This window comes from Dietzia sp. 2505 (assembly GCF_040546785.1).
Taxonomy (GTDB): domain Bacteria; phylum Actinomycetota; class Actinomycetes; order Mycobacteriales; family Mycobacteriaceae; genus Dietzia.
On sequence record NZ_JBEPON010000001.1, the window covers coordinates 1 to 113703 of the forward strand.

Below are 113703 nucleotides of genomic sequence, written 5' to 3' on the forward strand. Positions count from 1 at the left end.
CGAGAGCCCCCGAATCGCCTCACGCGACTCGGGGGCTCTCGTCATTCCACCCCACCCTCACCGACCACCACACCCCACACCCGCCCCGCCAGAACCGACTCACGAAGTCCCTTCACGGAGACCACCGCACCCCGACTGTCGGTGAGCGGGACACGCCAGTTCGGGTACTCCTCGGACGTCCCCGGCATGTTGACCGGCCGGCGATCTCCAGCCAGGTCGGCGACCGACACGGCGTACAGGAGCGAAGGCGCCGCGGCCAGGAACGCGTGGAGCGCCACCACCAGATCGTCCGGGCTGTCGCCCTCGAGGAGACCGCGCTGCCTGACCGCGTCGGTGTATGAGCGGATCTCGGCTGCGGCACCGAGGCGCTCCTGCTCCGCATCACCTGTCAGCTGGCCCAGGTCCTCGCGGACATCGACGTGGACGAGATCCACGTAACCGGCAGTCGGGGGGAGGTCGTGGGTCGTCACCGAGGCCATGCACAGCCGCCGGTAGTCCTCCGGAGGTGTCGGCCGGCCGTCCTCCTGCTCGAACCACATCACCGAGGTTCCCAGCACTCCTCGTTCGGACAGTTCCTCGCGAACCCCCGGTGCGACGGTTCCCAGGTCCTCTCCCACGACCACGGCTCCCGCACGTGACGCCTCCAACGCGAGGACCCCGATCATCGCCTCGTGGTCGTAGTGGACATAGGTTCCCTCGGTGGGCGGAAGGCCCGACGGTATCCACCAGAGCCTGAAGAGCCCGAGGATGTGGTCGATCCGGATCCCTCCCGAGTCCCGCAACGCGGCGCGCACGATGTCCCGGAACGGTCTGTAGCCCTCCTCTGCCAGCGCGTCAGGTCGCAGCGGCGGTTGCGACCAGTCCTGGCCACGCTGGTTGTACGCATCCGGCGGCGCGCCCACGGTGACCCCGCGTGCCAGCGAGCGGTGCAGTGCCCAGGCGTCGGCGCCGGTGGGATGGACCCCGACGGCGAGGTCGTGCAGGATGCCCAGACGCATCCCCGCCGACAGCGCCGCCCTCTGCGCCACGGCACGTTGTTGCGCGACCTGCCACTGCAACCACTGGTGAAAACGGACCTCCTCGGCGTGGTCGTGCGCGTATCGCGCCACCGCGTCGGAGTCCGGATCCCGGAGATCCTCGGGCCAGCTCGACCAGTCCGGGCCCGACTCTGCCGCCAGGGCGCACCACGTGGCGAAGCGATGGAGACCGGGTCCCTGCTCGTCGACGAATGCGTCGAACTCCCGGGCCCGATCATCCGGCAGGGGAGCCGAGAACACCATCCGCAGCGCATCGAGCTTGGCGCCCCAGGAGGAGTCGCGGTCGATGGTGTCCTGGGAGTTGCCCGGGTGCTGTGACCGGGCGAGATCATCGACCCTCCGCCTGCCCTCGTCCGGCAGGGTGGTGTACTCCGGGATCTGCTCGGGGCGGAGATACAGAGGCGAGGCGAACCTGCGTGTGGTGGGTAGGTACGGGGACGGCTCCACCGGTGGGAACGGTTCCCCGGCGTGCATCGGGTTGACCAGGACGAAGTCGGCTCCGAGGTCCCGGCCCGCCCAGTCCGCGAGATCGGCCAGATCGGCCAGGTCCCCGACCCCCCACGATTGCTCGGACCGCACCTGGTAGATCTGCGCGGCCAGACCGGCTGCGCGGCGTCGCTCGAGGTCCGCCGGAACCGGTATCGATTGCGGCGCCACCAGCAGGGTGGACTCGGCGGTCCGGGACCCGGGAGCAGACGGGTCGGAGACGACGGCGACGAGCCGATGCCATCCGAGGGGGAGGGCGGCGGGGATCTCGAGATCGATGCGGTCGATGAGCACGCCGTCGACCTGCATCGACTCGGCAGGGGTGTCGGGGAGCTCCAGATCGAGCGGTGCGGCCGAGTCCTCGAGATGGGCCGACAGCGTCACCGTGGCCCCGCGCGGGACATGAACCCCGCACCTGGCCCCCGAACCCTGCCTCGTCACGACCGTCGGTGGGAGCACCCGTCGCCACGGCCGGAGACGGATCTCCTCGAGGGCATCACGGGCCGTGGTGCCGCTCTCGTCGTCGTCATCGCCGGCCCGGACGCCCATCGCGGCGAGAACCGAGCGCAGGGTCCGCGCCGAGATGTCGTGTCGGACGCCGCGCGCGTCGGTGTAGCTCGTGGCCACCCCACATCTCTCGGCGAGCTCAACCAGGGCGGGGGGTACGGCGTCGGTCAAGATCACGGGGGTCCTCGCGTCGGGTCGGGCGGCGCCGGTCTCAGGGCGTCGCGGACAGTCACGGTCCACTGTGCCATCGCAGCGCCCGGGGTGCGGGTCGACAAAAACGGACCGCACTCCGAGCGCGGTGTGACGGACAACGTAGCCTGAGTTCGAACACGTATCAGTTCCGCCCAGAGAAAGGCCGTGGACAACCCATGACCGAGGCATTCATCTACGACGCCATCCGGACCCCGCGAGGCAAGGGCAAGCCTGGCGGCGCTCTGCACGGGGTCAAGCCGATCGACCTGGTCGTCGGTCTCATCGAAGAGATGCGGCGTCGGTTCCCCGACCTCGACGAGAACCGGATCTCGGACATCATCTACGGAATCGTCACCCCCCTCGGTGACCAGGGCATGGATCTGCCGCGCATCGCCGCGCTGGCCGCCAAGATGCCCGACACCGTGGCCGGCGTACAGATCAACCGTTTCTGCGCATCCGGCCTGACCACCATCAACATGGCCGCCCAGAAGATCCGCTCCGGATGGGACGAGGTCGTCCTCGCCGGCGGCGTCGAGTCCATGTCGCGCGTGCCGATGGGCACCGACGGCGGGGCCTGGGCCCTGGACCCGGCCACCAACTACGACACGTACTTCTCCCCGCAGGGGATCGGTGCCGACCTCATCGCCACCCTCGAGGGCTTCACCCGCGAGGACGTGGACCGCTACGCCGAGCGCTCGCAGCGGCTCGCCGCCCGCGCGTGGGAGGAGGGCCGGTTCGCCAAGTCGGTCGTCCCGGTCAAGGACATCAACGGTGTCACCATCCTCGACCACGACGAGCACATGCGTCCCGGCACCACGGTCGAGAAGCTGGCCGGGCTCAAGCCGTCGTTCGCCATGGTCGGCGACATGGGCGGCTTCGACGCCGTCGCGCTGCAGAAGTACCACTGGGTCGAGGAGATCAACCACGTCCACCACGGTGGCAACTCGTCCGGCATCGTCGACGGCGCCGCGCTCGTGGTGGTCGGTTCGGAGAAGGCCGGCAAGGAGATGAACATGACGCCGCGCGCCCGTGTCGTGGCCGCGGCCACCTCCGGCGCCGACACCACCATCATGCTCACCGGCCCGACCCCGGCCGCCAAGAAGGCTCTCGAGATCGCCGGACTCACCCCCGACGACATCGATCTCTGGGAGCTCAACGAGGCCTTCGCCTCCGTCGTCCTCCGTTTCCAGAAGGACCTGAACATCCCCGACGAGAAGCTCAACGTCAACGGCGGAGCGATCGCCATGGGCCATCCCCTCGGTGCGACCGGCGCCATGATCACCGGCACCGTGCTCGACGAGCTCGAGCGGACCGGCGGCAAGCGTGCGCTCGTCACTCTCTGTGTGGGCGGCGGCATGGGTGTCGCCACCATCATCGAGCGCGTCTGATCCGCCCCACCGACACCACAGCCTTTAGGAGTAGAGAACCAGTGAGCGAAAACATGTTCCGGTGGGAGCAGGACGGCGACGGCATCGTCACCCTCACCATGGATGACCCCGACCACGGCGCGAACACCATGAACGCCCGTTTCATCGACGACTTCTCGGAGACCGTCGGCCGCATCGAGGCCGAGAAGGAATCCATCAAGGGCGTCGTCCTGACCTCCGCCAAGAAGAGCTTCTTCGGTGGCGGCGACCTCAAGTCCATGATCACGGCGGGCCCCGAGGACGCCGAGCAGCTGTTCGAGCGGTCCATGGAGATCAAGGGTCGGATGCGCGCCCTCGAGACCCTCGGGGTCCCGGTCGTGGCCGCCATCAACGGTGCGGCCCTGGGTGGCGGCCTCGAGCTCGCGCTCGCGTGCCACCACCGCGTCATGGCCGACGCCCGCGGCGCCAAGGTCGGCCTACCGGAGGTCACCCTCGGTCTGCTGCCCGGTGGCGGCGGAATCGTCCGGACCGTCCGCATGTTCGGCCTCGCCCAGGCCGTGCCCAACATCCTCATGTCGGGTCGGTCCTTCGCGCCGGCCAAGGCGCTCGAGGCCGGCCTCGTTGACGAGGTCGTGGCCCCCGAGCAGTTGATCGACGCCGCCAAGGCGTGGATCGGCACCGAGCCCGAGGCCACCCAGCCGTGGGACCGCAAGGGGTGGAAGCTCCCCGGCGGCACGATCAAGGACCCCGCGCTGGCCGGGGTCCTACCGTCCTTCCCCGCGAACATGCGCAAGCAGACCAAGGGCGCACCCTCCCCGGCGCCGCGTGCCATCATGGCCGCCGCCGTCGAGGGCTCACAGGTGGACTTCGCCACCGCCGAGAAGATCGAGGCGCGCTACTTCGTCTCCCTCGTGACCGGTGCCGTCGCCAAGAACATGATCCAGGCCTTCTTCTTCGACATGCAGCACTGCTCCTCGGGGGGAGCGCGGCCCAAGGCCGCCGACGGCTCGGAGATCCCCAGGACGCAGTTCACCAAGGTCGGCGTCCTGGGCGCCGGCATGATGGGCGCGGGCATCGCCTACGTCTGCGCCAAGGCCGGCATCGAGGTCGTGCTCAAGGATGTCGAGCAGGCCTCCGCTGACAAGGGGAAGGCATACTCCGAGAACCTCGAGGCCAAGGCGCTCGAGCGTGGGCGCACCACGCAGGAGAAGTCCGACGCCCTGCTCGCGCGCATCACGCCCACCACGGACCCGCAGGCCCTCGCCGGCTGCGACCTCGTGATCGAGGCCGTGTTCGAGTCCCCGGACCTGAAGCGGAAGGTCTTCCAGGAGATCGAGGACATCGTCGCCCCCGACGCGTTGCTCGGATCCAACACCTCCACCCTGCCCATCACCGACCTCGCGACCGGCGTCAAGCGGCCCGAGGACTTCATCGGCCTGCACTTCTTCTCGCCCGTCGACAAGATGCAGTTGGTCGAGATCATCAAGGGTGACAAGACGACCCCCGAGACCCTGGCCAAGGCGATCGACCTCACGCTGGCGATCCGGAAGATCCCGATCGTGGTCAACGACTCCCGTGGCTTCTACACCTCCCGCGTCATCGGCACGTTCGTCAACGAGGCCATCGGGATGCTGGCCGAGGGCATCGAGCCCTCGACCATCGAACAGGCCGGTCGCATCGCCGGATACCCGGCGGCACCGTTGCAGCTGTCCGATGAGCTGAACCTCAACCTCATGCTCAAGATCCGTCAGGCCACCCGCGAGGCCGCGGAGGCCGTCGGGCAGGAGTTCGTACCCGACGCGGTCGACCAGGTGATCCTCAAGATGGTCGAGGAGCTCGAGCGTTCCGGCCGGGCCGCCGGCGCAGGCTTCTACGAGTACGCCGACGGAAAGCGCGCGGGCATCTGGCCCGGCCTGCGGGAGGCGTTCAGTACCTCTCCTGACAACGCGCCCCCGCTGCAGGACCTGGTGGACCGCATGCTGTTCGCGGAGGCTCTCGAGACGCAGAAGTGCGTGGACGAGGGCGTGATCGTCGACGACGCCGACGCCAACATCGGTTCCATCATCGGCATCGGGTTCCCGGCGTGGACGGGCGGGACGCGCCAGTACGCCAAGAACTACACCGCACCCGGCGAGCACGTCGCCTCGGGCTACAAGGGCTTCGTCGCCCGAGCCGAGGACCTGGCCGCGAAGTACGGTGAGCGCTTCGCGCCCACCGAGTCGCTGAAGAAGGCGGCTGCCGAGCAGAACTGAGCCGGCCACGGGCCGATCGATCCGCTCGACACGCGGTAGAGGCGGCCGCCCCCGGGAATCCCCCGGGGGCGGCCGCCTCTGTCGTACCCCCGAACGTAGACGCGGTCTTAGAGTTCTCAGCCATGCCGAGCGGCCACATGAGGGCCGGCAGCGGCCCGGTAAATCGCTGGGACCTGCCACTACGCCATTAAGGTAAGCCTTCCCATGCAAAGGGTAGGCTGTCCTTGGTAAAGGTGCTATCGTTGCCGCATGTTCAGACAGCGCTCAGGCTCGCTCCGGCTGGTCGTCGCCGCCATCCTGGCCCTCACGCTGACCTCGTGCGGGGTCGCGACCGGGCTCGGCGGCGACCCCGAGACGATCTCCGGGATCCCGCTCGCGTCGGAGGTCTCGGCGACCGGGGACCCGCGAACCTTCGCCGGCGAGCTCTCGCTGGAGTTAGTCGACGACCCGGTCGACCCCGTCACGACCGACCCGGTCCCGCAGCTGCCGGCCGTGGTCACGGACAACCAGGGGACCGTCGTCGAGGTCGCGGACGTCTCCCGGATCCTGCCCCTGGACATCTACGGGACGCTCTCTCGCATCGTCTTCGAACTCGGGCTCGGTGACAACGTGATAGGCCGCGACGTCTCGTCCGCCTTCCCCGAGATCTCCGATCGGCCCCTGGTGACGCAGGACGGGCATCAGCTCAACGCCGAGGCCATCCTCGCGCTCGACCCCAGCGTGATCATCACGGACACCTCGCTGGGCCCGTGGGACGTGATCCTGCAGCTCCGCGACGCAGGGATCCCCGTCGTCGTCGTCGACTCCCACCGGTCCCCGGACAACGTCGAGGCCCTCACGTACTCCGTCGCCGACGGTCTCGGGGTGCCTGAGCTGGGGAGGGAACTGGGGGAGCGCACCCGTGCGAAGATCGCCCGGACCGAGGAGTCGATCTCCTCGATCGTGCCGGAGTCCGAGACCGCTCGGCTTCGCACGGTCTTCCTCTACGCCCGTGGATCCGCCGGCGTCTACTACATGTTCGGGCAGGACAGCGGTGCGGACGAGTTGATCACCGCGGCCGGCGGATACGACGTGTCGACCGAGGTCGGGTGGAAGGGCGCCAAGCCGGCGAACGACGAGGGGCTCATCGCGGCGCAACCGGACGTCATCGTCATGATGAGCAAGGGGCTCGAGTCCGTCGGCGGCGTCGACGGACTGCTCGAGAAGTTCCCGGCCCTGGCCCAGACGCCGGCCGGCGCGAACCAGCGGGTCGTCGCGATGAACGACGACCTCGTGCTGTCGTTCGGCACCAGGACCCCCGCGGTGCTCAACGCGCTCGCGGTGGCCCTCTACGCCCCCGACGCGCTGTGACGCTCACAGCGGAGCGCCGCGCGCGGGCCGAGCAGCCCTCGCCCGGTCCCCTGCCCGCGCGGTCGGCCGGCGGGACCCACCGCATGCTGACCGGTGGCCTGCTGGTCGCCGGGCTGGCGGTGGCGCTCGGTGTCCTGGCCGTGGTGGCCGCGGCCTCCGGCCAGCTGTCCATCCCGGCCACGGAGGTCGCGTCCGGCTTCCTCCGCGGTCTCGGCATCGACCTCGGGCCTGCCGCGAGCCATCCCCGCGCCGACGCCACCCTGTGGAGCGTCCGCTTCCCGCGGGTGGCCATGGCGATGGTCGTGGGTGCGGCCCTCGCGGTGGCCGGGGCCCTCATGCAGGGCGCGTTCGGCAACCCGCTCGCCGAGCCCAGCGTGGTGGGGGTGTCCGCCGGGGCGGCCGTGGGCGCCGCGGCGGCGATCGTGTTCGGGCTGACCGCCTTCGGCGCCTGGACCAGTGTCGTCTGCGCCTTCGTCGCCGGCATCATCACCACCGCCACGGTGTACCTGTTCAGCCGGAGCAACGGCCGGACCGAGGTGGTCACGCTGGTCCTCACCGGCATCGCCGTGAACGCCGTCGCCGGTGCCGCCCTCGCGCTGCTCATGTTCCTCGGCGACACCCAGGCCCGCGAGGAGATCGTGTTCTGGCAACTGGGAAGCCTCAACGGCAGCCGGTGGGAGCACGTCCTGGTGGTGGCGCCTCTGGCGTTGCTCGGCCTGGTCCTGGCGGCCCGCCTGGCACGGCCTCTGGATCTGCTCGCGCTCGGCGAGCGCCCGGCCCGCCACCTTGGCGTCAACGTGGAGGGGCTGCGCATCTTCTCGATCCTGCTGGTCGGTCTGCTCACGGCCGCAGCGGTGAGCTTCTGCGGCATCGTCGCCTTCGTCGGCCTGGTGGTGCCGCACCTCGTCCGCATGATCGCCGGGCCGGGCCACCGACTGCTGCTGCCGGCATCGGCCCTGGGTGGTGCGGTGTGTCTGTTGGCGGCCGACCTGCTCGCCCGCACCGCCGTGAACTACGCGGAGCTGCCACTGGGGATGGTGACGGCCGCCGTCGGCGGGCCGTTCTTCTTCTGGCTCCTCCACCGCACCCGTCGCACCGCAGGAGGCTGGGGATGAGCCTCAACGGGACACGCGTGCCGGTACTGTCCGCCGAACGCGTCACGGTACGAATCGGCGGCCGGACCCTGCTCGACGCGGTGGATCTGGAGGTCTACGCCGGCGAGGTGCTGGCGCTGGTGGGCCCCAACGGCGCGGGCAAGTCCACGCTCCTCGGCGTGGTGGCGGGGGACACCGACCCGGACTCCGGCCGCACCGTGCTCGACGGCACCGATCTACGCCGGTGGCGCCTCGGCGACCTCGCCCGCCGGCGGGCCCTGCTCACCCAGGCCAACTCGGTCGCCTTCCCCTTCACCGTGCGGGAGATCGTCGCGATGGGGCGCGCCCCCTGGGCGGCGCTGCCCGAGGGGGACGACGACGAGGAGATCATCGAGGAATCGATGGCCGCCACCGACACCTCCCCGCTGCGGACCCGGACGTTCCCGACCCTGTCCGGTGGGGAGAAGGCGCGCGCCTCACTGGCGAGGGCGCTCGTCCAGCGCGCCGGTGTGCTGCTCCTGGACGAACCCACCGCGGCAGTGGACCTGCGCCATCAGGAGATCGTCCTGGGGTTGGCCCGGACCGTGGCCGACGCCGGCGGTGCGGTCGTGGTGGTCCTGCACGACCTGGAGTTGGCGGCGGCGTGGTCCGACCGGCTCGTCATGATCTCCGAGGGTCGGATCCGTGCCGAGGGGCCACCCGACCGGGTCCTCACCGCTGAGCTGGTGGAAGAGGTCTATCAGCAGCCTGTGCTCGTCTCCCGTCATCCCGTCACCGGGGACCTGTTGGTCACCCCGGATCGCCGTCGATTCCGAACCACCCGGACGCCGGGGGGGCCCGCGATCCCGGCGACGCCCGAGTCGGCCCTCGTCAAGGAGTTCACGTGATTCACACCCGGTCATCAACGATGCGGGCATCCGCGGTGAGGATGCTCGCGGTCTTGGCGCTGGCGCTGCTCGGTACGTCGGCACTCGCCGTGCTGACCGACGTGCCGGCGAACGCCGCCGCGCGACTGACGGCGTCCAGTTCGCTGGGCGGGGCGGTGGCGTCGAGCTCGGGCCAGACCGGGTTCACAGTGTCGGGCTCGGGTTTCCAGGCCGTCGAGGGCGGCTTCGGTGGCGTGTACATCGGCTTCGGGTGGGTCAACGGGTCCGGGTGGGGGCCGTCCAAGGGCGGCGCGACCGGCCGGACCTACGACTACGTCCCCGACGAGCAGTCGCGCAGTAACCAGGGTTACCAGGCCTTCGTCGCCTTTCCCGGTTCGTCGACGTCGGGGGAAGCCCAGGCGACGATGGGGTCCGACGGGTCGTTCCGGGTGAACCTCACCGTCCCCGGCCCCATCTTCACCGGCGCCGGCGGCAAGAGCATCGACTGCACCAAGGTCACCTGCGGCTTCCTCACGTGGGGCGCGCATGGCGTGCGCAACGGCGCCAACGAGACGTTCACCCCGGTGACCTTCCGGGGCGGGGAGGCGGCGCCTGCGGTCGAGCAGTCCCCGGCGGCGGGCGCGCCCGCCTCCGGTGCGCAGGCCGGCCGTCCGGCCGCGGCCGGACGGGCCGCCCCCCGTTCGCGCACCAGCGGGGCAGCACAGGGCGCCGCGGCCGGGACGGCAGGGCCCACCGGGCAGCAACCGGGGGACGCGGGAGGTTCGGGTGGCGACGACGCCGGGGCCGGGGGAGGGGCTCCCGCCGACGGCGGGCCCGCCGCGGCGACCGGGGGGACCACGACGGAGGTGACCGCGGTGATCGAGGTCGACCGCAAGGCCGCCCGACCCGGCGGTGCCATGGGCTTCGCGGCGGCGGGGTTCTGGCCCGGCGAGCAGGTCTACGTGGTGCTCGGTGAGGGCGACGCCGCCGTCGGCCCCGTACTCGCAGGAGTCGACGGCGAGGTCGCGGGGGTGCTCGTGCTCCCGGAGGACATCGCCTCGGGGACCCACGAGATCCGCGCGGCGGGCGCTGGTTCGGGGTTGGAGGCAGCGGAGCGGTTCCCGGTGCGGATGGACATATCCCCGACGGCCTCGGCGGCCGGACTCGGCGGGTCGGCGGGGTGGGTCTTCCTCGCCCTCGCGGCCCTGGCGTTGTCGGTCGCCACGGCGGTCGCCGTCAAACGCAGAGTCCTCTCCGGGGCCGACGGCGTCGACGGCCCTGGCGCCGACGGCCCCGACGACGTCCACGGAGACGGCGTGAACCACCACCAACCCACCACCGTCGTTCAGCAAGGGGAGCCCCGATGACCAGTCACCTGCGATCGACCCGCCGCCGGGCCACCGCCCTGGCGCTGACCCTGGTGCTCGCCCTGGGGGCGTTCCTGGGCGCTCCGGCTGCGCACGCTCAGAGCTCGGCGGTCGAACTGACCGATGCGGAGTTCCGATGGGGGCTCAGCAGACAGAGTGCCGGCCCCAGCCACGGCCCCGGGCTCAACTTCCTCTCCGCCGGGGACAGCTCGTCGGCGCTCGTCGGGTCCGGGGCGACGATCACCGAACAGACGTGGAGAGCTGCGTCGGGTGACGTCACCATCGAGAAGCGATCCGCGACCGGGGCCACGGCGGCCGCCACCTGGGCCGGCACGCAGACCGACCAGTCGGGCACGCCGATCCGCGACGCCGGTTCGAGCAAGTACAGCGGCCTCGAGATGGTCTTCGGCAACGGCACCGGAACCGTCGACTCAGGTGCGGGCACCGCCGAGATCGAGTGGAAGGGCACCGCTTCGGTCCTGTACTACTCGGGCCTGGTGTTCCTCAGCGTCAAGGACCCCGTCCTCACCGTCACGCCCACGAAGGCGACCGTCACCGCGACCCTGGGTGGGCGACGGAGTTCCCAGGACAACCCCGAGGTATCGGTCCCGATCCCGTCGCGCACCGTTGTCGTCGCGAACCTCCCCCGGAATCGCGTGGAACTGGGTGGGAAGAAGGGCTTCTCCGTGACCCCCGAATACCTCCGCGTTCCCTATTCCGCCAAGCCGGGAGAGAATCCCCAGACGAGAGACGGGAATGATTGGGGAGCATTCCCCACTGAATTCGTCGACTTCGCCGCGGATGCCGGATCGGGTGGATTCTGGTATTCCACCGGGACTTCCGACAGCGTGAAACCCGCACTCCCGATAGCGGTGAGTTGGAATTCGGATGAACCGGAGGAAATGCCGAACTCCGGGGGTTCGGGCGGGTCGAAGGGAATCGTGGGGCAGGTCCTCGACAACACGGTCGAACAGATCCTCCGCGCTGCGGGCGACGACGTCGCCGACACCGCGGCCGCCTGGATGGACGAGGCGTGGAAACCGCTCCAGCCCGATGCGGTGAAGGCGGCGCGGGAGGGGACGGAGCCGGACGTGTCGCCCGAATCCCCGGCCGCCGAGGGGGCCCGCGTCGACGAGGTCTTCGAGGAGTACTTCGAGGAGTACTACACCTCCACCTCCCCGATGACCGCCGGCACCGTGGGCGGCACGGTCGCCTCGATCCCCGCGTCCTCCGCGAGTCCCTCCACAGGTGGTTCCGTGCCCGCGGCGCCGACCGCTCTCGCAGACCAATCGACGTCCCCGGTGGCGGCCAACTCGCCGCTCCAGGGGGCCGACGTGGTCTACGCCCAGACTTCCGCCTCCCAGAAGGCCGGAAACCCCACCCACCAATGGCAGTGGTGGGTGGGGGCCGCACTGCTCGCGCTCGCGGCAGTGCTGTTCTACCAGACAGTTCGACGAAAGGACTGATGTGAAGACTTCTCGATCCCGGCTCGCGCTCGCCGGCCGACGGGGCACGATGCTGGGGGCGACGCTCGCGTTGCTCGCCGGAGTCGTCGCCGCCCCGGCGGCCCAGGCCCAGGACGTCACCCCGGGCACCGTCTCGGACGCCTCGTTCGTCTGGGGCATCAGCGGATACGCACAGAAGGGCATCTTCGGGCCATGGCGGATCTTCGACGCCTCGGGTGACGCGTCGGCACTCGTGGGGTCGGTCTCGGGGGGGACGCAGGCCGAATACACGCCTGCGGCCTTCCCGGCCACCTCGATGCCAGTGAGTCTGGTCGGGGGCCAGCAGGCGACGCCCAACGCCATCAAGTTCTCCGACGGGGAGGGCGTCCGCGGTGCGGACGGCACCGTCACCATCGACTGGGACGGCGAGATCACGTTCAACGCCTACCCGGCGAATCTCAACGCTCCCGACGAGACCCTGGCCGACCCGAAGCTGACCGTCAACGCCGACGGCTCCGGAACGCTCAACGCCGATGTCACCATCGGCGCGGCGAACGACATGAACGGCAACCCGACTCCCGAGGTCAACGCCGGTCGCACGACCGTCCTGTCGTTCGGGCCGGGTGCGGCACAGGTTGCCCAGGACGGCACCATCACCCTGTCCCCCCGGTACACGGGAGTGCAGCACAACGGTGGGACCCAGGACCGGACCTGCACCGCGCCGAACGTCTGGGGCGCGTGGACGCCCGAGTGGCTGGCGGCCGTGCCGGCGTCAGTGCACCCGCACTACTACAACACCGGCTGTGGCGGTGACCAGAATCTCAAGGGCCCGCTGCCCCTCCAGGTCGCCTACGATCTGACCGAGGACGAGGCCCAGGTGCCCGTCGGCACCCCGAAGATCCAGCTCTCCGAGACCACGCTCGCCGCGGACGGAAGCCACCAGGTGACCATCACCGGCACCGGCTTCAACGACCAGTCCGTGGTGGGTGTCCGCCCGCCGCTGGCCGGCAAGCCCGCCGGGTTCTACCTGGTCTTCGGCAAATTCGAGGACGCGTGGAAGCCGTCCGCGGGCGGTACCTCGGCGGCGCGCAAGGTCGTCGAGCAGAAGTGGGTCCTCGCCGCGGAGAACCACGCGGTCATCGGGGGCGCCGCCGCCGGTGCCGTCGAACTGCGCCCCGACGGCAGCTTCACCACCACCGTCACCGTCTCGAAGGACGCTGCCGACGCCAAGTCGGAGACGGGCAGCTACGGCATCTACACCTATGCGGCCTCCGGCGCGGTCCACGCGCCGTGGGAGCTCAGTGCGCCGATCACCTTCACCACCGGTGGGGATGACGACGACGATGACGACACCGGCAACGTCGGTGGCGGTTCGCTCGCGGGTATGACGAACCTCTTCGGCAGCCTGATGTAGGTCACACGCGAAAACGGGCGCGGCCCCGACACCCTCCTGGGGTGTCGGGGCCGCTTCTCGTCGGGTGGCCCGGGCGGGCGGTCAGCGAACGCCCTGAGCCTCCAGATCGAGGAAGACCCGGTGGTTGAGCTCGAAGGCCCGGGTGGCGGCGGCCAGTGCGGCTCCGCGGTCGACCTCGCTCAGCGGGAGGGCGTCGAGCGCGGCCCGGTAGTCGTCCTTGTAGACCTTGGGCTTGGCGATGTCGAAGTCGTAGAAGCTCAGACCGGTCTCGATGCCGTAGTGACGGCGCACCATCGTCCTGATGATCTGTCCGCCCGAGAGGTCGCCGAGGTAGCGGACGTAGTGGTGCCCGATCAGGGCGGCGGGGTCGGTGGCACACGCGCGCAGCTCGGCCACGTAGGCCTCGGTGGCGGGGACCAGGATGTCGTAGGTGCGACCCTGGGCGCGGTGCGACTCCAGGTCGGCACGCAGGGCGTCGGCCCGGTCGAGACGCGGGTCGAGGATGGCCGACAGGCGTGGGTCCGTGCCGGCTCGGTGGCATGCGTCCTCGAGGGCCTCGTAGATGGGCAGGGACTGCCGCAGCAGTGCCACCAGACCCTCCGGCGTGCCCTCGCCGTTCATCAGGCGGGTGATGAACGAGGCGTTCTCCGCCTGTTCATGCGCGGCCATCGTCGAGTCGTGTAATGCTCTCGACAGGGGTGCGGAAATGATCGTCTCCATTTGTCCTCCGGGCTTGTTAGGTATGCCTAAAGAGAGTACGGCAACAATAAGGGGATAGCCATACCGGTAATGATGTTGAGTAACGTGAACAATGCCGCGGGAGCGGGCGGTAATGCGCCGAACTGATAATGCGATCGGCCGCCTGTCGCGGAATTGCTTCGAAGGCCGGACGTCTAATGGAAGGGACTTTCGGGTGGACACCATCCTCACCGCCGACGAGCTGACTCCCGGCGATCGTCTCGAGCTCGGCCACCTCACGCTCACGGAGGAGGAGATCGTCGGTTTCGCGCGGCAGTGGGATCCGCAGTGGTTCCACACGGATCCCGTGGCGGCCGCGGGCGGCCACCACGGCGGGGTCATCGCCAGCGGGATCCACACCCTGGCGATCCTGCAGCGGCTCTGCGTCGAGTCGGTCTATTCGAGGTGGGCGGTGATCGCCGGACGCGGGTTCGACCGCCTCCGCTTCACGGCCCCTGTCCGGCCGGGGGACACGCTGACCGGCTCGGTACACGTGACGGAGGTGAGTCCGGACGAGACCAGAGGTCGGGTGGGGATGGAACTGGAGATGCGCAACCAGGACGCGTCCGTGGTGCTGACCGCCACGATGACGGTGTTCCTGTGGCGCCGTGGACACGGGCCCACCCGCCCCCCGGGCGAGGAGGCGGGGTAGTCGAGGTGAGGCGGTCGGGCCTGAGCGGATGTGCGGTGGGCCGCGCTCAGCCACGCTCCGCGGCGACGCGGCCCATCCGGGTGAAGGCCTCGGTCAGGACCTCCTCCGAGCACGCGAAGTTCACGCGCGCGAACCCCTTGCCCTGGGAACCGAAGGCGGGGCCGTTGCTCAACGCCACCCGGCCGTGGTCGAGGAACGCCGCGGCGGGGTCGTCCCCGAGGCCGGGGTAGGAGCGCAGGTCCAACCACGCCACGAACCCGGCGTCGGGCCGGCGCCACCGGGCGCGGGGTAGATGCTCGGCCATGAGCCGATCCATCAGATCGAGGTTCGCGGCCAGGGCGGTGTTCATGCTCTCCAGCCAGTCCAGTGACCCGGTCAGCGCGGCCTCGGCGGCGAGCGCCCCGAAGTGTCCGACGGCGCCCGACAGTGCCGAGCGCCGTACCTCGAACCGCTCGGGGTTCCCGTTGATCACGAACGCGCACTTGAGGCCGGCGAGGTTGAACGCCTTGGACGCGGAGGAGATGGCCAACCCCACCTCGCGGGCGGTGTCGGAGGCGGCCAGGAACGAGGAGAACTCGACCCCGGGCATGGTCAGGGGTGCCCAGATCTCGTCGGAGACCACTACGGCGTCGTATCGCGCGGCCAGGTCGGCGAGCTCGGCCAACTCCGCAGTGGAGTGGAGAACGCCCGTGGGGTTGTGCGGATGGCTCAGCAGCACGGCCCGGGCCCCGTCGGCCAGGGCGCGCTCGATGCCCGCCAGGTCCAGCCGCGGGTCCTCGCCGTCGTGGTCGACCAGTGGCACCGCGACGGGAGACATCCCCACCCGCCGGATCCACGGTCCGAACGGCATGTAGACCGGCGGCGTGTAGACCACCCCGCTGCCGGCCGGCAGGATCCGTGCGAGTGATTCGCGCACGCCCACGCCGACGTCGTTGACGGGGACCACCGACTCCTCCGGGACGTCGAACCCGAACCTGGAGTAGTAGCGGGCGCACACCCCCGCGAGACGCTCGATCTCCGCGAAGTACCCGGTGTCGCCGTCGGCCACGGCGGCGGCGAGGCGCTCCCGGATCGCCGGGGCCAGGAGGACGTCGGTCTCCGCCACGAACAGCGGCAGGACGTCCTCCGGGTACGCCACCCACTTCTGGCTCCGGCGCCTGCGCAGGACGGACTCGGGGACATCCAGGGGGAACGGCACGGCGGGGGTCCTTTCGACCGGGTTCACGTGACCCCAAGGCTACTCAGCTGCCGGGCACGTACCCGGGATGCACCCACACGTCCCACACCGGACTCGAACCGTGAGGGGAGAGCGGCATCGTGGTCGAATAAGTGCCGGCCATGCCGCCGCCGGGTTGCGGGGGTACGAAGATCCCGCCGGAGGTCGTCATCCAGCCCATCCGCCGCGCGAGATCATAGAGGCCGGTGTACGCCGACGTCGTGGACCCGGTCTGAGTGAAGAGCGAGTGCCAGACGTCGTTGGCCAAGCTGTTGTGCCGCAACTCCACAAGGCGGCCGTCCGGGTCGAGCTGCCAACATCGCCCGTACGGGTGGCCGCGGTCGTTAGTGCAGAACAGCGGGCGAGAGGACCCGTGCGGTGAGAGCAGTCGGACACGGTCGCCGATCATCCAGAACGCCGGCTGGTCCGGTGTGATGGTCTGCCCGGGAGCCAGTTCGACGCCGTGACCCGTGACGAACGACGCACGCCACGCCTCGGTGGGCTGGGCGGATGCCGCGGGCGCGAGGCCCATGGCGAGGGCTGCGGCGGCGATGAGAACGCGGGGTGTGAACCGGGGTGACATTCCGCCATGAGATCACGGTGGGCCGACCCTCACGGCCGGTTCCGTCCGGAGTGAGGACACCGTGACGATCACGTCATACCGGGTAGCGCCGGGGAAACAGGGCGTGCATACGGTCAGTTCGCAGGGGACACCGAGGGGGTGTCCACGTCACGAGAGAGGGGGTCGACCTCATGTCGCGCTCACATGTCATAGAGAACTGGGATCCGGAGGACGACGCTCAGTGGAAGTCGGGCGGCAGGAAGACCGCCATGCGCAACCTCTACTGGTCGGTCTTCGCGGAGCACGTCGGGTTCTCGGTGTGGACCCTGTTCGCCGTCATGGTGTTGTTCATGCCCCAGGACGTCTACGGACTGGACGCACCCGACAAGTTCCTCGTCTCCGCGGTGGTCACGCTGACCGGCGCCTTCCTGCGCATCCCGTACACGCTCGCGACCGCCACATTCGGCGGCCGCAACTGGACCATGTTCTCGGCCTTCGTGCTGCTCATCCCCGCGGTCGGGATGTTGTGGATCATGGCGAACCCGGGCCAACCGCTCTGGATGTACCTCGTCGTGGGCGCGATCGCCGGACTCGGCGGTGCCAACTTCGCGTCGTCCATGACCAACATCAACGCCTTCTTCCCCCAGCGGGAGAAGGGCTGGGCCCTCGGACTCAACGCGGGTGGGGGCAACCTGGGCGTGGCCACGATCCAGGTCGTGGGGCTCATCGTGATCGCACTGGCCGGCAACCGGTCACCGCACTGGGTGATCGGCGTCTACATCGTCCTGCTCGTCGTCGCGGGGATCGGCGCGGCACTGAAGATGGACAACCTCGCGCACCAGACCGTGGACGTGCAGAGCATGAAGGACATGGCCCGAGACAAGGACGGATGGGTGCTGTCACTGCTGTACATCGGCACCTTCGGCTCCTTCATCGGCTTCGCCTTCGCGTTCGGGCAGATGCTCACCATGACCTTCACGGGCAACGGCCAGGAGCCGGCCCAGGCGGCCCTGCACGCGGCACAGATCACCTTCCTCGGACCGCTGCTGGGTTCGCTCACCCGCATGGCGGGTGGTCGGATCTCCGACCGCTTCGGTGGGGCCCGGGTGACCTTCGTGACCTTCTGCGGGATGGCGGTCACCACGGTCGCGCTCGTGGTGACCTCGAACATCCAGGCGTCGAACGACGGCCGGCTCGCCGGTGGCGCGCTCGTCCTGTTCTTCGCGGCCTTCCTGACGCTCTTCGGGCTCACCGGGGTGGGTAACGCCTCCGTGTACAAGATGATCCCGTCGGTCTTCGAGGCGCGCAGCCACACACTCGGACTGGACGAGGCCGCACGGACGTCCTGGTCACGGGCCCATGCCGGGGCACTCATCGGGGTCGCCGGCGCGGTCGGGGCCTTCGGCGGCTTCCTCATCAACATGACCCTGCGCACGTCCTACCAGTCCTCCGGTGCGGCCACGTCGGCGTTCGTCGTGTTCATGGTGTTCTACGTGGTGGCGGCGATCGTCACGCGCGTCGTCTACATGCGCGCCTCCGCCGGGGTCGACTCGGTCGCCGCCGCACCCACCGAGCCCCGGGTCCCCGTGGGCGCCGAGGCCTGACCCGGCGCGGCTGACGATCGAGACGAAGAGGACACATGGTGCACGCGTTGACGACGACCGGCCCGCCGACACACACCCACTGCCCGTATTGCGCACTCCAGTGCGCGATGTCGGTGACCCCGTCCGCCGGTGACGGACCGGCGTCGATCACCCCGGAGCAGTTCCCCACCAACAGGGGCGGGTTGTGTCGGAAGGGCTGGACGTCGGCAGCGTTGCTCAACCACCCGGATCGGATCACGACGCCGCTGATCCGGGTGGACGGGCGCCTGCGGCCGACCGACTGGGACACCGCGTTGACCCGGGTCACCGACGGCATCCGACAGGCGCAGGCCACGGGCGGCCCCGACGCCGTGGCGGTATTCGGCGGGGGTGGCCTGACCAACGAGAAGGCCTACACACTGGGCAAGTTCACCCGCCTCGCGCTGGGGAGCAGACTCGTGGATTACAACGGCCGCTGGTGCATGTCGAGTGCGGCGGCCGGGGCGAACCGGAGTTTCGGGCTGGACCGGGGGTTGCCGTTCCCCGTGACCGACCTCGACGACGCCCGGGCGGTGCTGCTGATCGGTGCCAACCCCGCCGACACCATGCCTCCGTTCGTCCAGCACCTCGACACGGCCGCGGCAGCCGGCGGCTTGGTGGTGGCGGACCCGCGCCTCAGCGCGACCGCCCACCGGGCCGTCGACGGCGGTGGGATCCATCTGAGGCTGCGGCCGGGCACGGATTCGGCACTCGCCCTGGGGCTCCTCCACGTCGCCGTGGTGGGCGGTCACCTGGACACCGAGTACGTCTCCGCCCGCACGTCGGGTTTCGACGACGCGTGGGCGATCGCGGCGGACTGGATGCCCGACCGCACCGAACGCGTCACCGGCGTCTCGGCCGACCAACTCGAACGCACGGTGGAGCTGTTGGCGGGCTCCAGGGACGCGGGCACGGGTGCCTATGTCCTCACCGCCCGCGGCGCCGAGCAGCACTCACGGGGGACCGACACCGTCGGAGCCGTGATCGCCCTCGCGCTGGCACTGGGCCTACCGGGTCGGCCCGGCACGGGCTACGGCACCCTCACCGGCCAGGGGAACGGCCAGGGTGGCAGGGAACACGGGCAGAAGGCCGACCAGCTGCCCGGGTACCGGATGATCACGGATCCGGTCGCCCGCGCACACGTCGCCTCGGTCTGGGGCGTGGAACCCGAGGAGATCCCCGGCCCCGGGCTCTCGGCCTTCGAGCTCCTGGACGCGCTCGGACAGCCCGGCGGGCCCACGGCCATGCTGCTCCACGCCTCGAACCCCGTGGTCTCCGCGCCCGACGCCGACCGGGTCACGGCTCGGCTCCGCTCGCTGGACACACTCGTGGTGGCCGACTTCGTCCTCTCCGAGACCGCCGAACTCGCCGACGTCGTCCTGCCGGTCCCGCAGTGGGCCGAGGAGGAGGGCACGCTGACCAACCTGGAGGGCCGGGTGCTGCGTCGACGCCGCTCGGTCACGCCTCCGGAGGGCTGCCGCGACGAACTGTGGATCTGGAACGAGCTCGCGCGTCGTCTCGGGCGGCGCCCGGATCGATTCCCGACCGACCCACGGGAGGTGTTCGACGAGTTGGCGCGCGCCTCTGCCGGGGGCAAGGCCGACTACTCGGCCATGGACTGGGACCGCCTCGATGCCGGCGAGGCGCTGTTCTGGCCGTGTGGCGCCGACACCCCGGCCGGAACGCCGCGCATGTTCCTCGATCGCTTCGCCACCGTGGACGGCCGCGCCCGCTTCGCCGTGGCCGCCGTGGACCCGCCCGCGGAGGACACCTGTGCGGACTACCCGCTGCTGGGGACCACGGGACGCGTGCTCTCGCACTACCAGTCCGGTGCGCAGACCCGGCGGGTTCCGGAACTGCTCTCCGCGGACCCCGAGATGTGGGTCCAGGTCCACCCGGTCGTGGCACGGGCCGTGGGCCTCGACGACGGCGGTCGCGCCCGGGTGGTGTCCCGCCGCGGTGCCGTCGAGGCGCTCGTGCGGTGCGACGAGGACATGCGGACCGACACCCTGTTCCTGCCGTTCCACTTCGCCGGGCCGGCCAGAGCGAACCTGATGACCCTGCCCGAGCTCGATCCCTACAGCCGCATGCCGCAGTTCAAAGCGTGCGCGGTCCGGTTGGAGGCCGCGTGATGCGGGTGGTGGTGGTGGGGGCCGGAATGTCCGGTGCCCGGCTCGCCGAGGAGATACGGCGCGCCGAACCGGATCCCGAGACGGTGTCGGTGACGGTCCTCGGCGCGGAGCCCGAGGCGCCGTACAACCGGATCATGCTCTCCCACGTCGTTGCCGGCGGGATGGGCGACCCGGGAGCCACCCGGCTCAAGCCCACCGGGTGGTGGGACCGAAACCACATCGAAATGCGCACGTCCGCCCCGGTGCGGGGGATCGACCGGGTGGCCCGGGAGGTCGAGCTCGACGACGGCGAGCGCGTCCCCTACGACCACCTGGTGCTGGCGACCGGCTCCGAGGCCACCATCCCGCCGATCGAGGGGGTCCGTGGACCGGAGGGGACGCTCGCCTCGGGCGTGTTCCCGCTCCGCGACGCCTCGGACTGCCGGGGGCTCACCGCTCACCTCGAGGAGCACCCCGGTCGGGTCGCACTGGTGGGTGGCGGCTTCATCGGTCTCGAGGTGGCGTGCGCACTGGCGCGGTCGGGCCGCGACGTCGTCGTCGTCCACCCCCGGGCCTGGCCGATGGACTCCCACCTGGATTCCGGCGGCGGGCGCGTGCTCATCCGCGCACTGGACGAACTCGGTGTCCGGGTGGTGACCGGTGCGCGGGCCGCGCGATGGGACGGCACGGCGCTGGGACTCGACGACGGCACCGAGATCGGGTGTCGGACCGTCGTGCTCTCGGCCGGCACCAGCCCCCGCACCCGGCTGGCCGAGGCCGCCGGACTGGAGGTGGGCCGGGGGATCGTCGTCGACGACACCCTCCGGACCGGTGACCCGGCCATCAGCGCGATCGGCGACTGCGCCGAACACCGCGGGTGCGTGACAGGACTGGTCGGTCCCGCCTGGGATCAGGCCGGCGTGGTGTCCGCCCGGATCGCCGGCGCGGACCCCGGCTCGCGATACCTCGGCGGCGCCGCGGTGACCAGGTTGAAGGCGTTCGGGGTCGACGTCGTCTCGCTGGGGGAGCTCACCGAGGACGTCCACGACCCGGGGGTGGAGGTGACCATGGTCTGCGAGCCCTCCCGCGGGCGGTATGCCCGGGTGGACGTGGTGGACGCCCGGGTCACCGGCGCCGTTCTCGTGGGTCATCCCGAGCCCGTGGGCTTCCTCACCCAGCTCTACGAACACGCCCTGCCCGTACCCGACGACGTGCTGTCCGTGGTGCTCGGCCGGGCCGGCGCCGCGACCACCGACTCCCCGTCGACGATGCCCGCCGCAGCCGTGGTCTGCCGGTGCAACGGGGTGAGCAAGGCCGACCTCGTCCACGCCTGGTCCGAGGGGGACCGGGACGCGGCGGCGATGGCGTCACGGACCCGTGCCGGGACCGGGTGCGGGGGGTGCACCGCCGCCGTGGACGGCATCTGCGGTTGGTTGCGTGACTGCGCGTGACCGACCCCTTTCCGGTGATCCGCCCATCCCCCGCCTCGACGGCGGGGAAACATGGACGACACACGACTGCGGCAGGATGGACATCGTGACCACCAACGACGACTTACCACTGCTGGGCCGCACGGTCGCGGTGACGGCTGCGCGTCGGGCGTCGGAACAGAGGGTTCTGCTCGAACGACGGGGTGCGGCGGTCCTCCACGCCCCGGCGATCCGGATGATCCCCGTGGCCGAGGACGAACTCGTCCGCTCGGCCACCGCCCAGGTGCTCGCCGCTCCCGCCGACCTCATGGTGCTCACCACGGCGACCGGGGTCCGGTGGTGGACGCAGGTGTGCGAGGAGTGGGGTTACTCCCGGGACCTGCACGCCCTCATGGAACGGGTGCCGCTGTACTCGCGCGGGCCCAAAGTCACCGGGGCGCTCCGGGCCGCCGGTCTGCGCGAACACGCGTCGGCGGCGAGCGAGGCGACCCCCGAACTGCTGGAGATGCTGTTGGAGCGCGGGGTCGACGGCCTCACCGTGGCCGTGCAGCTCCAGGGTGCGAGCTCGGACTGGAATCCCATGGCCCCCCTGGTGGAGGGGCTCCGCGCGGCGGGGGCCGAGGTGATCGTGGTGCCGATCTACCGCTGGGAGCTACCCGAGGACCTGGAGGCGTTCGACGACCTCGTCCGGACCGTCGCCCGGGCGGGCGTCGACGGGGTGACGTTCACCGCCGCCCCGGCCGTGGTGTCGATGCTCGAGCGGGCCGACCTGATGGGGATCCACGACGACGTGCTGGACGCCCTGTCCGGTCCGGTCGCCGCCCTCTGTGTGGGACCGGTGACCGCCGAGCCGCTGGTCGACCTGGGTGTACCCGTGTCGATGCCGGACCGGATGCGCCTCGGTGCGCTCATGCGGCACGTCACCGACGAGCTGGTCGCCCGGTCCCGGCCCGTCGCCGTGGCAGGGCACGAGCTCACCGTGTGTGCGGCCGGGGTCCTGATGGACGGTCGGCCCATCGAGCTCTCGCCGGCGCCGCTGGCACTTCTGCGCGCGATGGCGGACCGGCCGGGCAAGTGCGTGAGCCGGGAGGAACTCCTCGCCGTGCTTCCGGGCGACGGCGCCGACCCGCACGCCGTGGAGACGGCGATGGGCCGCCTCCGTAGGGCACTCGGGGATCCCGGACTCGTGACCACCGTGGTCAAACGCGGGTACCGGCTCACGGTCTGACCAGAGGTCTGCGGCCCCGCGGTCGATGGTGTCCGCGGGTATTCCGCGGGGCGTTCCGGGACCTGTCAGGGAGTACGCGACACGACGTCAGGCGCCACCATGTGGTGGCGCCTGACGTCTCTCGTGGGTTCCGGCGGTGCCGCTCTCTGAAGCGGTGCCGCTCTCTGAAGCGGTGTCGCCCTCTGCGGCGATCCGGCTGGTCCGGCTACGCGGCGATCCGGCTCGTCTGGTGTCGGATCGCGGCCTCGGTGGAGACCAGGACGGTGCCGTCGACGACCCGGGCCGGGAACACGGACAGTCCGTACGACTCGTCGTCGACCCCGCGCCCGTCCTCCAACGCGTAGGCCTGTTTGCCGATGGGGGAGATGGCCACGGGGACCCCCCCGCGGTCGCCGACGAGACCGCGGCTCATCACGGCGGCCCGGGCGATCGGGTCGATGTTGCACAGGGCGTGGACGCTGCCGTCGTCCAGGAGGTAGACGGCGATCTGTCGGCCGTCGGGCAGCAGGGCGGCGACGCCCCGCCCCGGGATGAGCCGCTCGAGGGGGCAGACCTCGATCTCGGTGGGGGACAGTGTTGCGGTCATGACGGTGTCCTTTCGGGGTGTGCGGGTGGGTCAGACTCGTGCGGGCATCGCGGGGGAGCCGAGGAGCACCGGGACCTTGCGGCCGTCCTTCTCCTCGAACTCGACGGTGGGGTCCGGGGACTCGGGCGCGTTGACGAAGGACACGAATCGGGCGAGCTTGTCGGGGTCGTCCAGAACCGCGGACCACTCGTCCACGTAGCCCGCGACGTGGGCCTCCATCCGGCCCTCGAGCTCGGCGGCCAGGTCGAGGGAGTCTTTGCACACGACCTCGCGCAGGTGGTCGATGCCGCCGTCCATCGATTCGAGCCAGGGCGCCATCCGCTGGAGCCGCTCGGCGGTCCGGACGTAGAACATCACCGTGCGGTCGATGTAGCGGATCAGCTCCTCGTCGGTCAGGTCACCGACGAGGAGTTGCGCGTGCCGGGGCGTCGCGCCCCCGTTGCCGCCGACGTACAGGTTCCAGCCGGTCTCGGTGGCGATCACGCCGACGTCTTTGCCGCGGGCCTCGGCGCATTCCCGCGCGCACCCCGAGACCGCCATCTTGATCTTGTGGGGTGCCCGCAGTCCGCGGTAGCGGTTCTCCATCAGCACCGCCATCCCGACCGAGTCCTGCTGTCCGTAGCGGCACCACGAGGTGCCCACGCAGCTCTTGACCGTCCGCAACGACTTGCCGTAGGCGTGCCCCGACTCCATGCCGGCGTCCACGAGTCGCTTCCAGATCACCGGCAGTTCCTCGACGCGCGCGCCGAACATGTCGATGCGCTGACCGCCGGTCACCTTGACGTACAGGTCGTGGTCGCGGGCGATTTCGCCGATCACGATGAGTTGCTCCGCGGACACCTCACCGCCCGGCATCCGGGGCACCACCGAGTAGGTGCCGTTCTTCTGGATGTTTGCGAGGAAGTGGTCGTTGGTGTCCTGCAGTGCGGCCTGCTCCCCGTCGAGGACGTGGTCGGAGCTGGTGGAGGCCAGGATGGACGCGACGGTGGGCTTGCAGATGTCACAGCCGGAACCGTGGCCGAAGCGCTCGATCAGGCCGGAGAAGGTCCGGATGCCGGTGACCGTGACGATCTCGAAGAGCTCCGACCGGGACTGTTCGAAGTGCTCACACAGCGCCGTCGACTGCTCGACCCCCTCCGCCTCGAGGACCTGCTTGAGCAGGGGGATGCACGAGCCGCACGAGGTGCCGGCCCGGGTGCACGACTTGAGGTCGGCCACGTCGCAGGCGCCGCCGCAGATCGCCTCGCGTACGTCGCCCTTGGTGACGGCGTTGCACGAGCAGATCTGCGCCTCGTCGGGGAGCGCCTCCACCCCGACACCGGAATCGCCACCGGTGGAGCGGGAGATGAGAGAGATCGGGTCGGCGGACGGCAGCGTGCGACCGACGAGCGGCTTGAGCAGCGAGTACGGCCCGGAATCGCCGACGAACACCCCACCCAGGAGGGTCTGGGCGTCGTCGCTCATGACCAGCTTGGAGTAGGTCCCCGCGACGGGATCGTTCACCACCACCTCGAGGCATCCGGGCGTGACGCCGTGCGCGTCGCCGAAGCTCGCCATGTCCACCCCGAGGAGCTTGAGTTTGGTGGACAGGTCGGCCCCGGTGAACTCCCCCTCGCCGCTGAGGATCGTGGACGCGGCCACCTCGGCGGAGGTGTACCCGGGACCGACGAGCCCGTAGCAGGTGCCGTCGATGGCAGCGCACTCGCCGATCGCGTAGATGTTCGGGTCCGAGGTCCGGCACCCGAGGTCGGTGAGGATGCCGCCCCGCTCGGCGGTGTCCAGACCGGAGAGCCGCGCGAGTTCGTCCCTCGGGCGGACGCCCGCCGAGAACACCACGAAGGCGGCGTCGACGACCGTGGTGACACCCTCGTCGTCGGTCAGTCGGACGGTCAGGCCGTCGGGCGTCTCGGCGATCTCCGTGCCGGTCACCGAGAGGTGGATCTCGATCCCCAGTTCACGGATCAGGGACGCCAGGACGTGGCCGCCACCGGCGTCCACCTGCAGTGGCATGAGCCGCTCGTTGCGTTCGACCACGTGCGGCGTGAGCCCGAGCAGGCTCACCGCGTTGGCGGCCTCGAGCCCGAGCAATCCACCGCCGATCACGACGCCGTGGGAGCCCGCCCCGGCGCGTTCGGCGGCCGCGCGGATCCCGTCGAGGTCGTCGAGGGTGCGGTAGACGTGACATCCCGGGAGGTCATGTCCGGGCACCGGTGGGACGAACGCCCGCGAGCCGGTCGCGAGGACCAGCGTGTCGTAGGCGATCCGCTCGCCCGAGGAGAGTTCGACCTCCCGGGACTCGCGGTCGATCGCGGTGACCAGGTGACCCGATCGCACCGTCACCCGCGGGTCGGCGCCGTGCCGCGCGTCCTCGAGGTGGAGCGACTCGCGGTCCCACGCCCCGACGTAGGAGGAGAGGCCTACGCGGTCGTACGCCGGGTCCGTCTCCTCGCCGATCACCGTGACGGTGAGATCGGCGGTGGCCCACCGGGACGCGAGGGTGGAGACGAACCGGTGGGCGACCATTCCGTGTCCGACGACGACGATGTGCTCGGTCATGTGGAGACCTCCTTCTAGCCTGTGCCGACCAGGCTAGAAAGCGCGTGTTTCCGCGCAGTGGCGGCGGATCACGGTGCCGTGACGACTTGCTCACAGGTGAAGGAGCGTCGGGTGAGGCCCACGGTCGCGAGCGTTCGGAGGGCTCTCAGTCGAGTGGCAGGAGGTTGGCCGGAGACGCCGACACCTCTGAGACCCGGTCGAGGTTCTGGCGCAGGGTCTCCCACTCGCCGGCCGGGATCTCCCTGGTCAGTCTCCGTAGCACGGCGGCGTCCGGGGTGGCCCAGGCGACGGGCATCGGGGAGATGAACTGGTAGAGGTTGTCGCCTCCGCGTGCGCTGCGGTTCCCCACCACGGCGACGCAGGGCACCCGCGCGCCCACCCGGACGTCGTGACCCGGGATCTTCTCGCAGCTGCGGACGGCCAGCGCGGGGAGCGAGCCCGCGGAACGGTCGACGGCCCGGTCGACCAGGGCCAGCAGGGTGAGCCCACGCGGTCGCACCTCGGCGACGATCGCCGGGACGAGTTCCGAGGTGGCGTAGGCGTGCGCCATGGATCCCATCTTCCGGGGGATGTACCCGATCATGGCCAGGCACCCGATCGCGAAGACGCCGGCCAGCGCGGCGATGATCCAGCCCCACGGTTCGAGGTCCGAGTAGAGGAGCATCCCGGTCCCGGCGGCGAGGACGACGACCCCGAGGATCCCGGCGGACCACTGCAGCCGGCGAACCTCGGCCAGGCTCTCGTTGTTCTTCCGGACCCAGGCGTCGTCCACGGGGAAGTCGGCGAGGCGGTACTGCTCGTGAGGCGGGCGGGAGGTGCGATCGGAGGCCATGGGCCCAGTATCCCAGGCGTCCCGGCGAGGGTGGCCCAGGGCGGACCGTGTGCGCTCAGCCGATCTCGGGTAGCTCCGGCCCGAGCAGGTCGTCGGCGTCGGTGATCCGGTAGGCGTATCCCTGCTCGGCGAGGAACCGCTGGCGGTGGGCGGCGTACTCGGCGTCGAGGGTGTCCCGGGAGACCACGGAGTAGAAGTGCGCCTGTCCGCCGTCCTTCTTGGGGCGCAGGAGACGCCCGAGCCGCTGGGCCTCCTCCTGCCGGGAGCCGAAGGTCCCGGAGACCTGCACGGCGACGCTCGCCTCGGGCAGGTCGATCGAGAAGTTGGCGACCTTGGAGACCACCAGCGTGGAGATCTCCCCGGCGCGGAAGGCGTTGAAGAGCTTCTCCCGCTCCTTGTTGGAGGTGGAACCCTGGATCACCGGGGCGTCCAGCTCGACTCCCAGTTCCTCCAGCTGGTCCAGATAGGCGCCGATCACCAGCGTCGGGGCCCCGCTGTGCCTGGCCAGGATCTGCTTCACCACCGCGATCTTGGTGCGGGCGGTCGAGCACAACTTGTACTTGTCCTCGGCCTCGGCGGTGGCGTACATCATCCGCTCGTTCTCGGTGAGCGTCACGCGGACCTCCACGCAGTCGGCCGGGGCGATCCACCCCTGTGCCTCGATGTCCTTCCAGGGGGCGTCGTAGCGCTTGGGGCCGATGAGGGAGAACACGTCGCCCTCCCGGCCGTCCTCGCGGACCAGTGTGGCGGTGAGCCCGAGACGGCGACGCGACTGCAGGTCCGCGGTCATCCGGAAGACCGGTGCCGGGAGCAGGTGCACCTCGTCGTAGATCATCAGCCCCCAGTCCCGGGAGTCGAACAGCTCCAGCGCCCGGTGCACGCCCTTGGTCTTGCGGGTGACGACCTGATAGGTGGCGATGGTGACCGGGCGGATCTCCTTGCGTTCGCCCGAGTACTCACCGATCTCGTCCTCCGTGAGCGTGGTCCGGGCGAGCAGTTCGCGCTTCCACTGCCGACCGGCGACGGTGTTGGTCACGAGGATGAGCGTGGTGGCCTTGGCGCGGGCCATCGCCGCGGCGCCGACCATGGTCTTGCCGGCCCCGCAGGGCAGTACGACGACCCCGGAGCCGCCCGCCCAGAAGGAGTCCGCGGCCATCTGTTGGTAGTCGCGGAGTTCCCAGGGCTCGGACTCGGTGGACAGGGAGATCTCGTGGGCCTCGCCGTCGACGTACCCCGCCAGGTCCTCGGCCGGCCACCCCACCTTCAACAACTCCTGCTTGAGCCGGCCGCGCTCGGACGCGTGGACGATGACGGTGTCGGCGTCGATCTCCGCCCCGAGCATCGGGGCGATCTTCTTGTGTCGCCTGACCTCGGCCAGCACTGCGGCGTCGAGAGAGATGAGGGTCAGACCGTGGACCGGGCTCTTGACCAGTTGTAGTCGGCCGTAGCGGGCCATGGTGTCCGCGATGTCGACCAGGAGCGGCTGTGGGACGGGGAAACGCGAGTAGGTGACCAGCACGTCGACGACCTGCTCGGCGTCGTGACCGGCGGCCCGCGCGTTCCACAGGGCGAGCGGCGTGATCCGGTAGGTGTGGACGTGTTCGGGTGCGCGCTCGAGTTCGGCGAACGGGGCCAGGGCCTGCCGGGCGTCGCCTGCCTGGTCGTGGTCGATCTCCAGCAACACGGTCTTGTCCGACTGGACGATCAGCGGTCCACCACTCACTTCGGTTCTCCTCGGTTCTCGCGGGCCCGCGTGGGTCCGACCCTCCAGTGTCCCGGAAATCGCCACGGAGGGTCGGGCCGGCGGGTGGGGTCAGCGGGTGGGGTCCACGTCGGCCACCGAGATGACGCGGTGCAACGGCAGGGTCACGGCCTCGGCGGAATCGGGTTCCACCCCTTCGATCCGGCCCCCCGCGACGGAGACGGGGATGACGAGCCGCGAGGTCGAGCGACCCTGCGCGTCGACCACGGAGACCGTGACCGCGGTGCCCGACCCGGCGGCCTCGTGCAGGCGGGCGATGGCGGCCTCACCCGTGTACCCGTCACCCGAGGAGCCGCGAGCCGACCGCACGCGGTCGGCCGAGCGCATCGCCGTGATCGCCGCACGGAGCTCGCCGGTGCTGGCGGCTCGCGTCGGGACCCGGGGGGTGCGGCCGGGGGACGTGGCCCGGACCCGGGCCACCGGGCGGGTGAGTGCGACGACGGCGCCGGAGGTGTCCTCGACGACGGGCGCGTACCCGTGCTCCCGGAGGGCCTCGACGAGATCCAACGGACGGGCCTGGGAGATGAGGACGGTCGGGGCGACTGAACGCAGGGCGCAACTCTCCGCCACCGGGGAGCCCAGGACCTGGGCCACCAGAGACGGGTCGTCACAGCGGAGGAACGACAACGCGGCCCCCGCCCGGAGTCGGCCGTGCCTCCGTGCGACGTCCTCGATCAGGTAGTCGAGGGACTGCGGGACCGGGGTGATCGAGGTCCGGGCGAGAAGATCCCTGATCCCGGCGGCTGTACGTCCCGAGTCCAGCGCCCGGCGCAGGGAGGTCTCGGTCACGCGGTAGGTGGTGGCGGCGCCCGCGGACTCGACGTCGGCGAGCAGCGCGAAGTCCGCCGCGAGCTCCGGGACGAGCGGGCCGGGGGCGAGGATGGTGAGGTCGGCCTGGACGATCACCTCGGAGACGGGTTCGGGGAGTGCCGCCGTCAGGACCGGCTCGAGCTCGTCGGCCGAGGGGGGACCGGCGGCGGGGGGGACGGAGACCAGGATCCTGGCCGCGCTGGTGGCGGTGGTCCCCACCACGAGGCCCAGCCGTCGCGCCTCGCCCACGGTCTGCGTGCAGGTCCGTGACCCGGCCCGCGAGAACCACACCGGCGAGAACCACCGGACGACCTCCGGCAGCAGGTCGTCACCGGGCTCTGCCCCGGGGTCGAGCCGGGACAGGGCGCGCAGGACCCGGTCGCGCTCGCCCGCCGCGGGCGGACCGACCGGTTCGCCGAGGGCGGGGACCGTGCCCCCGCCCTCGATCTCGGAGCCGACCCGCCACGGGGCACGGGGCATCGACCACCAGGCCAGGACGAGTTCGGCCCAGCGGCGCGCGCGATCACGTGCGGACCACACGTCCGCGGCCTCCGTGGGCGCCCACACCGAGTCGAAACCGGTCTCGCCCACGTCGGTGTCGCCGACGGCGATCAGGCCGGCGGCCGCGAGGACCTCCAGCAGAAGCGGGACCTCGTGCTCGTCGACGCCGGCGGCACGGGCGACACGACGGAGTTCCCGCACGCCCACCCCGCCGGCCTTGAGGGTGGCGGCCGGGTGGCGGGACAGCGCCGCGAGGAGCGCGTCGCACCGGTGGAGGAGGTCGAGGGCCGCCACACCCCCGGAGGCGTCCGCCGTCTCGGCGGCGTTGCTCTCGGCGGCGCTCCTGGCGGAGGCGGCCCGCCCGGTCGGGACCCCCGCGGATCCGGGCCCACCGGCCGCCGTGCCGGTAGCCGACCACGCGGGGACGTCGAGGAGGGACGAGCCGCTCTGGCGGGCTCCGTGTCGGGCCCGGTCCAGGGCGTGGGCGCGGGGCACGACCACCTCGCCCCCGGCGGTGCCGGTGACCGAGGCCAGCCCGGCGTCCGCCAGTTCCGCGGCCGCCGCGCGGACGGTCTCGGACGCGGCGGGTCCGAGGGCTCCGACCGGCGTGCGACCGCGGGCGACGGCCCCGAGGACGCCCAGTGCACGGTCGGACAGGCCGCTCCAGGCGGTGTCGAGGTGGGCTCCGACGGGCTCCCCGGGGAGGGGGGCCTCGACGGGCGCCGCGTCGACCGCGGCCCCGGTGACCGGGACGATCCGGGCGTGGGCCGGGTCGCCCCAGAACAGTGCGAGATCACGGAGGGTGTCGACGGCTGCGCGGAATGCCGGGTCGTCGTCGTCGACACCGAGGCGCCCCGACACCGCACCGATCGGCACCGGGCCGGAATCGGCTCCGAGCGCGGCGGCGGTGGCCAGCACGAGCAGGTCGGGCCACGTCAGGGTGCCCATCGCGCGCGCCGTCGACGCCGGCAACCGCAGGCGGGAGGCGAGCACGCCGAGCGAGGCCGGGGGAGGGGAGGCCACGTCCGCACGCAGCTCGCACAGTCGCACCAGTGTGTCGTCGGACAGGCCGGCCAGCCAGGCGGGGAAGTCGGGTTCACCGCTGGTGGGGTGTCGGGGCGTGGTGCGCGAGGTCGGCATATCCGTACCAGCCTAGTGAGATCCGGCCGGCGGTGAGTACCGGTGGCGGGGGTATCCGACCCGGTTGCTGACGGATCGGGCTCGAGGTGAGAGACTGACCACGTGGCTGCCAAGAAACTGACCTACGACAACCCGGGATGGCCCGACGACTCGTTCGGCGAGCACCCGGTGACCGAACTAGCTGCGCTCGTGGCGGGGGGGCTGTCGCCCTTCGGGCAGGAGATCTTCCCGTTGCCGCAGGAGCGCCTGAACTACGTCCACCCGGAGACCGTGGTCAACAAGTCCGTGCCGACCCGCTGACCTCCCCGCACGCCGTGATCACGCGGTGTGCCTCGCACGGTGTAGACGCGAGAACGGGCCGCCACCCCCTGCAGGGAGTGGCGGCCCGTTCTCGCGTTCGGGTCGACCGGGGTCAGTTGGCCAGGTAGGTGGCGAAGAACCCGTCCACGGCCGTCTGGTTCTCGGCGTACGCGGCGTCGACGAGATCCTTGTTGGCCTGGTATCCGTCGGTGATCGGCAGCGCGAGACCGCGACCCTCGGCGAACGCGGTGAGCGTCGCGACGTGCTCGGCGGCCGAGACGGCCTCCGGGGCGGCCGGCGCGACCGGGGCTGCCGGTGCGGGGGCGGGCTGGGCCACGTCGCGAGGCGTCGGGGCGGAATTCAGGCCGAGCTTGGCGGAGCAGGCGGGCCATGCCCCCCAGCCCTGTCCGGCGAGGGTCTTCTCGGCGATGGCGATCTGCTGCTCGCGGGTCGCCTGGTTGGCGGTCGGCGCGTACTGGGTGCCGCCGTAGGCCGCCCAGGTGCTCGGCGAGAACTGCAGCCCGCCGTGGTAGCCGTTGCCGGTGTTGATCCCCCAGTTGCCGCCGGCCTCACACTGGGCCAGACGGTCCCAGTCGGAGTCCGGGGCCGCGTTGGCGGCCGGGGCGAGGGCGAGCCCGGCGGCGGAGAACGCGGTGCCCGCGAGGACGACCTTCACCGCCGTCCTGGGCGCGGAGGCGGTGGCGGCAGCGCGGTGGCGTCCGGTGTTCGAGGTCATATACGCGTCAGTCCTTTTCACTCTGTGCCTACGGGGTGAGCTGTCGGGTTCGGACGAGTGCGCCCGGCCGCCTGCGGCGGCTTGACCCCAAGGCGACCTGCGGTCGCCGGCCCGAGGTGGGCCCTGATCGGGTCCCCCGTCCCCGCCCGGTAACGGTCAATGTCGCATCGGCCGCAGGGCGGGGTTCGGTGGTGCGTCCGATGCCAACTCGCTGACGAGTCTGCCCCGAACAGTAGCGGCTTGATGCCGGATCGTCACCATTCTGAGATAAAACCAGGTCACACAGTGGGGCGGGAGGCGACGTTATCGGCTTGTTACCTGGAACTTCGGGAGAGAGTGGGTTCCGTCACACCCTGGGCGGCCGGGAGCCGAGAATCGCGTACAGCAGCCCCAAAAGGAACCCGACCGGGGTGAACACCATCGCGCCGACGTACAGGAATGTGGGCGCGTCCCTGTCGAGGACGAACGGGGTGAGTGCGGCGAGGATGGTGAACACCACACCGACGGCGAAGACGGCGAGCGCCGCGACGAACAGACCGCGGCGTCTGGGCCGGGCCGGGGCGGGCTCGGCCGCGTGGGGCGCCCAGGGATCGGGGTCGTCGGCTGGGGGTCGGGCGTCGGAGGTCACACGGGGGAGGGTACCGGCCCGGCGGGGGCTCCGGGCCACCGCCTCGGCGAGGGTAGTCTCGAGTGATTCGTGGTGGATGTCGGTCGCACGTGTGCGCGATCGTGTGGAGAGGTGGTTCGCGGTGCCCAGTGGCAGGGTCAAGTGGTACGACGCGGAGAAGGGTTTCGGCTTCCTGTCCCATGAGGGCGGGGAGGACGTCTACGTCCGGTCCGACGCGCTCCCGGACGGGGTGGACACGCTCCGGCCCCGCCAGCGCGTGGAGTTCGACATGGTCTCCGGTCGGCGTGGTCCCCAGGCTCTGCGGGTGGTCGTCCACGAGGAGCCCACCGTCGTGCAGGATCGTGCCCCCCGTGGCGGCCCACGACACTCCCCCGATGAGCTGCACGGGATGGTCGAGGACATGATCAAGGTCCTCGAGACGACCGTCCAACCCGAGTTGCGGCGCGGCCACCGTCCCGACCACAAGGTGTCGGGTCGCGTGGCGTCGGTGCTCCGCGCGGTCGCCCGCGAGCTGGACGCGTGACCTGCCGGCTCAGTCCGCGTAGGTGATCCCGACGGACCACTCGCCGCTGAGGATCGTCTCCGAGCCGTCCGCCGCGTAGACGAGGGCGACCGCTCGGAGCGCCAGTCCCTCGATCCGTCCCTCGTCGGGGAGGGTGACCGGGATGAGCAGTTCGCCGGGCCCGTCGGGCTCGAGGGTGTATTCGCGGAACCCGTCCGCGCGGATCTCGTAGACGTCGAGCGTGGCGCGGCGCAGTTCCACCGGCAGCCGGACCGTGAGGGTGTGTTCACCCGTGACGGTGAACTCGCCCACCGGGTTCGTGTAGCTCGTGCCATCGAGGTCCGTCGCCGCGAACGGCAGTACCTCCACGTGGTCGCGGTCGGTGGCGACGGTGATCGCCGGCACCGCCCCGTGACGGGAGGCCGAGCCCTGCCACGCTCCGACGATCGCGGCGACCATGATGATCACCCACGCCAGGATCGCCCAGGTGACTGGACGGACGCGGGGGCCGGACGCGGGGGCATCGCTGTGAGAGCTCACTCCTCCATTCTGCCGAGCAGGCGCGCGCCGAATGCACGGGGGTCACGAGGCGCACCGGGGAACCTGGGCCGGTTGCCGCCGAGTCCCGGTACCAGGGTGGACCCGCGTGCGGTCAGGAGAGATTGGCCGAACAGCAGGGCGCCCACGACAGCGATCACGCTGAAGCCCACGGTGAAGTCCGGTGGGAGGAGTACCCCCAACGCACCGCCCGCGACCCACGCCAGCTGCAGCGCCGTCTCCGACCGGCCGAACGCGGAGGACCGTGCGGAGTCGGGGATGTCCGTCTGGATCGACGCGTCGAGCGCCACCTTGCCGAGCGCGCTGCACACCGCCGCCACGAGTGCGAGGGGGGCCGCCGCCCAGATGTTCCCGAAGAACGCCGCCACCACCGCCGCGGAGAGTGCTGCGCCCGCCGCCGTCGTGGTGATACGGCCCGGTCGCCCCAGGGGGAGACGGGCGCCCACGGCATTTCCTGCGAACGTGCCCAGTCCTCCTGCCGCACCGGCGATCGCGAGCATCCCGGCCTGTTCCGCCGCCGTGGCGTTCTCCTGGGCCTTGGCCACGAACGCCAGGAACAGGGTGAGGAAGCCGGTCATGAACCGGACCATCGACACGGCCCAGAGATTGGCCAGGACCTGACGGCCGAGCGGCCTGGTGAGAACGGACTTGAGCCCGCTGACGAGCGGGCGGCCGCGGTCCACGCGCAGGGTCGCCGACTCCTCGTCGAGCGAGGCCTCGGCGTGTGCGGGGATGGTCATCGCGATGTACGCCGACACCAGCGCCACCGCAGCGAGCAGCCACAGGGCCGCGTCGGAGCCCCACACCCACGACACGGCTCCGGCGAGGGCCCCCGCGATCAACGACCCGCCCACGTGGCCGAGCACGGTCAACCGGGAGTTGGTCCGGACCAGGTCGAGCGCCGGCGGCAGGACGTGCGGGGTGATCGACGCCTTGACCACGCCGAAGGTCTTGGACAGCACGAGCATCCCCAGCGCGAGGGGGTACAGCAGCCACGAGTCGAAGTTGAGCGCGAGGATCACCGCGAGCACCGCGCGCAGGGTGAAGGTCAACGACACCGTGAGGCGCCGCCCGCTTCGCAGCCGGTCGAGGGCCGGTCCGATCACCGGGGCGATCAGCGCGAACGGGGCGACCGTCACGAGGAGGTACAGGGCCACGTTGCTCCGCGACTCGGCGGTGGCGGCGGAGAAGAACAACGTGTTGGCCAGGGCGACGGCGAGGATGGCGTCGCACGCGAAGTTGGCGACGGTGACGTAACTCAGCTGCGACAGGCCCGATCGGTTCGCCCCGTCGGCGTGGAAGATCCGCCGGACGCCGCGGCCGACGGTGGCCGCGGCTCGACGGGTCGGCCCGGGGGCGCGGTCAGCCAATGAGGCGCACCTCGTACATCGTCGGCCACAACTTCCCGGTGAGCAGCACGTTCTCCGAATCAGGGAGTGCGGCGATCCCGTTGAGCACCGCCTCCCGGCTGGCCGGCCGGGGTCGCTCGAGCGCCGAGGCGTCGTAGATGGCGGTGACCGCGCCGGTGGCGGGGTCGATGCGGATGACCTCGTCGGTCATCCAGACGTTGGCCAGGACGGTGCCGTCCGCGCACTCGAGTTCGTTGATGCGGATGACCGGTGTGCCCCCCGAGGTCACCGAGACCGTGCCGGTGGGCTCGAAGGTGACGGGGTCACGGAAGGTGAGCTCGGCGGAGCCGTTGCTCATGATCAACCGTTCGCCGTCGTGACACAGGCCCCAGCCCTCGCCCTCGTACGGCACCTCGGAGCGCACCTCGAGGGTCCGGGGGTCCCGGTTGTGGGCGATCCCGTTGGTCCAGGTCAGGGTCCAGAGGGTGTCCGGGGTCACGGCCAGGCCCTCGCCGAACTCGTCGTCCGCCATCCGCACGGACACGGTGGGCGGGCCGCCGGCGAGCGGGCGGCGCTGCACCTGCGAGCGGGTGTACTCACCCGTCGACTCGTAGATCTCGTCGCCCACCACCTGCAGACCCTGGGTGAACAACGTGGGGTCGTGCGGCAGGGTCCGGACGACCTCGACCGAACCCCGGACGGGCCGGGGCTCGGACGGTCCCACCGGTACCTGTCCGCCGGCCGCGTCGCCGGAGCCGGAACCCGACCCGGTGGGCATGCTCGATGACGCGAGGGACGCGCCGGGGGAGGTGGCGCTCCCGGCGTCGTCGGAACCTGTCGCGGTACACGCCGCGACGGCGCCGACGAGGGAGAGGGAGACCGCGAGAGGGCCGAGGGTGCCGAGGACGCTGCGCATGCGTCAAGGATGCCGTACTACGGGCCGGACCGCGACGCTGTCGCGATGACGCGCATAATGGGTGGGGTGAACACCGAGGTAGGCACGGATCAGGAGGCGGACCCCGTGAGCACCGATCAGGCCTCGGGCTTCGACGAGGCCCTGCGCGAGAGACTGGCCTCGGGCGTCGACGTGGCGCGTGCCGCCGTGGAGGAGTTCGCGTCCGACGGCGTGGGGGAGCACCGGGGCTCCGTCGTCGAGGCGCCGTTCACCACGACGCACCGGTTCGCCTCGGACCTCCCCGGGTACCGCGGGTGGTACTGGGCCTGCGTCCTGGCGCTGGTCCCCGGCGGCGAGCTGACGGTCGACGAGATCTCGCTCCTCCCCGGTCCCGATTCGGTGGTGGCCCCGGAGTGGGTGCCGTGGGAGAAGCGGATCCGCCCGGGCGATCTGGGTGCGGGTGATCTGCTACCCCCTGCGGACGACGACGAGCGCCTGGTCCCGGGACAGCTCCTCACCGGGGACGACGGACTCGACGAGGTCGCCGGCCCCGTCGGGCTCGGCAGGCCCCGGCACCTGAGCCGGGAGGGCCGGTCGGCCGCCGCCGCCCGCTGGGCCGCCGAGCGTGGCCCGGACACCGAGATCGCGCGCGGGGCCAAGCACCACTGCGGGTCCTGCGGCTTCCTGGTACCCGTCTCCGGCTCCCTCGGCACGTTGTTCGGGGTGTGCGCGAACGAGTACTCCGCCGACGGGCAGGTGGTGCACCTCCAGTACGGCTGCGGCGCCCACAGCGAGGTGCAGGTGGCCACGGAGTCCGCTACCCCGGTGGCCGAGGCGTACGACGACGCCGCCGTGGACGTGGTGGTGCTCCCCCAGCAACTGGCGGCCACCGCCGCCCGGGCGCGGGGGGCGGCCGAGCAGGACGACGAGGTGGGGCAGGCCGGTCCGACGAGCGGTCCCGACCAGGCCTGATCCCGCCGACCGCTCAGATGCGGTCGAAGTCGAGACCGCCCTGCGCGCCCGCACTGCCGCGCAGGACGGCCCGCCGCTGGAGCGCGTAGACGAGGGTGCCGATCGCACCCACGCCCACGCCCACGGCGCACAGGATGACCGCGCGCATGTCGACCTCGTCCATGAGCATCATGGCCAGGAGGGCGATCGTCCACGCGAGGGTCCCGATGAGGACGACGGGCCGCGGATCCAGCAGGTAGGCCGGGATCCGCGGCACCTGCGGCTCCGCCGGGCTGTCCGTCATGACCGCGACGCTACCGCAGGCGGGGGGCCGGTTACTCTATGACGGTTCCTCACCCACCGCCAGGAAGGTCTCCAGATGTCGCAGAGCGCCGGGGCCCCGTCACAATCCCCTGTACGGATCGGTGCCGTCGACCGGTACTTCAAGATCAGTGAGCGCGGTTCGACGGTGGCCCGCGAGGTGCGCGGCGGGTTGGTCAGCTTCTTCGCGATGGCCTACATCATCGTGCTCAACCCGCTGATCCTCGGTTCGGGTGTCGACGTCGAGGGCAACCAGTTGTCGATCATCGAGATCGCCGCGGTCACCGCCTTCACCGCGGGTGTGATGACGGTGGCGTTCGGCGCGATCGCCCGCTACCCGTTCGCCTTCGCGACCGGCCTGGGCATCAACTCCCTCGTCGCGGTGACCATCGCCAGGCAGGTCACGTGGGCCGAGGCCATGGGGCTGATCGTCATCGAGGGCATCATCATCGTCATCCTGGCGGTGAGCGGGTTCCGCAAGGCCGTCTTCGACGCCATTCCCTCGGACCTCAAGGCCGCGATCGCCGTGGGCATCGGGCTGTTCATCGCCATGGTCGGCTTCGTCGACTCCGGTTTCGTGCGTCGACTCCCCGACGCCGCGGGCACCACGGTCCCCGTGGGACTGGGGATCGAGGGGTCGATCGCCTCGTGGCCCACCGCCGTGTTCGCCTTCGGGCTCCTGTTGTGTGGCGTGCTCGTGGCCCGGCAGGTGCGCGGCGGCATCTTCATCGGCATCGTGGTCACCACCGTCGTGGCCATCATCGTCGAGGCCGTCGCGAACGCCGGCCCGTCCTTCGTCGACGGGGAGCCCTCGCCCACCGGGTGGAACCTCGCGGTCCCGGGAATCCCCGAGACCCTGGGTGGGCTGCCCAACCTGTCCCTCATCGGACAGGTGGATCTCTTCGGCGCGTTCGTCCGAATCGGTCCGCTGGCGGCCAGCCTGTTCGTCTTCACCCTGTTGCTCGCCAACTTCTTCGACGCCATGGGCACCTTCACGGGGCTGGGCAAGGAGGCCGGGCTCATGGACGAGAAGGGCAATCTGCCCAACATGAAGACCGCCCTCGTGGTCGAGGGCGTCGGTGCCGTGGCGGGTGGCTTCACCTCGTCGTCGTCCAACACGGTCTTCCTCGAGTCGGCCACCGGCATCGCCGAGGGCGCCCGCACCGGCCTGGCGAACATCGTCACCGGTGCCCTCTTCCTCGTCGCGATGTTCTTCACCCCGCTGTACGAGGTCGTCCCGGTGGAGGCGGCGGCCCCCGCGCTCGTGGTGGTGGGCGCGCTCATGATGTCGCAGATCGTCAACATCGACTTCACGCGCTTCTCGATCGCGCTACCGGCCTTCCTCACGATCGTCACCATGCCGTTCACCTACTCGATCGCCAACGGCATCGGCATCGGGTTCGTGGCCTGGGTCGTGATGGCCACCGCCACCGGCAAGGCCCGGTCCGTGCATCCGCTCCTGTGGGTGGTCGCGGCGGCGTTCCTCGTGTTTTTCGCGATCGGGCCCATCACCGACCTGCTGGCCTGAGCGGCGCGGGCAGTGCTCGTCGTCGACATCTTCGATCCCGCCGATCCCCGGTTGGACGATCTCCGCGACCTCAACCACTCCGACCGCCGCCCCGACCTGCCGGGCGGCCGGGGCCTGGTGATCGCGGAGGGCACCTATGTGGTGGGTCGGATGCTGCTGTCCCGGTTCCGCCCGCACGTCCTGCTGGGGACCGAGGCGCGCCTGCAGCAGCTACGGCGTGAGGCGGCCGCCGAGGGCTGGGACGCCGACGAGCGTGCCGGGGGCGCCGTGTACCTGCGCACCACCAAAGACGTGCTCAGCGAGGTGATCGGGTTCCGGTCCAGTCGCGACATCCTGGCCGCCGCCGACCGTCCGACGCCGCTCGAGGTCGGCGCCGTCGTGGACGGCGCCCGGACCCTCGTGGTGCTCGAGGGCGTCAACGACCCCGAGAACCTCGGGGCGATCTTCCGCAACTGCGCGGCGCTCGGTGTCGACGGGGTGCTCTTCGGTGCCGCCACCGGGGATCCCCTCTACCGGCGGGTGGTGCGCGTGTCCATGGGGCATGTCCTGCGGCTGCCGTTCGCGCACCTGCCGGGGACCCCGACCACCTGGCACCGCTCCCTCGGGCAGTTGAACGCGCACGGCTTCCGCACAGTGGCGCTGACCCCGTCGGCGGAGGTGCCGCTGTCCCGGGCCGTCGACGCGGACAAGGTGGCGTTCGTCCTGGGCGCGGAGGGCCCCGGTCTCACCGAGCACGCGATGCGGGCGTGTGACGTCCGGGCGACGATCCCCATGACGGCCGGGACGGACTCGCTCAACGTGGCCACGGCCGCGGCGGTGGCGTTCTACGAGCGATCGCGCGGCTGACCACCGCGGTGCGTCACCGGCGGTTCGCCAGACGACGGTTCACGGCCCCGCCGGCGCGCCGCACGGTGTCGCCGACGACGCCGGCGATCCTGCGGACGGCTCCGGCGACGGGGGAGGAGGCCCGCGCCACCGCGGGAACGAGTGGACCCCGTTCGTAGTCGTCCTCGGCGTAGGGGGAGGACGGGCTCCCACCGCTGGTCCGCGTGCCGGCGTCGCGTGTGTTGGCGGCGTGGAGTTCGGCTCGACCGGGAGAGCCCACGACGTGGACCGCGGCGCCGGTGGGCGCGGTGCGCTGGCGGACCTCCCGCCGGCCGTCGGTGGCGAACCCGTGCACGGGGACGTCGAGGCCGCCCGGGGAGAGATCGAACCCCAGCCAGTCGCGGTGGGCGGCGTGCAGTAGCGACGACGGCGCGAAGGGCAGGGCGAGCGGGGTGTCGGCCCCGGAGTCCAGGGGGAACTCACCCGCCCAGTAGGGCCGCTCGAACGGTAGAGGCATGCCCTCGTCCTCGACGATCCGGTCGTCGGCCCCGGCGAACGAGCGCACGAGTCGGCCCGATTCCCAGCGGGCGAACCCGCTGACCCCGTCGTCGGGGTCGTGCGAGAACAACAGGACCGTGGGCGCCTCGACGAGACGGAGCCACGTCTTGTCGGTCGCGGAGGGCAGGACGGGCTGCTCGAGTTGGGTCTGGAGAACGGTCAACCCGGGGTACGACCCCACGTAGACCTCCCCGGGACCCGTCGATGCCGACCGGTTGAGGGGGAACATCCCCAGCGACGCGACGGTGACGGTCGGGTAGAGGCGGGAGAGCAGACGCCGGGCGAAACCGGGGTCCGAGGGGTGGCCGGACCTGATGGGGGCGGACGGGTCATCGGTGCCCAGATACCAGAAGGTCGCGACGTGGTGGCCCATGACAGGTCTCAGTCGTCCTTACCGCGGACACCGAGCAGGACGTCCTCCCAGGAGGGCATGGTGGGATGCCGGCGGGTGGTGCGGCGTTCGGGCTCGGCCGGCGGGTGCTGGAGGAAGTGGTCGTCGACAGAGCCCACCGCGGCGGGCGGGTCGGACGACGGGGCGGGCTCGGCCGGAGCGTGCGACTGCTCGATCGTGGCGGTGTCGGGTTCCCTCCGCTCGGGTCGGACCGGGGTCGGCACGGAGCGGATCGGAGGAGGGCCCGGGGGGAGCGGGGGAGGGGACGAGACGGTGCGCAGGGCGGTGGCGCGGGACGGGTCGAGGATGCGCCGGGCCTCGTCGTCGAGTGCACGGGCCGAGCCGCCGTGGGAATCGGGGACGAACGACCACGTCGCCGATGCGTCGTCGGACAGGCCTGCGGGCCAGGAGGTCCGCACGATCCACCCGCCGGTGCGGTCGCGCCAGGCGTCCCACGCGACGACGTCCGGGTCCACACCACGATGATCGAGTGCGGACTCGACCCGCTCGGCGAGTGTGTCGAGTGCGGGTCCGTCGGGAAGGACCGGGTGCGACGCCCGGGCGAGATCGGCGGCGTTCGCGCGCTCGAGGAGCACGGGGACCGCGAAACCCTCGATCCGGGACATCGGGACGCCGGCGTCGGCGGCGACGTCCTCGGGGGAGGCGCCGTGGCGGATCCGATCCTGGATCTCGCGTGGGCGCAACGTGCCCGTCACGGGCACCCGCCGGGACTCCTCCGTGGGTACGGACTCCCCCCGCGCGGCGGCGCGGAACCTGTCGTCGAGGGGGAGGGCCAGCGTCTCGCCAGAGTCCGGGAGCTCACATTCGACCACGGACGAGTCGGCGTCCACCCCGATGATCCTCAGCTTCCGCATACCGCCTCCTCGACTCCTCGTGGGCCCGTGGGCGGCTCGAACGGCGCGTGCCCGGGTCCTGGGCGTTCCCCCCATGGTAGGTCAGCGCAGCCCACCCGGCGCGGTGACGGGCCGGGTGGGCTGCGGAAAAACCGTGGGTGGGCGCCCGGGGCGGGCCGCGGTGGAGGGTCAGCCGAGCTGGCCCACCACGTGGTCGATGCACCGGGTCAGCTGCGAGACGTCCTCGGGGTCGATCGCCGGGAACATCCCGATGCGGAGCTGGTTGCGGCCGAGCTTGCGGTACGGCTCGGTGTCGAGGATGCCGCCCGCGCGCAGGGTCTTGGCCACCTTCGCGGCGTCGATGCTCTCGTCGAGGTCGATGGTGCCGACGACCTGCGAGCGGTGGGCGGGGTCGGAGACGAACGGCGTGGCGTACTCGCTGGCCTCGGCCCAGTCGTACAGGCGGGAGGACGAGTCCCGGGTCCGCTCGACGCACCAGTCCAGACCGCCCTGGGTGTTCATCCACTCGATCTGGTCGGCGAACATCAGCAGCGTGGCCACGGCCGGGGTGTTGTAGGTCTGGTTCTTGGAGGAGTTGTCCACCGCGGTGGGCAGGGACAGGAAGTCCGGGCACCAGCGGTCGGTGGCCGCGATCTCGGCCACGCGCTCGAGGGCGGCCGGGCTCATGATGGACACCCAGAGGCCGCCGTCGGAGGCGAAGCACTTCTGCGGCGCGAAGTAGTAGACGTCGGCGTCAGAGATGTCGACGGGCAGCCCGCCGGCTCCGGAGGTGGCGTCGATGGCGACGAGTGCGTTCTCCGAGCCCGCCGGGCGGGTCACGGGGACCATCACACCGGTGGAGGTCTCGTTGTGCGCCCAACCGATGAGGTCCACCGACGGGTCCGAGGTGGGCTCGGGAGCCGACCCGGGCTCGGCGGAGATGACGATCGGGTCGGCGAGGAACGGCGCGCCCCCGGTGACCTTGGCGAACTTGGAGGAGAACTCGCCGTAGGTCAGGTGGAGGGACCTCTCGCGGACCAGGCCGAACGCCGCGGCGTCCCAGAACGCGGTGGTGCCACCGTTGCCCACCACGACCTCGTAACCCTCGGGGAGGGAGAACAGGGAGGACAGGCCCTCGCGGACCCGGCCGACGACGTCCTTGACCGGCGCCTGGCGGTGGCTGGTGCCCATCACCGAGGTGGCGGCGGCGGAGACGGCCTCGATCTGCTCGGGGCGGACCTTGGACGGGCCGCAGCCGAACCGTCCGTCCGCGGGCTTGAGGTCGGCGGGGATGGTGGGCAGCTGATCGCTCATGCTCTTGGGGTGCCGTTCCTTGTGGTGGGATTTCTGAATCGCCACCATCCTAGTCGGGGGCGCGCCGGGCCCGGAGTAGCGTCTGGGTCATGGAGGATCCCGCACTCGAGCCGGCCGACTTCGACACGATGCGGGTCGGTTACGGCCTGAACGCGAGCCTGGACGTGGGCGATCTGAACGACGACTGGGTCCCGTTGTTCGCCGCGTGGCTCGACGAGGCCGGGCGCCGGGGGGTTCGCGAGCCCAACGCCATGGTGCTCGGCACCGTCGGTGCCGACCGCCGGCCGTCGACCCGGACGGTGCTGTGCAAGGGGGCGGACGAGCGGGGCCTGACCTTCTTCACGACGACGAGTTCGCGCAAGGGCGAGCAGTTGGCACAGTCCGGCTACGCGTCCGCCACGTTCCCGTGGTTGGTGGTGGAGCGGCAGGTGCACGTGGAGGGCGAGTGCCGACCGCTGGACCGGGCGGACTGCCTCGCCTACTGGCGCACGCGACCCAGGGGGTCCCAGGTGGCGGCGTGGGCGTCCGAGCAGTCGCAACCGGTGGACTCCGTCGAGGAGTTGACCTCGCTCTACGCGATCGCGGAGAACCGCCTGGCGGACGTCGAGGAGATCCCGATGCCCGACAGGTGGGGTGGGTACCGCCTCCGCCCGGACCGGGTCGAGTTCTGGCAGGGGGGCCGGGACCGGTTCCACGACCGGGTCGAGTGCCTCCGGGGTGAAGGAGGGTGGACGGTCCGGCGACTGCAGCCCTGACGCCCGCCGATGCCGCGACGCCGCCCGGCAAGCGGGGCCCGGGGGGAGCGGACCGGTGCACGCTTCGAAGTGATGGCGACCGTCACGGTAGGGTGTGGCACAGCACATTCGTGGCGGGACATGGCCGCCGGGACCAGTCGTCGGAGAGGGAATCGCGTGACCGCAGGCTCGAACGGTTCGGACCGCAATGCAACACTGTCCTACCCCGGCGGTGAGCTCGAACTCGATGTGGTGGAGGCGACCTGCGGAAGCGACGCGGTGCAGCTGGGTTCTCTGCTGGCCAAGACGGGGATGACCACCCTGGACGTCGGGTTCGTCAACACCTCCGCGTGTACCTCCTCGATCACCTACATCGACGGCAACGAGGGCATCCTCCGGCACCGCGGGTACCCGATCGACCAGCTCGCCGACAACGCCTCGTTCCTCGAGGTGTCCTACCTGCTCATCTATGGTGAGGATCCCACCGAGGCCCAGCTCGCCGAGTTCACCGAGAAGGTGCTCGGGGAGACCGCGCTGCCCGGCCAGATGATGCCGTTGCTGCAGGCGTTCCCGCGCGACACCCACCCGATGCCCGTCTTCTCCGCCGGCGTGAGCCTCTTCGGCACCCACGGGGACGACCTGGACATCGACGACCCCAAGGCCGTCGACCTGGCCACCGCCCGCCTGCTGGGCCGTGGACCGACGCTCGCCGCCGCCATCGAGCGCATCCGCTCCGGCAACGAGGCCGTCGACCCGGATCCCTCGCTCGGGTACGTCCGCAACTTCCTCCGCATGAATTTCGGGCCGGACTACGAGGTCACCGACGAGGTCGCCGACGCCCTGGACATGCTGCTGGTGCTCCACGCGGACCACGAGCAGAACTGTTCCACCTCGACCGTGCGTATGGTCGGCTCCTCGGAGGCACCGCTTTACGCCTCGATCACCGGCGGCGTCAACGCCCTGTACGGACCGCTTCACGGCGGCGCCAACCAGGCCGTGCTCGAGATGCTCGAGAGGATCGAGTCGGAGGGCGGGGACGCCACCGACTACATGGACCGTGTCAAGAACAAGGTCGACGGCGTCAAGCTCATGGGCTTCGGGCACCGCGTCTACAAGAGCTACGACCCGCGCGCCCAGATCGCCAAGAAGCACGCTCACGCGCTGCTGTCCCAGAGCAACGACCCCCTGCTCGAGATCGCGCTCAAGCTCGAGGAGACGGCACTGGCCGACGACTACTTCGTCGAGCGCAAGCTCTACCCGAACGTGGACTTCTACACCGGCCTCATCTACCGCGCGATGGGTTTCCCCACCGAGATGTTCACCGTCCTGTTCGCCCTCGGCCGGATGCCCGGATGGATCGCCCACTGGCGCGAGATGCGAGAGGATCCGTCCACCAAGATCAACCGCCCGCGCCAGGTCTACACCGGCCCGGCCGAGCGGAGCTTCACCCCGATCAGCCAGCGCTGAGCCCGGGAACCGGACTCCAGGAGGAGACACCATGGACAAGCCCGAGATCGACAGGCCGACGGGCCCCGCGCCCACTGACCTCGTCAGCGAGGACCTCACGGTGGGGGACGGCGCCGAGGCGGTGGCCGGCGGCAACGTCACCGTCCACTACGTCGGTGTCGACTACGAGACCGGCGAGCAGTTCGACTCCTCGTGGGACCGCGGCGAGTCCATCACGTTCCCCCTCAACGGCCTCATCCAGGGATGGCAGGAGGGGATCCCGGGCATGAAGGTCGGCGGTCGCCGCCAGCTGGTCATCCCGCCCGACAAGGCCTACGGCACCTCCGCGGCCCTGCACCCGCTCGGAGGGAAGACCCTGGTCTTCGTGATCGACCTGCTCGAGGCCTGATCCGGCCCGTCGTACGACTCGAGAACGCCCCGACCCCCGCGTGGGAGTCGGGGCGTCCTCGTGTGCGGGGCCCGGCCCGAGCGCCCTACCCCTCCTGCCGGAGGAACGGTGCGAGTGCCTCGAGCACGGCCGGGTCCTCGATCGTCGACGGGACGGTGACGTTCTCCTGCCCGTCCGCGATCTGCCGCATCGTCTTGCGCAGGATCTTGCCCGAGCGGGTCTTGGGCAGGCCCTGCACGACCGTGCAGTCGCGGAAGGTGGCCACCGCGCCGATCTCCTCGCGGACCATCGCCACCAACTCGGCGCGCAACTCCTCCGGGTCGCGGACCTGACCGGACTTGAGGACCACGTAACCGACCGGCCGCTGACCCTTGAGCTCGTCCTTCACCCCGATGACGGCCGCCTCGGCGACGGCGGGATGGGTGGCGATCACGGCCTCCATGGAGCCCGTCGACAGGCGGTGTCCGGCGACGTTGATCACGTCGTCGGTCCGGCCCATCACGTAGACGTACCCGTCGGAATCGACATACCCGCCGTCCCCGGTGGAGTAGTACCCGTCGAAGACGGACATGTACGAGGAGATGAACCTCTCGTCGTCGTCCCACAGGCCCGACAGGGTGCCCGGCGCCATCGGGAGGCGGATCGCCAGGTTGCCCTCCTCCCCGGCGGGGAGGGGAGTGCCCCGGGAGTCCAGGACGTGCAGGTCGTACCCGGGCACGGGGACCGTCGGGGACCCGGGCTTGATCGGCATCGGCTCGAGTCCGCGCAGGTTAGAGGCGATGGGCCAGCCCGTCTCGGTCTGCCACCAGTTGTCCACCACGGGCTTGTCCAGCTTCTCCGTGGCCCACCGGTAGGTGTCCGGGTCCAGACGCTCGCCCGCACAGAACAGGGTGCGCATGGCGGACAGGTCGTACCTGGCGATCTCACCGCCCTCCGGGTCCTCCTTGCGGATGGCGCGGACGGCCGTGGGGGCGGTGAACAGCGCGGTGGCCCGATGCTCGGCGAGTACCCGCCAGAACGCGCCGGCGTCCGGGGTACCGACTGGCTTGCCCTCGTAGATGATGGACGTCGCGCCCACCAGCAGGGGCCCGTACACGATGTAGGAGTGCCCGACCACCCAGCCGACATCCGAGGCCGTCCACCACACCTCCCCGGGGCGGACCCCGTAGACGTTCCACATCGACCACGCCAGCGCGACCGCGTGGCCACCGTTGTCGCGGACCACGCCCTTGGGTAGGCCCGTCGTCCCGGAGGTGTACAGGATGTAGAGCGGGTCCGTCGCCCTGACGGGGACCGGCGCGGCCGGTTCCGAGGCGTCGACGGCCCGGTCCCAGTCGGTCCAGGTGGTGCCCGGGGTCTCGGGGAAGCTCTCGTCCGGGAACTGGTCCGGTCGGCCGGCCACGATCACGGCGCCCGGGGAGTGACGGGTGAGTTCCAGGGCCTTGGCGACCATGGGGAAGTAGGGGACCTTGCGGGTGGGTTCGATCCCGCCGGGCGACGTCACCACGACCTTCGGACGGGCGTCGTCGATCCGGATGGCCAACTCCGGCGCGGCGAAGCCCCCGAACACCACGGAGTGCACGGCACCGAGACGGGCGCACGCGAGCATCGCCACCGCGGCGCGCGGGACCATCGGCATGTAGATGACGACCCGGTCCCCGCGCCCCACGCCCTCGGCGGCGAGCACGCCCGCGAAGGCCTCGACCTGGTCCAGCAGTTGTGAGTAGGTGATGGTCTCCTTGGCCCCGGTCACCGCCGAGTCGTAGATGAACGCTGCCTGATCCCCGCGTCCCGCCTCGACGTGGCGGTCGATGCAGTTGTAGGAGGTGTTGAGCTCACCGTCGGGGAACCACCGGTAGAACGGGGGCCGCGAGCCGTCGACAGCGGTGGTGGGGGGAGTGGTCCAGTCGATCCCCCCGGCGGCCTCCAGCCAGAAGGCGTCAGGATCGGTGATCGAGAGCCGGTGGGCCTCGGCATAGGTCGACGAGGTCGTGGGGTCCGACATCGGGTGAGTCCCTCTCGTGCGGAGTGAAGCCCCCGATCAGCGCCGACGGCCTGTGACGCGCTTCACTCTAGTCTCAGGCCGAGGTCCCGATAGCGGGACATCCGCTCCGCGTACCTCCGCTCGGGGGGACGCCTCCGGACCTCGAGAAGAGCCGCGGCGACGGCGTCGGCCAGCCGGTCGCAGAAGGCGTCCGGCTCGTCCGCCGCGTCGGGTCGCTCGGGTACCACCACGTCCACGATCCCCGCACGCAGGAGGTCGGCCGAGGTGATGCCCTGCGACCGCGCCACCTCGGGCGCCCGGGAGGTCTCGTGGTACAGGATCGCGCTCGCCCCCTCGGGTGGGAGCGGGGCGAGCCACCCGTGTCGGGCGCACAACACCCGGTCGGCCGGGAGCATCGCCAACGCGGCACCGCCCGTGCCCTGGCCGAGGATCACCGAGACCGTCGGGGTGGGCAGCGTCACCAGATCGGCCAGGCTGCGGGCGATCTCGCCCGCGAGGCCGCCCTCCTCGGCCTCGCGGGACAACGCGGCACCGCGGGTGTCGATGAGCAGGACCAGCGGGACCCCGACCTCGGCGGCGATCCGCATCCCCCGCCGCGCGGACCGCAGCGCGGACGGGCCGAGCGGGCTCGTCTCGCTCTCCGCGTCACGGTCCTGGGCCAGCACGACCGCGGACTGGCCCCGGAACCGGGCGAGGGACAGCAGCAGGGATCCGCTGTCCTCGCCCTGCCCGGTGCCCGAGAGCGGGACCCGGTCCGGGGCGACGTGCTCCAGGAACGACCGGGCGCCGGGGCGGTCGGCGCGGCGGGAGCGGACGATGGCGTCCCACGCGTCCGGCGGTGCGGCGTCGTCGCTCTCCGGCTCGGGGACGGGACCGTGCGGCGGCGCCGGCTCGTCCTCGGACGGCGGGTCCTCACAGAGCACACGCAGTGCCCGGGCGGTGAGGTCCCGGACCTCCTCGGGAGGGAGCACTCCGTCGATCATCCCGCGGCGGGCGAGGTTCTCCGAGACCTGGACGCCCTCGGGGAAGGGCGCGTCGTAGAGCGCCTCGTACACCCGCGGCCCGAGGAACCCGATCAGCGCGCCGGGCTCGGCGACGGAGACGTGGCCCAACGAACCCCAGGAGGCGAACACGCCTCCGGTGGTCGGATGACGCAGGTACACGAGGTAGGGCAGTCCCGCCGACTTGTGCCCGGCGACTGCGGCGGAGATCTTGACCATCTGCAGGAAGGCGATGGTGCCCTCCTGCATTCGGGTCCCACCCGACGTCGGGGAGGCCAGGATCGGCAGCCGTTCAGCGGTGGCACGCTCGATCGCGGAGACGATCCGCTCGGCCGCCGCGATGCCGATCGACCCGGCCAGGAAGTCGAACTCGCAGGCGATGAACACGACCCGCCGGCCCAGCAGGCGCCCTTCGCCGGTGATGACGGACTCGTCCACCCCGGAGTCCCGCGCCGCGCGCTCGAGGGAGGCCTCGTAGCCAGGGACCGAGTCGACCTGGGGCGAGCGCAGCGGAGCGGAGTCCCAGGACCGGAACGAACCGTCGTCGAGGACCATGTCGAGGATCTGCAGAGCTCCGGTTCGTGCCATGGACGCATCGTACGGTGGGCGCGTTCACCAGCAGGTATCGTCGGTCGCGGGGTGCAGGGTAGTACCCCCGCGGCGCACCGGACCGCGACGTACCAGGAGGCCCCGCCGCCATGATCGACACACGCAGGGACGGTTCCGTCGCCGTCGTCACCATCGACCGGCACAGCACCCGCAACGCCCTCGACGCGGAGGTGTGTACGGCCCTGCGGGAGGCGATCGAGTCCGCGGGTGCCGCGGCCGAGGGTGAGGACCCGGTCCGCGCGATCGTCGTGACGGGGGCGGGGACGGCCTTCTGCGCCGGCGCCGACCTGTCCGGCGGCGTGTACAACCTCAACTTCTACGACGCCCACGCGGGGATGCTCAGGGCGGTCGAGTCGGTCCCGGTCCCCGTGATCGCGGCCGTCAACGGGCCCGCCGTGGGCGCGGGGGTCCAGCTCGCCCTGGCCGCGGACCTCCGCGTGGTGGCACCCGGCGCGGTCTTCGCCGTCCCCGTGGTCAAGGTGGGCCTCGCACTGGACAACTGGACGATCAAGCGGCTCGCCAACGTCGTCGGGGGCGGGCACGCGCGGTCGGTGCTCATGACCGCGCGCCCGGTCGGGGCGGAGGAGGCGGCCCGGATCGGGTTGGCCAACGAGATCGGCGGCCTGGACACCGCGATGGAGCTGGCGGCCGAGATCGCGCGATTTGCCCCGCTCAGCCTCCGGCACATCAAGTCCGTGATCAACGACGACGACGCGCGACTCCTGCCGCGCGACGAGCACACCGAGCTGCAGCAGCTGGCCTGGCACAGCGAGGACATGGCCGAGGCACGCGCCGCGCGCGAGGAGAAGAGGCCTCCCGTGTTCCGCGGGAGATGACCTGACCGTCAGCGGGGCCGGACGGATACCATTCCAGCGCCCGGATCCCGCCGACGTGGCGACTGGCATACGCCCCGGGGTCCGGTGACTGCAGGGGGAGAGCCGCGGATGGCCGCCAGGCACAGTGCGTCGACGCAGAGGGAGAGGTCGACGGCGCGCAGGGTCGTCCACGTGGGGTTGGGACTCCTGGCGGCGGTCCTCGTGATCGGGGTCGTGGTCGCGGGCCTGTCCAGGGCCGGGGTGGGAGGCTTCTGCGTCGACGCCGCCGATGTCACCGTGGCCGCCGAGCCGGATATCCTCGCGCACATCGAGACCCTCGCGGACGAGGCGGGGGGATGCTTTTCGTATGAGGTCTCGGCGGTCTCGTCCGCCGACATGGCGGCTCGGGTCGCCGCCCGTCAGTCCCTCCCGGACATCTGGGTCCCCGATTCGGCGATCCGGCTCGCGCAACTCTCCCAGGACGTCCAGATCCCGTTCGAGACCGTTCTCAACTCCACCGCGTCGACCCCGGTGATCATCGCCTCGCGTGGGCCCGGACCGGACATGCCCACGTGGACCTCGGCGCTCGCGACGCCGGGACTGGCGATGGGGGACCCGGTCCGGTCCGGTATCGCGGACGCCCCCATTCTCGCTGCGACCTCCGAGGTCGAGTCGATGCGCTCGACCCCGGAGGCGCTCGCCGCCTCCATGGCCGCGCTCGCGCAGGGCCAGGCGGGGCGCGTGGATGTGCCACCGACCGCCCGCGAGTTGCTCGACCGGGTGACGGTGACAGGCGGTGCCGCCATCGTGACCGAGCAGAACGCCGAGACCGCCCGACGTGACGCACCGGAGGCGGACCTCGTCCTGACCGCGCCGCGCACCGGTGCCGTGTTCCTCGGGTACCCCCTCGCCGTCACCACCCAGGACCCGGTGCGCAGGGACGAGGTCGTCGGAGCAGCCGAGGAACTGCGCGCCGCCACCGGCTCGCCCGAGTTCTCCTCCGGCCTCGCCGAGGACGGATTCCGGGTCGCCGACAGGTCACCGCTCGCCGGAGGGGCCGGGGTCGGGGAGGTCGAGGCCCTGGTGGTCCGCGACCCGAACCGCCTGCACGGCGCGCTCCAACGGTGGCGGCTGCTCGCCATGCCCGGACGGTCACTCGTTCTGGTGGACACCTCGGGCTCAATGGGGTTCGCCATGGCGGACACCGGGGTCACCCGGATCCGGACACTCGTCGAGACCGCCGACGCGGGACTCGCGCAGTTCCCCGACGACGCCGCTCTCGGTCTGTGGGCCTTCGGTGGGGACGCGGGCCTGGACGGGCGCCCCTACCGTGAGGTCGCCCCGATCAGCCGCCTCGACGTCCCCACCCCCGAGGGGAGCCACCGCGATTCGCTGGCGGGCGCCCTGGCGTCGCTTCCCGAGCTGGTCGGTGGAGGGACAGATCTCCACCGGACCGTGCTCGACGCCTACGCGGCGGTCCGGTCGGGCTACGACCCCGGCATGATCAACTCGATCATCGTGATCTCCGACGGGGCCGACGACACGGTGTCGGAGCTGACCCGGGACGAGTTCCTCCTCGCACTCCGGGAGATGGTCGACCCGTCCGAGCCGGTGATCGTGGTGACCGTCGGCCTGCTCGACGACGCCGACCCCGACACCCTGGCCGAGATCGCCCGGGTGACCGGGGGGAGCAGTCACATCGCGCAGACGACCGACGAGATCGTCCGGGTGTTCGCCGCCGCGGTCGGCCGACGGGGCGCTGCCTGACCCGCACTCCGACCCCCCCGGATTAGGTGGCTTCGCCCCCCGATAGGGGTGGTTTCACCAGTGCCTTTGCCTCTGCAGGCCCGCCGCGGCGGATTCACCTCGGCAAACCCTTGTGTCCCGTGTCACACTTCTCCCGTCCTAGTCTGTGAGGCGCATCACTACAGAGGTGTGGCTCGAGAGAACTGAAACGGAGGACCTCCGTGTCCCAACCAGCTGATCCCCCGGTGGGAGGATCGTCACGACGCAGCCCGGAAGCGGCCGACTTCGAGGCGATGCACTCCAGCCCGGAATTCCAGGAGTTGCGCAGCAAGTTCAGGGCCTTCGTCTTCCCCATGACGATCGCCTTCCTCGTCTGGTACTTCCTGTACGTGCTACTGGCGGTCTACGCGACCGACTTCATGGGAACCAGGGTTTTCGGGAACATCACCTGGGGTCTGATCATCGGGCTGGCACAGTTCGTCACGACGTTCCTCATCACGTTCCTGTACATCCGGTTCGCCAACCGCGTGATCGACCCCCGCGCGGCAGCGATCCGCCACGAGCTGGAAGGTGAGGTGGCCTGATGGGCGACTGGCTGATCAACATCCGGGAGCTCACCCCGGGGGAGCAGGTCGGATCCACGCTGCTCAACATGGTCGTGTTCGGCATCTTCATCGTCGTCACGATGACGCTCGTGCTGCGGGCGTCCAAGTCGACCAAGTCGACCAAGGACTTCTACACCGGTGGCTCCACCTTCACGGGGCCGCAGAACGGGTTCGCGATCGCCGGCGACTACCTCTCGGCGGCCTCGTTCCTGGGCATCGCCGGTGCCATCGCCATCAACGGTTACGACGGCTTCCTCTACTCCATCGGCTTCCTGGTGGCGTGGCTGGTCGCGTTGATGCTCGTCGCCGAGCTGATGCGGAACACCGGTCGGTTCACCATGGCCGACGTGCTGAGCTTCCGTCTCAACCAGCGGCCCGTCCGCATGGCCGCCGCGCTGGCGACTCTCGCGGTCTGCCTGTTCTACCTCATCGCCCAGATGGCCGGCGCCGGCGGGCTGGTCGCCCTGCTGCTCAACATCAACGACTCCACCGGCCAGGCGATCGTCGTCGCGGCCGTCGGACTCCTGATGATCGTGTACGTCCTGGTCGGTGGTATGAAGGGCACCACGTACGTGCAGATGGTCAAGGCCGTGCTGCTCGTGGGTGGCGTGCTGATCATGTGCCTGTTCGTCCTCGTGGCGGCCCGGGGCAACTTCTCGGCACTCCTCGGCGAGGCCGTCGCCAACTCGGGTCGGGACCTCCTCAGCCCGGGCCTGCAGTACGGCGCCACCGAGACCAGCAAGCTCGACTTCATCTCCCTGTCGATCGCCCTGGTCTTCGGTACCGCCGGCCTGCCCCACGTGCTGATGCGCTTCTACACGGTCCCCACGGCCAAGGAGGCCCGCCGCTCGGTCACCTGGGCGATCGCGCTCATCGGGTCCTTCTACCTCTTCACCCTGGTCCTCGGCTTCGGTGCCGCGGCGATGGTGGGATCGGACGTCATCGAGGCGGCGCCGGGCGGCGTGAACTCGGCCGCCCCGCTGCTGGCCTTCGCACTCGGCGGGGAGATCTTCCTCGGCATCATCTCGGCGGTGGCCTTCGCGACCATCCTCGCGGTGGTGGCGGGCCTGGCGATCACCGCCTCGGCATCGTTCGCCCACGACATCTACAACGGAGTGCTCAAGCACGGGAAGGCCACCGAGAAGGACCAGCTGCGGGTGTCACGGATCACCGTGGTCGTGATCGGTATCGCGTCGATCGTCATGGGCATCGGGGCGATGGGGCAGAACATCGCGTTCCTCGTCGCCCTCGCCTTCGCCATCGCGGCCTCGGCGAACCTGCCGACTATCCTCTACTCGCTGTTCTGGAAGCGGTTCAACACCACCGGTGCGCTGTTCTCCATGTATGGCGGCCTGATCAGCACGCTCGTGCTGATCGCGCTCTCGCCCGCGGTCTCGGGTGGCCCGAAGTCGATGATCACCAGTGTCGACTTCTCGCTGTTCCCCCTGTCCAATCCGGGCATCGTGTCGATTCCGCTGGCGTTCCTGCTCGGCATCATCGGCACGTTCCTCGGGAAGAAGGACGAGTTCCCGCAGAAGCGGGTGGAAATGGAGGTCCGCTCCCTCACTGGCGTCGGTGTGGAGAAGACCATCAACCACTGACCCGTCCCGCCCGGGCGGAACCGATTCCGACCCGCCCGACCGCGAAGAGCGGTCGGGCGGGTCGCGTCGTCGACACGGTGCACCCCCTGGGTCGAAACCCGACCGACGGGAAGTCGGTGGACAAAGGGACTACCCTCGGTGACCACCACACCGATTCGGAGGCGGTCAGAGCAGATGTATCCCGGACAGGACGACCAGACGCGGCGCATGGGGCAACCCGACTCGCGCGCGTACTCGCAGATGGGCGGAGACCCAGGGTACGACGAGCCCTACTCGAACGAGGCCGCCTACCCGGAGCGCCGTGAACCCCGCGGTCCCGCGCTCGACGTGGGCAAGTTCCTCGGCAGCGTCGCGGCCACGGCGCTCGTGGCGGCGATCGCCGGGTGGCTGATCGCCTGGGTCGTCGAGGCGGCGTTCGGCCGCTTCGGTCATCTGTGGGCCAACGGCGGCAACACCCCCACCATGTACGCGGTGTACGGCGCGGTGGCCGCGATCCTGGCCGGGCTCCTCTGGTACCTGCTCCTGGTGGGCACGGCGAACCCGCAGCAGTTCTTCTCGTGGACGGTGGGACTGCTGATCATCGCGGCGGTGGCGCTACCGCTGCTGGTGACGGTGCCGTTCCTCGACGGGTTGGCCGCAGCGATAGTCCACCTGTTCATCGGCCTGCCGATCCTCGCGCTGACAGGGGCGTTCGCCGCCACCCTGCGACGCTGACCCCCGTGACGCACCCGAGCCCGCTGATGACTCATCAGCGGGCTCGGGTGCGTCCGGCCGGTCTGGCGGCCTGCCCGTAGCTCAGGCCGCGTGCCTGCAGGTCGGGCAGGTGCAGTCGTCGCACACGCAGTTCGCGCACTCGTGGCGCTCCCCGCAGTTGTCGCACGAGCACACGTTGTGGTTGCAGGTCTCGCAGGTGCAGTCGGTGCAGGTGCACACCGCGCAACTGTCGGTGCAGTTGTCACACGAGCAGGTGGTGCACTCGTCGTAGTGGCCGTCGTGCTCGCGGTGCAGGTGGCCGTCGTGCAGGTAGTCGACGTGGTCCTCGTGGACCACGGCCTCGTGGCCGCAGCCGGGTCCGTGGGTGTGCGAGTGGGGCTCGGCGGTGGGGTGGTCGGTCACGGTCATCGGTGTCGCTCCTGGTCGTCGCCGGCGGGTCGCCGCCGGGCATGGCTGGCGGATGTCACGGGAGGCGCCGGATCGTACGCGGGCGGGCGGTCGTCCATGACATGCACAGATTGTCATACATGCATGTATTGCTGTCAACGGCGTCGGTGGTCCGGTAGGGCTGGTCGAGGTGTGTCGAGGGGTATCCGCGGTGGCCGGGCGAGCGTCGGATGGTGGGACTCACGCTGTGGTGCCCTCGAGAGGAATCGAACCTCCGACACCGGCTTTAGGAGAGCCGTGCTCTATCCACTGAGCTACGAGGGCGGGAACCGGGGAGAGTCTAACTGATCCGCGCCGGTCCCCGTGATCAGCGAGTTGGAGTGTCGACAGCCGGGCGGTAAGCTTGGCGGCTGGCGTCCGTGTCGTCCCCGTATCCCGGGATCGACGGACCGCCTCCGCGGGTCACCACCGGCCGCCGCGTGAGGGGGTGGGCGTCCGACAGGCCGGCAGCCCCACTAGACAGACAGAGGTATTGCCTGTGTCCACGTACACCCCCAAGCCCGGGGACGTGACGCGCGCCTGGTACGTCATCGACGCCACTGATGTGGTTCTCGGTCGACTCGCCGTGCAGGTCGCCAACATCCTCCGTGGCAAGCACAAGCCGCAGTTCGCCCCGAACGCCGACACCGGCGACTTCGTCATCATCATCAACGCCGACAAGGTCGCGATCTCGTCCAACAAGCGCGAGCGCGTCATGCACCACCGTCACTCCGGATTCCCGGGCGGGCTCAAGTCGCAGTCCCTCGGCAAGGCCATGGACACGCGCCCCGACCGTGTCGTCGAGAAGGCCGTCAAGGGCATGCTCCCGAGCAACAAGCTCGGTCGTGCCGTCGCCTCCAAGCTGAAGGTGTACGCGGGCCCCGAGCATCCGCACGCCGCCCAGCAGCCCGTGCCCTACGAGATCAAGCAGGTGGCCCAGTGACCGACGAGAACATCACCCCCGAGGCCGAGCTCGCCGACGACACGGTGGCGGAACTCGCCGCCGAGGTCGCCGAGGACTACAGCGAGGCCGACTACGCCGGCGGCACCGACTACGTGGCCGACGCCGAGACCCAGCTGGCCCCGGTCGTCTCCTCCGGTCCGACGCAGGCGGTCGGCCGTCGCAAGGAGGCCGTCGCCCGCGTCCGCCTCATGCCCGGCTCCGGCCAGTTCACCCTCAACGGTCGCACTCTCGAAGAGTACTTCCCGAACAAGGTGCACCAGCAGCTCGTCAAGTCGCCGCTCGTCCTGGTCGAGCGCGAGGAGCAGTTCGACATCGTCGCCCTGCTCCACGGTGGCGGCCCCTCCGGACAGGCCGGTGCGCTGCGCCTGGCCATCGCCCGCGCGCTGATCCAGTACGCGCCGGACGACCGCCCGGCGCTCAAGAAGGCCGGCTTCCTCACCCGGGACGCCCGCGCCGTCGAGCGCAAGAAGGCCGGCCTCAAGAAGGCCCGTAAGGCCCCGCAGTACTCGAAGCGCTGATCTCCGCGCTCGACACCCCAGAGCAGGCGCCCGCGATCGCGGGGGCCTGCTCTGGCTCGTTTTACAAGGGACCTCACGGACGGGGCTATCCTTACCCGGTCCGCAACACCCGCCCCCGGTGCGGTGGCGGTCCCACTACCCCGGAGGATCACGCATCATGACCCGACTGTTCGGCACCGACGGGGTTCGCGGACTCGCCAATCGGACACTCACCGTGGACCTGGCCGTCCGCCTCGGAGCAGCTGCCGCCTCCGTGCTCGCAGCCGGGACCGGCGCCACCGGGGTGCCGGGCGGTCAGACCCGCCCACTGGCCGTGATCGGCCGCGACCCCCGGGCGTCGGGGGAGATGCTCGAGGCGGCCCTCGCCGCGGGTCTGGCCAGCCAGGGGGTGGACGTCCTGTGTGTCGGCGAGCTCCCGACCCCGGCCGTCGCCCATCTGACGGCCCAGCACGGCGCCGCGCTCGGTGCGGTCATCTCGGCCTCGCACAACGCGATGCCCGACAACGGGATCAAGTTCTTCGCCGCGGGCGGGCACAAGCTCGGCGACCACATGGAGGACCGCATCGAGGGTGCCCTGACGGAGGGGACGATCACCGGACCCACCGGGGCCTCGGTCGGCCGGATCTCACGCGCGTCGTCGGAGGACGCACTGGACGGGTACGTCCGGCACCTGCTCGACGCCACGCCCGGGCGGCTGGACGGACTGGTCGTGGTGGTCGACTGCGCCAACGGAGCGGCCAGCGTCGCGGCGCCGCGTGCCTACCGCGACGCGGGGGCGACCGTGATCGAACTCCACTCCACCCCCGACGGCTACAACATCAACGACGGGTGCGGCTCCACACATCTGGAGGACGTCCGCGCCGCCGTGCGCGAACACGGTGCGGACCTCGGTCTGGCGCACGACGGCGACGCCGATCGCTGCCTGGCCGTCGACGCCTCCGGCGAGGTCGTCGACGGTGACCAGATCATGGCGATCCTCGCCCTGGCGATGCGGGACTCCGGAGAGCTGGTGGGAGACACCCTCGTGGCGACGATCATGAGCAACCTCGGTCTCAAGGTGGCCATGCAGGCCGCCGGGATCCACGTCACCGAGACCAAGGTGGGGGACCGCTACGTCCTCGAACGGCTCCGTGAGGGCGGGTACAGCCTCGGCGGTGAGCAGTCCGGTCACCTCGTCCTCCCCGCGCACGCGACAACCGGCGACGGGGTCCTCACAGGACTGCGCATCATGGCCCGGATGGCCCAGACCGGTAGCCCCCTGGCCGAGCTCGCCGCCGTGATGACGGTCCTGCCGCAGGTGCTGATCAACGTGCCGGTGGACGACAAGGCCGCGGTCGTGTCGTCCTCGGTGGTGGGCAATGCCGTGGCCGAGGAGGAGGCGCGACTGGGGTCGGGGGGAAGGGTGCTGCTGCGTCCGTCGGGCACCGAACAGCTGGTCCGCGTCATGGTCGAGGCGGAGGACGCCCACTGCGCCCGCCAGGTGGCGGAGCGACTGGCGGGGCTCGTCACCGCGGTCTGAGCCCCGGCGCGGTGAGCCGCGCTCGGCTCCCGGTGACGCTCCGCTCAGCTCCCGGTGAAGCTCTTCGCCAGCCTGAGCAGCGGCGGCGCCCCGGCCACGAGGTCGTCGTCCTCCTCGTCCAGCATCGCGTCGGTCACCGTGACGGTGCCCTTGAGCTTCTCCTCCGGATCAGCGAACGCCGAGTAGGTGGCATCGCCGGCGAGCGTGCTCAGGAGATACCCCGCCATCAGCGGGCGCACCGCGCGTTGCGTCCGGCGGTCCGGGTCCGCGAGTCCGACGTACTTGACCAGCGGCGCGCCCTCGACCAGGCCGGTCTCGATGGCCTTCTCGAGACGTCGGTGCACGATCTGGCCGCGCCAGGCCAGGTGGAGGGCCCGCGCGTCCTCGGCGTGCACCCCGCCGGACGCCGACAGCAGCAGGGCCGGCGCGTCGATGGTGATGGCCCGGTCGGCGGCCGCCGGGACGGTCTCGGTGGGGAACGCCATCGCCACCGCGCCGATATCGGTGCGCTGGGAGGCCAGCAGGGCACAGACCCCGCCACCGAGCCCGTGTCCTGCCAGCCCGATCCGGCGGGGATCCGCGCGGACGGTCCCGCGGCCGAGCCTGGCCTGCAGGACGTCCTCGATCGCGGCAGACAGGTGGTCGGCGAAGTGTTGGTGGTTCGGTCGGGGGGACCGATCGGTCGCGGGCGCGACCACGACAAAACCCCACGAGGCGAGGTGCTTGAGCGTGTCCGTGTAGTCACGGGGGCCCTTGGTCCAGTCGTGGGCGAAGCCCACCACCGGTGCGGGTGACGGCGCGTCACGCGGGACGAACACCGCGCCCGGCGTCCCGGTGAAACCGAGATCGCCCGTGTCGACCCCGTAGGGGCCCCGCCGGTTCACCTTGTCGAGCAGAGCTTTGGTCTTGATGGCCACGAGGGCCACAGTATCGCCTCCGGGGGGTCGACGGTGCCGGGGCGTCGGCACGGCGTGGCTACACTTAGCGGCCATGTGCGGAATCGTCGGTTATGTCGGGCATCAGGCTGCCCTCCCTGTCGTGGTCGAGGCCCTGCGGCGGATGGAGTACCGCGGGTACGACTCCTCGGGCGTGGCCGTCCTCGACGGTTCGGGCGCCTCCCGCGTGGAGAAGAAGGAGGGCAAGCTCGCCAACCTCGAGGCGGCGTTGGACTCCGCCGGGCAAGACAGCTTCCCGGGGACCACCGGTATCGGACACACCCGATGGGCCACCCACGGGCGCCCCAGTGACCGCAACGCCCACCCGCATGTCTCCGGCGACGTGGCGATCGTGCACAACGGCATCATCGAGAACTTCGCCCCGCTGCGCGCCGAGCTGGAGGCCGCGGGGGTCGAGTTGGTGTCGGACACCGACTCCGAAGTGGCCGCGCACCTGCTCATGTGCGAGATGGCGTCCGGTCAGCACGCGGGGGACTTCGTCGCCTCGTGCCGGGCCGTGCTGAACCGCCTCGAGGGTGCATTCACCCTTGTCTTCAGCCACGCCGCCCACCCGGGCACCCTCGTCGCGGCCCGTCGGTCGACCCCGCTGGTGCTGGGCGTGGGGGAGGGCGAGATGTTCCTCGGCTCGGACGTCGCGGCGTTCATCGAGCACACCCGTGAGGCGGTGGAGCTCGGGCAGGACAACGTGGTGGTGCTGCGGGCCGACGGGTACGAGATCACCGACCTCTCCGGCGCACCCGCCGAGGGGCGCCCCTTCCACATCGACTGGGACCTCGCCGCCGCGGAGAAGGGCGGCTACGACTACTTCATGCTCAAGGAGATCGCCGAGCAGCCGGCGGCGGTCGCCGACACCCTGCTCGGCCACTTCCAGGACGGTCGCATCGTGCTCGACGAGCAGCGGATCAGCGACCAGGACCTCAGGGACATCGACAAGGTGTTCATCGTGGCCTGCGGCAGCGCGTACCACTCCGGCATGGTGGCCAAGTACGCCATCGAGCACTGGACCCGCCTACCCTGCGAGGTCGAGATCGCCTCGGAGTTCCGCTACCGGGACCCCGTGTTGGATCGATCCACCCTGGTGGTTGCCATCTCCCAGTCGGGCGAGACCGCCGACACCCTCGAGGCCGTGCGGCACGCCAAGTCCCAGAAGGCCCGAGTCCTGGCGGTCTGCAACACCAACGGCTCGCAGATCCCCCGCGAGGCCGACGCCGTGCTGTACACCCATGCCGGCCCCGAGATCGGGGTGGCCTCCACCAAGGCGTACCTGGCCCAGATCACCGCCAACTATCTCGTGGGTCTGGCCCTGGCGCAGGCCCGGGGCACGAAGTACCCCGATGAGGTGGCGGCCGAGTTCCGTCAGCTCGAGAAGATGCCCGAGGCCATCCAGAAGGTCGTCGACTCCCTCGACCCGGTCCGCGCGATCGCGCGGGAACTGGCCGGATCGAAGTCGGTGCTGTTCCTCGGCCGCCACGTCGGGTACCCGACGGCGCTCGAGGGCGCGCTCAAGCTCAAGGAGCTGGCGTACATGCACGCCGAGGGGTTCCCGGCGGGCGAGCTCAAGCACGGTCCGATCGCCCTGATCGAGGACGGCCTGCCCGTCTTCATCGTCATGCCTCCCGTCGAGGGGCGCGGGGTCCTGCACTCCAAGCTCGTGAGCAACATCCAGGAGATCAGGGCCCGCGGTGCCCTGACCATCGTGATCGCCGAGGAGGGGGACGAGGTGGTGCGACCGCTGTCGGACTACTTCATCCCGATCCCGGCCTCGACCACCCTGCTGCAGCCGCTCCTCGCGACCATCCCCTACCAGGCGTTCGCCGCCGAGGTCGCCGCCGCCCGTGGGTACGACGTGGACAAGCCCCGCAATCTGGCCAAGTCCGTCACGGTGGAGTGATCCGCCCCCGGGTCTGATCCCGTCTGGGATCGTGGACGTCATGTTGCGCGCGCATCCGGTCGAGGCGATCCGGGCCGCCGAGCGCCCGCTCATCGAGGCGGCCGTGGCGGCGGGGGACCCGGACGCCGTGATGCGCCGCGCCGCCTCGGGCGTCGCCCACCACACCGCCGGGCTCCTGCGCAGGCGCACCGGAGGGGTCTACGGCCGGTCGGTCGTGCTTCTCGTGGGGAGCGGGGACAACGGCGGGGACGCCCTCTACTCGGGCGCGATCCTGCGTGGGCGGGGGTGTCGGGTGGAGGCGGTACTGCTCGACCCCGACCGGGTGCACGGTCGGGCCCTGCAGGCCCTACGCGGAGCCGGGGGGCGGGTGGTCGCAGCCGGTGCCGACACGGACTCGGGAACGGCGGGCGCTCCGGACGTCGTGATCGACGGGGTCGTGGGGCTGGCGGGGTCGGGCCCGCTGAGGGAGCCCGCGGCGGCGGCGGTCGCCGCGCTCGACGGGGCCGGGGTCCCGTTCGTCGCGGTGGACCTCCCGAGCGGGGTGGACGCCGACACCGGAACGGTGCACGAGGCACACGTACGGGCCGACGTCACCGTCACGTTCGGGGCCCTGCGTCGCGCCCACCTGCTCGCCTCTCCGACGTGCGGCCGGGTCGAGGTGGTCGACATCGGACTGGCGGACATGGGCTCCGGACCGTTGACGGTGCGCCGCCCGGACCGGTCCGAGGTGGGTCGGGCGTGGCCGGTGCCGGGGCCGGACGACGACAAGTACACCCAGGGCGTGGTCGCCATCCGTGCGGGCTCCGGACGGTTCCCCGGTGCGGCCGTGCTGTGCGCCTCGGCGGCGGTGGCGGCGACCTCCGGGATGGTCCGGTACGTCGGCTCGGGCGCCGCGGACGTGCTCGCGGGCCGTCCTGAGGTGGTGTGCCACCCGTCGGTCGCCGAGGCAGGGACCGCGCAGGCCTGGGTCGTGGGGCCGGGGGCGGGGACCGGGACGGAAGCCGTCGCCGACCTCGACGCGATCCTGGCCCGGGGGAGGCCGACCGTCCTCGACGCCGATGCGCTCACCTGCGTCGCGGGGCACCCCGTGGTGTTGCGGAGCGCGACCGCGCCGGTGCTTCTCACCCCCCACGCCGGCGAGTTCGACAGGCTGACCGGAGGCTGGGACAGGACGGACCGGCCCGGTGCTCTTCGCCGGTACGTCGCGGATCTGCGCGACCGGGGTATCCCGGCGACCGTGCTGCTCAAGGGGCGGGTGACGCTGGTCGACGACGGGGAGACCACCTGGTCGATCGACCCGGGTTCCTCCTGGGCCGCGACGGCGGGCTCCGGCGACGTGTTGTCCGGGGTGGCCGGCGCGTTGCTCGCGAACGGCATGGGCTGCGGCGGGGAGGTCGCCTGGCCGGCGGTCGCGGCGGCGGTGGCCCACGGTGAGGCCGCGCGGATCGCCGCGGGGCGCACCGGTGGGGCCGGTGCGCCGATCGGGGCCGGGGATCTGCTGCGCGCGTTGCCGTCGGCGATCTCCGCTCTCCGCGGTGCGTGAATGGCCTCCGGAGGCAGGGGTTTGGCAGAATGGACGAAATGGGTCCAATTGTCCCCCCGTCGCCGTGCCGCGCCGAGATAGACCTGGGCGCGATCGAGCACAACGCCCGCGTCCTGGCGCGCGCCGCGCGTGGTGCGCGGGTCATGGCGGTGGTGAAGGCGGACGCCTACGGCCACGGCGCCGTGCCGGTCTCGCTCGCCGCGCTGCGCGGTGGGGCGGACGCACTGGGCGTCACGACGATCGCCGAGGCGCTGCAGTTGCGCGATGCGGGCATCGACGCCGAGATCCTGGCCTGGTTGTTCGGGGTCGGTGACGACGTCGGGGCTGCGCTCGGGGCGGACGTGGACCTGGCGGTCCCGAGCCCGGGCCACCTCGACACCGTGCTCGACGCCGCCCGCCGCACCGGGCGTCGCGCGAGGGTGACCCCCAAGATCGATACCGGGCTCGCGCGCTCCGGCATCACCCTGGACGAGTGGCCCGCCCTGCTCGACCGGCTGGTCGCCGCCTCCGACGAGGGCCTCATCGAGGTGACCGGGCTGATGGCGCACTTCGCGCACGCCGACGATCCGGGCAACCCGGTGATCGACCAGCAGGTCGACCGTCTGCACGCCTGCGTGGCGCAGGCCCGCGCCCGTGGGGTGCGGTGCCCGGTCAACCACCACGCCAACTCCGCGGCCACCCTGACCCGCCCGGACGACGGTTTCGAGATGGTCCGCCCCGGAATCGCCCTCTACGGGCTCAACCCGGTCGACGGTCTCGAGGCGGACCTGGTCCCGGCCATGACGTTCTCCGCCGAGGTCCTGATGGTCAAGCGCATCGCCGCCGGCCAGGGGGTGAGCTACGGGCACACATGGCACGCCCCGCGGGACACGACCGTGGCCCTCGTGGCGGCGGGGTACGCCGACGGGGTGTGGCGCCTGCTCTCGGGCAGGCTCGACGTGGCCGTCAACGGGCGCAGGTACCCGAACGTCGGCCGCGTCTGCATGGACCAGTTCGTCGTCGACCTGGGCCCGGACCCGGGCGACTCGGTGCGCGCGGGGGACACCGCCATTCTGTTCGGCACCGGCTCCGACGGGGGCCCGACCGCCGCCGAGTGGGCACGGACCCTGGGGACCATCCACTACGAGGTCGTCACAGCGGTCCGCGGCCGCGCGGTGCGCCATCACGTTCTCGGGACCCGGCACGCCAGCGGTGAGCAGAGGGAGGGGTCACTATGAGCGGAGAAGACGACTCACCCGGGCGCCGGAGGTCGATGCCCCGACTCCGGCTGCCCCGGCGGCCCTCCCGGTCGAATGCGGGGGAGCCCGTCGAGGTCCGGTCACCCGAACTGGTGGGCGGGGAGACGAGGGACGCCGAGGCCGTCGAGGAGCAGATCCGGGCCCCCGGAGGTCTCGCCGCAGGCCTGAGCGCACTGGGCGCCGCGACGATCGGATCCGTCGGCACGCTCCTCCCCGGCCGCCGGGCGAGCGACCCGTGGGCCGGCGAGGACATGTGGGAGCTCGGGGTCGATCGGGGTTCGATGGTCGCCGCCTCGGACGGTGTCCCGCTCGCGGTGCGGGAGGCCGGTCCGACCGACGCGCCGATGACCGTGGTGTTCGCCCACGGGTACACGCTGTCCATGGACTCCTGGCACTTCCAGCGCCGGCACCTCCAGGACCGATTCGGCTCCGAGGTCCGCCTGGTCTTCTACGACCAGCGCGGTCACGGACTCAGCGGCAAGAGTTCGCGCGAGAACTCGACCATCGCCCAGCTGGCATCCGACCTCAACTCGGTGATCTCCGCCACGGCGCCGACCGGCCCGATCGTGGCGATCGGCCACTCCATGGGGGGCATGACGGTCCTCGGCTACGCCGTCCGCCACGAGGACGCGGTCCGCGAGCGCGTGCTCGGCGTGGGACTGGTCGCCACGGCGATGGCGGAACTCTCGGAGTCGGGCCTGGGTGCCGTGCTCGACAGCAGGGCCGTGAGCAGATTCGTGGGCCTCGCCGGCCGCACCCCCGCGGTGTTCACCAGCAGCCGCAAGGCACTCGGGGCGATCATCTCCCCGTTCATCTACGGCGGCTCCTTCGGCGACCCGGCCAAGATGAGCCCGACCGTCGCCAGATTCGTCGACAAACTCATCGCGTCGACGGACGTCCTGACGATCGCGAACTTCTTCGAGACCCTCACCCAGCACGACGAGTCCGCGGCCGTGCCCGTACTCCGCGACGTGCGCACCACGGTGTTGTGCGGGGACCGCGACCTGCTCACCCCCCTCGACCGCTCGGTGGACATCGCCGAGGCACTGCCGGACGCCGAGTTCGTGGTGGTCCCCGGAGCGGGGCACATGGTGATGTTGGAGGAGCCCGCGCACGTGTCGGAGGTCCTCGGTGACCTCATCGCGGACGCCGTCGTCGAGTGGCGCGCACGGACGCGGGAGAAGTCGAGCGGCACCGAATCGTCGCGCGGCCCCGGGTCATCGAGCGACACCGGGTCGTCGTCCCGCAGCGGCCCGTCGGCGCGCCGTCGCGCGGCGTCGTGACGATCGGGGTCTCCGGGGAGCGGACGCTGCCCACGGTGGACGACACCCGCGCGCTCGGCGTCGAACTGGCGGGCGTGCTCCGCGCCGGCGACGTCGTGGTGCTCGACGGGCCGCTCGGCGCCGGGAAGACCGCCCTCACCGCCGGGATCGCCGCCGGCCTCGGCGTCCTGGGCCGGGTGACCTCCCCGACCTTCGTGATCGCCCGGCGGCACGCCCCCGGGACCCCGGACGGCCCAGGGTTGGTCCACGTGGACGCCTACCGGCTGGTGGGGGGCCAGAACCCCGACGGGTCGCAACCCACGACCGACGACCTGGCCGACCAGCTGGAGTCCCTCGACCTGGACTCCGCGCTCGACCATGACGTCGTGGTGGTGGAGTGGGGCGCCGGGTTCGTCGACTCCCTCGTCGCGGCACCCCTCGTCGTCACCCTCGAGCGTGGCGCAGACACCGAGGTGCGCTCGGCCACCTGGCACCGGGCCGGGCGGCCGCCCCACCCGGCGGTACCCTGACCCCCGTGCTGGTCCTCGCCGTCGACACCTCGACCCCCGCCGTGACCGCCGGGGTCTGCCGCCTCGTCCTCGGGGACCACGGCCCGGTCGTCACGCCCCTGGCCACCCGGGTGACCGAGGACGCCCGCGCCCACGCGGAGCTGCTGACCCCCCACATCCTGGACTGCCTCGCCGAGGCGGACCTGGCCCCCGGCGACCTCGACGCCGTGGTGGTGGGCGTGGGGCCGGGACCGTTCACGGGTCTGCGGGTGGGGATGGCGACCGCGGCCGCGTTCGCCGACGCGCTCGGTCGACCCGTGCACGGCGTGTGTTCGCTCGACGGGCTCGCGCAGCGGGCGCGCGCCGCGGGGGTGACGGGAGAGCTCGTCGTCGTCACCGACGCCCGGCGTCGCGAGGCCTACCACGCCCGGTACGCCCCGGACGGCGCCCGGGTGTCCGGTCCCACGGTCGGCCCCGCGGCCGACATCGCCACCGACGGGGTCGATCACGTGGTGGGCGACGCGACCCGACTCGGGGAGCTCGTCCGGGGGGCACCGCACGCCGGGACCGGCGGCGGAGGCGGGGCCACCGCGCCGGACCGGTTGATCTCACCGGACCCGGCCGGGCTCGTCACGGCCGCCGCCGCCGACCTCCTCGGCGGAGTGGACCCGGCCCCGCTGGAGCCCCTCTACCTGCGCCGACCGGATGCCGTGCCGCCGCGCCGGGTGGAGCCGTCCCCGGCGTTGCGGGGCGTCGAGGCCGGAGGGCCACCACGGTGAGCGGTCCGGCGTCGGGCGGCGACACCGTGGACGGCGTCGTCTATGATCCGCTGGTCGCGGGCGACGCGATGCGGTGCGCGGAACTCGAACGAGTACTCTTCCGCGGTGACGGACCGTGGTCGGCCGCCTCGTTCCTGTCCGAGATCGGCTCCGGGCACACCACCTGTCTGGCCGCCCGCCTCGAGGGCACGCTGGTCGGTTACGCCGTGCTGGCGGCACTCGGGCGGGCGGGGGACCGGGAGTTCGAGGTCCACACCATCGGGGTCGATCCCGCCTACCGGGGCCGGGGGATCGGACGCACGATGCTGCGCCTGTTGCTCGCGGTGGCGGACGCGGAGGCGGCTCCGGTGGTCCTGGACGTGCGAACCGACAACGTCCCGGCCCGCGCGCTCTACGAAGCGCACGGTTTCGAGGTGGTGGGGCTACGACCCCGGTACTACCGTCCGAGCATGGCCGACGCGCACCTCATGGTGCGTCCGGCGCACAACGGACCCGACCCGGGAGGAGGAGGCAGCTCGTGAGGACCGTTCTGGGGATCGAGAGTTCGTGCGACGAGACCGGCGTGGCGATCGCCCGGGTGCACGATGACGGTCGCGCGGAGCTTCTCGCCGACGTGGTGGCCTCGTCGATGTCCGAGCACGCGCGCTTCGGCGGCGTGGTGCCCGAGATCGCCTCCCGCGCGCATCTCGAGGCGCTCGTCCCGACCGTGCGTGCGGCGCTCGCCGAGGCGGGTGTCGACCGACCCGACGCCGTGGCCGCGACGATCGGGCCCGGGTTGTCCGGTGCACTTCTGGTGGGCTCCTCGGCGGCCAAGGCCTACGCCGCCGCGTGGGGCACACCGTTCTATGCGGTCAACCACCTGGTGGGACACGTCGCCGTGGCCGGGTTCGACGGCGGACCACTCGACGAATGCGTGGCGCTGCTGGTCTCCGGCGGACACACACAGCTCCTGCACGTGCGCTCTCTCACGGATCCGGTGGTGGAACTCGGCTCGACGGTCGACGACGCGGCGGGGGAGGCCTACGACAAGGTCGCGAGGCTCCTGGGGTTGGGGTACCCGGGCGGTCCGGTGATCGATCGACTCGCGGCGTCCGGTGACCCCGCGGCCATCCCCTTCCCCCGCGGGATGACCGGACCCCGCGACGCCCGACACGACTTCTCCTTCTCCGGACTCAAGACCTCTGTCGCGCGCCGGATCGAGGCCGCCGAACGCGACGGGGCGCACCTCGAGGTCGCCGACGTGGCCGCGTCGTTCCAGGAGGCGGTGGCGGACGTGCTCACCATGAAGGCCGTGCGTGCCTGCACCGACCTCGGGGTGCCGACCCTGCTCGTCGGCGGCGGCGTCGCGGCGAACTCCCGGTTGCGGGAGCTGGCGGCGCAGCGGTGCGCCGAGGCCGGGATCCGTCTCCGGGTCCCCCGGCCGCGGCTGTGCACGGACAACGGGGCGATGGTCGTGGCGGTGGCGTCCGCGCTCCTCGCGGCGGGTGTCGAACCCAGTGCCCTCACCGTGGCGGCGGATCCGGGACTCGCGGTCGGGGTGACCCAGGTGGTGTGACCCGGATGGTGTCGAGTCGGGTGGTGTGAGGCGGGTGCCTCAGAACCCGAGCAGCGCGAGTCCGTACCCGGTGAACAGCAGCATCCCGGAAACCAGCAGGGTGATCACAGCCAGCCACAGGTAACCCACCGCGAGGGCGGTGAGGGCGAGACCGCGCCCGGCCTGTCCGGTCCGACCGATCCTGGCCAGGGCGAGATGGCCGAGCAGGACCGACGCGAGCGCGAAGACCGCGGGGAGCACGGGCAGGAACAGTCCGAGGAAGGATCCGAACACGACGTTGCCCACCGCCAACACGACCGCGGCGAGCGCCGTGCCGTTGACATCGGGGGGACCGGCGTGGGACTCGTCCCCGGGGTCCTCCGGATCCCGCCGGCCGGACGCGTCCGCGTCACCGGAGGGGGTACGGGACATGACGACGACTCCTCCCGGGGGCGGCGGGACTTCCCGCTGATCGTACGCGGGGGCCGCGCGCCTGTCGGGGTCCTGAGCCGGGTGTGTGAGGGCCGGGTGGTGTTCGCCGTCCGCGAACGGGGCCGGATCGTGCACCCGGGACACTTGAGTGCTGGCACTCGCGCATATAGAGTGCCAATAGGCATGGACCCGGTCGCGTCACCCGCGACGACGCCACCCCGGTGCCCCGCCCCCTGAACACACCAGCCATCTACACACGGAGGATCCATCGTGGCGATCAAGCCGCTTGAGGACAAGATTCTCGTCGAGGCCACCGCTGCCGAGACCACCACGGCGTCCGGCCTCGTCATCCCGGACACCGCCAAGGAGAAGCCCCAGGAGGGCACCGTCGTCGCGGTCGGCAAGGGCCGCTTCGACGAGGACGGCGACCGCATCCCCATGGACATCAAGAAGGGGGACAAGGTCATCTACTCCAAGTACGGCGGAACCGAGATCAAGTACGAGGGCAAGGAGTACCTGATCCTCTCCTCGCGCGACGTTCTCGCGGTCATCGACTGACGTGAGTCGGTACAACCCCGCCCCGGTGGCGCCGGCCAGTGTCCGGCCCGCCGGGGCGGTGGTGTCTCACCGGTGTCTCACCGGTCTTCTACGCAGTACGACCCGCCCGTCCCGAACACCCTCTTCCTTCCAGGAGTCCCATCAATGTCCAAGTTGATAGCGTTCGACGAGGAGGCCCGTAAGGGCATGCTCGCCGGTGTCGACCAACTCGCCGACACCGTCAAGGTCACGCTCGGCCCGAAGGGTCGGCACGTCGTGTTGGCCAAGGCCTTCGGTGGCCCCACCGTCACCAACGACGGTGTCTCCATCGCCCGCGAGATCGAACTCTCCGAGCCGTTCGCGAACCTCGGTGCCCAGCTGGTCAAGAGCGTCGCCACCAAGACCAACGACGTCGCCGGTGACGGCACGACCACCGCGACGGTGCTCGCGCAGGCTCTCATCCGTGAGGGGCTGCGCAACGTGGCCGCCGGATCCAACCCGATGGCCATGGGCAAGGGCATCGAGAAGGCCTCGGCCGCCGTCGTCGAGTTCCTCAAGTCCGCCGCCACCCCGGTGTCGGGGTCCGAGGGGGTGGCGCAGGTCGCCACGGTCTCCTCCCGGGACCCCGAGGTGGGCCGGATGGTCGCCGAGGCCATGGACGCCGTGGGTGTCAACGGCGTCGTGTCCGTCGAGGAATCCCAGGGCCTGCACACCGAGGTCGCCGTGACCGAGGGCATCGCCTTCGACAAGGGCTACCTCAGCCCCTACTTCGTCACCGACCCCGACGAGCAGAAGGCCATCTACGAGGACGTCCTGGTCCTGCTGCACCGCGAGAAGATCAGCTCCCTCCCGGACCTGCTCCCGCTGCTCGAGAAGGTCGCCGAGACCGGTAAGCCGCTGCTCGTCGTGGCCGAGGACGTCGACGGCGAGGCGTTGTCGACGCTGGTCGTCAACTCGATCCGCAAGACCATCAAGGTCGTCGCGATCAAGGCCCCGTTCTTCGGCGACCGCCGCAAGGCCTTCCAGGACGATCTCGCGATCGTCCTCAAGGGTCAGGTCGTCAGCCCGGACCTGGGCATGAAGCTCTCCGACTGTGGCCTCGAGGTGCTCGGGCACGCCCGCCGCGTGACCGTCTCCAAGGACGAGACGATCATCGTCGACGGCGACGGTGACCAGGCCGATGTCGACGCCCGGGTGGCGCAGCTGCGCCGCGAGGCCGAGAACACCGACTCCGACTGGGACCGCGAGAAGCTCGAGGAGCGCATCGCCAAGCTCTCCGGGGGCGTCGCGGTCATCCGCGTCGGCGCCGCCACCGAGACGGAGCTCACCGAGCGCAAGCTCCGCGTCGAGGACGCGGTCAACTCGGCCAAGGCCGCCGTCGAGGAGGGCGTGATCGCCGGAGGCGGCTCCGTGCTGGTCCAGGCGGCGGCCGCCCTCGGGCGTCTGTCCGCCGGCATCTCGGACGCCGATGAGGTCGTCGGGGTGAACGTGGTCCGCAAGGCGCTGGCGGCGCCGCTGTTCTGGATCGCCGCCAACGCGGGCGAGGACGGTTCCGTCGTGGTCAGCAAGGTCGCCGACCTCGGCCCGCGGGACGGCTTCAACGCCGCCACCGGCGAGTACGGCGACCTCGTCTCGGCGGGCATCATCGACCCGGTGAAGGTCACCCACTCGGCCGTCGTCAACGCCTGTTCCGTCGCGCGGATGGTGCTGACCACCGAGACCGCGATCGTCGAGAAGCCCGAGCAGGAGGCGCCCGGCGGGCACTCGCACGCCGGTCACTCGCACTGATCCCGTCCAGACCGGGCCCCGGTCCCGCACCCGCGGGACCGGGGCCCGCTCGTCGTCCGGCGACCGGTGATGTCGTCTCACCCGGCTCCGAGCGGTTACGCTGGGCCCTCACCGGATGACCTCCGGCACAGGGGTCGCAGAAGTATCCTGTGCCCACGCCCCGCCGGCCGCGACGGTCCGGACGTGAGACCGCGACGGTCCGGCGCCGCACCCCGACAGAAAGGCCGTGCCCCGTAGCACACCCGTGTAACGAGAGGCCCCCCTAAATCGATGACAGGTACAGCAGACGAGTTGGAACTCGCCGTCGCCGCCGCGGTCAAAGGAGACCGTTCTGCGGCCACGCGGGTACTCGAACTCGTCCGTCCCGGGGTGGTGCGGTATTGCCGCTCCCGCGTCGGGGGTGCGGAGAGGGTCAACCTTTCTGCTGACGATGTCGCACAGGAGGTGCTGATCGCGGTGCTCTCGGCGTTGCCCGGGTACCGGGATCAGGGACGTCCCTTCATGGCCTTCGTGTACGGGATCGCTGCACACAAGGTCGCGGACGCGCACCGGGGCGCCGCACGGAACAAATCGGATCCCGTCGAGTACCTCCCGGAGGTGCTCTCCACGGAGACGGGGCCGGAGGATCACATCCTCGACGGCGAGGTGGCCAGGGCGATGAGCCGACTACTGGAAACCCTGCCCGAGAAGCAGAGGGAGATCATCCGACTGCGGGTGGTCGTGGGACTCTCCGCGGAGGAGACCGCGGAGATCGTGGACAGCACGGCCGGAGCCGTGCGGGTGGCCCAACACCGGGCCATGAAGCAGCTCCGGATGAGGATCGAGCAGGATGGAGAGGAGCGATGGCGATGAACGACGACGATGTCGACCCCGGCACCCGGGACGACGCCTCCTCTCTCGATGCGCACGGTCCGGATCCGGAGGCGGTGGAGCGTGACGACGAGCTCCTGCGCGTCCTCGGGTCGGGTGACCGACCCGCCGGCACCGACGCCCTGACCGCGCTGCTCGCCGACTGGCGCGGTGAGGTCGACTCCGCACCCCTGCCCGATCTGCCGGGCGAGGAGGAGATCGAGGCCGCGCTCGCGCCGAACGTCTCCCGCCTGTGGCCCCGCCGTGGCTGGGCCAAGTCCCATGAGCATCATCACGGGCAGCGCCCCGCGTTGTGGCAGGCGGTGACCGGGGCCGCGGCCGTGGCGGCCGTCATCGTCGGCGGTCTGTCCGTCGCCGCGCACAGCGCGATGCCCGGGGATCCGCTGTGGGGCGTCTCCAAGACGATCTTCGCCGACCGTGCCGGGGAGGTGGAGCTGGTCAGCGACCTGACCGAGCACCTCGCCGCCGCGGATCTGGCAGCCCGCGAGGGCGACCGTGAGAGGGCCGAGCGTCTCCTGGACGAGGTGTCCGGCCGGCTGGACGAGGTCTCCGACGCCAGCGAGCGTGTCGAGTTGATGAAGCGCCGCGACGCGATCAGGCGTGATCTGAGCAGGGTCACGCCGAGTTCGGTCCCGTCCCCGGCACCTGCTCCGGCGCCCGCGCCCGCCCCGGCCCCCGGTCCGGGTCAGGGTCCCGCGACCCTCGTTCCCGGGGTTCCCGTGCCGCTTCCGTCGAACCTGATCCCGCCGCCGCCCCCCGGTATGCCGGTCATCCCGCTGCCGCTGGACGGACTGCGGATCTCGACGACACTGCAGATCCCGATCGACACCCAGCGGATCCAGGACTTCCTGGCGCCCACCACGGGTCGGCCGCAACCGGGTGAGGTCGACGGCACGGGCCCGGCGCCGTCACCGACGCGGACCACCGTGACACAGGTCCCGACGTCGGGACCGGCGGCCACCAGCGCTCCGGCGACCACGCAGACCACCGGCTGACCCCCTCCGCCGGTCCGGCGGGTCAGCGACGCCAGTAGAGACGACGCGGGCGCATCGTGCGCACCGCATCGGCGTATCCGCGGCAGTAGTCCCACGAGACGTAGTCGTCCGGGATGGGGTCGAACGCGGGCTCGTGGGGCAGGAGCGAGCCGTCCTCCAGGAGCTGCATGAGGTTGGCGCGGAGCATGTCCCACTCGTGGTAATGCTCCTCCGCGCAGTCCTCGCACTGCACGGCCACCCCCTTGACGCCGGTGGGGGCCAGGAGTTCGCGGAACTCCGCGAGATCGGCGAGGTCCTCCTCGATCGCCCGGCGTTCCTCGGCGTCGAGCGGCCCGGAGGGGACGCCGTCGTCCACGGGGTCGAGCCCGGCCAGTTCCGAGGTCGGATCGTCCGGATCGCCGGCGAACGGGTCGGGCGGCATTCCGTGCCGTAGGGGATCGTTCACGCTCCCACCGTACCCGTGGGCACCACCTGGCGGGGCCGACGGTTCGAGCCCGGGACCCCGGACGCACTATCCTCGGACTCCAGACCCAGACGACCCCCAGGAGGACGGCAGATGAGCGAGTCGCGAGGCCCCGTGCGCACCGGCGGCGACGATCCCACCAAGGTCGCCATGGTGGGCCTGACCTTCGACGACGTGCTGCTGCTCCCGGCCGCCTCCGAGGTGGTCCCCAGTGAGGTCGACACGAGCACCCGCCTCACCCGGGACATCACGTTGCGGGTGCCGCTCGTGTCGTCCGCGATGGACACCGTCACCGAGGCCCGGATGGCCATCTCAATGGCCCGTCAGGGCGGCATCGGGGTCCTGCACCGCAACCTCTCCGTGGCCGACCAGGCGGCCCAGGTGGACACGGTCAAGCGGTCGGAGGCGGGCATGGTCACAGATCCGGTCACCTGTGCTCCCGCCAACACCCTCGCCGAGGTCGACGAGATGTGCGCCCGCTACCGGATCTCCGGCCTGCCGGTGACCGACGAGCGGGGCGAACTCGTGGGCATCATCACCAACCGGGACATGCGGTTCGAGGTGGACAAGTCGCGGCGGGTCGACGAGGTCATGACCCGTGCACCGCTGGTCGTCGCGCGGGAGGGTGTGACGGCGGAGGCCGCCCTAGGGCTCCTGCGCCGCCACAAGATCGAGAAGCTGCCGATCGTGGACGGCGACGGTCGGCTCACCGGGCTCATCACGGTCAAGGACTTCGTCAAGACGGAGAAGCACCCGGACGCCACCAAGGACTCCGACGGTCGACTGCGAGTGGCCGCGGCGATCGGGACCGGTGAGGACGCCTGGCAGCGCGCCGGGACCCTCACGGACGCCGGAGTGGACGTCCTCGTCGTCGACACCGCCCACGCCCACAACCGCAACGCGCTCGAGATGGTCGCCCGCGTCAAGCGTGAGCTCGGCGACCGCGTCCAGGTGATCGGCGGAAACCTCGCCACCCGCGGCGCGGCCCAGGCCATGATCGATGCGGGCGCGGACGCGATCAAGGTCGGCATCGGTCCCGGCTCCATCTGCACCACCCGCGTCGTCGCGGGGGTGGGGGCCCCGCAGATCACCGCGATCCTCGAGGCCTCCGTGGCGGCCCATGCCGCGGGCGTCCCCGTGATCGCCGACGGCGGCATGCAGTACTCGGGGGACGTGGCCAAGGCGATCGCGGCCGGGGCGTCGGCGTGCATGTTCGGTTCGCTGCTCGCGGGCTGCACCGAGTCGCCCGGGGAGCTGATCTTCGTGGACGGCAAGCAGTACAAGGTCTACCGGGGGATGGGATCGGTCGGCGCGATGCGCGGCCGGGGCAAGCCGGGGCAGGAGAAGTCGTTCTCCAAGGACCGGTACTTCCAGGATGACGTGCTGTCCGAGGAGAAACTCGTCCCCGAGGGGATCGAGGGACGGGTGCCGTACCGCGGCGACGTCGCGCAGGTCCTGCACCAGCTCACCGGCGGACTGCGCGCGGGGATGGGGTACACGGGATCGGCCACGATCCCGGACATGAACCGCGCCCAGTTCGTCCAGATCACGGCGGCGGGGCTCAAGGAGAGCCACCCCCACGCGATCCAGATGACCGTCGAGGCCCCCAACTACAACGTCAAGGACTGAGGGCGCGTGCGCAACGTCGTGGAGATCGGAATGGGCCGTGAGGCCCGACGGATGTACGGGCTCGGCGAAGTGGACATCGTCCCCTCCCGACGCACCCGCAGCTCCAAGGAGGTGTCGACGGCCTGGCAGATCGACGCCTATCGGATGGACCTGCCCGTGATGACCCACCCGACCGACGCGGTGGTCTCACCCGAGTCGGCCGTGGAGTTCTCGAGGTTGGGCGGCCTGGCCGTCCTCAACGGAGAGGGCCTGTGGGCGCGCCACCAGGATCCGGAGGCGGCGATCGCCGAGCTGCGCGAGCTCGCTCTGGAGGACGTGACCGGCCACCGGGCGGTGGCGCGTCTCCAGGAGCTGCACCGCGCCCCGATCGACCGCGAGCTGCTCGCGGCGGCCGTCCGGCGGATCCGGGACGAGGGTGGCACGGTCGCGGTCCGGGTGTCCCCCCAGCACGCGCGCGACCTCACGCCTGGTCTCGTCGCGGCCGGGATCGACCTGCTCGTCGTACAGGGCACCATCATCTCCGCCGAACACGTGAGTGGCGAGGACGAGCCGCTGAACCTCAAGGACTTCATCCACGAGCTCGACGTGCCGGTGATCGCCGGCGGTGTGGTGGACTACAAGACCGCCCTGCACCTCATGCGCACGGGCGCGGCCGGAGTGATCGTGGGTTACGGCGGCGTCGAGGGGGTCACCACCACCGGCTCCGTGCTCGGTATGGAGGTCCACATGGCCACCGCGATCGCCGATGCTGCGGCCGCGCGGCGTGACTATCTGGACGAGACCGGTGGCCGGTACGTCCATGTACTCGCCGACGGAGACATCTACACCTCGGGTGACATCGCCCGTGCGGTGGCGTGCGGCGCCGACGCGGTGGTGTTGGGTCCGCTGTTGGCCGGGTCGTTGGAGTCCCCGGGGCGGGGTGTGTACTGGGACGCCGTGTCCGCCCATCCCAAGGTCCCCCGTGGACACGTGGCGGAGATCGACGACGAGACGGCCCTGGCGCCCCTGGCCGAGGTCCTGGAGGGGCCGACGAGCGTGCCGGACGGAACCCGGAACCTGATGGGCGGCCTCCGTCGCGCGATGGCCAAGTGCGGGTACTCGGACGTCAAGGGATTCCAGAAGGTGGACCTGTCCGTCCGCCCCTGACGCGGTGGACAAAACGGGAGCTACTGTCGGGTAGGTTCTCGGTGCTCGGGTACTGTGACCCACACCTCGACCACCAGGGAGCCCCACCATGACGACATCGACGCCGTCGCCCTCGACCACCACCTCCACCGCGAACACCGACACCGACGTCGTCGTCATCGGGTCCGGATTCGGCGGAAGCGTCACAGCCCTGCGCCTGACGGAGAAGGGGTACCGCGTCACGGTGATCGAGGCGGGCCGGCGCTTCGCCGACGAGGACTTCGCCAAGACCTCGTGGCGGCTCAACAAGTTCGTGTTCGCCCCCAAGCTGGGACTGTTCGGGGTCCAGCGAGTGCACATGCTGCGTGACGTCCTCGTGATGGCCGGTGCCGGAGTGGGCGGTGGTTCGCTCAACTACGCCAACACGCTGTACAAGCCGCCGGCCCCGTTCTTCAACGATCCCCAGTGGGCGCACATCACTGACTGGGACGCAGAGCTGTCCCCGTTCTACGACCAGGGGCGCCGGATGCTCGGCGTGGTCACCAACCCCACACACACCCACTCCGACACGATCGTCAAGGAGGTCGCACGGGACATGGGGGCGGAGGACACCTTCGTCTACACGCCGGTCGGAGTCTTCTTCGGCGAGAAGACCGGTGGCGAGGGCAAGCCGGGCGAGACGGTATCCGACCCCTATTTCGGTGGCGTGGGTCCGGACCGTACGGCCTGCATCGAGTGCGGTGAGTGCATGACCGGCTGCAGACACGGTGCCAAGAACACGCTCGTCAAGAATTACCTCGGGTTGGCCGAGCGGGCGGGCGCCCGGGTGTTGGACCGGACCACGGTCAGCGGCCTGCGTGAGCGCGCCGACGGTACGTGGGAGGTCACACTGGAGCGCTCCGGCGCCTGGACCAGGTGGGGCAAGCGGGCCACCTCCATGACAGCCGCGCACGTGGTGGTAGCAGCTGGGACCTGGGGCACCCAGCATCTTCTGCACTACTCCAAGGACGAGGGCGCGCTGCCGCGACTCTCGAATGCCATGGGCAAGCTCACCCGCACCAACTCGGAGTCGATCCTCGGCGCCCTGAGCAAGAACTACAATCCGGAGCAGGACTTCTCCGAGGGTGTGGCCATCACGTCGTCGTTCCATCCCCGTTCCGACACCCACGTCGAGCCCGTCCGCTACGGCAAGGGGTCCAACGCCATCTCGGTGCTGCAGACCCTGCTGACCGACGGTGACGGCGACGGTCCCCGCTGGCGCACGCTCCTGAGCGAGGTCCGCCGCCAGCCGTCGGACTTCTTCCAGTTGTTCAACTCGCGCCGGTGGAGCCAGCGCACGGTGATCGTGCTGGTCATGCAGAACCTGGACAACTCGCTCCAGACCTTCGTCAAGCGCTTCGGGCCGTTCCGGTACGTCTCCAGCAAGCAGGGCCACGGCGAGCCCAACCCGACGTGGATCCCCGCCGGCAACGAGGCCACCCGGCGGATTGCCGACAAGATCGGTGGCTTGGCCGGCGGCACGTGGGGCGATATCGTCAACATGCCGATGACCGCGCACTTCCTGGGCGGCTGCGCGATCTCTGATTCGCCCGAGAACGGCGTGGTGGACCCCTACCACCGGGTGTGGAACTACCCGACGATGCACATCGTGGACGGGTCCGCGATCTCCGCGAACCTCGGGGTGAACCCCGCACTGAGCATCACCGCGCAGGCCGAGCGGGCCATGTCGTTGTGGCCCAACAAGGGAGAGGCCGACCCCCGGCCCGCGCAGGGCGAGCCCTATGAGCGCGTGAACCCGGTGGCGCCCGTGTCGCCGGTCGTTCCCGAGGCGGCGCCCGGTGCGCTCCGTCTACCGATCGTCGGGGTCTCTAGTGGGGGTGTTCCCGCTCGCGCGTGAGCTCGACCAGCTCCTCGAGTCCGGCCCGGATCCCACGAGCGATCACGTCCGGGTCGGGCACGAGGTGCTCGCACGAGATCACGCCCAGGTCGAGGTGGCCGTCGATCGACACGCTGGTCACCGACAGGCCCGCACCGTGTAGCAGCGGGCCGAAGGGGTGCATGTGGGTGATCCGTGCGCCGAGGAAGTAGAGCGGTTTGCGGGGCCCGGGCACGGTGGAGATGATCAGGTTGTAGATCACCGGGTGGACGTCGGCCAGTCTGAGCGCCTCGTACACCCGCATGCCCGCGTCGAGGAGGCCGCGGGGGCTCATCCGGCCCCAGTTGTCCAGCAGGGCCGGCCGGATACTCCCGGCCTGCTCCTTGGCGGTTGCCGATGCGGCGACTATCCGGTGGTACCGCTCCACGGGATCGAGCAGATCCGAGGCGAGGGACGCGAACATCGCCGAGACCTGGTTCGCGCCGCCGGTCGCCAGGTCCGTGCGGGTGGACATGGGGACGATCGCGACCATCGACGAGTCCGGGGCGTCGCCGTGGTCCTCGAGGTAGGACCGGACCGCGCCGCCGACCAGGGTGAGCAGGACGTCGTTGACCGTGCCGCCCAGGCGCGTGGTGACCTGCTTGACGGCCGCCAGGTCGAGCGTCGCCGTGGCCACCGCGCGGTGCGGGGTGAGGGAGTGGTTGAACAGGGTCCGCAGCGCCGTGAAGGGAGCGGGCATGGACTGTCCGCCGCCCGTCCGGCCCCGGGCCCGCTTCATCGCCGCCGGGACGGACAGGGTCTCGGGCAGGAGGCGGAGGAACGCCAGGGGTCGGCCGATCAGGTCGCGCGCGCCCCCGGCGATGAGCTGGACGGTGTTGGCGCGACCGACGTGGGTGCGCACCAGTTCGGGATCCTGGGTGGGCGTGGATGCGTCCGTGGCTGCGAGGGTGGCGAGCAGTTCGGCACCCAGCATGCCGTCGATGAGCGCGTGGTGGACCCGGCAGAACGCGGTGACGGTGGGGGCGGCCGGATCGCCGCGCTCGATGATCCACACCTGCCACAGCGGGTGGGAGCGGTCCAGTGGTGTCGAGGCGAGTCGCCCGCACGTGGCCAGTAGGTCGTCCTCGCTCCCGTCCGGACCGAGCGTGATCCGGTGGACGTGGCGGGTGATGTCGAAGTCGAAGTCCTCCACCCACGCCGGGTGTCCCAGGTTCAGACGGGAGTCGTGGATCCTGCGCCGGAACGGCGGGATGGCCTTGACCCGCCGGGCGAGCCCGGACCGGAGGCGCTCGAAGGAGTACCCCTCGTCGATGGTGGAGACGTCGAGGTGCACCACCCCGTTGATCACCATCATCTGCTCGTCGGTCTCGAGATACAGGAAGCTGGCGTCGAGGCCGCTCATCCGCTCCACGGGTCACCCCTCCTCGGTCATCGTGGACCCCGGCCGGGTCGTCCCGGTGTCCCCGGCCCCGGCCGCCGTCTCCCGGGTCAGTTCGAGCAGACGGTCCATCGAGTCCCTCAGCCCGGTGGCGAACAGTTCGGGGTCGGGCACGAGGTGTTCGCACGCGTTGATCCCCACGTCCAGCTGGTCGCCCAGGGACATGGCGGTGACGGACAATCCGGAGCCGTGCATCAACGGACCCAGCGGATACATGTGCTTGACCCGCGCGCCGAGGAAGTTCAGCTCTCCCCTGGGGCCGGGGAAGTTGGAGACGGTGAGGTTGTGCACGACCGGGTGCAGATCGGCGAGGTGGAAATCGCCGTACAGGCGCATGAGCAGAGACAGGGGCGCGGCCGGGGCCAGGTTCGCCAGGTCCTGGATGAAGTCCGGCCGCATCCCGCTCTTCGTCTGCTTCTTGCCCCGTCGGGTGCGCGCGGACACCGCCCGCAGACGCTCGAGCGGATCCTGAATGTCGGTCCCCAGGGAGGCGAACAACACGGTCACCCTGTTGTTGCCCTGGGGCCCGTCGTCCCCGCGGGTGGAGACGGGGACCACGGCGATGAGTGGCTTCTCGGGGAGATCGTCGTGGAATCGCAGGTATCGACGGAGTCCGCCGCCCACCACGGACAGGAACACATCGTTGACGGTCACCCCGAAGGCGGTCTTGACCTCCTTCATCTCCGACATGTCGAGCGTGGTGCCCCAGACCGCCCGGTGCGGGGTGATCGTCGCGTTGAACCGGGTCCTCGGGGCGGTGAACGGCGCAGCCCTGGGGATCGGGACGTGGCCGGCCTCCTCGGTGAGGTCCGGTTTCTCCTCCGCGGTCTCCTCCTCCAGGGCCATCTTCTCCGCCGTCGCCCTGCGCAACCGGAGCGGCAGCATCGCGGCCTCGGGGAGCAGTCGCGCGATGGCGAGTGGGCGTCGTACGTAGAAATCCCACAGCCCACCGGTGACCAACTGGATCGGGTTGGCGCCACCGGCCTGGATCCGCACGAGGTCGAGGTCGCGGGAGGAGGGCTTCTGCCCCGCGGCACTGAGCTTGCGCAGGATCGCTGCGCTGCTCGTGCCATCGAGCAGTGCGTGGTGGGCACGGAAGAAGACGGCCACGGTGTCCGGCGCGGACAAGTCCTCGAGCACCCACATCTCCCAGAGCGGCCTCGACCGGTCCAGCGGGCGACTGCTGATGGTCCCGCACATCTCGAACACGGCGTTCTCGTCACCCGGGGCGTCCACCTCGACGCGACGGACGTGCTCGGTCACGTCGAGGTCGTACTCCTCCACCCACGCGGGGTGCCCGAGGTTGAGAAGGGAGTCGTAGATCTTGCGGCGGAACTCGGGGATCTCCTTGACGCGCCGCGCGAGCTCCGTCCGGAGCCGCTCGAAGGAGTACTCGAACTCCAGTCCGGAGACGTCGATGACGAGGATCCCGCCCACCACGAGTTTCTGTTGCGAGGTTTCCAGGTACAGCAGGCTCGCGTCGAAGCCGGTCATCCTCTCCATCGGTGCCCCCCATTGATGGTGTCGGCCACACGCCTCGGCCGTGATGCGCTCCATTGTGAACACCCCGGGGGCGGAAGTGGCCGAGTTCGGCGGAGCGGCCACGGGGCCTAGACTCTGGTCCGTGGCCGAGAACGCACAGACCGACTCCCAGATCACCGCCGGATCCACAGGAGCCCCCGCCCCGCCGCGGCCGGTGCTCGTCGTGGACTTCGGCGCCCAGTACGCGCAGCTCATCGCGCGACGGGTGCGCGAGGCGCGGATCTACTCCGAGGTGATCCCGCACACCGCGACGGTGGAGGAGATCCGCGACAAGGACCCGGTCGCCCTGATCCTGTCCGGGGGGCCGGCCAGCGTCTACGCCGACGGTGCCCCCGCGCTCGATCCGGCAGTGCTCGAGCTCGGGTTGCCGGTCTTCGGCATCTGTTATGGCTTCCAGTCCATGGCGGGTGCGCTGGGGGGCGAGGTCGCACACACGGGCAACCGCGAATACGGGCGCACCGAGGTGGGCGTGTCCGGTGGGGTGCTGCACGCAGGACTGCCCGCGACCCATCCGGTGTGGATGAGTCACGGCGACGCGGTCACGTCGGCTCCCGAGGGGTTCACGGTGACCGCCTCGTCCGCCGGCGCCCCGGTCGCGGCGTTCGAGTGCGTCGACCGACGGATGGCCGGCGTCCAGTACCACCCCGAGGTCCTGCACTCGCCCCACGGGCAGCAGGTGCTCACCCGGTTTCTCACCGAGATCGCGGGCCTGCAGCCGACGTGGACCGCGTCCAACATCGCGGAGCAGCTCGTGGAGGCCGTCCGGGACCAGATCGGTGAGGGCCGCGCGATCTGCGGTCTGTCCGGCGGCGTGGACTCCGCCGTGGCGGCCGCGCTGGTCCAGCGGGCGATCGGTGACCGGCTCACCTGCGTCTTCGTGGATCACGGGCTGCTGCGCGCGGGGGAGCGGGAGCAGGTGGAGAACGACTTCGTCGCCGCCACCGGCGCCCGCCTGATCACCCTGGACGACTCCGAGACGTACCTCGGTCACCTGGCCGGGGTCACCGATCCGGAGACCAAGCGCAAGATCATCGGCCGCGAGTTCATCCGGTCGTTCGAGCGGGCCGTGACCCAGGCCCTCGAGCTCCAGGGAGAGGACGCCGGTTCGGTGGACTTCCTCGTCCAGGGGACCCTCTACCCGGACGTCGTCGAGTCCGGCGGCGGCGCGGGGACGGCCAACATCAAGAGCCACCACAACGTGGGCGGCCTGCCGGACGACATCGAGTTCTCCCTCGTGGAGCCGCTGCGCCTGCTGTTCAAGGACGAGGTCCGCGCCGTGGGCCGGGAACTCGGGCTGCCGGAGGCGATCGTCGGGCGACACCCCTTCCCCGGCCCGGGCCTGGCCATCCGGATCGTCGGCGCCGTCGATCAGGATCGGCTGGACACCCTGCGCGCGGCGGACGCGATCGCGCGCGAGGAGATGACCGCCGCCGGGCTCGACGCCTCGGTGTGGCAGTGCCCGGTCGTGCTGTTGGCCGACGTGCGCTCGGTGGGAGTCCAGGGCGACGGCCGTACCTACGGTCACCCGATCGTGCTGCGCCCGGTGAGCTCCGAGGACGCCATGACCGCGGACTGGACGCGCGTGCCGTACGAGACGCTCGCCCTGATCTCCAACCGCATCACCAACGAGGTCCCGGACGTCAACCGGGTCGTGCTGGACGTGACCAGCAAGCCGCCGGGCACCATCGAGTGGGAGTGAGCCGGGCGCACGCCTGACGCGGCGATATCCGCCCCCGTCGATGTACTCTCGCCGCCGCCGGAGCGCACGCGCGGGTTCATCGACGGGAGCGGATGTGGGGGATCCGCTCCGGGGGTGGTCAGCGTCTCATGACCATCGCCAGACCGACCAGGACCAGCAGTACCAGTGACGCGGTGATCACCACGGTCGTCGTGATCACCGGCGCGCCCAGGATCGCCCACACGGCGACCCCCAGCGAGAGCAGTCCGGCCACCGCGAGCACCGGCGATCCAGAACGCTCGCGCCGCGCCACGACGTCCGTCGCGGGCTCGGGCTCGTAGGCGACCCCGTACCCGGGGGAGGCGCCGTACCCGGTGGGGGCCCCGTACGCGGGGGCGACGCCGTACCCGAACCCCTGCGGGTCGGTGAAGCCGGTGCCGTAGGGGAGTGGGTCGTGGAGCGGCTGGTCGGGGCGGGTGGTGGTGTCGGAGTGAAGGTCGTGGCTGGTCATCTCGTTGCTCCCGGTGGGTTGCGGGTCGGTGGGATCGGTCTGGTCGTCGTCGGGCCGGGCGCTCACGGTGTCACCACTATGCTGCCGACGCCGGTGTACACGCTGAGGGTCAGGACGGGGCCGGAGGCATCGCCGGACAGGCCGCTCGGGCAGTCCGCGCTCCCGATGTCGGTGGTGCAGTTCGTGTTCACCGCGACCCCGTCGGGCAGCAGCACCTGCACCTCACCGACGTTGTTGGCGATGCTGTAGCTGCGGTCGCGGTCCAATTCCAGCTCGCGCATGTCCACGGTGATGCTGCCGACCTGGTGGTTGATCGGGGCGTCCAACTGCGCGGGGTCGGTGATCTCGATCAGCTGCTCGCCGGTGCCCTCCCAGCCGCCCTCGGGCACGTGGACCAGGGAGGCGAGCAGGACGAAGCCGGCGAGCGGGCCGGCGACGACCAGCAGTCCGTGTCCCCGGCGGGTGACGGCGCCGACGAGCAGTCCGCCGGCCACCACGGCGAGCGCGATCGCGGCGATCCTCGTGGCGTCGAGCCAGACCACCCCGCCCAGGGTGGCCAGTCCCGCGGCCACCGCCACCGCGATGAGGGCCAGGCCGAGAGTGACCTTGGTCAGCCGGGACCGGGGACGGGACGGCCGCGGTGCGGGCGGGGGCGTGGTCCCGGGGTCGGGCAGGTCCCAGGCGAACGGCGCGGCGCCGAGGGGGTCCCAGGAGGGCGGGACCGGCGGGCCGTAGGGGGCGTCGGGTCCGGAGCCCGGTTCCTGCGACGCCCCGGTGGTACGGCTGGTCCCGGCCCGCGTCGGCTGTGGTCGAACGGCCGACACCTCGGACCACCCGGTGGGTGGCACGGGGGTGCGGCGGTGAAGGCCGTACCAGCCGGCGAGCATGGCGACGCCCATGAGGAAACCGGCCCCCACCACGAGGCTCTCCCCGGAACCGCCGAAGGTGGGTGCGCTGAGGAGGACGACGACGACGAGGACCGCGGCCGTGATCCTGGAACCGGATGCCCGGCCCTTCCCGATCAGCGCCTCCCCCTTGGAGACCTCGTCTCCGGCGGAGCGCAGGAGCAGCCACAACAGTGCGTACAGGAACACCCCGGCCCCGCCCCAGAGTGCGGCGATGACAAAGGCGATGCGGAAGAGGACGGGGTCCACCCCGTAGCGACGGCCGAAGCCGCCACAGACGCCGGCGATCTTGGCGTCGTCCGGGGTCCGGACGGGTCGGGTCCGCCACAGGGAGCGGAGCTCTGATGGGACGTCGTGGGTGCTGGTGCTGGACATGACTCCATCGTGGTGGGCGGGCCGAGTTTCCACATCGGGGGCCGACCCTGATATCCGGACCCCGGGATTCTCGGGGTCGACCCCCGATGCGCCCCGGGTCGCGATCTGTGACCATTGCGGTATGAGTGAGAACGCGACCGATCAGGTATCGGCCCCCGCGCCGCGACCGCCGGTCGCTCCACGGCCGCCCGTGGCCGCCGTGCAGCCGGCCGGGTTCCGGTGGTACCCGCCGCTGACCAGGATCTCCGACGGGTCCGTCGTCGCCGGCGTGTGCGCGGGTCTCGCGGCCCATCTGGGGGTGCGGGTCACCCATGTGCGCCTGGCGATGGTGCTGCTCGCCACCCTGTCCGGCGCGGGTGTGCTGTTCTATTCCGCCCTGTGGGCTCTGACCCCGTCGGCGCGGGCGCCTGAGGGGACCGCCTCCGCGGACGCACGGGAGCGGCGGCGTGGCATGGCCCTCGCGGTCGTGGCCCTGGTGGGGTCGGTGCTGTCGTTCATGGTGACCACCGCGACCGGACTGCACGTGATCGTGCCCGTCCTGATCGTGGCCCTGGGGGCCGGGCTGGTCTGGCAGCAGTACGACGGCGGGGGGCGCGTGGCTCCCCGGTCCGTCTTCGACTGGGCCAGGGTCACCACCGGTGCCACCCTCGTCGTCGTCGGACTCGCCGTCGTCGTGCTGGGGCAGGTCGAGTTCGCCGCCCTGCGGTCGTCCTTCCTGGCTGTGTTGGCGACCCTCGTCGGAGTGGTGCTGCTCAGCGTCCCGGTGGGGCTGAGGTTGTGGCGGTCCCTCGAGGAGGAGCGTGCGGCCCGCATCCGTGAGGCCGAGCGCAGCGACATCGCCTCGCACCTCCACGACTCCGTGCTGCAGACGCTCGCTTTGATCCAGAAGCGGTCCGACGACCCCGCCCAGGTCTCGCGGCTGGCCCGTCGGCAGGAGCGCGAGCTGAGGCAGTGGCTCTTCGGGGCCGGGTCGCGCATGTCCTCGGGCGCGGCCACCGTCGCCGGGGCCGTCGAGGTGATCGTCGGGGACGTCGAGGACGCCTACGGTCTGCGCGTGGACCAGGTGGTGGTGGGCGGGGACGGCCCGGCGGGCGACGCCGAGGAGGCGGTGCTGGGCGCCGTCCGCGAGGCCCTGGTCAACGTGGCCAAGCACGCCGACGTCGACACCGCCGACGTGTTCGTGGAGAACGACGGTCAGGTGCTCAGCGCCTTCGTCCGGGACCGCGGCTGCGGCTTCGACCCCGACGACGTGGGCGATGATCGTCACGGGTTGTCCCAGTCCATCCGGCACCGGGTCGAGAGCCGGGGCGGCAGCGTGACGGTGCGCAGTACGCTCGGTCGCGGAACCGAGATCGGGATCGAGATGCCGCTGGAGGGCGAATGACGGACGAGCCGGTGGGTGGCGTCAGGGTGTGCAGGGTGTTCCTCGTCGACGACCACGCGGTGTTCCGCAGCGGTGTCCGGGCCGAACTCGCCGGCCAGACCGGCATCGAGGTGGTGGGCGAGGCGGGGTCGGTGGCCGAGGCCGTCGCCGGTATCGGTCGGGTCCGGCCCGACGTGGTGCTGCTCGACGTGCACATGCCCGATGGTGGCGGGGTGGCCGTCCTGCGCTCGGTGCTGGGCGCCGACCCGAGTGGCGCCCCCGCCACGTCCGGCACGGCCGACGCAGCCGCCACGTCCGATGCATCCGGCACGTCCGATGCACCCGTGTCCACCTTCCTCGCACTGAGTGTCTCCGACGCCGCGGAGGACGTGATCGCCGTCATCCGCGGCGGGGCGCGCGGATACGTCACCAAGACCATCTCCGGTGGGGAGCTCGCCGACGCCGTGCGCCGCGTGGCCGACGGGGACGCGGTGTTCTCCCCGCGCCTGGCCGGGTTCGTCCTGGACGCGTTCGCCCGCGCCGCCCCGGGCCTCCAGGAGCGGGGTGAGCCCGTCCACGACCCGGAGGTCGACTCCCTCACTCCGCGGGAGAAGGAGGTGCTGCGGTTGTTGGCGCGCGGGTACACCTACAAGGAGATCGCCGAGAAGCTGTTCATCTCGGTCAAGACCGTGGAGACGCACGCCTCCAACGTGCTGCGCAAGACCCAGCAGTCCAACCGGCACGCGCTGACCCGCTGGGCGCAGTCCCGCCACCTGGACTGACGTTCGCCGCCCCTCCCGGCGCGCCTGTTCGTCGCGAAGAGCGTTCCGCACACATCGTCCGGGAGTGGGGTGTGCGGAACGCTCTTGGCGTTGACGCGGGCCAGCTACCGTGGCGTCGTGAGCGAACCGCGCGACCTCCCCGTCTGCATCATCGGTGACTCCTTCGTGGCCGGGTACGGCGACGAGACCGGCCGTGGATGGACCGCGCACCTGGTCGAGGAGGGCGCCGGGGCGGGCCTGAGCCTCCACACCACCGTCGCGGGGATCGGCGGGGACACCTCCGAGATGATCCTGGCCCGTTGGGACGAGGTCGACCGCCGGCGGGCCGCGTTCCCGACCACTGCGGTGATCGCGGAGTTCGGGGTCAACGACGTGATGGAGCACGAGGGGGCCCTCCGCGTCGAGGAAGCGGGCACGGTCTCGGCCCTGCGGGGGATGATCGCCCGCGCTCCCGAGGGGCGGTTCCTGGTGGTGGGACCGCCACCGGTCATGTGGGAGCAGGTCAACGAGCGGATCGCCGCCCGTGCCGCGGCCATGGCCGCGGTGTGCGCGGAGGCCGGGGTGCCGTTCGTGCCGACCTTCGACTCCCTGCGGCCCGGCGGCGCGTGGATGCGCGAGGTCACCGCCGGCGACGGGGCACACCCCGGCCCCGGCGGGTACGAGGAGTTCGCCCGCCTCATCTCCGGCCCGGTGCTCGGGTGGCTGCGTTCCCTGCCGGACGTGGAGCCGGGTTAGCGGGAACTCTTCATGGCGGTCCTGATCGTCACGGACGGGTCGGCCTGCAGTTCGGCCAGCCGGTTCGACCCCATGGGCAGCAGCGCGATCCTCCCGCCGGAGTCGAAGTGCATCGCCCAGCCGTACGTCTTGGTGAGCGGGGAGGTGCGCAGGCACGGTTGGCCCTTGGAGAAGAATCGCTCGCGTTCGGCCGCACGGTCGGCCTCCCCGATGCCCTTGCGAGCGCAGTGGACGTCGAAGATCAGGTCGTCGCTCGTCCAGGTGTAGTCCGCACCCGAGAGTCTCTCGTACTGCAACTCGGCGATCGAGCGTTTCCCGGACGGCGGCGCAGTGGCCGTCTCGGCCCGGGTGTCGGGCGCGGGCAGGATCAGTGTGTCGGTGTAGTCGGTGCTGTGCATGGCGCTCATTCCTGTTACCGCGGTGAACGCGGGGGTGTGTCCTCCGGTCGCGGTCGGTGCCGGTGGTCTCCGGTAATCTGAGTATCGCCGCACGCCCCGTACGGCGGCAGGAGGATGAATCATGACGAGTCCGCAGAACCCTGACCGCACCGGCGAGCATTCCGAGGAGCCCACGGAGAAGGCCCGGTATGACCATGACGACGCGGTCGCCGACGAGTGGGGCGACGAGTCGTTCCCGGCCAGCGATCCCCCCGCGACCCCCTGACTCAGCGCAGTATCTCGAACTGCTCCGACACCGCCCGCAGCGCAGACGCGCTGCGGGCGAACTGTTCGGTCTCGGTGGCGTCGAGTTCCAGTTCCACCACACGCTGCACGCCGGTCCGGCCGATCACCGCGGGGACGCCGATGAAGATCCCGTCCTGCCCGTACTCGCCCCGCAGCAACGTGGAGACCGGTAGCGACACCTGCTCGTTGCGCAGGACGGCGCGCGTGATGCGGGCGAGCCCCATGCCGATGCCGTAGCTGGTGGACCCCTTGGAGTCGATGATCCGGTAGGCGGCGTCCCTGGTCTCCGTGAAGATATGGGCCAGTCGTTCCCGCGTGGCCGGGTCCCCGTCGAGGTCCCGGCGCAATGGCACCCCGGAGACGTTGGCCGACGAGAAGACCGGCAGCTCGGTGTCGCCGTGTTCGCCGATGATCGAGGCGTGCACGCTCATCGGGGCGACGTCGTAGTACTCGCCCAGCATGAACCGGAAACGCGCGGAGTCGAGGATCGTTCCGGAGCCGATGACCTGCGCGGAGGGCAGGCCGGAGTAGCGCCACGAGGCCTGGGCGAGGATGTCGACCGGGTTGGTGGCCACGAGCAGGATGCCGTCGAAGCCGGTCGCCATGACGTCGCCGACGATCCCCTCGAAGATCGCCATGTTCCTGCCGACCAGGTCGAGCCGGGTCTCGCCGGGGCGCTGGGCGGCGCCGGCGCAGATCACCACCATCGTGGCGTCCGCGCAGTCGTCGTAGGTGCCCTCCGTGACGAGGGTGGGGGAGGGGGCCCACACGACGCCGTGGTTGAGGTCCATGACCTCGCCGACCAGTTTGTCGTGGTCGATGTCGATGATGGACAGGTGGTCGGCCAGGCCCTGGTTGACGAGCGCGTAGCCGTAGGCGATGCCCACGTCCCCGGCGCCGATGAGCACGATGCGGTTCCCGATGGAGGCCTTCATGGTCACCGAGGGTAGATGCTCCGGGTGAACGACGGGGGACGACGACGAGGAGAACCCTGTTCGAACAGGTGTTCTTGCACTGTGTCGGACTCGTGGTGTTCACTGTTCCCAGTGATCGAAAAATAGTTCGATCCGTGCGGTCGGCGGCGTGTCGCCCGGGGCGGGAGGTTCTGGTGATGGTAATGGGATCTTCTGCCGTTGACCTGTCCGGCCTCGGCACGGCGGACCGCGTCGCTGAGCTGCGTCGCCGACTCGCCACGATGCCGGGTGGGGGCCCGCCCGCCGCCGCGCGTTCGGGGGCTCCGGTGACCGCACGCCCGGAGGGGGCCGCGCTCCCGGATCCGGACGTGACCGTACCCGGTGCGATATCCGTGGACGCGGACGCGGTGACGTCCGGTGCGGCGTCCTTCGACGCGCGCGTCCCCGGAGTGGTGGTGCCGCGGTCCGTGGCACCCCTGTTGCCGGGCGGCGTACTGCCCGCCGGACGGGTCACGACGGTGTCCGGCAGTGCCACCCTCCGGGTCGGCCTCCTGGCCGCGGCCACGGCCGCCGGGGCCAGATGTGCGGTGGTGGGGTGGCCGGAGCTCGGGGTGGCGGCGGTGGCGGAACAGGGCGGCCGGCTGGACTGTCTGGCGCTGGTCCCGGATCCCGGTCCGGATCCCGCCGCGGTGGTGTCGGTGCTGCTCGACGGCCTGGACCTGGTGCTGCTGGGACCCGGTGTCCGGGTGGTCGCCCCGTCCCGGGCCCGTGTGCTCGCGGGTCGGGTCCGGGCCGCGGGTGCGGTGCTGCTCGTGGGTGCGGACTGGCCCGGGGCGGAACTCGCACTGGCCGGGAGGCACTGCCGCTACGGCGGGCTGGGCGCGGGCGTGGGGAGGCTGGCCTCGGTGTCCACCATGGTGCGATGCTCCGGCCGGGCGGCGCCCCCGCGGACGGCGGAATGGGTGGCGGCGGGATGAGCGCGCGGGTCATGGCGGTGTGGTGCCCTGACTGGCCGGCGGTCGCGGCGGCCCGGGCCGGGGGGCACGGCCTGCACCTGCCGCTCGCGGTGGTGGGCCCACGCGGGGTGCTCGCGTGTAACGCCGTCGCGCGCGCGGTCGGGGTGAGGCGTGGGCTGCGCCGGCGCGAGGCCCAGTTCCGGTGCCCGGAGCTCGTCGTGGTGCCGGCGGATCCGTCGCGGGACGCCGTGTGGTTCGAACCCGTGGTGCAGGCGCTGGACGCCGTGGTGCCGGGCATCGAGGTGCTCCGGCCGGGCTTGTTCGTCTTCTCCGCGGCCGGGGCGTTGCGCTTTCACGGCGGGGTGGAGGAGGTCGTCACCAGGGTCGTGGACGCGGTGGCGACAGCCGGGACGGAATGCCAGGTGGGGTTGGCGGACGAGCTGCCCACGGCCGTGCTCGGCGCGCGCGGGTCGGCGCTGTTGGAACCGGACGGGGACGCCGACTATCTGGCCGGGCTACCGGTGGACGCGCTCGTGGTGGAGCCCGCGCTGGGCGATCCGGATGAGCTGACAGAACTGGTCGGGCTGTTGCACCGGCTCGGTGTGCGGACACTCGGGGACTTCGCCGCACTCCCGTTGCGGGACGTTGCCACCCGCTTCGGGGAGGCGGGCGCGGTGGCGCACCGCATCGCCCGCGCCGTGCCGTGGCGGCCCCCGTCGGTGACCGCGGTGCCCACGGGCTCGGCGGTCGAGCACCGGTGTGACCCGCCCCTGGAGCGGGTCGACGAGGCGGCGTTCCTCGGGCGGCGACTGGCGGGGGAGCTGCACGCCGTCCTCGCCGCGGCCGGGGTCGCGTGCCTGCGTCTGTCGATCACCGCGCGGGTCGAGGGGGGCGTGGAGGTCAACCGGGTCTGGCGGTGCTCCGCTCCGCTCACCCCGGAGGGCACCGCTGACCGCTTGCGCTGGCAACTGGAGGGCTGGCTCACCGGCACCGCGATCGCCGGTGGTGCCGGAGGGGCGGTCACCGCTCTCGTCCTGGAGCCGGTGGAGGTGGTCCCCGCCGGCCGCGTCCAGGAGGGGTTGTGGGGTGAGGCGGGGTTGGCGGAGGCGCGTGTGCACCGTGCCCTCGTGCGGGTGCAGGGGCTGCTCGGCCCGGAGTCGGTCCGCGTCCCCGTGGAGGTCGGTGGCCGAGGCCCGGGTGATCGCGTGCGGTCCCTGCCGTACGGGGACGCCCCGGCCGACCCGGTCGCGGAGGGGCCGTGGCCGGGGGCTCTGCCGGCGCCGTCTCCGTCGGTGGTGTGGCCGGGGCCGGGTTATCGATTGGAGATCCGTGAGAGTCGTGACCCCGGGTCGGGGGTCGTGGCACGGGTTCCCCTCGCCGGGGGGGTCCTGCTGCGCACCGCGGACGGGGCGCCGATCGGGGTCGGCCCACGCGGCCTGCTCACCGGGCGGCCCGAGTCGGTCGAGGTGACGGGCCGTCGATGCGCGTTGCTCGGCTGGTCGCGGCCCTGGCCGATCGACGAGGCCTGGTGGGAGCCGGGTCCCGGTGGTGGGTCCCGCCGGCCGAGGGCCCGGATACAGGTCGTCCCCGAGCGGGCGGCGGCGTTGCTGCTGTGCTGCCTGATCGGGGACGAGCCGGGGAGTTGGACCGTCGAGGGGGTATACGAATGAACCGTCCACGACTCACCGTGGTCGCGGCCCCCGTCGCTCGCCGGGCGTGCTCAGCGCTCGATGTCGACCACCAGCCGGGTCGGGTTCTGGAGGAGGAAGGCCGAGAAGGCGCGGTCCGTGCCCTCGAGGCCGATGACGGACTGCGCCTGGCCCTCGAACTGGCCCGCGAAGGCCACCCCGGCCACCCCGGTCGCCTCGTCGCTCGAGACGGTGCCCACGGGGACCTCCGTCATGGAGGTCATGGTGGGCAGGACCTGGTCGCGGATCATCACCTGGAGGAACGAGTCCCCGGGCACCTCCACGGGGAAACCGCTGCCCTGTTGGGCGGGGGCGTCCACGTAGTCCACGGAGTACCCCGGGGCGCCCTGACCCTCGAGTTCGAAGACCACGCGGTCCTTGCCCTGGTAATCGCCCACGCGGATCTCGGTCACGACGAGTTGGGCGCGCTCGGCGGCATCGCCGGATTCCTCACTCTTCGGAGCGGAGTCCGCGGGCCTGGCGGAGGGATCGGAGGTCTCGGTCTCGTCCGGCGCCAGGGCCCGGGCCAGCGCGGCCGGGGAGGATCCCGCCGTGGTGGTCTGGCTCGTGGTGGGGGTGTCGGTCGAGGTGTCGGCTCCACATCCCGCCAGGCCCAGGGACGCGACGGCGGTGAGGGCGGCGGCCGCGGCGAGGCGGCGGTGACGGATACGCATATGCCCAGCCTAGATCCCTCTGGTCACTTTTGTCCCACAAGGTGGCTACAGTTACGCCTCCTCGCGGGATGGGGCACCATGGGGTCGTGTCAGATACCGATTCCGCCACACAACCGGACTGGTGCTCCCTGCAGTCGGCCGATGAGCCACCGGCCGGCACCGCCGCCCACGAGGAGTCGTGGGTGCTGCTGGAGGTCCCCGGGCGCTGGGGACGCGACATCTTCGACGGCGAGGCGCTGGGCGAGGACCTGTCCCGACGTCTCAAGGAACACGTCGAGGCCTGTGGGTCGCGCATGCTCTTCATCCGGCGGCCCGGCCGGGAGGGCCAGCGGCTCGACCGCCACCGCTTCTACCTCTGCGACACCCGCCCCGGCCGGCAGAGCATCCGCACCGGGCGTGTCGACGGGCCCGAGGAATTGCTCGGGCTGGACCTGTCTCCCGACGGGCACGTGGCCGGGACCCGCGAGGTCGCGGCACCTGTCCCACTCGTGTGCACCCACGCCAAACGTGACCAGTGTTGCGCCGTGCGGGGGCGCCCGGTCGCGGCCGGGCTGGAGGCACTGGTGGGCGGGCGCCTGGCCTCGCTCGATCCCGATGCCGCCGTATGGGAGTGCTCCCACACCGGAGGGCACCGCTTCGCCCCGGTCCTGTTGCTCCCCGGCACCGGTTACACCTACGGGCCCGCGGAGGTGGCCCACGCTGCCGGGATCGTCGAGGCGGTGCTGGACGGTCGGGTCGTCACCGAGAACCTGCGGGGACGCAGTACGTGGCCACCGGCCGGGCAGGTGGCGGAGGTCGCCGTGCGGAACTCCGGCGTGGAGGCGGGGGTGGACGACCTCGTCGTCACCGTCGACCCCGATTCCCCGCGGGTGGCCGTGGTCCGTCACACCGACGGTCGCGCCTGGCGTGTCGAGGCGGGCACCCGCCCGCTTCCCCCGCGGTCCCAGAGTTGCCGCAAGCCGCCCGGCGACGCCTCGGCGTGGGTCGTGGAGTCGTTCACCGAGCTCTGAACCCACGCACCGGAGCCCGGTGGGTGAGGCCCGGTGAACTGGTACCACGGCCCCAAGACCTGGACCGAGCTCGAGCGGGTCCTGTCCGGGCGTCCGGGCCCGCGTGGGCCCCAGAACCCGCACCCCGGCGACGGCAGCGATGCTCCCGCCTGGTCCCGTCGCCGGGGTGAGTACACCCCTCCGCAGCGTCCCCGCACACAGGGGCGCGTGCCCTACGCCGAGCTCCACGCCCATTCCGCCTTCAGTTTCCTGGACGGTGCCTCCTCGCCCGAGGCGATGGCGGAGGCGGCGGCGGAGCTGGGACTCACCGCGCTGGCGATCACCGACCACGACGGGATGTACGGGGTCGTCCGCTTCGCCGAGGCGGCCTCCGAGCTGGGTCTGGCGACCGTGTTCGGTGCCGAACTCTCGCTGCCCGGGGGCGAGCACCTGCTCGTGTTGGCCCGTGGAGGGGAGGGCTACCGCAGACTCTCGCGTGCGATCGCCCACGCCCACCTGAGGGGAGGCGCCAAAGGCGAACCGCGGTACGAGATCCGCGAACTCGCCGAGGCCGCCGGAGGCCACTGGTACGTCCTCACAGGCTGCCGCCGGGGACGGGTGCGGCGGGCCCTCGAGCGGGGCGGCGCGAGCGCGTCCGATTTCGACACCGCGGCCGCGGGCGCCGCGCTGTCCGAGCTCGTCGAGCTGTTCGGCAGGGACCGGGTTGTCGTCGAGCTGACCTGTCACGGCGTGCCCGAGGACACCGAGCGGTGTGACGCCCTGGCCGCGCTCGCGGACGCGGCCGGTCTGCCCGTCGTGGCCACCACAGCCGCGCACTGTGCGGGCCCGGAGGACGCCCGTCTGGCGTCGGTCATGGCGGCGCTCGGAGCCCGCGACGCCCTGGAGACCCATGCCGCGCACCTGCCCCCGGCCGGCGGGGCGTACCTGCGCTCGGGGGAGGAGATGGCCGAATTGTTCGACCGCTGGCCGGCCGCCGTCACCGGCGCGGCGGGCCTGGGTCGCGAGTGCGCGTTCGACCTCCGGCTCATCGCCCCCGAGCTGCCGCCGTTCGACGTTCCCGAGGGACACACGGAGGACAGTCGGCTCGCCGAACTCACCTATGCGGGGGCCGCGCGGCGCTACGGGGCCCGGGGTGCGGCGCCGGAGGCCTATGCCCAGATCCACCGCGAGCTGGGGGTGATCGCCGAGTTGGGGTTCCCCGGCTACTTCCTCGTGGTCCACGACATCGTCGAGTTCTGTCGCAGGGAGGGCATCCTCTGCCAGGGCAGGGGGTCGGCCGCCAACTCGGCGGTCTGCTACGCCCTCGGCATCACCAACGTCGACCCGGTGGGCGCGCACCTGCTCTTCGAGCGATTCCTGTCCCCGGAGCGGGACGGCCCGCCCGACATCGACGTGGACATCGAGTCCGGTCGTCGGGAGGAGGCCATCCAGTACGTCTACTCCCGCTACGGGCGGGACCATGCCGCGCAGGTCGCCAATGTCATCACCTACCGGGGGCGGTCGGCCGTGCGGGACGTGGCCCGGGCACTCGGGTACTCCACCGGGCAGCAGGACGCGTGGTCCAAGAGCGTCGACCGGTGGTCGGGCCTGAAGAACCACGAGCGGGAGGCCACCGAGCACACCGTCCCGGCCGACGTGCTGGCGCTGGCCCGCAGACTCGTCGGCCTGCCCCGGCACCTCGGCATCCACTCCGGCGGCATGGTGATCTGCGACCGGCCGGTGGCCGACGTGGTGCCCGTCGAATGGGCGCGCATGCCCGGGCGGACGGTCCTGCAGTGGGACAAGGACGACTGCGCGGCGGTCGGTCTGGTCAAGTTCGACATGCTGGGGCTGGGGATGCTCACGGCGCTACACCACGCCATCGACCTCGCGGCCGAGCACAAGGACCTCGAGGTGGATCTGGCCCGACTGGACCTCTCCGATCCCGAGGTCTACGAGATGCTGTGCCGGGGTGATTCCGTGGGGGTGTTCCAGGTGGAATCGCGGGCGCAGATGGCCACGCTGCCCAGGCTCCGGCCGCGGACGTTCTACGACCTCGTGGTGGAGGTGGCACTCATCCGCCCCGGCCCCATCCAGGGCGGCTCCGTGCACCCCTACATCCGTAGACGCAACGGGCGGGAGGAAGTGGTGTTCGACCACCCCGCGCTCGAGGCGGCCCTGGGGCGGACGCTGGGGATCCCGCTGTTCCAGGAGCAGCTCATGCAGATCGCCACCGAGATCGCCGGGTTCACCGGGGCGGAGGCGGACCAGCTCCGCCGGGCGATGGGGGCCAAGCGCTCACCCGAGCGGATGGCGCGGCTGCGGGAGAGGTTCTTCGCGGGCATGCGTGACCTCCACGGCATCGGCACCAGCCCACCCGGGACGCCGGTCACCGGGCCCGAGGTGGGGGAGCGGATCTGGGAGAAGATGTGCGCGTTCGCCAACTACGGTTTCCCCGAGAGCCACTCCCAGTCCTTCGCGGCGATCGTCTACTACTCGGCGTGGTTCAAGTGCCACCACCCGGCCGTCTTCTGTGCGGCGCTGCTGCGTAGCCAGCCGATGGGGTTCTACTCGCCGCAGTCCCTCGTGGCCGACGCCCGCAGGCACGGCGTCACCGTGCACCGACCCTGTGTCAACCGCTCGATCGGTGGTGCCACATGTGAGAACGGGGGCACCGAGGTGCGTCTCGGCCTGGAGTCCGTGCGGGCGATCGGCACCGATCTCGCCACGGCGATCGCCGACGAGCGGGACACCCACGGCCCGTACCTCTCGGCCGCCGACCTCGCCGGCCGCACCGGGCTGACCGTCCGGCAGATGGAGGCACTGGCCACCGCGGGGGCACTCGACGCGCTCGGCGTCGGGGGGCGGCGGGCGGCCCTGTGGTCGGCGGCCACCGCGGCCCGGCAACGGCCCGGGATGTTGCCCGGGCTGAGCCAGGTCGACGCCCCGGCGCTGCCGGGGATGAGCGTCCTGGAACTCACCTCCGCGGATCTGGCCGCCACCGGGATCAGCCCCGAGGAGTACCCGACGGTCCACGCCCGGCCGTGGCTCGACTCCCGGGGGGTGTGCACCACCGCCGGGCTCGCGCACGTTCCCGACGGCAGCCGGGTGGAGGTCGCCGGTGCGGTCACCCACCGGCAGCGGCCCGCCACCGCCGAGGGGGTGACCTTCCTCAGCCTCGAGGACGAGACGGGCATGACCAACGTCGTGTGCTCGGTGGGACTGTGGGCGCGCTACCGCCCGATCGTGTCCTCCGCCCCGGCGCTCATCGTCCGCGGCACCGTGGAGAACCGCTCGGGCGCGGTGAGCGTCGTGGCGGACAAGATCGAACGCCTCCACCTGGGGATGGCGATCGGCCGCAGCCGGGACTTCCGGTGACGATCACTCCCCGGCCCCCGGCCCCCGGCCCCAGCCGAGTCCGGGATCAGGCCGAGTCCGGGATCAGACGTACCGGAAGTCCTCGCCGCGCGCCCACTGCACCAGCCTGTCGGCGGTGTCCCGGCGCGAAGGCGGGTGGTAACCGAACACCTGGACGGCCTCGAAGGCGTAGGCGAGCTCCGGGTCCTGCATGTACGCGACCCCCCCGACGGCCTCGCGGACCATCGACTGCACCCTGACCAGCCCGTCGCGCATCGACCACCGGACCAGCGCGAGACGAGCCGAGACGTCGCCACCGCGAGCCCCCTCGTCGAATTCGCGCGCCACGGCGTGCAGAGCGGTCCGCATGGTCTCGACCTCGGCGAGCGCCGAGGCGAAGAGCTTCGGATCGAGTCGGTCGCGCTCGGTGAGCCGCTCGACCATACGCGTGGCCACCCCGAGATAGCAGGCGCTGATGAGCAACCCGAACCACAGGTAGCCGGTCATCTCGTGCACGTCGTCGGGATCGTTCTCCGAGGTCAGGAAGACCATGTCGGCCTCGACCCGGACGTCGTCGAGGATCAGCGCGTCGCTCTCGGCCGCCGCCAGGACGGGGCTCTTCCAGAACTCCTCCCGACGCAACCCCTCGGCCCCGTCGAAGACCAGGGCGACGGCCCGCTCGGAATCGTCCACGAGGGCGCTCGCCACCAGGAGACTCATGGACCTCGAGAGGCTGCAGGGGGCCTTGCGGCCGGAGAGGAGATAGTCGTCACCGTCCCGGCGGGCGGTCATGGTCGGGCGGAACACCGATCCCCCGGGGGAGCCCTCGGAGAAGCCGGAAGCCATCACGGTGCCGCCCTCGACCAGTGCCTTGATGAGGTCGCGCTCGTCCTGCGAGGCGTCCTCGGCGGCTTCGAAGAGGGTCGCGCACGACAGGTGGTGCATCGTGGTCGCGGCCGCGAGGGAGGGGGCGACCGCGCCGATGGCGGTCTGGAACCGCACCGCGTCGACCGCGCTCGCGCCCGCACCGCCCAGCGCGGTGGGGACGATGAGACTGGTCCCGCCGGTGTCGGACCAGTCGGCCACGGCTGTGCTCTGGGCGCCCTCGTTGGCGAGGAGGCCGTGGCCGTACAGGCGTTCTCGCAGCCCGGGGGCGTAGGAGTCGAGGGTCTGGTTCTCGGAGGTGAGGAGCATGGGGTCCTTTCGGTACACGGTCGGGTGGGTACGGGCTCGGGTCCGGATCAGCCGGCGAGCATCAGGCGGGCGGCCTCGGTGCAGTCGTACCGCGGCGTCCACCCGGTGGCGTCCCTGAGTCGTCGTGACGTGGTGACCGGTTCTCCGCAGGTCACCCAGTGGGAGGAATAGGCCAGCAGGCGCATCCGGAACCCGAGGTCGGCCAGACGCCGGGCGGCGCGAAGCGGCACGGGGACGCACACCGACCGGTTGAGTCGGCACAGCTGGGAGACGGTGAGGGCGCCCTCGGGGCCGAGGTTGAACTCGCCGTCCACGCCGGCGAGGAGTACCCGCAGGTACGCGTCGACGAGGTCGTCCTGGTGCAGGAACTGGAAGTAGGACTTCCCGGGGCTCGGGTGCAGGACGACGCGCGACCGCATGGTCTCCAACCCGGAGTTGGACATGTCGGGCCCCACCACGTAGGTCGGGCGCAGGACGGCCGTCGCCATCCGGCCGTCGGACACTCGACGCCACCGGCGGACGTCCTCCTCCACGAGCGCCTTGTGGTGGAAGTAGTAGTGCTCCTCGCCGGCGCCGATCGGAGCCGACTCGTCGATGACCTCGGGGCCGCCGCGGGGGCCGTAGGCGTTGATGCTCGAGGTCATCACGCACACCCGGGCGCCGGCGGAATCGGCAGCGCGGAGAACCCGTCGCGAGCCGTCGACGTTGACGACCCGCGCCGACTCCTTGTCGCGCGGCTCCTCGACCATGAAGGCGCAGTGGATCACCGCGTCGGCGCCCGCGAAGACCTCGTCGAGGTCATCGGAGGCGATATCGACGATCCGCCGTTCGATCTTGGGGTCCCGCACCCGCAACGGCGACCGCGCCAGGGCGACCACGTGGTCGACCTCCTCGCGCAGGATCAGACCGCGCAGGAGCGCCGTCCCGAAATCGCCGGACGCCCCGGTCAGCACCACCCTCATAGGGCGGAGAGCTCCCGGGTGACGGCGAGGATGTCGGCGATCGCCCTGGCGGCCTCGACCAACTGCTCCTCCGTGTGGTCCGCCGTCACGCACAGACGGAGGATGGCGCCGGTCGCCGGCACCGCCGGATGGACCGCGACACCGGTGTAGACACCTCGCTCGAGCAACAGGTTCCAGACGTGGACCGCGCGGAGGTCGTCGCCGACAGGGACGGGGACGATGGGCGACCACTCGTCGCCGGTGAGGCCGGAGGTGCATTCGATCCCCTTGTCGCCCAGCTCGGCCCGCAGCAGGATCGAGTTCCGGCGCACCGCCTCGGTGCGCGCCGCACCCTCGTCGGTCCGCATCAGGCGGATCGAGGCGAGGGAGGAGGCGGTCGCGGCGGGGACCGAGGACGTGCTGAAGATCATCGGCCGCGCCGTGACCCTGAGCCCGGTCACGAGGTCGGAGCTACCGGTGATGAATCCGCCACAGGAGGCCGAGCACTTGGAGAACGACGCCATGGTCACGTCCACGGCGTCCACCGTCCCGGTCTCCTCGACCCAGCCCCGCCGGGTCGGCCCGTACAGGCCCATGGCGTGGGCCTCGTCGACCATGAGCGCGGCACCGAACGATCGGGCGAGCTCCGCGACCCCGGAGAGGGGCGCGAGGCTGCCCTCCATCGAGTAGAGGGAGTCGACGACGACGAGGATCTGCTCCGGGGATCCACGGCGGGCCGTGATCAGGGCGTCCTCGAGTGCGCCCAGGTCGTTGTGGCGGAACGGGTGGACCGAGGTCCGCGCCATGCGTAGGCCGTCGCGCAGCGAGGCGTGGGCGAACTCGTCGATGACCACCGCGTCCCGCTCGCCGACGAGGGCGCCGAGGGTGCCGAGGTTGGTCTGGTATCCGGTCGAGAAGCAGAGCGCGTCCTCGGTGCCGAACCAGTCCGCGATCTCCGCCTCCAGCTCCTCGTGCAGTGACATCGTCCCGTTGAGCAGGCGGCTCCCGGTACTCGCCGACCCGAACCGACGGACCGCCTCGGTGGTGGCCTCGATGACCTCGGGGTGACGTGCCAGGCCGAGGTAGTTGTTGGAGCCGAGCATGATCCGGTCCACGCCCTGGACGTTGCTCGTCGCGCCGGTGCTGGAGTGCATCGTCCGGTAGTAGGGGCTCTGGCCCGCGTCCTGGAGGGTCGAGAACAGTTGGACCCGTTCGTCAGTGGCGAGGCGTTCGATGAGTGGGTGGTTCACGGGACGTCCTTCCTGTGGGATGTCCCGGTGGTTCGGCCCCTTCCGTGGACCGGATGGGTCGAACGAGTGAATCCTCACCGTCCGGCTCTCCTCACCGTCCCGCCGCCCGTCGCCCATCCGCCTGGGGATCAGGAACGAATGAGGGTGACGACTGAATGAGGAGGCCCATGAGTCACAGAGCCGAGCCCCGGACGACGCCGCGTGCTCACCGCCGACGATCGGTCCTGGCGAGAGGGTGGCCGCTCGCCGCGGCGTTGATCCTGGCCGTGCTGGGAGCGCTCTCCGCCGGGGGAGTGGAGGAGTCGTTGACCCCCGGGGGGTTCCGCGCCGACTCGACGCCCTCCGCCGTGGCCGAACGGCGGCTCGACGCGGAGGTGGGGGTGGGCACCCCCGATCTCGTCATCCTGGTCTCGGGAGCGGAGTCCGCCGCCGTGGCCCGTGAGGGCGAGGCGGTCGCATCCTTCCTGTCGGGTGCCGGGGGAGTGGGTCGCGTGACCGTGTCGCCGGCGCCGGGGGACGGGCCCACGGTGGTCAGCGCGGTGCTGTCCGGCGACGACTCCCAGTCCAGACGAACGCTGGACGGGCTCCGCGAGGCACTGCCCCCGCCCGGAGAGGGCGTCGAGAGGCAACTGACCGGCCGGGCCGAGGTGCTCCGTGAGGACGACCTCATCGCGCGCGAGGATCTGACCCGCGCCGAGCTCATCGCCGTCCCGGTCACCCTCGTCCTGCTGGTGCTGTTCTTCGGTTCCGTGGTGGCCGCCGCGGTCCCGGTCGCGATCGGCGTGCTCGCCATGCTCTCGTCGTTCGTCGTCCTGTCGGGCCTGGTGCAGGTGATCGACGTCTCGGTGTTCGCCCTCAACCTGGTGATCGGTCTGGCGCTGGGTCTCTCGATCGACTACAGCCTGCTCGTGGTGACCCGGTTCCGGGAGGAACTGGCTAACGGGGCGGACCCGCCCGAGGCCGTCGCCCGCACGATGCGCCGGTGCCGGAGGACGATCGTCATCTCGGCGGTGACCGTCGGCCTGTGTCTGGCCGCGCTCACGGCGGTGGACATGCCCTACCTGAGATCCATGGCGATGACCGGTGTCGCGGTCGTGGTGCTCGTCGCCACCCTCACCCTGGTGGTACTGCCCCCGGTCCTGCGGGTCCTCGGTCGGCGGATCGACGCGTGGTCCGTGCGACGGGTCGACCCGACCCGCCCCGGCCGCTCGGTGACGGCGATGCTGGGGGTCTCGCGCCGTCACCCGGTGGCGGTGGCGCTGGGGGTGTCGGCGCTCCTGTTGATCCTGTTGACGCCCGCATTCGGCCTCCGGCTGGGCACCCTCGACGACAGGGTCCTGCCGAAGGACGCCCCGTCCAGGGTGGCCGCGGAGCGACTGCGCGACGAGCGTCCGGACCTCGGATCCGATCCCCTGGTGATCCTCGCGGACGGGGTCGATCCCGGGGCGTTGGCGGAGCGGGTGTCGCGCATCGACGGCGTCACGGCGACGCGGGGACCGGACGGGACGGTCTCCGACGGGCTCGCAGTGGGCCCCGGGGACCCCGATCTGAGACGGGGCTCCGTCGCGGCGGTGGAGGTGGTGACGGCCCCGGGTCTGACGCAGCCGGAGCAACAGGACCTCGCCGAACGTGTCCGCGAGGTCGTGGCACCCGCCCCGGTGGCGGGAACCTACTCCGACGACGTCGACTCCCGCCAGGCGATCAGTGACCGGGCGCTCCCGGTCGCCCTGCTCGTCATGGCGGTGGTCCTGCCCCTGGTCTTCCTGCTGACCGGCGGCGTGCTGGTCACCCTCAAGACGCTGGTCATGGCGGCGTTGAGCCTCACCGCGACCTTCGGAGCGATGGTCCTGGTCTTCCAGGAGGGATACCTGGCCGACCTGGTGGGCGTGACGGCCACAGGGGTGGTGGACAGCTCCTCGCCCCTGCTGATGGCGTGCCTGGCCTTCGGACTGTCGATGGACTACCAGTTGTTCCTGCTCTCCCGGGTCCGCGAGGAGTACGACCGCCACGGCGACACCACACGGGCCGTGGTCGACGGGGTCTCACGCACCGCCCCCGTGGTGGGGGCGGCGGCGGTGCTCGTGGCGGTGGTGTTCCTCGCCATCGGTACGTCGGGGATCAGTGTGGTCCGGCTCCTCGGTCTCGGGTTGGCGCTCGCCGTGCTGGTGGACGCGTTCGTCATCAGGCTGTTGCTCGTCCCGAGCGCGATGCTCCTGCTCGGCGAGGCCAACTGGTGGGCTCCGCGGCCGCTGCGGGCCGTCTTCGACCGCCTGCGGATCCGGGAGGGTTCGTCGTAGGTTCGGGTCATGACCCTGGACGACCTCCGTGCCCGCCTCGACACCGCCTCCGTGCTCACGGACGCGGACGTACTCGAGGGATACCGCCAGGACTGGGCCAAGGCCCCGGACCCGGGGATGCCGCTCGCCGTGGTGCGCGCGCGGTCGACCGGGGACGTCCAGGAGGTCATGCGCTGGGCGAGCGCGCACGGCGTGCCGGTGGTCCCGCGGGGGGCCGGTTCGGGGTTGTCCGGAGGAGCGACGGCGGTCGAGGGCGGGATCGTGCTGTCCACCGAGCTCATGCGCGACATCGACGTCGACCCGGTCACCCGCACCGCGACCGTCCAACCGGGTCTGCTCAACATCGAGGTCAAGCGGGCCGTCGCCGAACACGGACTCTGGTATCCGCCGGACCCCTCGTCGTACGAGATCTGCTCCATCGGCGGCAACATCGCCACCAACGCCGGCGGTCTCTGCTGTGTGAAGTACGGCGTGACCACCGACTACGTCCTCGGGCTGACGGTGGTACTGGCCGACGGCACCGCGGTACGACTGGGCGGGGCGCGACTCAAGGACACCGCCGGACTGAGCCTCACCAAGCTCTTCGTGGGCAGCGAGGGCACGTTGGGGATCGTCACCGAGATCATCGTGCGGCTCATCCCCGAACAACCGCCGCGCTCCACCGTGGTGGGGATCTTCCCCGACGTGGTGGCGTGTAGCGACGCCGTCCTGGCCATCACGCGCCGGATCCGCCCGGCGATGCTGGAGTTCATGGACAACGTCTCGATCCGGGCCGTGGAGGCGGACCTCAGGATGGGACTGGACACCTCGGCCGGGGCGATGCTTCTGGCGCAGTCCGACCTCACCGGACCCGACCGTGCGGCAGAGACGGAGTTCATGGCCGAGGCGTTCCGCGCCCACGGCGCGAGCGAGGTGTTCGCCACCGACGACCCCGAGGAGGGGGAGCAGTTCACGGTCGCGCGTCGGGCCGCGTTCACCAGCCTGGGCAAGACCGGGACGTTGCTCCTCGAGGACGTCGGGGTGCCGTTGCCCGCGCTGCCCGAGCTGGTCGCCGGGATCGAGGCGATCTCCGCGCGGCGTGACGTGCCGATCGCTCTGGTCGCTCACGCCGGTGACGGCAACACGCACCCGATCATCGTGCTGGCCGACGACGACCCGGACCGCGCTCGCCGAGCCCAGGCGGCGTTCGGCGAGGTGATGGACCTGGCGATCGGGATGGGAGGGACGATCACCGGCGAACACGGCGTGGGACGGCTCAAGGCGCCGTGGCTGCCCGCCCAGTTGGGCGAGGACGTGATGGAGTTGAACCGCCGTATCAAAACGGCGCTGGACCCGCAGGGGATCCTCAACCCGGGGACGATGTTCTGACGTCACCGGGGCGGCGGTGCGCGCGCGAGGCTACTGCGTGACCTCGTCGTCATCGTGTTGGTCGGCGCCGCCGCCCCCGCCGTCGTCGTCGTCACCCGCCGGGACCCGGACCCGTACCGCGGCCGCGACCGGTGTGCCCACCGGCACCACCCGCCCGCCCAGGGCCACGGTGATGATCCCCAGCTCGACCTGGCGGGAGACCACCTCGACCGGTGAATCGGGGCGCAGGCCGATCTCGGCCAGGTGCCGCAGGACCGAGTTGTCCCGGTCGGACACCCGCGTGACCACACCGGAGCCGCCCTCGGGCACCCGGTCCAGGGGGACGTCGGCGAGCTGGTCCAGTCGCCCGTCGCGGGTGGGGATGGGGTCGCCGTGCGGGTCGCGGCGCGGGTGGTCGAGGAAGCCGTCGAGGGCGTCGACGAACCGGTCGGAGACCACGTGCTCGAGGGCGTCGGCCTCGGCGTGCACCTCGTCCCACGGGTAGTCCAGGCACCGGGCGAGGAACGTCTCGAGAATCCGGTGGCGGCGGACCATGGCCACCGCGAACGACCTCCCGGTCTCGGTGAGTTCGACGGGCGCGTAGGGGCGGTGCTGGGCCAGCCCCATGGCGGCGAGTTTGCGGACGCCCTCGGTGACGGAGGAGGGGGAGGCGCCGAGGCGGTCGGCCAGCGCGCCCGGGGTGACGGGCCCGCCGCCGGCCCCCAGGTGGTGGGCGGCCATGAGATAGGCCTGGATCGTCGGCGTGAGATCGGCGAGGCCTCTGGGTGCATCTGCTCGGGGCGGGTCGACGGTCATGCCGTCATCATCCCCGATCGCCGGGCCCGTGCGCCCGCCGCCGCCCGCGGGATCACGCCGCGCCGGGGGGCGAACAGCTGCACCGCGGTGAAGATGACGGCCTGGGCGAGGACCACCACCGGGCCAGGGGGGAGGTCGGCGTAGTAGCCGGCGTACAGGCCGGTGACGCCACCGACGAGGGCGACGACGACGGCGACGATCATTGTCCCCCGCATGGTGTCGGCCACCAGCTGGGCGGTCGCACCGGGGATGATGAGCGTGGCCACCACCAGGATCACACCCACCGACTGGACCCCCGCCACGGTGGCGGTGGCGAGGGTGGCGAGCAGGAGCCCGGTCAGAACCCGCGTCCTCAACCCCAGGGTGTGGGCGTGCAGCCGGTCGAAGGCGAGCATGATCAGGTCGCGGCGGAAGGCCAGCAGCACGATCACCGTGAACGCCGAGACCGCCAGCACCTGGACGAGGTCCGAATCGCGCACCCCGAGGACGCTGCCGAACAGGATCGAGTGCAGGTCCTGCTGGGTCGGGAACCGGGCGATGAGGACCAGTCCGAACGAGAACAGGGCGGTGAAGACGATGCCCATGGCCGCGTCCTCCCGCACCGTCCCCCCCTCCCGGACCGCGCCGATGAGCGCCACCGCGATGAGCGCGGCGATGAGTGCGCCGACCGCGAACGGGATGCCGATCAGGGCGGCGATCACCACACCGGGCAGGACCGCGTGGGAGACGGCGTCACCCATGAGGGACCAGCCCATGTGGACCAGCCAGCAGCTCAACAACGCGCCGGCCACGCCGGAGGCGGCCACCACGAGCAGGGCGCGCCGCATGAACTCGTAGCTCATGGGTTCGACGAGCAGATCGATCATCACAGTGCTCCCTCCGTGGTCGGCGTCCGGTCGTCGACGGCGGGCAGGCGCGCCCCGAGCAGCGTCGAGAGGATCTGGGGAGTGGTGGTCTCGGCCACGGGGCCGTGCGCCACGAGGCGACCGTTGAGCAGGGCGACCGAGTCCGCCAGCCGTTCGACCGTGCCCAGGTGGTGGGTGGAGACCAGCGCGGTCCGCCCCGAGGCGGTGAGTTCGCGCAAGACGTCGATGTAGACCTCCTCGCTGCCGGCGTCCATGCCGCTGAACGGCTCGTCGAGCAGCAGCAGCTCCGCCTCCTGGGCCAGGCAGCGGGCAAGCAGGACCCGTCGCCGTTGGCCGCCCGAGAGCTCGCCGATGCGTCGCCCCGAGATCGGGGACAGTCCGACCCGGTCCAGGGCCTCGTCGACCGCCAGTCGGTCGGCGGCGGACGGGCGACGCCACGGACCGGTGAACCGGCGGCGGCCCTGCATGACCACCTCACCGGCGGTGACCGGGAAACGCTCGTCGAGCCCGTCCGACTGGGGCACCGCCGCCACCCGCCCCGTGCGCAGCGCGCGCCGCACCGGGGAACCGAGGAGGCGCACCGATCCACCGGTGGGGGTGACCAGACCGAGCAGCGACTGGAGCAGGGTGGACTTCCCGGACCCGTTGGGGCCGAGCAGCACGGTGATCTCCCCGGTCGGCACCGACAGGGACACCGAGTCGAGGGCGCGGACCTGGCCGCGGTCGACGGTCAGGTCGGTGACCACCACGGCGGGCGGGTCGGTGTGCGCGGAGAAGGGCAGTGGCCGGTCGATCATGTCGTCAGCTCCCGGGTGATGATCTCGAGGTCGTGGTCGAGCAGGTCGAGGTAGGTGGGCACCGGGCCGCTGGGGGCGGAGAGGGAGTCGACGTACAGCAGCCCGGCGACCCTGCTGCCCGTCTCGGCGGCGACCTGCTCCATCGCCGCGTCGGAGACCGTCGACTCGCAGAAGAGGGCGGGGATCTCACGGTCACGCACCTCGTCGATCAGAGCGGTGACCTGCCGGGGCAGCCCCTGGGACTCGCTGTTGACCGGCCACAGGTAGAGCTCCTCGAGGCCGAGGTCCCGGGCCAGGTAGGAGAACGCGCCCTCGCACGTGACAAGGACACGGCGCTCCGCCGGCACCGCCGCCACGGCCGCTCGGGCACGGGTCGCCAGCTCGTCGAGTTCGGCCACGTAGTCCTCGGCGCGGGCGCGGTACCCCTCGGCTCCCTCCGGGTCCACCTCGGCCAGGGCGTCGGCGATCGTCCGGATGTATCTCGCGCCCTCGTCGGGCGACATCCACGCATGGGGATTGGGGCGGCCGGTGTAGTTGCCGGAGCGCACCGGCAGCGGGTCGACACCCTCGGAGGTGACCACGTGCCGCGCGTCGGTCGCGTCGATGAAGCGCAGCAGCCAGTCGTCCATACCGAGGCCGTTGCTCACCACCAGGTCCGCGCCTTCGACCCGCTTGAGGTCGTCGACCGACGGCTCGTAGTGGTGCACGTCCGCGCCGGGGGTCGTCACCGACTCCACCCGGACCCGGTCCCCACCGACGCGGCTCGCCATGTCCGCGAGGATCGTGAAGGTCGCGGCCACCACGATCCTGTCGCCGGTCTCCTGGTCGGCGAACCGGGGCCGGTCGTCCACATCAACCGCCCCCGTGAGGCCCGTGGTGCACGCGGACGCCACGATCGCCGTCAGGACGACGACGATGAAGGAGGTCGCGGGGGATCCGGTCCGCCGGCGACCACCCCGGGGATTGCGGCCCCCGGCTCGATCAAATTTCGGCATACCGAAATAATAAGTCAATGAGGCGGAATATCCATACCGCCTGGGTAACCCTGCTGTCTCCACGCCTCGTAGACCACCACGGCGGCGGCGTTGGACAGGTTCATCGAGCGACGCCCCGCCAGCATCGGGATCCGTACCGTCGCCGTCACCCTCTCGTCCGCCAGTACCTCCTCGGCCAGACCGGTGGGTTCGGGCCCGAACAATAGGACGTCACCGGGGGAGAACCGGACCTCCGGCAACGAGCGCTCGGCCCGCACGGTGAACGCCCACACCCGCGCCGGGAGCAGTCGGGCGTACGCGGCCTCCAGGTCCTCGTGGACCTCCACGTGCGCCAGGTCGTGGTAGTCGAGCCCCGCCCGCCGCAGCTGCGGTTCGGACAGGTCGAAGCCGAGCGGCCCGGCCAGGTGGAGCTCACACCCGGTGCCAGCCGCCAGCCGGATCGCGTTGCCGGTGTTGGGCGGGATGCGGGGTCGATCGAACAACACACGCACGCCGGCTCCGGTCATGGCGGCCATTCTCGCAGTGCGCTGGCGACGTGGCCGCTCCGGAGTGGGATACTGGCGCCCGTGACCGCTATCAAGCTGGACGGAAAGCTCACCCGCGACGAGATCGTCGCCGACCTCACCGACCGGGTCGCAGCGTTGCGCGACAAGGGCATCACCCCGGGGCTGGGGACCGTCCTGGTGGGCGACGACCCGGGCAGCCACTCCTACGTCAAGATGAAGCACCGCGACTGCGAGCAGGTCGGCATCGCCTCCATCCGGCGTGACCTGCCCGCCGAGACCGGCCAGGCCGAGCTCGAGGCCGTGATCGACGAGCTCAACGCCGATCCCGCGTGCACCGGGTACATCGTCCAGCTGCCGCTGCCGAAGCACCTCGACGAGAACGCGATCCTCGAGCGCATCGACCCGGCCAAGGACGCGGACGGTCTGCACCCCGTCAACCTCGGCAAGCTGGTCCTCAACGCGACGGCCCCTCTTCCGTGCACCCCCAACGGCGCCATCCACCTCCTGCGGCGTTTCGGTGTCGAACTCGACGGGGCACACGTGGTGGTGATCGGCCGCGGGGTGACCGTGGGGCGCCCGATCGGGCTGATGCTCACCCGCCGCAGCGAGAACTCGACCGTCACCCTGTGTCACACCGGAACCCGGGACCTGGCCGCCGAGACGCGGCGGGCCGACGTGATCGTGGCCGCGGCCGGCGTGGCCCACATGGTCACGCCGGACATGGTCAAGCCGGGCGCGGCGATCCTCGACGTGGGGGTGTCCCGGCTCGACGGGAAGCTGGCCGGCGACGTCCACCCGGACGTGTGGGACGTCGCCGGTGCGGTCTCGCCGAACCCGGGTGGGGTCGGTCCGCTCACGCGGGCGTTCCTGCTGTCCAACGTGGTCGAGCGCTGCGAGCGGCTCGCCGCGGGGACCTCCTAGGCCCAAATGACCCACCCCGCCCCCGACCGGTCCCGGCCGAGCGATGCCCGGCCTCGGCGCACCCGGCCCGCGCGGTTGCGGTGGTCGCAGATCCGGGCGCAGTGGCCGCTCGCGCTGGTACTCGTCGGCATGGCGGTGTCACTCGGGTTCGTGATGTTCGAGCGGTGGCGCCGCGGGGCGTTCCTCCTGGGCCTCATGGCCCTGGCCGCCGCGGTCCTGCGGGGGCTGGTGCCCGACGAGCGCGCGCGGCTGCTCGGCGTGCGGAGCAAGGGCTTCGACGTGGCCTTCTACGTGGTGATCGGCGCGGTAGTCCTGTGGCTCGCCACATCGATCGACTCTCTCGGGACGGGCTGAGGCCGACCCGCCACACGCCGGACCGGTTCGGCTCCGGACTAGTTCAGTCGCAGGGGGACGCCCTCGCGGACGTGGTCGCGGACGCCCCCTGATGCGAGCAGCATTCCCATCGCCACCAGCGCGCACAGTGAGAGGACACTTCCCAGCACCGAGATGAAGGTGACGCTGTCCAGCACCATCCGGGCCAGCGTGCTCACGACCAACAGTGCGACCGCCAGCCCGATGACGACCCGGGCCGCGCGGTGGGCGCGCCAGAGCATCACCGCCCCGGTGATCAACAGGACGCTCAGGACGAGCGACGACGCCGCGGTCACCGCCATCGGGCCGTACTCGGCCGTGTCGTAGCCACCACTCGCGGTGGCGGTGATCCCCAGCAGGGTGGCGAAGCCGATGGCCCCGCCGATGATGCCGAGACCCACTGCCAGGCCCGTCAGGCCGAGAGCGGCGGGCCGGTTGGAACGGTCGCGGTCGGTCATGCGTGTCCTCGTGTCCGGTCGGTGGAACCCTGCGCGGCGAGTTCCATTGTCCTTGCCAGCATGGGGCCCACCACGTCGGACTCGGTGAGGAAGCCGTCGTGACCCGCCGGGCTGTCGATCACCACCAGTGGATCGGCGCCGGGCAGCAGCGCGGCGAGCTCCTCCTGCTGGCGCAGGGGGTAGAGGCGGTCGGTGGTCACCCCGCCGATCACGCAGGGGACGGGACAGGAGCGCAGGGCCTGCTCCACCCCGCCGCGGTCCAGACCCACGTCGTGGCGGTTGAGTGCGTCGGTGAGCAGAACATATGTGCAGGCGTCGAAGCGGGAGACGAGCTTGCCGGCCTGGTGGTCGAGGTAGGACTGCACTGCGAACCGTCCCGACATCGACAGGTCCTCGCCCCGGGGGTCCTCACCGGGCTGCGGTCGGTTGGCGAACCGCTCGTCCAGTTCCAGCTCACCCCGGTAGGACAGGTGCGCGATACGCCGCGCGATCCCGAGTCCGGCGACGGGGGTGCGGCCGGTGCCGTGGTACCCGCCCTGTTGCCAGTGTGGGTCGGAGGTCACGGCCATGATCTGTGCGGTCTGCACGCCGATCTGGTCCGCTGAGGCGCGCGCCCCGACCGCCAGGACACAGCCCGCCCGGACGCGGTCCGGGTGGGTGACCATCCACTCGAGGGTCCTGGCCCCGCCCATGGAACCGCCGATCACGGCGGCCCACCGCTCGATCCCCAGCAGGTCGGCCAGGACCCGCTCGGCCTCCACCATGTCGCGGACGGACACGGCCGGGAAGCGGGCTCCCCAGTAGTGGCCGTCGGGGTGCAGTGAACTCGGGCCCGTCGACCCCCGACACCCGCCGAGCACGTTCACGGACAGCACGCAGTAGCGGTCGGTGTCCAGCGGCAAGCCGGGCCCGACGAGTCCGTTCCACCACCCGGGTGTCGGGTGGAGCGAGTCCACGGAGCCGACCACGTGTGAGTCCCCGGTCAACGCGTGTTCGACCAGGACGATGTTGGACCGGTCCTCCGAGATCCGGCCCCACCGTTGCACCGCCAGGCTGACCCCCGGGAGGACGACACCCGTGACCAGCGTGAGGTCGCCGATGGCGACACGGCCGAGGGTGCCGTCGCCCGGGGGCAACAGCGCGAGTGGATCGGTGGGGCGGACCATGCGGGCGGACGTCAGGAGAGCGCGGCGAAACCGAGCTCAAGGTCACCGATGATGTCGTCGACGGCCTCGATGCCCACCGACAGACGGACGGTCGCCATGGTGACCCCGGCGATCGCGTTGGCCTCGGGGGTGCCCTGGGAGTGGGTGGTGGTGGCCGGGTGGCACACCAGCGACCGGACGTCACCGATGTTGACCAGGCACGAGTGCAGCTTGAGTGCGTCGATGAACGCCCACGCCCGCGCCTTGACGTCCTCCTCGGACGCGCCCTGCGGCACCGCGAGGTCGAACGTGACGATCGCGCCGGCGCCCTTGGGGGACAGCTTCTTCTGCAGCGCGTTGTACGGCGAGGACGCCAGCCCGGCGTACTGGACGCCCGCCACGTCCTCGCGCGCCTCGAGCCACTCGGCCACCCGCTGCGCGTTGGACACGTGGCGCTCGATCCGCAGGCTCAGGGTGTCGATGCCCTGGACCAGGGTCCAGGCGTTGAACGGGGAGGCCGCCGCGCCGGTGTCGCGCAGGAGCGTCACGCGGGCCTTGAGCGCGAGGGCGGGCGCCCCGAGGTCGGCGTAGACCAGACCGTGGTACGCGGGATCCGGGGTGGTGAAGGACGGGAACACGTCCTGTCCGTCGCGCTGCACGCGCCAGTCGAACTTCCCGCCGTCGACCAGGACGCCACCGAGGGAGGCGCCGTGGCCGCCGAGGTACTTGGTGGCCGAGGAGACCACGACGTCCGCCCCCAGCTCCAGCGGGCGGATGAGGTACGGGGTGGCCACCGTGTTGTCGATGACGAGCGGAACCTGGTTACGGTGCGCGACCTCGGCGATCGCCGGGATGTCGAGGATGTCGTTCAGCGGATTCGAGATGGACTCGCCGTAGAACAGCTTGGTGTCCGGCCGTACCGCCGCCTGCCAGGAGGCGGGGTCGTCCGGGTTCTCCACGAAGGTGGTCTCGATGCCGTACTTGGGCAGCGTGTGCCGGAGCAGGGTGTCGGTACCGCCGTAGAGGCGGGGGGAGGCCACCACGTGTCCACCGGACTGGGCGATCGCCTGGATGACCGCGGTCTCGGCGGCCTGGCCGGACGCGAAGAGCAGACCGGCGACGCCGCCCTCGAGCGACGCGATGCGATCCTCCGCGGCGGCGACCGTGGGGTTGGTGATCCGGGTGTAGATCGGACCCATCTCGGCGAGCGCGAACCGGTCCGCGGCCTGCTTGGCGTCCGCGAAGACGTACGAGGTGGTCTGGTAGATCGGCAGATTGCGAGCACCGGTGTCGGAGTCGACGGGCTGACCGGCGTGGATCTGGCGGGTCTCGAAGGCCCAGTCGGGATTGGTGTTGTCGTACGTCATAGGGGCGGAGCCCCTCCTCTCGTCAGAAGGGTCCGGCCGCTTGACGACAGCGGACCCGCGCTTGCCTGTCACCCGGGTGGGTGGTGGCCAGGTCGTCTCCCGGGGCACCCCACCGCGGTGGAGGGTTGCCGTCCAGCGAGCCGGGGCTTGTCGCTGGAACTCATGACCTGGGGAGAGGTTAGCCTAAGCCGCTCGGCGGCGGCAACGAGGGGTAACGGTGCGGAGCGGCCTCTGGCGGGACCGGACGGATCCGTAAGATGAGGCGTACGTCACAGTAGTGCCGACACGCGGGCCCCGGGAGGGCGGGCGGGGAGAGAGGGTCCGATGGCCAGGATCAAGGTGGAGGGGACCGTCGTCGAACTCGACGGCGACGAGATGACCCGGATCATCTGGAAATTCATCAAGGACGAGCTCATCCATCCCTACCTGGACGTGGACCTCGAGTACTACGACCTCGGGATCTCCAGCCGTGATGCCACGGACGACCAGATCACCGTCGACGCCGCCAACGCCATCAAGAAGCACGGGGTGGGGGTCAAGTGCGCCACCATCACCCCGGACGAGGCCAGGATGGAGGAGTTCGGACTGAAGCGGATGTACCGCTCGCCCAACGGCACGATCCGCAACATCCTCGGCGGGACGATCTTCCGCGCCCCGATCATCATCTCCACCGTCCCCCGCCTGGTGCCGGGCTGGACCAAGCCGATCATCGTCGGCCGGCACGCCTTCGGCGACCAGTACCGCGCCACCGACTTCAGGGTGCCCGGTGCGGGCACGGTCACCCTCACCTACACGCCGGCCGACGGTTCCGAGCCGATCGAGCACGAGATCGTCGAGATGCCGGACGACGGCGGTGTGGTCATGGGGATGTACAACTTCACGAAGTCCATCGAGGACTTCGCACGCGCCTCGTTCAATTACGGCCTGCAGCACGGCTACCCGGTGTACCTGTCGACCAAGAACACGATCCTCAAGGCCTACGACGGGGCGTTCAAGGACATCTTCCAGGACGTCTTCGACCGCGAGTTCAAGAAGGATTTCGACGCCGCCGACCTGACCTACGAGCACCGACTCATCGACGACATGGTCGCCTCCGCGCTCAAGTGGGAGGGCGGGTACGTCTGGGCCTGCAAGAACTATGACGGCGATGTGCAGTCCGACACGGTGGCCCAGGGCTTCGGTTCGCTCGGCCTCATGACCTCGGTCCTGCTCACGCCGGACGGGAAGACCTGCGAGGCCGAGGCCGCGCACGGCACCGTCACGCGCCACTTCCGGCGGCACCAGCAGGGCGAGCCCACCTCCACCAACCCGATCGCGTCGATCTTCGCCTGGACCCGCGGGCTCGAGCACCGGGGCACGCTCGACAACACCCCCGAGGTCATCGGGTTCGCGCACCAACTCGAGGACGTCGTCATCTCGACCGTCGAGGGTGGCCAGATGACCAAGGATCTCGCCCTCCTGGTCGGCGAGGGCCAGGACCACCTCACCACCGAGGATTTCCTCGCCGCCCTGGACCAGAACCTCAAGAGGGCCCGCGCCTGAGCGGCTACGGTGTCGGACAGTGGTCCATCTCACATGAGGGCCGCCGTCCGCCGACCCGCGAGCACCCGAGGAGCACCACGTGGACCAGAGTCCCCTGATCGACATAGGCCTGCCCGTCGCGCTTGCGATCATCATGGTCGGCATCGGGCTCAGCCTGACCAAGGAGGACTTCGCGGTCCAGGCCAGGTCACCGTGGGCCACGATCGTCGGACTGTTCGGCCAGCTGGTCCTGGTGCCGCTGACGGGCGTGGTCGTGGCCCTGGTCTTCGGGCTCCCCCCGATGCTGGCCCTCGGCGTCGTCCTGGTCGCCGCGACCCCCGGCGGGGCGACGTCGAACCTCATCACCTATCTGGCCCGCGGCAACGTCGCGCTGTCGGTCATCCTCACCGCCCTGACCTCCGTTGCCGTGATCCTCACGCTGCCGATGTGGTTCGGTATCGGCGCGCGGGTCATCCCGGGTGCCGCCGACGCCGAGGTGACCGTCCCGCTCGGCCAGACCTTCGGACTCCTGCTGGGCGTCATCCTCATCCCTGTCCTCATCGGCATGATCCTCCGCGCGAGGAGGCCCGCACTGGCCGCCCGCATCGAGCGCTTCGTGGGCATCGTCGGGCTCGTCGTCCTGGTGCTGCTCATCGTGGGCATCGTGCTCGGTGAGAGGGACCGCATCGTCGACCTCGTCGTGGCCGTGGGGCCCGCGGTCGTCGTCCTGAACCTGGCTCTGATCGTGGTGGGCGGACTGCTCGCCTGGGTGTGCCGCCTGCGCCGCGCCGAACAGATCGCGATCGCGGTCGAGTTCGGCATCAAGAACACCACCCTGACGCTGCTCATCGCCTTCACCGTGATCGGCGACGAGGAGGTGGGGCTGGCCGCCGCCGTCTACAGCATCGTCATGTACGTCACCGCGTTCCTGGTGGTCTACGGCGGTCG

General features: G+C 71.2%; 101 protein-coding genes, 1 tRNA gene and 2 riboswitches (1 of these 104 only partly in view). Of the genes, 59 read left to right on the forward strand and 43 right to left on the reverse strand.

Annotated features, from left to right (window positions below; all coding sequences use genetic code 11):
- Window positions 1–41: 41 nt before the first annotated feature.
- Entirely contained in the window at window positions 42–2207 is a 2166-nt protein-coding gene (malQ, locus tag ABIE38_RS00005; protein WP_354053423.1) for a 4-alpha-glucanotransferase, read from the reverse strand.
- 191 nt (window positions 2208–2398) lie between these two features.
- On the opposite strand from malQ, the gene ABIE38_RS00010 reads away from it, so the two are divergent.
- From ABIE38_RS00010 to ABIE38_RS00045, 8 genes are all read left to right on the forward strand, one after another.
- The gene (locus ABIE38_RS00010; protein WP_354053425.1) at window positions 2399–3610 is read left to right on the forward strand and encodes an acetyl-CoA C-acetyltransferase; all 1212 of its coding nucleotides are present in this window, start codon (window positions 2399–2401) and stop codon (window positions 3608–3610) included.
- 41 nt (window positions 3611–3651) lie between these two features.
- Window positions 3652–5841 carry a 3-hydroxyacyl-CoA dehydrogenase NAD-binding domain-containing protein gene (locus ABIE38_RS00015; protein ID WP_354053427.1) on the forward strand — a complete coding sequence of 730 codons (2190 nt, stop codon included), beginning with the start codon at window positions 3652–3654 and terminating at the stop codon, window positions 5839–5841.
- Between the two features lie 249 nt (window positions 5842–6090).
- Window positions 6091–7191, forward strand: a complete 1101-nt coding sequence (locus ABIE38_RS00020) for a heme/hemin ABC transporter substrate-binding protein (protein ID WP_354053429.1) — start codon at window positions 6091–6093, stop codon at window positions 7189–7191.
- A complete protein-coding gene (locus tag ABIE38_RS00025) occupies window positions 7188–8306 on the forward strand; it encodes a FecCD family ABC transporter permease (protein ID WP_354053431.1) in 1119 nt (372 codons plus the stop codon). The genes ABIE38_RS00020 and ABIE38_RS00025 overlap by 4 nt, the downstream gene beginning before the upstream one ends.
- Entirely contained in the window at window positions 8303–9172 is an 870-nt protein-coding gene (locus tag ABIE38_RS00030) for a heme ABC transporter ATP-binding protein (protein ID WP_354053433.1), read from the forward strand. The genes ABIE38_RS00025 and ABIE38_RS00030 overlap by 4 nt, the downstream gene beginning before the upstream one ends.
- On the forward strand, window positions 9169–10518 hold the full coding sequence (locus ABIE38_RS00035; protein WP_354053435.1) for a hypothetical protein: 1350 nt from the start codon (window positions 9169–9171) through the stop codon (window positions 10516–10518). Before ABIE38_RS00030 ends, ABIE38_RS00035 begins: the two co-directional genes overlap by 4 nt.
- Window positions 10515–11984: a hypothetical protein gene (locus tag ABIE38_RS00040; protein WP_354053437.1), complete on the forward strand. Its 1470-nt coding sequence runs from the start codon at window positions 10515–10517 to the stop codon at window positions 11982–11984. Before ABIE38_RS00035 ends, ABIE38_RS00040 begins: the two co-directional genes overlap by 4 nt.
- Before the next feature lies 1 nt (window position 11985).
- On the forward strand, window positions 11986–13377 hold the full coding sequence (locus ABIE38_RS00045; protein ID WP_354053439.1) for a hypothetical protein: 1392 nt from the start codon (window positions 11986–11988) through the stop codon (window positions 13375–13377).
- Between the two features lie 81 nt (window positions 13378–13458).
- Here ABIE38_RS00045 and ABIE38_RS00050 read toward each other — a convergent pair whose 3' ends face one another.
- Window positions 13459–14301: a biliverdin-producing heme oxygenase gene (locus ABIE38_RS00050; protein WP_354053441.1), complete on the reverse strand. Its 843-nt coding sequence runs from the start codon at window positions 14299–14301 to the stop codon at window positions 13459–13461.
- Here ABIE38_RS00050 and ABIE38_RS00055 point away from each other — a divergent pair.
- Window positions 14291–14767 (forward strand): MaoC/PaaZ C-terminal domain-containing protein, encoded by a 477-nt coding sequence (locus tag ABIE38_RS00055; protein ID WP_354053443.1) that lies wholly within the window; start codon window positions 14291–14293, stop codon window positions 14765–14767. The two genes, ABIE38_RS00050 and ABIE38_RS00055, sit on opposite strands and share 11 nt — an antisense overlap.
- A 46-nt stretch (window positions 14768–14813) precedes the next feature.
- On the opposite strand, the gene ABIE38_RS00060 is transcribed toward ABIE38_RS00055, so the two are convergent.
- Window positions 14814–15965, reverse strand: a complete 1152-nt coding sequence (locus ABIE38_RS00060; RefSeq protein WP_354053445.1) for a MalY/PatB family protein — start codon at window positions 15963–15965, stop codon at window positions 14814–14816.
- 43 nt (window positions 15966–16008) lie between these two features.
- On the reverse strand, window positions 16009–16566 hold the full coding sequence (locus ABIE38_RS00065; RefSeq protein ID WP_354053446.1) for a hypothetical protein: 558 nt from the start codon (window positions 16564–16566) through the stop codon (window positions 16009–16011).
- 170 nt (window positions 16567–16736) lie between these two features.
- Between ABIE38_RS00065 and ABIE38_RS00070 the strand changes: the two genes are divergently transcribed.
- The 4 genes from ABIE38_RS00070 (at window position 16737) to ABIE38_RS00085 (ending at window position 22936) form a co-directional block, all read left to right on the forward strand.
- Window positions 16737–18149 (forward strand): MFS transporter, encoded by a 1413-nt coding sequence (locus ABIE38_RS00070; RefSeq protein WP_354053447.1) that lies wholly within the window; start codon window positions 16737–16739, stop codon window positions 18147–18149.
- 35 nt (window positions 18150–18184) lie between these two features.
- The gene (locus ABIE38_RS00075; RefSeq protein WP_354053448.1) at window positions 18185–20299 is read left to right on the forward strand and encodes a molybdopterin oxidoreductase family protein; all 2115 of its coding nucleotides are present in this window, start codon (window positions 18185–18187) and stop codon (window positions 20297–20299) included.
- Window positions 20272–21729 carry an FAD-dependent oxidoreductase gene (locus ABIE38_RS00080; protein ID WP_354053449.1) on the forward strand — a complete coding sequence of 486 codons (1458 nt, stop codon included), beginning with the start codon at window positions 20272–20274 and terminating at the stop codon, window positions 21727–21729. The genes ABIE38_RS00075 and ABIE38_RS00080 overlap by 28 nt, the downstream gene beginning before the upstream one ends.
- Before the next feature lie 76 nt (window positions 21730–21805).
- Window positions 21806–22936, forward strand: a complete 1131-nt coding sequence (locus ABIE38_RS00085; RefSeq protein ID WP_354053450.1) for a uroporphyrinogen-III synthase — start codon at window positions 21806–21808, stop codon at window positions 22934–22936.
- Window positions 22937–23141: 205 nt separating this feature from the next.
- Here ABIE38_RS00085 and nirD read toward each other — a convergent pair whose 3' ends face one another.
- The 5 genes from nirD to ABIE38_RS00110 all read right to left on the reverse strand — a co-directional run bounded on the left by nirD (window position 23142) and on the right by ABIE38_RS00110 (window position 31123).
- On the reverse strand, window positions 23142–23522 hold the full coding sequence (nirD, locus tag ABIE38_RS00090; protein WP_354053451.1) for a nitrite reductase small subunit NirD: 381 nt from the start codon (window positions 23520–23522) through the stop codon (window positions 23142–23144).
- A gap of 30 nt (window positions 23523–23552) precedes the next feature.
- Entirely contained in the window at window positions 23553–26078 is a 2526-nt protein-coding gene (nirB, locus tag ABIE38_RS00095; RefSeq protein WP_354053452.1) for a nitrite reductase large subunit NirB, read from the reverse strand.
- Window positions 26079–26223: 145 nt separating this feature from the next.
- Window positions 26224–26910, reverse strand: coding sequence for a DUF3239 domain-containing protein (locus ABIE38_RS00100; protein WP_354053453.1), 687 nt, complete (start codon window positions 26908–26910; stop codon window positions 26224–26226).
- Between the two features lie 55 nt (window positions 26911–26965).
- Window positions 26966–28633 carry a DNA repair helicase XPB gene (locus tag ABIE38_RS00105; RefSeq protein WP_346034362.1) on the reverse strand — a complete coding sequence of 556 codons (1668 nt, stop codon included), beginning with the start codon at window positions 28631–28633 and terminating at the stop codon, window positions 26966–26968.
- A 90-nt stretch (window positions 28634–28723) separates the two neighbouring features.
- Entirely contained in the window at window positions 28724–31123 is a 2400-nt protein-coding gene (locus ABIE38_RS00110; protein ID WP_354053454.1) for a helicase-associated domain-containing protein, read from the reverse strand.
- A 102-nt stretch (window positions 31124–31225) separates the two neighbouring features.
- Between ABIE38_RS00110 and ABIE38_RS00115 the strand changes: the two genes are divergently transcribed.
- Complete coding sequence (locus ABIE38_RS00115; protein WP_354053455.1) at window positions 31226–31423, forward strand: hypothetical protein; 198 nt, start codon at window positions 31226–31228, stop codon at window positions 31421–31423.
- Between the two features lie 112 nt (window positions 31424–31535).
- Here the strand turns inward: ABIE38_RS00115 and ABIE38_RS00120 are convergent, their stop codons facing one another.
- Complete coding sequence (locus ABIE38_RS00120; RefSeq protein WP_179524657.1) at window positions 31536–32159, reverse strand: transglycosylase family protein; 624 nt, start codon at window positions 32157–32159, stop codon at window positions 31536–31538.
- A gap of 11 nt (window positions 32160–32170) precedes the next feature.
- Window positions 32171–32327, reverse strand: a riboswitch (cyclic di-AMP (ydaO/yuaA leader).
- Between the two features lie 178 nt (window positions 32328–32505).
- On the reverse strand, window positions 32506–32787 hold the full coding sequence (locus ABIE38_RS00125; RefSeq protein ID WP_354053456.1) for a hypothetical protein: 282 nt from the start codon (window positions 32785–32787) through the stop codon (window positions 32506–32508).
- A 121-nt stretch (window positions 32788–32908) separates the two neighbouring features.
- Between ABIE38_RS00125 and ABIE38_RS00130 the strand changes: the two genes are divergently transcribed.
- Window positions 32909–33310 carry a cold-shock protein gene (locus ABIE38_RS00130; protein ID WP_179524659.1) on the forward strand — a complete coding sequence of 134 codons (402 nt, stop codon included), beginning with the start codon at window positions 32909–32911 and terminating at the stop codon, window positions 33308–33310.
- A gap of 9 nt (window positions 33311–33319) precedes the next feature.
- Here the strand turns inward: ABIE38_RS00130 and ABIE38_RS00135 are convergent, their stop codons facing one another.
- From ABIE38_RS00135 to ABIE38_RS00145, 3 genes are read right to left on the reverse strand one after another with little or no spacing between them, the layout of a single operon-like run.
- Window positions 33320–33829, reverse strand: a complete 510-nt coding sequence (locus ABIE38_RS00135; RefSeq protein WP_354053457.1) for a DUF2771 family protein — start codon at window positions 33827–33829, stop codon at window positions 33320–33322.
- Entirely contained in the window at window positions 33826–35217 is a 1392-nt protein-coding gene (locus ABIE38_RS00140) for an MFS transporter (RefSeq protein ID WP_354053458.1), read from the reverse strand. Before ABIE38_RS00140 ends, ABIE38_RS00135 begins: the two co-directional genes overlap by 4 nt.
- On the reverse strand, window positions 35210–36112 hold the full coding sequence (locus ABIE38_RS00145) for a glutaminyl-peptide cyclotransferase (RefSeq protein ID WP_354053459.1): 903 nt from the start codon (window positions 36110–36112) through the stop codon (window positions 35210–35212). The genes ABIE38_RS00140 and ABIE38_RS00145 overlap by 8 nt, the downstream gene beginning before the upstream one ends.
- A gap of 57 nt (window positions 36113–36169) precedes the next feature.
- On the opposite strand from ABIE38_RS00145, the gene ABIE38_RS00150 reads away from it, so the two are divergent.
- A complete protein-coding gene (locus ABIE38_RS00150) occupies window positions 36170–37063 on the forward strand; it encodes a DUF3027 domain-containing protein (RefSeq protein ID WP_354054052.1) in 894 nt (297 codons plus the stop codon).
- A gap of 13 nt (window positions 37064–37076) precedes the next feature.
- Here the strand turns inward: ABIE38_RS00150 and ABIE38_RS00155 are convergent, their stop codons facing one another.
- Window positions 37077–37346 (reverse strand): DUF2530 domain-containing protein, encoded by a 270-nt coding sequence (locus tag ABIE38_RS00155; RefSeq protein WP_182645637.1) that lies wholly within the window; start codon window positions 37344–37346, stop codon window positions 37077–37079.
- A 75-nt stretch (window positions 37347–37421) separates the two neighbouring features.
- Between ABIE38_RS00155 and ABIE38_RS00160 the strand changes: the two genes are divergently transcribed.
- Both ABIE38_RS00160 and ABIE38_RS00165 read left to right on the forward strand, forming a co-directional pair.
- A complete protein-coding gene (locus tag ABIE38_RS00160; RefSeq protein WP_354053460.1) occupies window positions 37422–38891 on the forward strand; it encodes an NCS2 family permease in 1470 nt (489 codons plus the stop codon).
- Between the two features lie 12 nt (window positions 38892–38903).
- Window positions 38904–39737: a TrmH family RNA methyltransferase gene (locus ABIE38_RS00165; protein ID WP_354053461.1), complete on the forward strand. Its 834-nt coding sequence runs from the start codon at window positions 38904–38906 to the stop codon at window positions 39735–39737.
- 13 nt (window positions 39738–39750) lie between these two features.
- Here the strand turns inward: ABIE38_RS00165 and ABIE38_RS00170 are convergent, their stop codons facing one another.
- The 3 genes from ABIE38_RS00170 to serC all read right to left on the reverse strand — a co-directional run bounded on the left by ABIE38_RS00170 (window position 39751) and on the right by serC (window position 42833).
- Window positions 39751–40647, reverse strand: coding sequence for a DUF6928 family protein (locus ABIE38_RS00170; protein ID WP_354053462.1), 897 nt, complete (start codon window positions 40645–40647; stop codon window positions 39751–39753).
- 8 nt (window positions 40648–40655) lie between these two features.
- Complete coding sequence (gene sepH / locus ABIE38_RS00175) at window positions 40656–41540, reverse strand: septation protein SepH (protein WP_354053463.1); 885 nt, start codon at window positions 41538–41540, stop codon at window positions 40656–40658.
- Window positions 41541–41708: 168 nt separating this feature from the next.
- Complete coding sequence (serC, locus tag ABIE38_RS00180) at window positions 41709–42833, reverse strand: phosphoserine transaminase (RefSeq protein ID WP_354053464.1); 1125 nt, start codon at window positions 42831–42833, stop codon at window positions 41709–41711.
- Between the two features lie 89 nt (window positions 42834–42922).
- On the opposite strand from serC, the gene pdxH reads away from it, so the two are divergent.
- The 3 genes from pdxH (at window position 42923) to ABIE38_RS00195 (ending at window position 45422) form a co-directional block, all read left to right on the forward strand.
- Complete coding sequence (gene pdxH, locus ABIE38_RS00185) at window positions 42923–43588, forward strand: pyridoxamine 5'-phosphate oxidase (protein ID WP_354053465.1); 666 nt, start codon at window positions 42923–42925, stop codon at window positions 43586–43588.
- Window positions 43589–43744: 156 nt separating this feature from the next.
- Window positions 43745–45034, forward strand: a complete 1290-nt coding sequence (locus tag ABIE38_RS00190) for a citrate synthase (protein ID WP_354053466.1) — start codon at window positions 43745–43747, stop codon at window positions 45032–45034.
- Window positions 45035–45065: 31 nt separating this feature from the next.
- Window positions 45066–45422, forward strand: coding sequence for an FKBP-type peptidyl-prolyl cis-trans isomerase (locus ABIE38_RS00195; RefSeq protein ID WP_179524671.1), 357 nt, complete (start codon window positions 45066–45068; stop codon window positions 45420–45422).
- An 85-nt stretch (window positions 45423–45507) separates the two neighbouring features.
- Here ABIE38_RS00195 and ABIE38_RS00200 read toward each other — a convergent pair whose 3' ends face one another.
- Together ABIE38_RS00200 and ABIE38_RS00205 are read right to left on the reverse strand one after the other, a co-directional pair.
- Window positions 45508–47427, reverse strand: coding sequence for a propionyl-CoA synthetase (locus ABIE38_RS00200; RefSeq protein WP_354053467.1), 1920 nt, complete (start codon window positions 47425–47427; stop codon window positions 45508–45510).
- 62 nt (window positions 47428–47489) lie between these two features.
- The gene (locus ABIE38_RS00205) at window positions 47490–49016 is read right to left on the reverse strand and encodes a carboxyl transferase domain-containing protein (protein WP_354053468.1); all 1527 of its coding nucleotides are present in this window, start codon (window positions 49014–49016) and stop codon (window positions 47490–47492) included.
- Window positions 49017–49126: 110 nt separating this feature from the next.
- Here ABIE38_RS00205 and ABIE38_RS00210 point away from each other — a divergent pair, with 110 nt between their 5' ends.
- The 5 genes from ABIE38_RS00210 to ABIE38_RS00230 all read left to right on the forward strand — a co-directional run bounded on the left by ABIE38_RS00210 (window position 49127) and on the right by ABIE38_RS00230 (window position 54518).
- Window positions 49127–49873, forward strand: coding sequence for an enoyl-CoA hydratase (locus ABIE38_RS00210; RefSeq protein ID WP_354053469.1), 747 nt, complete (start codon window positions 49127–49129; stop codon window positions 49871–49873).
- A 108-nt stretch (window positions 49874–49981) separates the two neighbouring features.
- A complete protein-coding gene (locus ABIE38_RS00215) occupies window positions 49982–51619 on the forward strand; it encodes a hypothetical protein (RefSeq protein ID WP_354053470.1) in 1638 nt (545 codons plus the stop codon).
- A 272-nt stretch (window positions 51620–51891) separates the two neighbouring features.
- Window positions 51892–52182, forward strand: coding sequence for a DUF485 domain-containing protein (locus ABIE38_RS00220; RefSeq protein WP_354054053.1), 291 nt, complete (start codon window positions 51892–51894; stop codon window positions 52180–52182).
- Window positions 52182–53804: a monocarboxylic acid transporter gene (locus ABIE38_RS00225; protein ID WP_354053471.1), complete on the forward strand. Its 1623-nt coding sequence runs from the start codon at window positions 52182–52184 to the stop codon at window positions 53802–53804. Before ABIE38_RS00220 ends, ABIE38_RS00225 begins: the two co-directional genes overlap by 1 nt.
- Window positions 53805–53978: 174 nt before the next feature.
- Window positions 53979–54518, forward strand: a complete 540-nt coding sequence (locus tag ABIE38_RS00230; RefSeq protein WP_354053472.1) for a hypothetical protein — start codon at window positions 53979–53981, stop codon at window positions 54516–54518.
- 81 nt (window positions 54519–54599) lie between these two features.
- Here ABIE38_RS00230 and ABIE38_RS00235 read toward each other — a convergent pair whose 3' ends face one another.
- Window positions 54600–54926, reverse strand: a complete 327-nt coding sequence (locus ABIE38_RS00235) for a hypothetical protein (protein ID WP_354053473.1) — start codon at window positions 54924–54926, stop codon at window positions 54600–54602.
- Window positions 54927–55153: 227 nt separating this feature from the next.
- Window positions 55154–55229: transfer RNA gene (locus ABIE38_RS00240), tRNA-Arg, on the reverse strand.
- Window positions 55230–55443: 214 nt separating this feature from the next.
- Here ABIE38_RS00240 and rplM point away from each other — a divergent pair.
- The 3 genes from rplM to glmM all read left to right on the forward strand — a co-directional run bounded on the left by rplM (window position 55444) and on the right by glmM (window position 57945).
- Window positions 55444–55887: a 50S ribosomal protein L13 gene (gene rplM, locus ABIE38_RS00245; protein WP_107748654.1), complete on the forward strand. Its 444-nt coding sequence runs from the start codon at window positions 55444–55446 to the stop codon at window positions 55885–55887.
- Window positions 55884–56426 carry a 30S ribosomal protein S9 gene (gene rpsI / locus ABIE38_RS00250; RefSeq protein WP_179524679.1) on the forward strand — a complete coding sequence of 181 codons (543 nt, stop codon included), beginning with the start codon at window positions 55884–55886 and terminating at the stop codon, window positions 56424–56426. Before rplM ends, rpsI begins: the two co-directional genes overlap by 4 nt.
- 157 nt (window positions 56427–56583) lie before the next feature.
- Complete coding sequence (glmM, locus tag ABIE38_RS00255) at window positions 56584–57945, forward strand: phosphoglucosamine mutase (protein WP_354053474.1); 1362 nt, start codon at window positions 56584–56586, stop codon at window positions 57943–57945.
- Between the two features lie 44 nt (window positions 57946–57989).
- Here the strand turns inward: glmM and ABIE38_RS00260 are convergent, their stop codons facing one another.
- Window positions 57990–58862, reverse strand: a complete 873-nt coding sequence (locus ABIE38_RS00260) for a dienelactone hydrolase family protein (RefSeq protein ID WP_354053475.1) — start codon at window positions 58860–58862, stop codon at window positions 57990–57992.
- A 73-nt stretch (window positions 58863–58935) separates the two neighbouring features.
- Here ABIE38_RS00260 and glmS point away from each other — a divergent pair, with 73 nt between their 5' ends.
- The 8 genes from glmS to tsaD all read left to right on the forward strand — a co-directional run bounded on the left by glmS (window position 58936) and on the right by tsaD (window position 67678).
- On the forward strand, window positions 58936–60792 hold the full coding sequence (glmS, locus tag ABIE38_RS00265) for a glutamine--fructose-6-phosphate transaminase (isomerizing) (RefSeq protein ID WP_354053476.1): 1857 nt from the start codon (window positions 58936–58938) through the stop codon (window positions 60790–60792).
- Between the two features lie 40 nt (window positions 60793–60832).
- Window positions 60833–62335 carry a bifunctional ADP-dependent NAD(P)H-hydrate dehydratase/NAD(P)H-hydrate epimerase gene (locus ABIE38_RS00270; RefSeq protein ID WP_354053477.1) on the forward strand — a complete coding sequence of 501 codons (1503 nt, stop codon included), beginning with the start codon at window positions 60833–60835 and terminating at the stop codon, window positions 62333–62335.
- A gap of 29 nt (window positions 62336–62364) precedes the next feature.
- Window positions 62365–63552, forward strand: a complete 1188-nt coding sequence (gene alr / locus ABIE38_RS00275) for an alanine racemase (protein WP_502914693.1) — start codon at window positions 62365–62367, stop codon at window positions 63550–63552.
- Window positions 63549–64856 carry an alpha/beta fold hydrolase gene (locus ABIE38_RS00280; RefSeq protein WP_354053479.1) on the forward strand — a complete coding sequence of 436 codons (1308 nt, stop codon included), beginning with the start codon at window positions 63549–63551 and terminating at the stop codon, window positions 64854–64856. Before alr ends, ABIE38_RS00280 begins: the two co-directional genes overlap by 4 nt.
- Window positions 64853–65365 (forward strand): tRNA (adenosine(37)-N6)-threonylcarbamoyltransferase complex ATPase subunit type 1 TsaE, encoded by a 513-nt coding sequence (gene tsaE, locus ABIE38_RS00285; protein ID WP_354053480.1) that lies wholly within the window; start codon window positions 64853–64855, stop codon window positions 65363–65365. The genes ABIE38_RS00280 and tsaE overlap by 4 nt, the downstream gene beginning before the upstream one ends.
- A gap of 5 nt (window positions 65366–65370) precedes the next feature.
- Entirely contained in the window at window positions 65371–66123 is a 753-nt protein-coding gene (gene tsaB, locus ABIE38_RS00290) for a tRNA (adenosine(37)-N6)-threonylcarbamoyltransferase complex dimerization subunit type 1 TsaB (protein ID WP_354053481.1), read from the forward strand.
- A gap of 68 nt (window positions 66124–66191) precedes the next feature.
- Window positions 66192–66644 carry a ribosomal protein S18-alanine N-acetyltransferase gene (gene rimI, locus ABIE38_RS00295; protein WP_354054054.1) on the forward strand — a complete coding sequence of 151 codons (453 nt, stop codon included), beginning with the start codon at window positions 66192–66194 and terminating at the stop codon, window positions 66642–66644.
- The gene (gene tsaD / locus ABIE38_RS00300; RefSeq protein WP_354053482.1) at window positions 66641–67678 is read left to right on the forward strand and encodes a tRNA (adenosine(37)-N6)-threonylcarbamoyltransferase complex transferase subunit TsaD; all 1038 of its coding nucleotides are present in this window, start codon (window positions 66641–66643) and stop codon (window positions 67676–67678) included. Before rimI ends, tsaD begins: the two co-directional genes overlap by 4 nt.
- 39 nt (window positions 67679–67717) lie before the next feature.
- Here tsaD and ABIE38_RS00305 read toward each other — a convergent pair whose 3' ends face one another.
- Window positions 67718–68089: a DUF4190 domain-containing protein gene (locus ABIE38_RS00305; RefSeq protein ID WP_354053483.1), complete on the reverse strand. Its 372-nt coding sequence runs from the start codon at window positions 68087–68089 to the stop codon at window positions 67718–67720.
- Between the two features lie 270 nt (window positions 68090–68359).
- On the opposite strand from ABIE38_RS00305, the gene groES reads away from it, so the two are divergent.
- The 4 genes from groES to ABIE38_RS00325 all read left to right on the forward strand — a co-directional run bounded on the left by groES (window position 68360) and on the right by ABIE38_RS00325 (window position 72279).
- Complete coding sequence (gene groES, locus ABIE38_RS00310) at window positions 68360–68647, forward strand: co-chaperone GroES (protein ID WP_354053484.1); 288 nt, start codon at window positions 68360–68362, stop codon at window positions 68645–68647.
- A gap of 144 nt (window positions 68648–68791) precedes the next feature.
- Window positions 68792–70414: a chaperonin GroEL gene (gene groL / locus ABIE38_RS00315; RefSeq protein WP_354053485.1), complete on the forward strand. Its 1623-nt coding sequence runs from the start codon at window positions 68792–68794 to the stop codon at window positions 70412–70414.
- 270 nt (window positions 70415–70684) lie between these two features.
- On the forward strand, window positions 70685–71266 hold the full coding sequence (locus ABIE38_RS00320; protein ID WP_354053486.1) for a sigma-70 family RNA polymerase sigma factor: 582 nt from the start codon (window positions 70685–70687) through the stop codon (window positions 71264–71266).
- Window positions 71263–72279, forward strand: a complete 1017-nt coding sequence (locus tag ABIE38_RS00325; protein ID WP_354053487.1) for a hypothetical protein — start codon at window positions 71263–71265, stop codon at window positions 72277–72279. The genes ABIE38_RS00320 and ABIE38_RS00325 overlap by 4 nt, the downstream gene beginning before the upstream one ends.
- Window positions 72280–72301: 22 nt before the next feature.
- On the opposite strand, the gene ABIE38_RS00330 is transcribed toward ABIE38_RS00325, so the two are convergent.
- The gene (locus tag ABIE38_RS00330; protein ID WP_502914694.1) at window positions 72302–72724 is read right to left on the reverse strand and encodes a DUF5319 domain-containing protein; all 423 of its coding nucleotides are present in this window, start codon (window positions 72722–72724) and stop codon (window positions 72302–72304) included.
- 111 nt (window positions 72725–72835) lie between these two features.
- Here ABIE38_RS00330 and guaB point away from each other — a divergent pair, with 111 nt between their 5' ends.
- The 3 genes from guaB to ABIE38_RS00345 all read left to right on the forward strand — a co-directional run bounded on the left by guaB (window position 72836) and on the right by ABIE38_RS00345 (window position 77393).
- Window positions 72836–74371 (forward strand): IMP dehydrogenase, encoded by a 1536-nt coding sequence (gene guaB, locus ABIE38_RS00335; protein WP_182609355.1) that lies wholly within the window; start codon window positions 72836–72838, stop codon window positions 74369–74371.
- A 6-nt stretch (window positions 74372–74377) separates the two neighbouring features.
- Entirely contained in the window at window positions 74378–75517 is a 1140-nt protein-coding gene (locus ABIE38_RS00340) for a GuaB3 family IMP dehydrogenase-related protein (RefSeq protein WP_354053488.1), read from the forward strand.
- Window positions 75518–75605: 88 nt separating this feature from the next.
- Window positions 75606–77393 carry an FAD-dependent oxidoreductase gene (locus ABIE38_RS00345; RefSeq protein WP_354053489.1) on the forward strand — a complete coding sequence of 596 codons (1788 nt, stop codon included), beginning with the start codon at window positions 75606–75608 and terminating at the stop codon, window positions 77391–77393.
- On the opposite strand, the gene ABIE38_RS00350 is transcribed toward ABIE38_RS00345, so the two are convergent.
- Complete coding sequence (locus ABIE38_RS00350; protein ID WP_354053490.1) at window positions 77365–78774, reverse strand: WS/DGAT/MGAT family O-acyltransferase; 1410 nt, start codon at window positions 78772–78774, stop codon at window positions 77365–77367. The genes ABIE38_RS00345 and ABIE38_RS00350 overlap by 29 nt on opposite strands.
- Window positions 78775–78786: 12 nt before the next feature.
- The gene (locus ABIE38_RS00355) at window positions 78787–80304 is read right to left on the reverse strand and encodes a WS/DGAT/MGAT family O-acyltransferase (protein WP_354053491.1); all 1518 of its coding nucleotides are present in this window, start codon (window positions 80302–80304) and stop codon (window positions 78787–78789) included.
- A 160-nt stretch (window positions 80305–80464) separates the two neighbouring features.
- Here ABIE38_RS00355 and guaA point away from each other — a divergent pair, with 160 nt between their 5' ends.
- Complete coding sequence (guaA, locus tag ABIE38_RS00360; RefSeq protein WP_354054056.1) at window positions 80465–82051, forward strand: glutamine-hydrolyzing GMP synthase; 1587 nt, start codon at window positions 80465–80467, stop codon at window positions 82049–82051.
- A 118-nt stretch (window positions 82052–82169) separates the two neighbouring features.
- Here guaA and ABIE38_RS00365 read toward each other — a convergent pair whose 3' ends face one another.
- Together ABIE38_RS00365 and ABIE38_RS00370 are read right to left on the reverse strand one after the other, a co-directional pair.
- Window positions 82170–82607, reverse strand: a complete 438-nt coding sequence (locus ABIE38_RS00365; protein ID WP_354053492.1) for a hypothetical protein — start codon at window positions 82605–82607, stop codon at window positions 82170–82172.
- The gene (locus ABIE38_RS00370) at window positions 82604–83821 is read right to left on the reverse strand and encodes a PspC domain-containing protein (protein WP_354053493.1); all 1218 of its coding nucleotides are present in this window, start codon (window positions 83819–83821) and stop codon (window positions 82604–82606) included. The genes ABIE38_RS00365 and ABIE38_RS00370 overlap by 4 nt, the downstream gene beginning before the upstream one ends.
- Before the next feature lie 121 nt (window positions 83822–83942).
- On the opposite strand from ABIE38_RS00370, the gene ABIE38_RS00375 reads away from it, so the two are divergent.
- From ABIE38_RS00375 to ABIE38_RS00385, 3 genes are all read left to right on the forward strand, one after another.
- On the forward strand, window positions 83943–85205 hold the full coding sequence (locus ABIE38_RS00375) for an ATP-binding protein (RefSeq protein WP_354053494.1): 1263 nt from the start codon (window positions 83943–83945) through the stop codon (window positions 85203–85205).
- Entirely contained in the window at window positions 85202–85966 is a 765-nt protein-coding gene (locus tag ABIE38_RS00380) for a LuxR C-terminal-related transcriptional regulator (protein ID WP_354053495.1), read from the forward strand. Before ABIE38_RS00375 ends, ABIE38_RS00380 begins: the two co-directional genes overlap by 4 nt.
- A gap of 117 nt (window positions 85967–86083) precedes the next feature.
- Window positions 86084–86701 carry an SGNH/GDSL hydrolase family protein gene (locus ABIE38_RS00385; protein ID WP_354053496.1) on the forward strand — a complete coding sequence of 206 codons (618 nt, stop codon included), beginning with the start codon at window positions 86084–86086 and terminating at the stop codon, window positions 86699–86701.
- On the opposite strand, the gene ABIE38_RS00390 is transcribed toward ABIE38_RS00385, so the two are convergent.
- Window positions 86698–87099 (reverse strand): DUF6157 family protein, encoded by a 402-nt coding sequence (locus ABIE38_RS00390; protein WP_354053497.1) that lies wholly within the window; start codon window positions 87097–87099, stop codon window positions 86698–86700. The two genes, ABIE38_RS00385 and ABIE38_RS00390, sit on opposite strands and share 4 nt — an antisense overlap.
- 121 nt (window positions 87100–87220) lie before the next feature.
- On the opposite strand from ABIE38_RS00390, the gene ABIE38_RS00395 reads away from it, so the two are divergent.
- Complete coding sequence (locus ABIE38_RS00395; RefSeq protein WP_354053498.1) at window positions 87221–87364, forward strand: hypothetical protein; 144 nt, start codon at window positions 87221–87223, stop codon at window positions 87362–87364.
- Window position 87365: 1 nt separating this feature from the next.
- On the opposite strand, the gene ABIE38_RS00400 is transcribed toward ABIE38_RS00395, so the two are convergent.
- Window positions 87366–88319 carry an L-lactate dehydrogenase gene (locus ABIE38_RS00400; RefSeq protein WP_354053499.1) on the reverse strand — a complete coding sequence of 318 codons (954 nt, stop codon included), beginning with the start codon at window positions 88317–88319 and terminating at the stop codon, window positions 87366–87368.
- 182 nt (window positions 88320–88501) lie between these two features.
- Here ABIE38_RS00400 and imuA' point away from each other — a divergent pair, with 182 nt between their 5' ends.
- Both imuA' and ABIE38_RS00410 read left to right on the forward strand, forming a co-directional pair.
- On the forward strand, window positions 88502–89275 hold the full coding sequence (gene imuA', locus ABIE38_RS00405) for a DnaE2-dependent mutagenesis accessory factor ImuA' (RefSeq protein ID WP_354053500.1): 774 nt from the start codon (window positions 88502–88504) through the stop codon (window positions 89273–89275).
- Window positions 89221–90924, forward strand: coding sequence for a DNA polymerase Y family protein (locus ABIE38_RS00410; RefSeq protein ID WP_354053501.1), 1704 nt, complete (start codon window positions 89221–89223; stop codon window positions 90922–90924). The genes imuA' and ABIE38_RS00410 overlap by 55 nt, the downstream gene beginning before the upstream one ends.
- A gap of 50 nt (window positions 90925–90974) precedes the next feature.
- Here the strand turns inward: ABIE38_RS00410 and ABIE38_RS00415 are convergent, their stop codons facing one another.
- Window positions 90975–91616: an AMIN-like domain-containing (lipo)protein gene (locus ABIE38_RS00415; RefSeq protein WP_354053502.1), complete on the reverse strand. Its 642-nt coding sequence runs from the start codon at window positions 91614–91616 to the stop codon at window positions 90975–90977.
- 86 nt (window positions 91617–91702) lie between these two features.
- Here ABIE38_RS00415 and ABIE38_RS00420 point away from each other — a divergent pair, with 86 nt between their 5' ends.
- Complete coding sequence (locus ABIE38_RS00420) at window positions 91703–92626, forward strand: ferredoxin family protein (protein WP_354053503.1); 924 nt, start codon at window positions 91703–91705, stop codon at window positions 92624–92626.
- A 33-nt stretch (window positions 92627–92659) separates the two neighbouring features.
- Window positions 92660–95983, forward strand: coding sequence for an error-prone DNA polymerase (locus tag ABIE38_RS00425; RefSeq protein ID WP_354053504.1), 3324 nt, complete (start codon window positions 92660–92662; stop codon window positions 95981–95983).
- Window positions 95984–96046: 63 nt separating this feature from the next.
- Here the strand turns inward: ABIE38_RS00425 and ABIE38_RS00430 are convergent, their stop codons facing one another.
- Genes ABIE38_RS00430 through ABIE38_RS00440 form a run of 3 tightly spaced genes read right to left on the reverse strand, consistent with a single transcriptional unit; the run spans window position 96047 to window position 99347 of the window.
- Window positions 96047–97156, reverse strand: a complete 1110-nt coding sequence (locus ABIE38_RS00430; protein ID WP_354053505.1) for an acyl-CoA dehydrogenase family protein — start codon at window positions 97154–97156, stop codon at window positions 96047–96049.
- 47 nt (window positions 97157–97203) lie between these two features.
- Window positions 97204–98118, reverse strand: a complete 915-nt coding sequence (locus tag ABIE38_RS00435; protein WP_354053506.1) for an NAD-dependent epimerase/dehydratase family protein — start codon at window positions 98116–98118, stop codon at window positions 97204–97206.
- Complete coding sequence (locus ABIE38_RS00440; protein WP_259846658.1) at window positions 98115–99347, reverse strand: aminotransferase class I/II-fold pyridoxal phosphate-dependent enzyme; 1233 nt, start codon at window positions 99345–99347, stop codon at window positions 98115–98117. Before ABIE38_RS00440 ends, ABIE38_RS00435 begins: the two co-directional genes overlap by 4 nt.
- Before the next feature lie 167 nt (window positions 99348–99514).
- On the opposite strand from ABIE38_RS00440, the gene ABIE38_RS00445 reads away from it, so the two are divergent.
- Both ABIE38_RS00445 and ABIE38_RS00450 read left to right on the forward strand, forming a co-directional pair.
- Window positions 99515–101644 carry an MMPL family transporter gene (locus ABIE38_RS00445; protein WP_354053507.1) on the forward strand — a complete coding sequence of 710 codons (2130 nt, stop codon included), beginning with the start codon at window positions 99515–99517 and terminating at the stop codon, window positions 101642–101644.
- Window positions 101645–101653: 9 nt separating this feature from the next.
- Entirely contained in the window at window positions 101654–103012 is a 1359-nt protein-coding gene (locus ABIE38_RS00450; RefSeq protein WP_354053508.1) for an FAD-binding oxidoreductase, read from the forward strand.
- Window positions 103013–103042: 30 nt separating this feature from the next.
- On the opposite strand, the gene ABIE38_RS00455 is transcribed toward ABIE38_RS00450, so the two are convergent.
- From ABIE38_RS00455 to ABIE38_RS00475, 5 genes are read right to left on the reverse strand one after another with little or no spacing between them, the layout of a single operon-like run.
- Window positions 103043–103807 (reverse strand): metal-dependent transcriptional regulator, encoded by a 765-nt coding sequence (locus ABIE38_RS00455; protein WP_354053509.1) that lies wholly within the window; start codon window positions 103805–103807, stop codon window positions 103043–103045.
- The gene (locus ABIE38_RS00460) at window positions 103804–104673 is read right to left on the reverse strand and encodes a metal ABC transporter permease (protein WP_354053510.1); all 870 of its coding nucleotides are present in this window, start codon (window positions 104671–104673) and stop codon (window positions 103804–103806) included. Before ABIE38_RS00460 ends, ABIE38_RS00455 begins: the two co-directional genes overlap by 4 nt.
- Entirely contained in the window at window positions 104673–105470 is a 798-nt protein-coding gene (locus ABIE38_RS00465; RefSeq protein WP_354053511.1) for a metal ABC transporter ATP-binding protein, read from the reverse strand. The genes ABIE38_RS00460 and ABIE38_RS00465 overlap by 1 nt, the downstream gene beginning before the upstream one ends.
- The gene (locus ABIE38_RS00470; RefSeq protein WP_354053512.1) at window positions 105467–106465 is read right to left on the reverse strand and encodes a metal ABC transporter solute-binding protein, Zn/Mn family; all 999 of its coding nucleotides are present in this window, start codon (window positions 106463–106465) and stop codon (window positions 105467–105469) included. Before ABIE38_RS00470 ends, ABIE38_RS00465 begins: the two co-directional genes overlap by 4 nt.
- Window positions 106466–106479: 14 nt before the next feature.
- Entirely contained in the window at window positions 106480–106971 is a 492-nt protein-coding gene (locus ABIE38_RS00475; protein WP_354053513.1) for a tRNA (cytidine(34)-2'-O)-methyltransferase, read from the reverse strand.
- Between the two features lie 60 nt (window positions 106972–107031).
- Between ABIE38_RS00475 and ABIE38_RS00480 the strand changes: the two genes are divergently transcribed.
- The gene (locus tag ABIE38_RS00480; protein ID WP_354053514.1) at window positions 107032–107892 is read left to right on the forward strand and encodes a bifunctional methylenetetrahydrofolate dehydrogenase/methenyltetrahydrofolate cyclohydrolase; all 861 of its coding nucleotides are present in this window, start codon (window positions 107032–107034) and stop codon (window positions 107890–107892) included.
- Window positions 107893–107898: 6 nt separating this feature from the next.
- On the forward strand, window positions 107899–108246 hold the full coding sequence (locus tag ABIE38_RS00485) for a DUF3017 domain-containing protein (protein WP_354053515.1): 348 nt from the start codon (window positions 107899–107901) through the stop codon (window positions 108244–108246).
- Between the two features lie 38 nt (window positions 108247–108284).
- Here the strand turns inward: ABIE38_RS00485 and ABIE38_RS00490 are convergent, their stop codons facing one another.
- The 3 genes from ABIE38_RS00490 to ABIE38_RS00500 are packed head-to-tail and all read right to left on the reverse strand — an operon-like array spanning window position 108285 to window position 111234.
- Window positions 108285–108722, reverse strand: coding sequence for a hypothetical protein (locus ABIE38_RS00490; protein WP_354053516.1), 438 nt, complete (start codon window positions 108720–108722; stop codon window positions 108285–108287).
- On the reverse strand, window positions 108719–109888 hold the full coding sequence (gene metX / locus ABIE38_RS00495) for a homoserine O-acetyltransferase MetX (RefSeq protein ID WP_354053517.1): 1170 nt from the start codon (window positions 109886–109888) through the stop codon (window positions 108719–108721). Before metX ends, ABIE38_RS00490 begins: the two co-directional genes overlap by 4 nt.
- A gap of 11 nt (window positions 109889–109899) precedes the next feature.
- Complete coding sequence (locus tag ABIE38_RS00500; RefSeq protein ID WP_354053518.1) at window positions 109900–111234, reverse strand: O-acetylhomoserine aminocarboxypropyltransferase/cysteine synthase family protein; 1335 nt, start codon at window positions 111232–111234, stop codon at window positions 109900–109902.
- Window positions 111235–111286: 52 nt separating this feature from the next.
- A riboswitch (SAM riboswitch) is annotated at window positions 111287–111402 on the reverse strand.
- Window positions 111403–111558: 156 nt separating this feature from the next.
- Between ABIE38_RS00500 and ABIE38_RS00505 the strand changes: the two genes are divergently transcribed.
- Both ABIE38_RS00505 and ABIE38_RS00510 read left to right on the forward strand, forming a co-directional pair.
- Window positions 111559–112776: an NADP-dependent isocitrate dehydrogenase gene (locus ABIE38_RS00505; RefSeq protein ID WP_354053519.1), complete on the forward strand. Its 1218-nt coding sequence runs from the start codon at window positions 111559–111561 to the stop codon at window positions 112774–112776.
- 79 nt (window positions 112777–112855) lie between these two features.
- Window positions 112856–113703: the 5' portion of a bile acid:sodium symporter family protein gene (locus ABIE38_RS00510; RefSeq protein WP_354053520.1), read on the forward strand. 25 nt of this gene lie beyond the right edge of the window; 848 of the gene's 873 nt are visible here — the first part of the coding sequence; it begins with the start codon at window positions 112856–112858; its stop codon lies off the right edge, out of view.

Bases quoted from the DNA above. Each gene is read 5' to 3' on its own strand.
- ABIE38_RS00010 (WP_354053425.1), top strand. From the start codon at position 2,399: ATGACCGAGGCATTCATCTACGACGCCATCCGGACCCCGCGAGGCAAG.
- ABIE38_RS00020 (WP_354053429.1), top strand. From the start codon at position 6,091: ATGTTCAGACAGCGCTCAGGCTCGCTCCGGCTGGTCGTCGCCGCCATC.
- ABIE38_RS00030 (WP_354053433.1), top strand. From the start codon at position 8,303: ATGAGCCTCAACGGGACACGCGTGCCGGTACTGTCCGCCGAACGCGTC.
- ABIE38_RS00040 (WP_354053437.1), top strand. From the start codon at position 10,515: ATGACCAGTCACCTGCGATCGACCCGCCGCCGGGCCACCGCCCTGGCG.
- ABIE38_RS00050 (WP_354053441.1), bottom strand. From the start codon at position 14,301: ATGGTGTCCACCCGAAAGTCCCTTCCATTAGACGTCCGGCCTTCGAAG.
- ABIE38_RS00065 (WP_354053446.1), bottom strand. From the start codon at position 16,566: ATGTCACCCCGGTTCACACCCCGCGTTCTCATCGCCGCCGCAGCCCTC.
- ABIE38_RS00070 (WP_354053447.1), top strand. From the start codon at position 16,737: ATGTCGCGCTCACATGTCATAGAGAACTGGGATCCGGAGGACGACGCT.
- ABIE38_RS00075 (WP_354053448.1), top strand. From the start codon at position 18,185: ATGGTGCACGCGTTGACGACGACCGGCCCGCCGACACACACCCACTGC.
- ABIE38_RS00085 (WP_354053450.1), top strand. From the start codon at position 21,806: ATGGACATCGTGACCACCAACGACGACTTACCACTGCTGGGCCGCACG.
- nirD (WP_354053451.1), bottom strand. From the start codon at position 23,522: ATGACCGCAACACTGTCCCCCACCGAGATCGAGGTCTGCCCCCTCGAG.
- nirB (WP_354053452.1), bottom strand. From the start codon at position 26,078: ATGACCGAGCACATCGTCGTCGTCGGACACGGAATGGTCGCCCACCGG.
- ABIE38_RS00100 (WP_354053453.1), bottom strand. From the start codon at position 26,910: ATGGCCTCCGATCGCACCTCCCGCCCGCCTCACGAGCAGTACCGCCTC.
- ABIE38_RS00110 (WP_354053454.1), bottom strand. From the start codon at position 31,123: ATGCCGACCTCGCGCACCACGCCCCGACACCCCACCAGCGGTGAACCC.
- ABIE38_RS00120 (WP_179524657.1), bottom strand. From the start codon at position 32,159: ATGACCTCGAACACCGGACGCCACCGCGCTGCCGCCACCGCCTCCGCG.
- ABIE38_RS00145 (WP_354053459.1), bottom strand. From the start codon at position 36,112: ATGCGCAGCGTCCTCGGCACCCTCGGCCCTCTCGCGGTCTCCCTCTCC.
- ABIE38_RS00150 (WP_354054052.1), top strand. From the start codon at position 36,170: ATGGGTGGGGTGAACACCGAGGTAGGCACGGATCAGGAGGCGGACCCC.
- ABIE38_RS00155 (WP_182645637.1), bottom strand. From the start codon at position 37,346: ATGACGGACAGCCCGGCGGAGCCGCAGGTGCCGCGGATCCCGGCCTAC.
- ABIE38_RS00160 (WP_354053460.1), top strand. From the start codon at position 37,422: ATGTCGCAGAGCGCCGGGGCCCCGTCACAATCCCCTGTACGGATCGGT.
- ABIE38_RS00170 (WP_354053462.1), bottom strand. From the start codon at position 40,647: ATGGGCCACCACGTCGCGACCTTCTGGTATCTGGGCACCGATGACCCG.
- sepH (WP_354053463.1), bottom strand. From the start codon at position 41,540: ATGCGGAAGCTGAGGATCATCGGGGTGGACGCCGACTCGTCCGTGGTC.
- serC (WP_354053464.1), bottom strand. From the start codon at position 42,833: ATGAGCGATCAGCTGCCCACCATCCCCGCCGACCTCAAGCCCGCGGAC.
- pdxH (WP_354053465.1), top strand. From the start codon at position 42,923: ATGGAGGATCCCGCACTCGAGCCGGCCGACTTCGACACGATGCGGGTC.
- ABIE38_RS00195 (WP_179524671.1), top strand. From the start codon at position 45,066: ATGGACAAGCCCGAGATCGACAGGCCGACGGGCCCCGCGCCCACTGAC.
- ABIE38_RS00200 (WP_354053467.1), bottom strand. From the start codon at position 47,427: ATGTCGGACCCCACGACCTCGTCGACCTATGCCGAGGCCCACCGGCTC.
- ABIE38_RS00205 (WP_354053468.1), bottom strand. From the start codon at position 49,016: ATGGCACGAACCGGAGCTCTGCAGATCCTCGACATGGTCCTCGACGAC.
- ABIE38_RS00210 (WP_354053469.1), top strand. From the start codon at position 49,127: ATGATCGACACACGCAGGGACGGTTCCGTCGCCGTCGTCACCATCGAC.
- ABIE38_RS00215 (WP_354053470.1), top strand. From the start codon at position 49,982: ATGGCCGCCAGGCACAGTGCGTCGACGCAGAGGGAGAGGTCGACGGCG.
- ABIE38_RS00220 (WP_354054053.1), top strand. From the start codon at position 51,892: ATGCACTCCAGCCCGGAATTCCAGGAGTTGCGCAGCAAGTTCAGGGCC.
- ABIE38_RS00225 (WP_354053471.1), top strand. From the start codon at position 52,182: ATGGGCGACTGGCTGATCAACATCCGGGAGCTCACCCCGGGGGAGCAG.
- ABIE38_RS00230 (WP_354053472.1), top strand. From the start codon at position 53,979: ATGTATCCCGGACAGGACGACCAGACGCGGCGCATGGGGCAACCCGAC.
- ABIE38_RS00235 (WP_354053473.1), bottom strand. From the start codon at position 54,926: ATGACCGTGACCGACCACCCCACCGCCGAGCCCCACTCGCACACCCAC.
- glmM (WP_354053474.1), top strand. From the start codon at position 56,584: ATGACCCGACTGTTCGGCACCGACGGGGTTCGCGGACTCGCCAATCGG.
- glmS (WP_354053476.1), top strand. From the start codon at position 58,936: ATGTGCGGAATCGTCGGTTATGTCGGGCATCAGGCTGCCCTCCCTGTC.
- ABIE38_RS00270 (WP_354053477.1), top strand. From the start codon at position 60,833: ATGTTGCGCGCGCATCCGGTCGAGGCGATCCGGGCCGCCGAGCGCCCG.
- alr (WP_502914693.1), top strand. From the start codon at position 62,365: ATGGACGAAATGGGTCCAATTGTCCCCCCGTCGCCGTGCCGCGCCGAG.
- ABIE38_RS00280 (WP_354053479.1), top strand. From the start codon at position 63,549: ATGAGCGGAGAAGACGACTCACCCGGGCGCCGGAGGTCGATGCCCCGA.
- rimI (WP_354054054.1), top strand. From the start codon at position 66,192: ATGCGGTGCGCGGAACTCGAACGAGTACTCTTCCGCGGTGACGGACCG.
- ABIE38_RS00305 (WP_354053483.1), bottom strand. From the start codon at position 68,089: ATGTCCCGTACCCCCTCCGGTGACGCGGACGCGTCCGGCCGGCGGGAT.
- groL (WP_354053485.1), top strand. From the start codon at position 68,792: ATGTCCAAGTTGATAGCGTTCGACGAGGAGGCCCGTAAGGGCATGCTC.
- ABIE38_RS00320 (WP_354053486.1), top strand. From the start codon at position 70,685: ATGACAGGTACAGCAGACGAGTTGGAACTCGCCGTCGCCGCCGCGGTC.
- ABIE38_RS00325 (WP_354053487.1), top strand. From the start codon at position 71,263: ATGAACGACGACGATGTCGACCCCGGCACCCGGGACGACGCCTCCTCT.
- guaB (WP_182609355.1), top strand. From the start codon at position 72,836: ATGAGCGAGTCGCGAGGCCCCGTGCGCACCGGCGGCGACGATCCCACC.
- ABIE38_RS00345 (WP_354053489.1), top strand. From the start codon at position 75,606: ATGACGACATCGACGCCGTCGCCCTCGACCACCACCTCCACCGCGAAC.
- ABIE38_RS00350 (WP_354053490.1), bottom strand. From the start codon at position 78,774: ATGAGCGGCCTCGACGCCAGCTTCCTGTATCTCGAGACCGACGAGCAG.
- ABIE38_RS00355 (WP_354053491.1), bottom strand. From the start codon at position 80,304: ATGACCGGCTTCGACGCGAGCCTGCTGTACCTGGAAACCTCGCAACAG.
- ABIE38_RS00370 (WP_354053493.1), bottom strand. From the start codon at position 83,821: ATGTCCAGCACCAGCACCCACGACGTCCCATCAGAGCTCCGCTCCCTG.
- ABIE38_RS00375 (WP_354053494.1), top strand. From the start codon at position 83,943: ATGAGTGAGAACGCGACCGATCAGGTATCGGCCCCCGCGCCGCGACCG.
- ABIE38_RS00380 (WP_354053495.1), top strand. From the start codon at position 85,202: ATGACGGACGAGCCGGTGGGTGGCGTCAGGGTGTGCAGGGTGTTCCTC.
- ABIE38_RS00390 (WP_354053497.1), bottom strand. From the start codon at position 87,099: ATGCACAGCACCGACTACACCGACACACTGATCCTGCCCGCGCCCGAC.
- ABIE38_RS00395 (WP_354053498.1), top strand. From the start codon at position 87,221: ATGACGAGTCCGCAGAACCCTGACCGCACCGGCGAGCATTCCGAGGAG.
- ABIE38_RS00400 (WP_354053499.1), bottom strand. From the start codon at position 88,319: ATGAAGGCCTCCATCGGGAACCGCATCGTGCTCATCGGCGCCGGGGAC.
- imuA' (WP_354053500.1), top strand. From the start codon at position 88,502: ATGGGATCTTCTGCCGTTGACCTGTCCGGCCTCGGCACGGCGGACCGC.
- ABIE38_RS00410 (WP_354053501.1), top strand. From the start codon at position 89,221: ATGCTCCGGCCGGGCGGCGCCCCCGCGGACGGCGGAATGGGTGGCGGC.
- ABIE38_RS00415 (WP_354053502.1), bottom strand. From the start codon at position 91,616: ATGCGTATCCGTCACCGCCGCCTCGCCGCGGCCGCCGCCCTCACCGCC.
- ABIE38_RS00430 (WP_354053505.1), bottom strand. From the start codon at position 97,156: ATGCTCCTCACCTCCGAGAACCAGACCCTCGACTCCTACGCCCCCGGG.
- ABIE38_RS00435 (WP_354053506.1), bottom strand. From the start codon at position 98,118: ATGAGGGTGGTGCTGACCGGGGCGTCCGGCGATTTCGGGACGGCGCTC.
- ABIE38_RS00445 (WP_354053507.1), top strand. From the start codon at position 99,515: ATGAGTCACAGAGCCGAGCCCCGGACGACGCCGCGTGCTCACCGCCGA.
- ABIE38_RS00450 (WP_354053508.1), top strand. From the start codon at position 101,654: ATGACCCTGGACGACCTCCGTGCCCGCCTCGACACCGCCTCCGTGCTC.
- ABIE38_RS00455 (WP_354053509.1), bottom strand. From the start codon at position 103,807: ATGACCGTCGACCCGCCCCGAGCAGATGCACCCAGAGGCCTCGCCGAT.
- ABIE38_RS00460 (WP_354053510.1), bottom strand. From the start codon at position 104,673: ATGATCGATCTGCTCGTCGAACCCATGAGCTACGAGTTCATGCGGCGC.
- ABIE38_RS00465 (WP_354053511.1), bottom strand. From the start codon at position 105,470: ATGATCGACCGGCCACTGCCCTTCTCCGCGCACACCGACCCGCCCGCC.
- ABIE38_RS00470 (WP_354053512.1), bottom strand. From the start codon at position 106,465: ATGCCGAAATTTGATCGAGCCGGGGGCCGCAATCCCCGGGGTGGTCGC.
- ABIE38_RS00475 (WP_354053513.1), bottom strand. From the start codon at position 106,971: ATGACCGGAGCCGGCGTGCGTGTGTTGTTCGATCGACCCCGCATCCCG.
- ABIE38_RS00485 (WP_354053515.1), top strand. From the start codon at position 107,899: ATGACCCACCCCGCCCCCGACCGGTCCCGGCCGAGCGATGCCCGGCCT.
- ABIE38_RS00490 (WP_354053516.1), bottom strand. From the start codon at position 108,722: ATGACCGACCGCGACCGTTCCAACCGGCCCGCCGCTCTCGGCCTGACG.
- metX (WP_354053517.1), bottom strand. From the start codon at position 109,888: ATGGTCCGCCCCACCGATCCACTCGCGCTGTTGCCCCCGGGCGACGGC.
- ABIE38_RS00500 (WP_354053518.1), bottom strand. From the start codon at position 111,234: ATGACGTACGACAACACCAATCCCGACTGGGCCTTCGAGACCCGCCAG.
- ABIE38_RS00505 (WP_354053519.1), top strand. From the start codon at position 111,559: ATGGCCAGGATCAAGGTGGAGGGGACCGTCGTCGAACTCGACGGCGAC.